The organism is Kosakonia sp. H7A (genome assembly GCF_003028445.1).
GTDB lineage: Bacteria > Pseudomonadota > Gammaproteobacteria > Enterobacterales > Enterobacteriaceae > Kosakonia > Kosakonia radicincitans.
The window spans coordinates 286,212-401,554 of record NZ_PYTZ01000003.1 but is presented as its reverse complement, the minus strand read 5'-3'; the positions used below and the strand labels follow the sequence as shown (position 1 = coordinate 401,554).

Annotated in this window: 103 protein-coding genes (2 of these 103 cut by a window edge); 34 read left to right on the top strand and 69 right to left on the bottom strand. The window is 55.9% G+C overall.

What is annotated here, in order from left to right; translation table 11 throughout:
* Positions 1-1,079, bottom strand: the start of a protein-coding gene (gene malP, locus CWM66_RS14725; protein WP_107146837.1) for a maltodextrin phosphorylase. 1,315 nt of this gene lie to the left of the window's left edge; 1,079 of the gene's 2,394 nt are visible here — the first part of the coding sequence; its start codon is at positions 1,077-1,079; the stop codon falls past the left edge of the window.
* 582 nt (positions 1,080-1,661) lie between these two features.
* Here malP and malT point away from each other — a divergent pair.
* Complete coding sequence (gene malT / locus CWM66_RS14720) at positions 1,662-4,367, top strand: HTH-type transcriptional regulator MalT (protein WP_007369729.1); 2,706 nt, start codon at positions 1,662-1,664, stop codon at positions 4,365-4,367.
* Here the strand turns inward: malT and CWM66_RS14715 are convergent, their stop codons facing one another.
* Genes CWM66_RS14715 through glpE form a run of 3 tightly spaced genes read right to left on the bottom strand, consistent with a single transcriptional unit; the run spans position 4,368 to position 6,361 of the window.
* Positions 4,368-5,126, bottom strand: a complete 759-nt coding sequence (locus CWM66_RS14715) for a DeoR/GlpR family transcriptional regulator (RefSeq protein WP_007369728.1) — start codon at positions 5,124-5,126, stop codon at positions 4,368-4,370.
* Between the two features lie 17 nt (positions 5,127-5,143).
* Positions 5,144-5,974 carry a rhomboid family intramembrane serine protease GlpG gene (gene glpG / locus CWM66_RS14710; protein WP_072439578.1) on the bottom strand — a complete coding sequence of 277 codons (831 nt, stop codon included), beginning with the start codon at positions 5,972-5,974 and terminating at the stop codon, positions 5,144-5,146.
* 57 nt (positions 5,975-6,031) lie between these two features.
* Positions 6,032-6,361 carry a thiosulfate sulfurtransferase GlpE gene (gene glpE / locus CWM66_RS14705; RefSeq protein WP_007369726.1) on the bottom strand — a complete coding sequence of 110 codons (330 nt, stop codon included), beginning with the start codon at positions 6,359-6,361 and terminating at the stop codon, positions 6,032-6,034.
* A gap of 189 nt (positions 6,362-6,550) precedes the next feature.
* Between glpE and glpD the strand changes: the two genes are divergently transcribed.
* Complete coding sequence (glpD, locus tag CWM66_RS14700; RefSeq protein WP_107146836.1) at positions 6,551-8,056, top strand: glycerol-3-phosphate dehydrogenase; 1,506 nt, start codon at positions 6,551-6,553, stop codon at positions 8,054-8,056.
* Between the two features lie 90 nt (positions 8,057-8,146).
* Here the strand turns inward: glpD and glgP are convergent, their stop codons facing one another.
* The 6 genes from glgP to asd form a co-directional block, all read right to left on the bottom strand.
* On the bottom strand, positions 8,147-10,594 hold the full coding sequence (gene glgP, locus CWM66_RS14695; protein ID WP_007369724.1) for a glycogen phosphorylase: 2,448 nt from the start codon (positions 10,592-10,594) through the stop codon (positions 8,147-8,149).
* A 19-nt stretch (positions 10,595-10,613) separates the two neighbouring features.
* Complete coding sequence (gene glgA / locus CWM66_RS14690) at positions 10,614-12,047, bottom strand: glycogen synthase GlgA (protein WP_007369723.1); 1,434 nt, start codon at positions 12,045-12,047, stop codon at positions 10,614-10,616.
* Positions 12,048-12,138: 91 nt separating this feature from the next.
* Entirely contained in the window at positions 12,139-13,422 is a 1,284-nt protein-coding gene (gene glgC, locus CWM66_RS14685; protein ID WP_035888941.1) for a glucose-1-phosphate adenylyltransferase, read from the bottom strand.
* 14 nt (positions 13,423-13,436) lie between these two features.
* Complete coding sequence (gene glgX / locus CWM66_RS14680; protein ID WP_107146835.1) at positions 13,437-15,413, bottom strand: glycogen debranching protein GlgX; 1,977 nt, start codon at positions 15,411-15,413, stop codon at positions 13,437-13,439.
* On the bottom strand, positions 15,410-17,596 hold the full coding sequence (gene glgB / locus CWM66_RS14675) for a 1,4-alpha-glucan branching enzyme (RefSeq protein WP_107146834.1): 2,187 nt from the start codon (positions 17,594-17,596) through the stop codon (positions 15,410-15,412). The genes glgX and glgB overlap by 4 nt, the downstream gene beginning before the upstream one ends.
* 256 nt (positions 17,597-17,852) lie before the next feature.
* Positions 17,853-18,959 carry an aspartate-semialdehyde dehydrogenase gene (asd, locus tag CWM66_RS14670; RefSeq protein ID WP_035888935.1) on the bottom strand — a complete coding sequence of 369 codons (1,107 nt, stop codon included), beginning with the start codon at positions 18,957-18,959 and terminating at the stop codon, positions 17,853-17,855.
* Between the two features lie 175 nt (positions 18,960-19,134).
* On the opposite strand from asd, the gene CWM66_RS14665 reads away from it, so the two are divergent.
* Positions 19,135-19,728 carry a YhgN family NAAT transporter gene (locus CWM66_RS14665; RefSeq protein ID WP_007369718.1) on the top strand — a complete coding sequence of 198 codons (594 nt, stop codon included), beginning with the start codon at positions 19,135-19,137 and terminating at the stop codon, positions 19,726-19,728.
* A gap of 130 nt (positions 19,729-19,858) precedes the next feature.
* Here CWM66_RS14665 and gntU read toward each other — a convergent pair whose 3' ends face one another.
* The 5 genes from gntU to CWM66_RS14640 all read right to left on the bottom strand — a co-directional run bounded on the left by gntU (position 19,859) and on the right by CWM66_RS14640 (position 24,825).
* Positions 19,859-21,199, bottom strand: a complete 1,341-nt coding sequence (gene gntU, locus CWM66_RS14660; protein WP_007369717.1) for a gluconate transporter — start codon at positions 21,197-21,199, stop codon at positions 19,859-19,861.
* A complete protein-coding gene (gntK, locus tag CWM66_RS14655; RefSeq protein ID WP_007369716.1) occupies positions 21,196-21,729 on the bottom strand; it encodes a gluconokinase in 534 nt (177 codons plus the stop codon). Before gntK ends, gntU begins: the two co-directional genes overlap by 4 nt.
* Before the next feature lie 137 nt (positions 21,730-21,866).
* The gene (gene gntR, locus CWM66_RS14650) at positions 21,867-22,862 is read right to left on the bottom strand and encodes a gluconate operon transcriptional repressor GntR (protein WP_007369715.1); all 996 of its coding nucleotides are present in this window, start codon (positions 22,860-22,862) and stop codon (positions 21,867-21,869) included.
* A gap of 106 nt (positions 22,863-22,968) precedes the next feature.
* Positions 22,969-23,664, bottom strand: coding sequence for a pirin family protein (locus CWM66_RS14645; RefSeq protein WP_107146833.1), 696 nt, complete (start codon positions 23,662-23,664; stop codon positions 22,969-22,971).
* Between the two features lie 123 nt (positions 23,665-23,787).
* Positions 23,788-24,825 carry an oxidoreductase gene (locus tag CWM66_RS14640; RefSeq protein WP_007369713.1) on the bottom strand — a complete coding sequence of 346 codons (1,038 nt, stop codon included), beginning with the start codon at positions 24,823-24,825 and terminating at the stop codon, positions 23,788-23,790.
* Between the two features lie 314 nt (positions 24,826-25,139).
* Here CWM66_RS14640 and yhhY point away from each other — a divergent pair, with 314 nt between their 5' ends.
* Positions 25,140-25,631 (top strand): N-acetyltransferase, encoded by a 492-nt coding sequence (gene yhhY / locus CWM66_RS14635; protein ID WP_007369712.1) that lies wholly within the window; start codon positions 25,140-25,142, stop codon positions 25,629-25,631.
* A 34-nt stretch (positions 25,632-25,665) separates the two neighbouring features.
* Here the strand turns inward: yhhY and ggt are convergent, their stop codons facing one another.
* Positions 25,666-27,420 carry a gamma-glutamyltransferase gene (gene ggt / locus CWM66_RS14630; protein WP_369878898.1) on the bottom strand — a complete coding sequence of 585 codons (1,755 nt, stop codon included), beginning with the start codon at positions 27,418-27,420 and terminating at the stop codon, positions 25,666-25,668.
* Between the two features lie 126 nt (positions 27,421-27,546).
* Between ggt and CWM66_RS14625 the strand changes: the two genes are divergently transcribed.
* Entirely contained in the window at positions 27,547-27,963 is a 417-nt protein-coding gene (locus CWM66_RS14625) for a DUF2756 family protein (RefSeq protein ID WP_107146831.1), read from the top strand.
* Here the strand turns inward: CWM66_RS14625 and ugpQ are convergent.
* The 10 genes from ugpQ to livK form a co-directional block, all read right to left on the bottom strand.
* Positions 27,957-28,697 (bottom strand): glycerophosphodiester phosphodiesterase, encoded by a 741-nt coding sequence (ugpQ, locus tag CWM66_RS14620; RefSeq protein ID WP_071921634.1) that lies wholly within the window; start codon positions 28,695-28,697, stop codon positions 27,957-27,959. The two genes, CWM66_RS14625 and ugpQ, sit on opposite strands and share 7 nt — an antisense overlap.
* Positions 28,694-29,767 (bottom strand): sn-glycerol-3-phosphate import ATP-binding protein UgpC, encoded by a 1,074-nt coding sequence (locus CWM66_RS14615; RefSeq protein WP_079517264.1) that lies wholly within the window; start codon positions 29,765-29,767, stop codon positions 28,694-28,696. The genes ugpQ and CWM66_RS14615 overlap by 4 nt, the downstream gene beginning before the upstream one ends.
* 1 nt (position 29,768) lies before the next feature.
* Complete coding sequence (ugpE, locus tag CWM66_RS14610; protein ID WP_007369707.1) at positions 29,769-30,614, bottom strand: sn-glycerol-3-phosphate ABC transporter permease UgpE; 846 nt, start codon at positions 30,612-30,614, stop codon at positions 29,769-29,771.
* A complete protein-coding gene (gene ugpA / locus CWM66_RS14605; RefSeq protein ID WP_007369706.1) occupies positions 30,611-31,498 on the bottom strand; it encodes a sn-glycerol-3-phosphate ABC transporter permease UgpA in 888 nt (295 codons plus the stop codon). The genes ugpE and ugpA overlap by 4 nt, the downstream gene beginning before the upstream one ends.
* A 101-nt stretch (positions 31,499-31,599) precedes the next feature.
* Positions 31,600-32,916, bottom strand: a complete 1,317-nt coding sequence (ugpB, locus tag CWM66_RS14600; RefSeq protein WP_035941994.1) for a sn-glycerol-3-phosphate ABC transporter substrate-binding protein UgpB — start codon at positions 32,914-32,916, stop codon at positions 31,600-31,602.
* Between the two features lie 365 nt (positions 32,917-33,281).
* Complete coding sequence (gene livF / locus CWM66_RS14595) at positions 33,282-33,995, bottom strand: high-affinity branched-chain amino acid ABC transporter ATP-binding protein LivF (RefSeq protein ID WP_107146830.1); 714 nt, start codon at positions 33,993-33,995, stop codon at positions 33,282-33,284.
* Position 33,996: 1 nt separating this feature from the next.
* On the bottom strand, positions 33,997-34,764 hold the full coding sequence (gene livG, locus CWM66_RS14590) for a high-affinity branched-chain amino acid ABC transporter ATP-binding protein LivG (protein WP_107146829.1): 768 nt from the start codon (positions 34,762-34,764) through the stop codon (positions 33,997-33,999).
* The gene (locus CWM66_RS14585) at positions 34,761-36,038 is read right to left on the bottom strand and encodes a high-affinity branched-chain amino acid ABC transporter permease LivM (protein ID WP_007369702.1); all 1,278 of its coding nucleotides are present in this window, start codon (positions 36,036-36,038) and stop codon (positions 34,761-34,763) included. Before CWM66_RS14585 ends, livG begins: the two co-directional genes overlap by 4 nt.
* Entirely contained in the window at positions 36,035-36,961 is a 927-nt protein-coding gene (livH, locus tag CWM66_RS14580) for a high-affinity branched-chain amino acid ABC transporter permease LivH (protein WP_007369701.1), read from the bottom strand. The genes CWM66_RS14585 and livH overlap by 4 nt, the downstream gene beginning before the upstream one ends.
* A 54-nt stretch (positions 36,962-37,015) precedes the next feature.
* Positions 37,016-38,125, bottom strand: a complete 1,110-nt coding sequence (livK, locus tag CWM66_RS14575) for a high-affinity branched-chain amino acid ABC transporter substrate-binding protein LivK (protein ID WP_107146828.1) — start codon at positions 38,123-38,125, stop codon at positions 37,016-37,018.
* A 427-nt stretch (positions 38,126-38,552) separates the two neighbouring features.
* Here livK and panM point away from each other — a divergent pair, with 427 nt between their 5' ends.
* The gene (panM, locus tag CWM66_RS14570) at positions 38,553-38,936 is read left to right on the top strand and encodes an aspartate 1-decarboxylase autocleavage activator PanM (protein ID WP_107146827.1); all 384 of its coding nucleotides are present in this window, start codon (positions 38,553-38,555) and stop codon (positions 38,934-38,936) included.
* A gap of 181 nt (positions 38,937-39,117) precedes the next feature.
* On the opposite strand, the gene CWM66_RS14565 is transcribed toward panM, so the two are convergent.
* Both CWM66_RS14565 and CWM66_RS14560 read right to left on the bottom strand, forming a co-directional pair.
* Complete coding sequence (locus CWM66_RS14565) at positions 39,118-40,221, bottom strand: branched-chain amino acid ABC transporter substrate-binding protein (RefSeq protein WP_007369697.1); 1,104 nt, start codon at positions 40,219-40,221, stop codon at positions 39,118-39,120.
* A 241-nt stretch (positions 40,222-40,462) separates the two neighbouring features.
* Complete coding sequence (locus CWM66_RS14560; RefSeq protein ID WP_007369696.1) at positions 40,463-41,728, bottom strand: 4-aminobutyrate--2-oxoglutarate transaminase; 1,266 nt, start codon at positions 41,726-41,728, stop codon at positions 40,463-40,465.
* 103 nt (positions 41,729-41,831) lie between these two features.
* Here CWM66_RS14560 and CWM66_RS14555 point away from each other — a divergent pair, with 103 nt between their 5' ends.
* Complete coding sequence (locus CWM66_RS14555) at positions 41,832-43,325, top strand: PLP-dependent aminotransferase family protein (RefSeq protein WP_072439568.1); 1,494 nt, start codon at positions 41,832-41,834, stop codon at positions 43,323-43,325.
* Between the two features lie 54 nt (positions 43,326-43,379).
* Here CWM66_RS14555 and rpoH read toward each other — a convergent pair whose 3' ends face one another.
* The 4 genes from rpoH to ftsY form a co-directional block, all read right to left on the bottom strand.
* On the bottom strand, positions 43,380-44,237 hold the full coding sequence (gene rpoH, locus CWM66_RS14550) for an RNA polymerase sigma factor RpoH (protein WP_007369694.1): 858 nt from the start codon (positions 44,235-44,237) through the stop codon (positions 43,380-43,382).
* A gap of 270 nt (positions 44,238-44,507) precedes the next feature.
* Positions 44,508-45,566, bottom strand: a complete 1,059-nt coding sequence (gene ftsX / locus CWM66_RS14545; protein WP_007369692.1) for a permease-like cell division protein FtsX — start codon at positions 45,564-45,566, stop codon at positions 44,508-44,510.
* Entirely contained in the window at positions 45,559-46,227 is a 669-nt protein-coding gene (gene ftsE, locus CWM66_RS14540; RefSeq protein WP_007369691.1) for a cell division ATP-binding protein FtsE, read from the bottom strand. The genes ftsX and ftsE overlap by 8 nt, the downstream gene beginning before the upstream one ends.
* A gap of 2 nt (positions 46,228-46,229) precedes the next feature.
* The gene (gene ftsY / locus CWM66_RS14535; protein WP_007369690.1) at positions 46,230-47,600 is read right to left on the bottom strand and encodes a signal recognition particle-docking protein FtsY; all 1,371 of its coding nucleotides are present in this window, start codon (positions 47,598-47,600) and stop codon (positions 46,230-46,232) included.
* A gap of 189 nt (positions 47,601-47,789) precedes the next feature.
* Here ftsY and rsmD point away from each other — a divergent pair, with 189 nt between their 5' ends.
* Both rsmD and CWM66_RS14525 read left to right on the top strand, forming a co-directional pair.
* Positions 47,790-48,395, top strand: coding sequence for a 16S rRNA (guanine(966)-N(2))-methyltransferase (gene rsmD, locus CWM66_RS14530; protein ID WP_107146851.1), 606 nt, complete (start codon positions 47,790-47,792; stop codon positions 48,393-48,395).
* Complete coding sequence (locus CWM66_RS14525) at positions 48,385-48,654, top strand: DUF1145 family protein (protein WP_172825198.1); 270 nt, start codon at positions 48,385-48,387, stop codon at positions 48,652-48,654. Before rsmD ends, CWM66_RS14525 begins: the two co-directional genes overlap by 11 nt.
* A 24-nt stretch (positions 48,655-48,678) precedes the next feature.
* On the opposite strand, the gene CWM66_RS14520 is transcribed toward CWM66_RS14525, so the two are convergent.
* Positions 48,679-49,038 (bottom strand): DUF2500 domain-containing protein, encoded by a 360-nt coding sequence (locus CWM66_RS14520; RefSeq protein WP_007369687.1) that lies wholly within the window; start codon positions 49,036-49,038, stop codon positions 48,679-48,681.
* A gap of 129 nt (positions 49,039-49,167) precedes the next feature.
* On the opposite strand from CWM66_RS14520, the gene CWM66_RS14515 reads away from it, so the two are divergent.
* Together CWM66_RS14515 and zntA are read left to right on the top strand one after the other, a co-directional pair.
* Positions 49,168-49,794: a lysoplasmalogenase gene (locus tag CWM66_RS14515; protein ID WP_035888905.1), complete on the top strand. Its 627-nt coding sequence runs from the start codon at positions 49,168-49,170 to the stop codon at positions 49,792-49,794.
* A 75-nt stretch (positions 49,795-49,869) separates the two neighbouring features.
* The gene (gene zntA / locus CWM66_RS14510) at positions 49,870-52,086 is read left to right on the top strand and encodes a Zn(II)/Cd(II)/Pb(II) translocating P-type ATPase ZntA (protein ID WP_107146826.1); all 2,217 of its coding nucleotides are present in this window, start codon (positions 49,870-49,872) and stop codon (positions 52,084-52,086) included.
* Here zntA and tusA read toward each other — a convergent pair.
* The gene (tusA, locus tag CWM66_RS14505; protein ID WP_007369684.1) at positions 52,083-52,328 is read right to left on the bottom strand and encodes a sulfurtransferase TusA; all 246 of its coding nucleotides are present in this window, start codon (positions 52,326-52,328) and stop codon (positions 52,083-52,085) included. The two genes, zntA and tusA, sit on opposite strands and share 4 nt — an antisense overlap.
* A gap of 188 nt (positions 52,329-52,516) precedes the next feature.
* Here tusA and CWM66_RS14500 point away from each other — a divergent pair, with 188 nt between their 5' ends.
* Positions 52,517-53,182, top strand: coding sequence for a 7-cyano-7-deazaguanine/7-aminomethyl-7-deazaguanine transporter (locus CWM66_RS14500; RefSeq protein WP_007369683.1), 666 nt, complete (start codon positions 52,517-52,519; stop codon positions 53,180-53,182).
* A 72-nt stretch (positions 53,183-53,254) separates the two neighbouring features.
* Positions 53,255-53,812: a DcrB family lipoprotein gene (locus CWM66_RS14495; RefSeq protein ID WP_007369682.1), complete on the top strand. Its 558-nt coding sequence runs from the start codon at positions 53,255-53,257 to the stop codon at positions 53,810-53,812.
* A gap of 93 nt (positions 53,813-53,905) precedes the next feature.
* Here the strand turns inward: CWM66_RS14495 and CWM66_RS14490 are convergent, their stop codons facing one another.
* Positions 53,906-55,102: an MFS transporter gene (locus CWM66_RS14490; RefSeq protein WP_007369681.1), complete on the bottom strand. Its 1,197-nt coding sequence runs from the start codon at positions 55,100-55,102 to the stop codon at positions 53,906-53,908.
* A 146-nt stretch (positions 55,103-55,248) separates the two neighbouring features.
* Here CWM66_RS14490 and CWM66_RS14485 point away from each other — a divergent pair, with 146 nt between their 5' ends.
* Positions 55,249-56,298 (top strand): AI-2E family transporter, encoded by a 1,050-nt coding sequence (locus CWM66_RS14485; protein ID WP_007369680.1) that lies wholly within the window; start codon positions 55,249-55,251, stop codon positions 56,296-56,298.
* Positions 56,299-56,301: 3 nt separating this feature from the next.
* Here the strand turns inward: CWM66_RS14485 and arnF are convergent, their stop codons facing one another.
* The 8 genes from arnF to CWM66_RS14445 all read right to left on the bottom strand — a co-directional run bounded on the left by arnF (position 56,302) and on the right by CWM66_RS14445 (position 64,611).
* Entirely contained in the window at positions 56,302-56,688 is a 387-nt protein-coding gene (arnF, locus tag CWM66_RS14480; protein WP_107146825.1) for a 4-amino-4-deoxy-L-arabinose-phosphoundecaprenol flippase subunit ArnF, read from the bottom strand.
* The gene (arnE, locus tag CWM66_RS14475) at positions 56,685-57,023 is read right to left on the bottom strand and encodes a 4-amino-4-deoxy-L-arabinose-phosphoundecaprenol flippase subunit ArnE (RefSeq protein ID WP_007369659.1); all 339 of its coding nucleotides are present in this window, start codon (positions 57,021-57,023) and stop codon (positions 56,685-56,687) included. The genes arnF and arnE overlap by 4 nt, the downstream gene beginning before the upstream one ends.
* Positions 57,020-58,678: a lipid IV(A) 4-amino-4-deoxy-L-arabinosyltransferase gene (arnT, locus tag CWM66_RS14470; protein WP_107146824.1), complete on the bottom strand. Its 1,659-nt coding sequence runs from the start codon at positions 58,676-58,678 to the stop codon at positions 57,020-57,022. Before arnT ends, arnE begins: the two co-directional genes overlap by 4 nt.
* Positions 58,675-59,577: a 4-deoxy-4-formamido-L-arabinose-phosphoundecaprenol deformylase gene (arnD, locus tag CWM66_RS14465; protein WP_071921650.1), complete on the bottom strand. Its 903-nt coding sequence runs from the start codon at positions 59,575-59,577 to the stop codon at positions 58,675-58,677. The genes arnT and arnD overlap by 4 nt, the downstream gene beginning before the upstream one ends.
* 2 nt (positions 59,578-59,579) lie before the next feature.
* Positions 59,580-61,559, bottom strand: a complete 1,980-nt coding sequence (gene arnA / locus CWM66_RS14460; RefSeq protein ID WP_107146823.1) for a bifunctional UDP-4-amino-4-deoxy-L-arabinose formyltransferase/UDP-glucuronic acid oxidase ArnA — start codon at positions 61,557-61,559, stop codon at positions 59,580-59,582.
* On the bottom strand, positions 61,556-62,539 hold the full coding sequence (arnC, locus tag CWM66_RS14455; RefSeq protein ID WP_072439545.1) for an undecaprenyl-phosphate 4-deoxy-4-formamido-L-arabinose transferase: 984 nt from the start codon (positions 62,537-62,539) through the stop codon (positions 61,556-61,558). Before arnC ends, arnA begins: the two co-directional genes overlap by 4 nt.
* A 1-nt stretch (position 62,540) precedes the next feature.
* The gene (arnB, locus tag CWM66_RS14450; protein WP_072439543.1) at positions 62,541-63,677 is read right to left on the bottom strand and encodes a UDP-4-amino-4-deoxy-L-arabinose aminotransferase; all 1,137 of its coding nucleotides are present in this window, start codon (positions 63,675-63,677) and stop codon (positions 62,541-62,543) included.
* A 427-nt stretch (positions 63,678-64,104) separates the two neighbouring features.
* Positions 64,105-64,611 (bottom strand): phenolic acid decarboxylase, encoded by a 507-nt coding sequence (locus CWM66_RS14445; RefSeq protein WP_007369652.1) that lies wholly within the window; start codon positions 64,609-64,611, stop codon positions 64,105-64,107.
* 98 nt (positions 64,612-64,709) lie between these two features.
* Between CWM66_RS14445 and CWM66_RS14440 the strand changes: the two genes are divergently transcribed.
* Positions 64,710-65,567 carry a LysR family transcriptional regulator gene (locus CWM66_RS14440; RefSeq protein ID WP_007369651.1) on the top strand — a complete coding sequence of 286 codons (858 nt, stop codon included), beginning with the start codon at positions 64,710-64,712 and terminating at the stop codon, positions 65,565-65,567.
* On the opposite strand, the gene CWM66_RS14435 is transcribed toward CWM66_RS14440, so the two are convergent.
* Positions 65,557-65,742 (bottom strand): hypothetical protein, encoded by a 186-nt coding sequence (locus tag CWM66_RS14435; RefSeq protein ID WP_007369650.1) that lies wholly within the window; start codon positions 65,740-65,742, stop codon positions 65,557-65,559. The two genes, CWM66_RS14440 and CWM66_RS14435, sit on opposite strands and share 11 nt — an antisense overlap.
* A gap of 36 nt (positions 65,743-65,778) precedes the next feature.
* Between CWM66_RS14435 and nikA the strand changes: the two genes are divergently transcribed.
* Genes nikA through nikR form a run of 6 tightly spaced genes read left to right on the top strand, consistent with a single transcriptional unit; the run spans position 65,779 to position 71,050 of the window.
* Positions 65,779-67,347: a nickel ABC transporter substrate-binding protein gene (gene nikA / locus CWM66_RS14430; protein ID WP_071921652.1), complete on the top strand. Its 1,569-nt coding sequence runs from the start codon at positions 65,779-65,781 to the stop codon at positions 67,345-67,347.
* Complete coding sequence (nikB, locus tag CWM66_RS14425; RefSeq protein ID WP_007369648.1) at positions 67,344-68,285, top strand: nickel ABC transporter permease subunit NikB; 942 nt, start codon at positions 67,344-67,346, stop codon at positions 68,283-68,285. The genes nikA and nikB overlap by 4 nt, the downstream gene beginning before the upstream one ends.
* Positions 68,285-69,118, top strand: a complete 834-nt coding sequence (gene nikC, locus CWM66_RS14420) for a nickel ABC transporter permease subunit NikC (RefSeq protein WP_007369647.1) — start codon at positions 68,285-68,287, stop codon at positions 69,116-69,118. The genes nikB and nikC overlap by 1 nt, the downstream gene beginning before the upstream one ends.
* Positions 69,118-69,882, top strand: a complete 765-nt coding sequence (nikD, locus tag CWM66_RS14415) for a nickel import ATP-binding protein NikD (RefSeq protein WP_107146822.1) — start codon at positions 69,118-69,120, stop codon at positions 69,880-69,882. The genes nikC and nikD overlap by 1 nt, the downstream gene beginning before the upstream one ends.
* Positions 69,879-70,664, top strand: a complete 786-nt coding sequence (gene nikE, locus CWM66_RS14410; protein ID WP_107146821.1) for a nickel import ATP-binding protein NikE — start codon at positions 69,879-69,881, stop codon at positions 70,662-70,664. The genes nikD and nikE overlap by 4 nt, the downstream gene beginning before the upstream one ends.
* Positions 70,652-71,050, top strand: coding sequence for a nickel-responsive transcriptional regulator NikR (gene nikR / locus CWM66_RS14405; RefSeq protein ID WP_007369644.1), 399 nt, complete (start codon positions 70,652-70,654; stop codon positions 71,048-71,050). The genes nikE and nikR overlap by 13 nt, the downstream gene beginning before the upstream one ends.
* Here nikR and CWM66_RS14400 read toward each other — a convergent pair whose 3' ends face one another.
* A complete protein-coding gene (locus tag CWM66_RS14400; protein WP_071921906.1) occupies positions 71,051-72,142 on the bottom strand; it encodes an iron-containing alcohol dehydrogenase family protein in 1,092 nt (363 codons plus the stop codon).
* 225 nt (positions 72,143-72,367) lie between these two features.
* On the opposite strand from CWM66_RS14400, the gene purB reads away from it, so the two are divergent.
* The 4 genes from purB to CWM66_RS14380 are packed head-to-tail and all read left to right on the top strand — an operon-like array spanning position 72,368 to position 76,735.
* Positions 72,368-73,735 carry an adenylosuccinate lyase gene (gene purB / locus CWM66_RS14395; protein WP_035886695.1) on the top strand — a complete coding sequence of 456 codons (1,368 nt, stop codon included), beginning with the start codon at positions 72,368-72,370 and terminating at the stop codon, positions 73,733-73,735.
* Positions 73,732-74,259 carry a GNAT family N-acetyltransferase gene (locus tag CWM66_RS14390; RefSeq protein WP_107146820.1) on the top strand — a complete coding sequence of 176 codons (528 nt, stop codon included), beginning with the start codon at positions 73,732-73,734 and terminating at the stop codon, positions 74,257-74,259. The genes purB and CWM66_RS14390 overlap by 4 nt, the downstream gene beginning before the upstream one ends.
* Positions 74,260-74,270: 11 nt before the next feature.
* Positions 74,271-75,416: an amidohydrolase gene (locus tag CWM66_RS14385; protein WP_107146819.1), complete on the top strand. Its 1,146-nt coding sequence runs from the start codon at positions 74,271-74,273 to the stop codon at positions 75,414-75,416.
* Entirely contained in the window at positions 75,413-76,735 is a 1,323-nt protein-coding gene (locus CWM66_RS14380) for an MmgE/PrpD family protein (protein WP_071921655.1), read from the top strand. The genes CWM66_RS14385 and CWM66_RS14380 overlap by 4 nt, the downstream gene beginning before the upstream one ends.
* On the opposite strand, the gene CWM66_RS14375 is transcribed toward CWM66_RS14380, so the two are convergent.
* The 4 genes from CWM66_RS14375 to CWM66_RS14360 are packed head-to-tail and all read right to left on the bottom strand — an operon-like array spanning position 76,732 to position 81,584.
* A complete protein-coding gene (locus CWM66_RS14375) occupies positions 76,732-79,008 on the bottom strand; it encodes a molybdopterin-dependent oxidoreductase (protein ID WP_107146818.1) in 2,277 nt (758 codons plus the stop codon). The two genes, CWM66_RS14380 and CWM66_RS14375, sit on opposite strands and share 4 nt — an antisense overlap.
* Positions 79,009-79,010: 2 nt before the next feature.
* Positions 79,011-79,772 carry an amino acid ABC transporter ATP-binding protein gene (locus CWM66_RS14370; protein WP_007369637.1) on the bottom strand — a complete coding sequence of 254 codons (762 nt, stop codon included), beginning with the start codon at positions 79,770-79,772 and terminating at the stop codon, positions 79,011-79,013.
* A complete protein-coding gene (locus CWM66_RS14365) occupies positions 79,765-80,691 on the bottom strand; it encodes an amino acid ABC transporter permease (RefSeq protein WP_007369636.1) in 927 nt (308 codons plus the stop codon). Before CWM66_RS14365 ends, CWM66_RS14370 begins: the two co-directional genes overlap by 8 nt.
* Positions 80,691-81,584: an ABC transporter substrate-binding protein gene (locus tag CWM66_RS14360; protein WP_007369635.1), complete on the bottom strand. Its 894-nt coding sequence runs from the start codon at positions 81,582-81,584 to the stop codon at positions 80,691-80,693. The genes CWM66_RS14365 and CWM66_RS14360 overlap by 1 nt, the downstream gene beginning before the upstream one ends.
* Before the next feature lie 222 nt (positions 81,585-81,806).
* On the opposite strand from CWM66_RS14360, the gene CWM66_RS14355 reads away from it, so the two are divergent.
* Positions 81,807-82,601 (top strand): SDR family NAD(P)-dependent oxidoreductase, encoded by a 795-nt coding sequence (locus CWM66_RS14355; protein ID WP_107146817.1) that lies wholly within the window; start codon positions 81,807-81,809, stop codon positions 82,599-82,601.
* Between the two features lie 35 nt (positions 82,602-82,636).
* Here the strand turns inward: CWM66_RS14355 and CWM66_RS14350 are convergent, their stop codons facing one another.
* From CWM66_RS14350 to CWM66_RS14310, 9 genes are all read right to left on the bottom strand, one after another.
* Entirely contained in the window at positions 82,637-83,635 is a 999-nt protein-coding gene (locus tag CWM66_RS14350) for a bifunctional helix-turn-helix transcriptional regulator/GNAT family N-acetyltransferase (RefSeq protein WP_035886704.1), read from the bottom strand.
* Between the two features lie 99 nt (positions 83,636-83,734).
* Positions 83,735-84,712: an AEC family transporter gene (locus tag CWM66_RS14345; RefSeq protein WP_007369632.1), complete on the bottom strand. Its 978-nt coding sequence runs from the start codon at positions 84,710-84,712 to the stop codon at positions 83,735-83,737.
* A 142-nt stretch (positions 84,713-84,854) separates the two neighbouring features.
* Positions 84,855-85,370, bottom strand: coding sequence for a hypothetical protein (locus tag CWM66_RS14340; RefSeq protein ID WP_107146816.1), 516 nt, complete (start codon positions 85,368-85,370; stop codon positions 84,855-84,857).
* A gap of 5 nt (positions 85,371-85,375) precedes the next feature.
* The gene (locus CWM66_RS28915; protein ID WP_158262948.1) at positions 85,376-85,531 is read right to left on the bottom strand and encodes a hypothetical protein; all 156 of its coding nucleotides are present in this window, start codon (positions 85,529-85,531) and stop codon (positions 85,376-85,378) included.
* A 38-nt stretch (positions 85,532-85,569) separates the two neighbouring features.
* Positions 85,570-85,833, bottom strand: coding sequence for an RHS domain-containing protein (locus CWM66_RS14330; RefSeq protein ID WP_233218392.1), 264 nt, complete (start codon positions 85,831-85,833; stop codon positions 85,570-85,572).
* A gap of 147 nt (positions 85,834-85,980) precedes the next feature.
* Positions 85,981-86,607, bottom strand: coding sequence for an imm11 family protein (locus CWM66_RS14325; protein WP_107146814.1), 627 nt, complete (start codon positions 86,605-86,607; stop codon positions 85,981-85,983).
* Positions 86,604-91,133 carry an RHS repeat-associated core domain-containing protein gene (locus CWM66_RS14320; protein WP_107146813.1) on the bottom strand — a complete coding sequence of 1,510 codons (4,530 nt, stop codon included), beginning with the start codon at positions 91,131-91,133 and terminating at the stop codon, positions 86,604-86,606. Before CWM66_RS14320 ends, CWM66_RS14325 begins: the two co-directional genes overlap by 4 nt.
* A 3-nt stretch (positions 91,134-91,136) precedes the next feature.
* Complete coding sequence (locus CWM66_RS14315) at positions 91,137-91,550, bottom strand: DcrB-related protein (protein ID WP_071921661.1); 414 nt, start codon at positions 91,548-91,550, stop codon at positions 91,137-91,139.
* Positions 91,550-93,472 (bottom strand): type VI secretion system Vgr family protein, encoded by a 1,923-nt coding sequence (locus tag CWM66_RS14310; protein WP_107146812.1) that lies wholly within the window; start codon positions 93,470-93,472, stop codon positions 91,550-91,552. The genes CWM66_RS14315 and CWM66_RS14310 overlap by 1 nt, the downstream gene beginning before the upstream one ends.
* 523 nt (positions 93,473-93,995) lie before the next feature.
* Here CWM66_RS14310 and CWM66_RS14305 point away from each other — a divergent pair.
* Complete coding sequence (locus CWM66_RS14305; protein ID WP_007369624.1) at positions 93,996-94,700, top strand: GNAT family N-acetyltransferase; 705 nt, start codon at positions 93,996-93,998, stop codon at positions 94,698-94,700.
* 44 nt (positions 94,701-94,744) lie between these two features.
* On the opposite strand, the gene CWM66_RS14300 is transcribed toward CWM66_RS14305, so the two are convergent.
* The 4 genes from CWM66_RS14300 to CWM66_RS14285 all read right to left on the bottom strand — a co-directional run bounded on the left by CWM66_RS14300 (position 94,745) and on the right by CWM66_RS14285 (position 100,200).
* Positions 94,745-95,854, bottom strand: a complete 1,110-nt coding sequence (locus CWM66_RS14300) for a phosphoserine transaminase (RefSeq protein ID WP_007369623.1) — start codon at positions 95,852-95,854, stop codon at positions 94,745-94,747.
* Between the two features lie 27 nt (positions 95,855-95,881).
* Positions 95,882-97,108 (bottom strand): RimK family alpha-L-glutamate ligase, encoded by a 1,227-nt coding sequence (locus tag CWM66_RS14295; protein WP_035886710.1) that lies wholly within the window; start codon positions 97,106-97,108, stop codon positions 95,882-95,884.
* Positions 97,109-97,412: 304 nt separating this feature from the next.
* Positions 97,413-98,825, bottom strand: a complete 1,413-nt coding sequence (locus CWM66_RS14290) for a hypothetical protein (RefSeq protein WP_107146811.1) — start codon at positions 98,823-98,825, stop codon at positions 97,413-97,415.
* 184 nt (positions 98,826-99,009) lie between these two features.
* Positions 99,010-100,200, bottom strand: a complete 1,191-nt coding sequence (locus CWM66_RS14285) for an NAD(P)/FAD-dependent oxidoreductase (protein WP_007369620.1) — start codon at positions 100,198-100,200, stop codon at positions 99,010-99,012.
* Positions 100,201-100,428: 228 nt separating this feature from the next.
* Between CWM66_RS14285 and pitA the strand changes: the two genes are divergently transcribed.
* The gene (gene pitA, locus CWM66_RS14280) at positions 100,429-101,925 is read left to right on the top strand and encodes an inorganic phosphate transporter PitA (protein WP_007369619.1); all 1,497 of its coding nucleotides are present in this window, start codon (positions 100,429-100,431) and stop codon (positions 101,923-101,925) included.
* Positions 101,926-101,998: 73 nt separating this feature from the next.
* Here pitA and uspB read toward each other — a convergent pair whose 3' ends face one another.
* Positions 101,999-102,334: a universal stress protein UspB gene (gene uspB / locus CWM66_RS14275; protein WP_007369618.1), complete on the bottom strand. Its 336-nt coding sequence runs from the start codon at positions 102,332-102,334 to the stop codon at positions 101,999-102,001.
* Between the two features lie 451 nt (positions 102,335-102,785).
* Here uspB and uspA point away from each other — a divergent pair, with 451 nt between their 5' ends.
* Positions 102,786-103,223: a universal stress protein UspA gene (gene uspA / locus CWM66_RS14270; protein WP_007369617.1), complete on the top strand. Its 438-nt coding sequence runs from the start codon at positions 102,786-102,788 to the stop codon at positions 103,221-103,223.
* A gap of 66 nt (positions 103,224-103,289) precedes the next feature.
* Here the strand turns inward: uspA and rsmJ are convergent, their stop codons facing one another.
* The 3 genes from rsmJ to CWM66_RS14255 all read right to left on the bottom strand — a co-directional run bounded on the left by rsmJ (position 103,290) and on the right by CWM66_RS14255 (position 107,517).
* Positions 103,290-104,042 carry a 16S rRNA (guanine(1516)-N(2))-methyltransferase RsmJ gene (rsmJ, locus tag CWM66_RS14265; protein WP_007369616.1) on the bottom strand — a complete coding sequence of 251 codons (753 nt, stop codon included), beginning with the start codon at positions 104,040-104,042 and terminating at the stop codon, positions 103,290-103,292.
* 4 nt (positions 104,043-104,046) lie between these two features.
* Complete coding sequence (gene prlC / locus CWM66_RS14260) at positions 104,047-106,089, bottom strand: oligopeptidase A (RefSeq protein ID WP_071921666.1); 2,043 nt, start codon at positions 106,087-106,089, stop codon at positions 104,047-104,049.
* A 156-nt stretch (positions 106,090-106,245) separates the two neighbouring features.
* Entirely contained in the window at positions 106,246-107,517 is a 1,272-nt protein-coding gene (locus CWM66_RS14255) for a phosphatase PAP2 family protein (RefSeq protein ID WP_007369614.1), read from the bottom strand.
* A gap of 193 nt (positions 107,518-107,710) precedes the next feature.
* Here CWM66_RS14255 and CWM66_RS14250 point away from each other — a divergent pair, with 193 nt between their 5' ends.
* Both CWM66_RS14250 and gorA read left to right on the top strand, forming a co-directional pair.
* Positions 107,711-108,553 (top strand): 23S rRNA (adenine(2030)-N(6))-methyltransferase RlmJ, encoded by an 843-nt coding sequence (locus CWM66_RS14250; protein WP_107146810.1) that lies wholly within the window; start codon positions 107,711-107,713, stop codon positions 108,551-108,553.
* An 82-nt stretch (positions 108,554-108,635) separates the two neighbouring features.
* A complete protein-coding gene (gorA, locus tag CWM66_RS14245; protein ID WP_064562985.1) occupies positions 108,636-109,988 on the top strand; it encodes a glutathione-disulfide reductase in 1,353 nt (450 codons plus the stop codon).
* Between the two features lie 182 nt (positions 109,989-110,170).
* On the opposite strand, the gene CWM66_RS14240 is transcribed toward gorA, so the two are convergent.
* Together CWM66_RS14240 and CWM66_RS14235 are read right to left on the bottom strand one after the other, a co-directional pair.
* On the bottom strand, positions 110,171-110,776 hold the full coding sequence (locus tag CWM66_RS14240) for a histidine phosphatase family protein (protein WP_107146809.1): 606 nt from the start codon (positions 110,774-110,776) through the stop codon (positions 110,171-110,173).
* Entirely contained in the window at positions 110,777-111,670 is an 894-nt protein-coding gene (locus CWM66_RS14235) for a LysR family transcriptional regulator (RefSeq protein ID WP_007369609.1), read from the bottom strand. It lies immediately after the preceding gene.
* A 132-nt stretch (positions 111,671-111,802) separates the two neighbouring features.
* Between CWM66_RS14235 and aguB the strand changes: the two genes are divergently transcribed.
* Together aguB and aguA are read left to right on the top strand one after the other, a co-directional pair.
* The gene (gene aguB / locus CWM66_RS14230; protein ID WP_007369608.1) at positions 111,803-112,687 is read left to right on the top strand and encodes an N-carbamoylputrescine amidase; all 885 of its coding nucleotides are present in this window, start codon (positions 111,803-111,805) and stop codon (positions 112,685-112,687) included.
* A 3-nt stretch (positions 112,688-112,690) separates the two neighbouring features.
* Complete coding sequence (gene aguA, locus CWM66_RS14225; RefSeq protein ID WP_035886722.1) at positions 112,691-113,773, top strand: agmatine deiminase; 1,083 nt, start codon at positions 112,691-112,693, stop codon at positions 113,771-113,773.
* Between the two features lie 33 nt (positions 113,774-113,806).
* Here the strand turns inward: aguA and CWM66_RS14220 are convergent, their stop codons facing one another.
* Positions 113,807-114,214 carry a GNAT family N-acetyltransferase gene (locus CWM66_RS14220; protein ID WP_007369606.1) on the bottom strand — a complete coding sequence of 136 codons (408 nt, stop codon included), beginning with the start codon at positions 114,212-114,214 and terminating at the stop codon, positions 113,807-113,809.
* 295 nt (positions 114,215-114,509) lie between these two features.
* Here CWM66_RS14220 and CWM66_RS14215 point away from each other — a divergent pair, with 295 nt between their 5' ends.
* On the top strand, positions 114,510-115,343 hold the 5' portion of the coding sequence (locus CWM66_RS14215) for an alpha,alpha-trehalase (protein ID WP_007369604.1). The gene runs 816 nt beyond the window's last position; only the first 834 of its 1,650 coding nucleotides appear in the window; its start codon is at positions 114,510-114,512; the stop codon falls past the right edge of the window.

Genomic DNA, 115,343 nt, shown 5'->3' with positions numbered 1-115,343 from the left:
AACGTTTCATCCCAGCACTCCAGCGCTTCCGGCATCAGCGTATGGTTGGTATAGGCAAACGTCCGGCTGGTGATCGCCCAGGCATCGTCCCAGCTTAGCTGGTGTTCGTCGAGCAGCACGCGCAGCAGTTCCGGAATGGCGATAGTCGGGTGCGTGTCGTTAAGCTGGATCACTTCGAAATCCGGCAACTGCGCCAGTTTGCGGCCTTCCAGATGGTGACGACGCAGAATATCGGCAATTGAACAGGCGCACTGGAAGTATTGCTGCATCAAACGCAGCTTTTTCCCGGCCTGGTGGTTGTCGTTCGGGTAGAGTACTTTCGTCAGCTTTTCCGCGTCGATCCCGGTTTGCTCGGCGCGCAGAAAATCACCGTCGTTGAATTTGGTCAGATTAAAGGGATGAGCATGTGTCGCCTGCCATAAACGCAGCGGCTGCGTCACGCCGTTACGGTAGCCAATAACCGGTAAATCCCAGGCTTCGCCAATCAGCGTAAAAGCGGGCTGCCACTGTCCGGATTTGCTCACTTTGCCGCCAATCCCCACTTGCACATCTAACTGCTCGTTATGGCTGAACCACGGGTAGCTGCGGCGATGCCAGTCGTCCGGGGCTTCATGCTGTTGCCCATCAACAAAAGACTGGCGGAACAGGCCGTACTGATAATTCAGGCCGTAGCCGGTCGCCGACTGGCCAACCGTCGCCATCGAGTCAAGGAAACAGGCCGCCAGACGCCCCAGACCGCCGTTACCCAGCGCCGGATCGATCTCCTCTTCCAGCAGGTCGGTCAGGTTGATGCTGTGTTCCTGCAATACCGCGCCAACATCCTGATACCAGCCCAGGTTCAACAGGTTATTGCCCGTCAGGCGACCAATCAGGAATTCCATTGAGATATAGTTAACGTGGCGCTGCCCTTTCGCCGCTTTCGGCGCGGGCTGCGCCGCCAGCAGTTCTGCCAGCGCACCGCTCACCGCTTGCCACCACTGTCGGGTTGTCATGTCACCGGCAACCTGAATCCCTAAACGCTGCTGCTGGCGCGTGAGCGCCGCTGCAAATTCCGCTTTATTAAACGTTGGCTTTGACATAAAGAATCCGGGTCCTGTAATGAAGTAAATCGACGTTTGCGTTAGTGTGCCTGGCTCGGTTTATGACTTCCTCATCCTGCCAGGGATTAGCCGGGGAGGAGCAGCGGGGATGAGCAAAAAGTGTGATCGCCGCCACCTAAAGGTAGCGTTTTTTTCGCACGTTATTCAATCAAATTGACTGGAAATTGTTCAGTAAAAATGAAATATCGTTTCGGAGGAAATTAATTTTAGTAACGCGTTAAAAGCAGAAAAAATAATATTCACTGCACTATCACTAATCAATTTTTGCTATTTGTGCGTTTTGTCTGATATGCCGGTTAATAATGCGAACAAACCCTTACTACATGTATAGCTATTAAGCCTTCTGCCATGCGCAGCGCGCCAGCCGTGCCCCGGCTATTTTTCCCCTTTTTTGTCCTTAACTATTCATGAAATAAATAGAAATGTGACATAGTGCAAATTCACAATCGTTAGATCCGGACATAACTTGCAATATTTCCTCATCTGACCGACCTTATTAGGATTAATTACGAAGCGCAAAAAAAATCACACCCTCCGTTTTCGCACAGTGAAGTGATAACTATGTTGATTCCGTCAAAATTAAGTCGCCCGGTTCGTCTCGACCACACCGTGGTTCGGGAACGCCTGCTGGCTAAACTTTCCGGCGCTAACAATTATCGCCTTGCGCTGGTGACCAGCCCTGCGGGTTACGGAAAAACCACGCTCATTTCGCAATGGGCAGCCGGAAAAAATGATGTCGGCTGGTTCTCTCTGGATGAAGGTGATAACCAGCAGGAACGTTTTGCCAGCTACTTTATCGCTGCGGTTCAGCAGGCGACGGGCGGGCATTGCGCCCGCAGCGAGGCGATGGCGCAAAAACGCCAGTACGCCAGCCTGCCGTCACTCTTTTCCCAGTTGTTCGTTGAATTGATGGAGTGGCAACGTCCGCTGTTTCTGGTCATCGACGATTATCATCTGATCACCAACCCGGTGATCCATGATGCAATGCGGTTCTTTTTACGCCATCAGCCGGAAAACCTGACGCTGATTGTGCTGTCACGTAATTTGCCGCAGTTAGGTATAGCCAACCTGCGCGTACGTGAACAACTGCTGGAAGTGGGTAGCCAGCAACTCGCCTTTACCCATCAGGAAGCAAAACAATTTTTTGACTGCCGCCTGACCTCGCCGATTGAAGCAGCGGAAAGCAGCCGCCTGTGCGACGACGTTGCCGGCTGGGCGACAGCGCTGCAGCTTATCGCCCTCTCCGCTCGGCAAAACCACAGCGCACCGCATCAGTCCGCACGCCGCCTTTCCGGCATTAATGCCAGCCATCTCTCCGATTATCTGGTGGATGAAGTGCTGGATAATGTCGATATCGACACGCGTAAGTTCCTGCTGAAAAGCGCCCTGCTGCGCTCGATGAACGACGCGCTGATCGTCCGCGTGACCGGTGAAGAGAATGGGCAAATGCGGCTCGAAGAGATTGAGCGTCAGGGGCTGTTTTTACAACGTATGGACGATTCCGGCGAATGGTTCAGCTACCACCCGCTGTTCGGCAATTTCCTGCGCCAGCGATGTCAGTGGGAACTGGCAACCGAGCTGCCGGATATTCACCGCGCCGCAGCGGAAAGCTGGATGGCGCAAGGCTTCCCCAGTGAAGCCATTCATCACGCGCTGGCGGCCGGAGACGGCATTATGCTGCGCGATATTCTGCTGCATCACGCCTGGGGTTTGTTTAATCACAGCGAGCTGAGCGTGCTGGAAGAGTCGCTGAAAGCGCTGCCGTGGGAAAGCCTGCTGGAGAATCCACGTCTGGTACTGTTGCAGGCCTGGCTGATGCAAAGCCAGCATCGCTACAGCGAAGTGAATACGCTGCTGGCACGCGCCGAGCAGGAGATGACCACACAAATGGACGCCTCGTTGCACGGTGATTTCAACGCCCTGCGCGCCCAGGTAGCGATTAATGATGGCGATCCGGTGGAAGCAGAGCGGCTGGCGATGGTGGCGCTCGACGAGTTGCCGCTGGCGAACTATTACAGCCGTATCGTGGCGACCTCTGTTCATGGTGAAGTGCTGCACTGCAAAGGCGAACTGACCAGTTCGCTGTCGGTGATGCAGCAAACTGAACAGATGGCGCGTCGCCACGATGTCTGGCACTACGCGCTGTGGAGCTTGATCCAGCAAAGCGAAATCCTGTTCGCGCAGGGGTTTCTGCAGGCGGCCTGGGAGACACAGGAAAAAGCCTTTACGCTGATCCGCGAGCAGCACCTTGAGCAACTGCCGATGCATGAATTTTTGCTGCGCATTCGCGCCCAGTTACTGTGGGCGTGGGCGCGGCTTGATGAGTCCGAAGCGGCGGCGCGCCAGGGGATGGAAGTGCTCTCTGCCATGCAGCCGCAGCAGCAGTTGCAATGTCTGGCGCTGCTGGTGCAAAACTCGCTGGCACGCGGCGATCTGGATAATGCCCGCAGCCATTTGAACCGCCTGGAGAATCTGCTCGGCAACGGTCAGTACCACAGCGACTGGGTGTCGAATGCCGATAAAGTACGGGTGATCTACTGGCAGATGACCGGCGACAAAAAGGCCGCCGCGCAGTGGCTGCGCCTGACGCCAAAACCGGAGTTTGCCAATAACCATTTCCTGCAGAGCCAGTGGCGCAACATCGCCCGTGCGCAGATCCTGCTGGGCGAGTTTGATCCCGCAGAGATGGTGCTGGAAGAGTTAAATGAAAACGCGCGCAGCCTGCGTTTGATGAGCGACATCAACCGCAATTTGTTGCTGCTCAACCAGCTTTACTGGCAGGCCGGGCGCAAAAACGACGCGCAGCGCGTGCTGCTGGAAGCGCTGCAACTGGCTAACCGCACCGGATTTATCAGTCATTTTGTGATTGAAGGCGAAGCGATGGCGCAGCAGTTGCGCCAGTTGATCCAGTTGAATACTCTGCCGGAGCTCGAACAGCATCGCGCCCAGCGTATTTTGCGCGACATCAACCAGCATCACCGGCATAAGTTTGCGCATTTCGATGAGAATTTCGTCGAACGCCTACTGACGCACCCGGATGTGCCGGAGCTTATCCGCACCAGCCCGCTGACCCAGCGCGAGTGGCAGGTGCTGGGGCTGATCTACTCTGGCTACAGCAATGAACAGATTGCAGGCGAGCTGGATGTTGCCGCGACGACCATTAAAACTCACATCCGCAATCTTTATCAGAAACTGGGCGTCGCCCATCGTCAGGATGCCGTGCAACACGCACAGCGGCTGCTAAAAATGATGGGCTACGGCGTGTAATTAGCACAGCTCCAGTTGCACATTGTTGTGGTTGATCACCTGTAATACCCCGGCAGGCGGCATGGCATCGGTATACACCGCATCCACAAGGCCAATGCTGCCCATATTCACCATCGCGTTACGGCCAAATTTCGAGTGATCCACCACCAGCATGACGTGACGCGAGTTTTCAATGATCGCGCGTTTGGTGCGCACTTCGTGGTAGTCGAACTCCAGCAGCGAGCCGTCCGCATCAATCCCGCTAATACCGAGGATGCCGAAATCGAGGCGGAACTGAGAGATAAAATCGAGGGTCGCCTCGCCAACGATGCCGCCGTCGCGGCTGCGCAGTTCGCCGCCCGCGAGGATCACGCGGAAATCCTCTTTCTTCATCAGAGTATTCGCGACGTTCAGGTTGTTGGTCACAATGCGCAGATCGCTGTGTTCCAGCAGCGCATGGGCGACGGCTTCCGGCGTAGTGCCAATATCGATAAACAGTGTTGCACCGTTCGGGATCTGTTCTGCTACCTTGCGGGCAATGCGCTCTTTTTCCGCCGTCAGCGTTGATTTGCGATCGTGCCAGGAGGTGTTCACCGAGCTCGAAGGCAGCGCCGCACCGCCGTGGTGACGCAAGATTTTGTTTTGATCCGCGAGGTCATTCAGATCGCGGCGAATGGTCTGCGGGCTGACGGAAAATTGTTCAACCAGCTCTTCGGTACTGACATATCCTTGTTGTTTAACCAGTTCAATAATCGCGTCATGACGCTGTGTTTGTTTCATGAAATGTCCCTGGATAATTATGTTCGTTTCCGCACATTCTGCGTGTCCACCAGCGCCATCGCCAGCCCAATCACCATGCCAGCCGTGTGCGCACCGGTAGCAATCTCAAAGCCCATAGCGCCGAACCACTCGGCGACCATCAGCGCGACCGTAAAAATAAACAGCCCATTCGGTAACGCCACCTGAGGAATCGGATCGCGTACACCGTGCAGCCAGACATAACCAATCAGCGCATACACCACGCCGGATAAACCGCCAAACCACGGGCCGGTAAGTTGGTGCTGCACAAAACCGCTTAATAAGGCGCTAATCAGGGTAATGACCACCAGTTTGCCGGTGCCGAGACGCTTTTCCACCGCTCCGCCAAGATACCACCACCAGAACAGGTTGAAGAGGATGTGCACCAGCGAAAAATGCATTATTGCGTGAGTGAAGTAACGCCAGATCTCAAACTGTACGCTGGCATCCCACGGCCAGGCGAGCCACATCATCACGGTCTGATCGCCAATCACGCTCATCACCACGAAGACAAACACGCAGAGCGCGGTCATCAGTAACGTCAATGGCCCGCCGCGTTCGCGAATAGCCGCCGTCAGGGGAAAACGACGATAGCGCAGACCGCTGTCGACCTGCCCGGATTGCCAGCTCGCCGCCAGATAACGCGGGTCGGCAGGATTTTCGATAAAGCGCGCCAATTCATTTTTGACGCGCTCAGCCTGGCTCTCATCTGCCAGCCAGATATCGCTTTGCTCGTGATGTTGAATGGTGAGGATCACGCCCTGGGTCTGCATATAATCGACAAACGCCTGGGCGACGCGAGGGTTAGTAAAAGAGGTAATCATCAACATGGCGGGCGTCGCTTAATCCATACAAAGAGAGACAGTATAGCGGCACGGGACGGATGCCTAAAGCGTACCGTGCGCCACTTCCGCCGGGAAATGACGTTGCCAGGCGTCGAAACCGCCGTCAACGCTGTAGACCTGATCGTATCCCTGCTGGAGCAGGTATTGCGCTGCACCTTTGCTGCTATTGCCGTGGTAGCACATCACCATCACCGGGGTATCGAAGTCGTTGTCGCGCATAAACGCGCCCAGCGTATCGTTGGTCAGATGGAATGCGCCCGGCGTATGCCCCATCGCGAAGCTTTGTGGATCGCGGATATCCACCAGCACCGCCTGCTGCTGATGCAATTTCTGATGGGTTTCTTCTACGTTAATGCATTCAAAGTGATCCATGACGTTCTCTTAATTGACACAGGAAATGGCTATTCTGCCGTCAAGTGTACGTCGTGACGGCGGGTAAACGCCATTATGTTATGCATATCACTCTAAATTGTTTTTTTGATGTTACCAAAAGCGCGTTCCTTTGCTATCATGAGCGATAACGAACATTTATGAGCTTTAACGAAAGTGCGTGAGGGCAGCATGGAAACCAAAGATCTGATTGTGATAGGCGGGGGCATCAACGGTGCCGGCATCGCGGTAGACGCCGCAGGGCGTGGTTTATCCGTGCTGATGCTGGAAGCGCAGGATCTGGCCTGCGCGACATCCAGCAACAGCTCCAAACTGATTCACGGTGGCTTGCGCTACCTTGAACACTACGAATTCCGCCTGGTGAGCGAAGCGCTTGCCGAGCGCGAAGTGCTGCTGAAAATGGCACCGCATATCGCTTTCCCGATGCGTTTTCGTCTGCCGCACCGCCCGCATCTGCGTCCGGCGTGGATGATCCGCATTGGTCTGTTTATGTACGACCACCTTGGAAAACGCACCAGCCTGCCGGCCTCAGCCGGTTTGCGTTTTGGCTCAGAATCGGTGCTGAAACCGGAAATCGTGCGCGGTTTCGAATATTCCGACTGCTGGGTGGACGATGCGCGTCTGGTACTGGCGAATGCGCAGATGGTGGAGCGTAAAGGCGGCAAAGTACTGACCCGCACCCGCGCCACCAGCGCACGCCGTGAAAATGGCCTGTGGATTGTTGAAGCGGAAGATATCGACACCGGAGAAAAATATAGCTGGAAGGCGCGCGGTCTGGTGAACGCCACCGGTCCGTGGGTCAAACAGTTCTTCGACGACGGTATGCATCTGCCTTCGCCGTACGGTATCCGCCTGATCAAAGGCAGCCATATTGTGGTGCCGCGCGTACACTCGCAGAAGCAGGCCTATATTCTGCAAAACGAAGACAAGCGTATTGTCTTTGTTATTCCGTGGATGGATGAGTTCTCCATTATTGGTACCACCGATGTAGAGTACAAAGGCGATCCGAAACACGTTGAGATCGATGAAAACGAAATCAACTACCTGCTGAAAGTCTATAACGCGCACTTTAAAAAACAGCTCATGCGCGACGATATCGCCTGGACTTACTCCGGCGTGCGCCCGCTGTGCGACGACGAATCCGATTCGCCGCAGGCCATTACCCGCGACTATACGCTGGATATTCATGATGAGAACGGCCAGGCTCCGCTGCTGTCGGTGTTCGGCGGCAAGCTGACCACCTACCGCAAACTTGCCGAGCATGCGCTGGAAAAACTGACGCCGTACTACAAAGGCATTGGCCCGGCGTGGACAAAAAATTGCGTACTGCCAGGCGGCGATATCAGCGGCGATCGCGACGACTACGCGGCGAAACTGCGCCGTCGCTATCCGTTTATCAGCGAATCGCTGGCGCGCCATTTTGCCCGCACCTACGGCAGCAACAGCGAACTGCTGCTGGCAAACGCCACCCGCATTGAAGATTTGGGAGAACACTTCGGTCACGAGCTGTATGAAGCCGAACTGCGTTACCTGGTTGAACATGAATGGGCGCGCCGCCTTGATGATGTGATCTGGCGTCGAACGAAGCTGGGAATGTGGCTGAATGCCGAAGAGCAATCCCGCGTGGCACAGTGGTTAACGCGTCATAACAAAGCGGAATTATCGCTGGCGTCGTAATGGTTGTGCCGGATGGAGGCTACGCCTTATCCGGCCTGAGTTCTGCATGTTTGCAGGCCCGGTAAGCATCACGCTACCGGGCCTGCATCGTTACAATCGTACCGGATCGATATGCCAGATATATTCGGCGTACTCCTGAATCGTACGATCCGACGAGAAATACCCCATATTGGCGATATTGTGCATCGCTTTGGTGGCCCACTCTTCCGGGTGGAGGTACAGCTCATCCACCTTATCCTGGCAATCAACATAACTGCGGAAATCCGCCAACACCTGGTAATGGTCGCCAAAGTTGATGAGCGAATCCACCAGATCGCGATAGCGTCCGGGCTCGTTCGGGCTGAACTGGCCGGTGGCGATTTGCGTCAGCACCTGATGCAGTTCTTGATCTTTCTCGTAGTATTCGCGCGGCGAATAACCTTTGCGTCGCAGCGCCTCAACTTCATCCGCCGTATTGCCGAAGATAAAGATATTCTCCGCGCCGACATGCTCCTGCATCTCAACGTTGGCGCCATCCAGCGTACCAATTGTCAGCGCGCCGTTAAGGGCGAACTTCATATTACTGGTACCGGAGGCTTCCGTACCCGCCAGGGAAATCTGCTCTGACAGATCCGCCGCCGGAATGATCACCTGCGCCAGGCTAACGCTGTAGTTCGGGATAAACACCACTTTCAGTTTGTCGCCGATTTGCGGATCGTTATTGATCACCTGCGCCACATCGTTGATCAGGTGAATAATATGCTTTGCCATGTAATACGCCGAAGCGGCTTTCCCTGCGAAGATATTGACGCGCGGCACCCACTGAGCGGTGGGATCTTCTTTGATACGGTTGTAACGCGTGATGACATGCAGAACGTTCATCAACTGACGTTTATATTCATGGATACGCTTGATCTGCACATCGAACAGCGCTTTTGGATTCACCACCACATTAAGCTGATGGGCAATGATCTCCGCCAGCCGCTTTTTGTTCTCCAGCTTGGCCTGCCGCACCGCCTGGTTAACCAGCGGATAATCAATATGTTGCTCCAGCTCGCTCAACTGGCTGAGATCGGTACGCCATGTACGCCCAATATGTTCATCCAGCACGCCGGAAAGTGAAGGGTTGGCCAGCGCCAGCCAGCGTCGCGGCGTCACGCCGTTGGTGACGTTGAGAAAACGCATCGGGAAAATAGCAGCAAAATCGGCAAACAGCGACTGAACCATCAAGTTGGAGTGCAACTCAGACACACCGTTGACTTTATGGCTGATCACCACTGCCAGCCATGCCATGCGCACACGGCGGCCGCTGGATTCGTCAATGATCGACGTCCGGCTCAGCAGCGCGGTGTCGTTCGGGTACTGCTCCTGCAACGTTTTCAGGAAATAATCATTAATTTCGAAAATGATTTGCAGATGACGCGGCAAAATTTTGCCCAGCATATCCACCGGCCAGGTTTCCAGCGCTTCACTCATCAACGTATGGTTGGTGTAAGAGAAGACCTGACAGGTGACTTCAAACGCTTCATCCCATTCGAATTTATGTTCGTCGATTAACAGGCGCATAAGCTCCGGAATCGACAGCACCGGATGGGTGTCATTGAGGTGAATGGCGATTTTATCCGCCAGATTGCTGAAGGTTTGATGCAATTGATAGTGGCGGCTGAGGATATCCTGCACGGTCGCTGAAACGAGGAAATACTCCTGCCGCAGACGCAGTTCACGCCCGGAATAGGTGGAGTCATCCGGGTAGAGCACGCGGGAGACGTTTTCCGAGTGGTTTTTATCTTCCACCGCCGCAAAGTAGTCGCCCTGGTTAAATTTACCGAGGTTGATTTCGCTACTGGCCTGCGCATTCCACAGGCGTAGAGTGTTGGTCGCATCGGTGTCGTAGCCGGGAATGATCTGGTCGTAGGCTACCGCGAGGATCTCCTCGGTTTCCACCCAACGACTCCGCTTGCCTTCCTGCTGAACACGCCCGCCAAAGCGCACTTTATAGCGCGTATTGTGGCGTTTGAATTCCCACGGGTTGCCGTATTCCAGCCAGTAATCCGGCGATTCCTTCTGCCGACCGTCGACGATATTTTGCTTAAACATGCCGTAGTCATAACGGATGCCATAGCCGCGACCGGGCAAGCCCAGCGTCGCCAGCGAATCCAGGAAACAGGCCGCCAGCCGCCCGAGGCCGCCATTACCGAGGCCGGGGTCGTTCTCTTCATCAATCAGCTCTTCAAGATCGAGCCCCATCTCTTCCAGAGCGTTTTTCACGTCGTCATAAATACCCAGTGAAAGCATGGCGTTGGAGAGCGTGCGGCCAATCAGAAACTCCATCGATAAGTAGTAGACCTGGCGGACTTCCTGGGAAAGTTGCGCGCGGGTGGAACGCAGCCAGCGCTCCACCAGACGATCGCGCACGGCGAACAGCGTGGCGTTCAGCCATTCATGGCGGTTAGCAATAGCGGGATCTTTACCGATGGTGAACATCAGTTTATAGGCAATCGAATGTTTTAATGCCTCAACGCTCAACGTCGGTGAGGCATAAGTAAATGGCGCATTCATATAAGTGATTCCTGGAAAACTATTTCAACCGAAGATAAAGATCGCGATAAGACTGCGCTGCGACCTGCCAGCTAAAATCCATGGCCATCGCCTGGCGCTGTACAAAACGCCAAAGCGAAGGTCGGGACCACAACACGAAAGCACGCCTGATCGCCCTTAACAGCGACCAGGCATTACTGTCTTCAAAAGCAAAACCGGTAGCGATGCCATCCGCCAGATTTTCCAGCGAACTGTCGGAAACAGTATCCGCCAGCCCGCCGGTTCGCCGCACCAGCGGCAACGTCCCGTACTTCAGACCGTACAACTGCGTTAAGCCGCACGGCTCAAAACGGCTCGGCACCAGAATGACATCCGCGCCGCCCATAATGCGGTGGGAGAACGCTTCGTGGTAGCCAATCTGTACGCCAACCTGACCCGGATGCTCCGCCGCCGCCGCGAGGAAACCTTCCTGCAAGACCGGATCGCCCGCGCCCAGCAGCGCCAGTTGGCCGCCCTGTTCCAGCAGGCCTGGCAAAGCTTCCAGCACCAAATCCAGCCCTTTCTGGCTGGTCAGACGGCTGACCACGGAGAACAGCGGAACTTTGTCGTTGACCTTCAGCCCCATGGCGATTTGCAACTGACGTTTGTTCTCCGCTTTCTCTTCCAGCGTATCCCGCGTGTAGCGCGCGCCGAGAAGCAGATCCGTCGCCGGATCCCAAATCTTCTCATCCACACCATTCAGAATGCCGCTGAGGCGGCCCTCCTGCTGGCGCTGGCGCAGTAATCCTTCCATGCCATAGGCATATTGCGGCTCGGTGATCTCCCGGGCGTAGGTGGGGCTAACGGCGGTAATATGATCCGCGTAATACAGCCCCGCCTTCAGAAATGAAATCTGTCCGTTAAACTCCAGCCCGTGCATGTTAAAGAATGACAATGGCAACTGGATGTCATTCATATGATGGGCAAAAAACATCCCCTGGTAGGCAAGGTTATGGACGGTAAAAACCGACTTTGCCGGGTGCCCTTTCGCCGCCAGATAGGCCGGAGCCAGCCCCGCATGCCAGTCGTGCGCATGAACCACATCCGGACGCCAGAAAGGATCCAGTCCGGTGGCCATCTCGCTGCCCACCCAACCGAGCAGCGCAAAACGCAATACGTTGTCAGTATAGGCAAATAAATTGGTATCGTGATAAGGACTGCCGGGGCGCGCATATAAATGCGGCGCGTCGATCAGATAGATCCCTACTCCATTGAAATGCCCAAACAGCAACGTGATGGGCCCGGCAAAGGTCTCCCGGCGGGAGACCACCTGAGCATCGCTCACGCCGCGGCGTATATCCGGGAATGCAGGCAACAGTACGCGTGTATCAACACCACCGGCGATTTGCGCCGCAGGCAATGCACCAATAACGTCCGCCAGACCTCCGGTCTTCAGCAACGGAAACATTTCAGAACAGACATGTAAAACCTGCATTATCGCTCCTGTTCAAATCCATACGGCAAGGATGGCCGTCAGGGGGGAAACAGCGCGCGGACCTCTTCCGCGCAAGGTTTCAATTCACTTATCAGCCTTGCAGTTTGCGTAGCATCTCTCGCGTTACCAGCACGATACCCTCTTCGGAGCGGTAAAATCGGCGCGCGTCTTCTTCTGCGTTTTCACCGATCACTGTGCCTTCCGGGATCACACATCCTCTGTCGATAATGCAGCGGCGCAAGCGGCAGGAGCGCCCTATCCAGACCTCCGGCAATACCACCGACGAATCAATATTGCAGAAGGAGTTGACGCGTACGCGATAGAACAACACCGACTGCACAACGACCGAGCCTGAAATAACGCACCCGCCAGCCACCAGCGAGTTCAGCGTCATGCCGTGGCTGCCCGATCGATCCTGAACAAATTTCGCCGGAGGCAGAGATTGATTATAGGTACGGATAGGCCAGTTTTGATCGTACATATCCAGTTCTGGCATCACCGACGCTAAATCGAGGTTCGCTTTCCAGTAAGCTTCAAGCGTTCCCACATCGCGCCAATATGGTTCTGAATTCGGATCCGATTGCACACAGGATTGCGGGAAAGGATGTGCATAGGCCATGCCAGATTTGACGATTTGCGGAATGATATCTTTACCGAAGTCATGGCTGGAGTTCTCGTTTTTATCATCCTCCTCCAGCAGGTCGTACAGATATTCGGCATCAAAAATATAGATCCCCATACTGGCCAGCGCCTTGCTGTCATCGCCGGGCATAGAGGGGGGATTCGCCGGTTTTTCGACGAAGTCGACTACCTTGTCCTGCTCATCAACCGCCATCACGCCAAAAGCGGTTGCTTCGTGAATGGGCACCGGCAGGCAGGCCACGGTGCAACGCGCCCCTTTTTCGACATGGTCGAGCAGCATGCGCGAGTAATCCTGCTTGTAAATGTGGTCGCCCGCCAGAATGACGATATATTCCGCGCGATAACGGCGAATAATATCGAGGTTCTGCGTCACCGCATCTGCCGTGCCGCGATACCAGTTTTCGCCATGCACACGCTGCTGGGCAGGCAACAAGTCGACAAACTCGTTCATCTCGTTATTGAAGAAAGACCAGCCGCGCTGAATATGCTGAACCAGTGTGTGGGATTGGTACTGAGTTATCACCCCAATACGGCGAATACCGGAGTTGATGCAGTTGGAGAGCGCAAAATCGATGATGCGGAATTTACCGCCGAAGTGAACCGCCGGCTTGGCGCGTTTTTTTGTTAAATCTTTCAGGCGCGTCCCGCGCCCGCCCGCCAGAATCAGGGCGACGGATTTCAAGGGCAACTGGCGCGCTAACATTGTAGGGTCGTTCTTATCTAATCTCACCATGACAGACTCCGTTTTTATGACCGCTGAAATACGCATACTCCATGCGCAGGCCCATGCCAGGCAGTTATCACTACCGGATTGTCCTCTCCGGCAAAGGGAGGAATGGCGTGCCATCCTCCTCGGGGCAAAACCATTTCTGCAACATCGCTGGTTGCGTTAATGGCGATTAAAACCGTATCGGAGAGCAGAATTTGTAAGCGCAGAGCCCCGTGCTGCCACGCCTGCGCCGTCAACGGTTGTCCGGCGTGATCCAGCCAGGCTACACTGCCGTCTCCTTCTTCCCACCAGACGTCGCGCGTCAAAGCGGGGATCCGTTGACGTAACTGGATAAGCGCAGCAGTGAAGTGCATTAGCCCGCTATCCGCATGCTGCCAGCTCAGCCATGTCAGCGCGTTATCCTGACAGTACGCATTATTGTTACCGTGCTGGCTGTGCCCCAGTTCATCTCCGGCCAGCAGCATCGGCGTTCCCTGAGAAAGTAGCAGCGTGGTCAGCAGCGCATGCACGCTGGCGCGCCGCCGTTCTACCACATCAAAACTGCCGCCCAGGCCCTCGTGTCCATGATTATTGCTGTGGTTTTTATCGGTGCCGTCGCGATTGTCCTCGCCGTTCGCCTCGTTATGCTTATGGCTGAAGCAGACACAATCACGCAAAGTAAAACCATCGTGCGCGGTGATCAGATTGACCGAAGCCGACGGCAAACGGCCCGCACGTTTAAACAGATCGCTGGAGGCAGCAAACCGCCCGGCCAGCTCGCCCAGCGACAACGACTGTTCCAGCCAAAAACGACGCGTCGCGTCGCGGAAATGATCGTTCCATTCGGCAAACGGTGCGGGGAAATTCCCCACCTGGTAGCCGCCAGGGCCGATATCCCACGGCTCGGCGATCAGTTTCAGATCGCAAAGTAGCGGATCGTTTTTGATCGCGCTAAACAGCGGCGCCTGCGGATCAAAACCCGGTGTGCGTCCCATTACTGTCGCCAGATCGAAGCGAAAACCGTCAATGTGGAATGTCTCCACCCAGTAACGCAGGCAGGCATGCGCATAGTCCACGCCTGCAGGATGGCTCAGGTTCAGCGTGTTGCCGCATCCGGTCCAGTTGTGGTAATCGCCATCGTCTCTGATCCAATAATAGGTACTGTTATCAATGCCGCGCAGGGAGAAAGTCGGCCCATCGAGATCGGTTTCGGCGCTGTGATTAAGCACAATATCGAGGATCACTTCGATGCCCGCCTGATGCAGCGCCCTCACCGCTTCGCGGAACTCATTGATGGCCTGTTGCGGATCGCTGGCATAGTGCGGATGGAGCGCAAACAGCGCCAGCGGGTTATAGCCCCAGTAATTAGAAAGCCCCAGCCGTTGCAGGCGCGGCTCACTGGCAAAATGAGCGACGGGCATCAGCTCCAGCGCGGTGATGCCAAGCTGCTTAAACCAGGCAATCATCAACGGATGCCCCAGCGCCTTATAGGTGCCACGGATATTTTCCGGTAACTGAGGATGAAGCCAGGTGAGCCCTTTGACGTGCGCTTCGTAAATGACGGTGTTGCCCCACGGCGTGCGCGGCGGCACATCGTCTTGCCAGTCGAACGCGTCATGTACTACCACACTGCGCAAGCCAAGCGAGGCATTATCGTGAGGATCCGGCGAATCATAGCCGTCATGGAACAGCGGGCTGTCAACGGCTTCGCCGTCGACGCGTTTCGCGCAGGGGTCGAGCAAAAGTTTTGCTGGATTAAAACGGTGGCCTCGCGCCGGTTCCCAGGGGCCATGCACGCGGTAGCCATAGTGCAGGCCGGGCTTTGCGCCGTTGAGAAAACCGTGCCAGATATCCCCGGTGCGGCCAGGCAGATCGACGCGCTGTTCGTTACCTTCATCATCGAACAGGCACAACTCGACGCGCTCCGCATGGGCGGAAAACAGCGTAAAATTAACGCCGTCCGCCTGCACTTCTGCGCCGGGCGGCAACGATTGCCCCACCGTCAGCTTCGTCATTCCCCCTCCCGCACCAGCCATATAGTCGCCAGCGGCGGTAACGTCAGCAGTAGCGAGTGTTCACGCCCCCGGTTAGCAATTGCATCGCTGTGTACCACGCCGCCATTACCGGTATTGCTGCCGTGGTAGTGCATCGAATCGGTGTTTAACTCCTCGCGCCAGCGGCCGGGCTGATTGATACCAAAGCGATAATCGTAGCGCGGCACCGGCGTAAAGTTACTGGCGACAATGATTTCGTTGCCCTGTTTGTCGCGCCGGACAAAGACAAACACCGACGCTTCATGATCATCCACCACCAGCCACTCAAAACCGTACGGGTCAAAATCCACCTCATGCAGCGCTTTGTGGTGACGGTAGAGATGGTTCATGTCGCGCACCAGCCGCTGTACGCCGTGGTGCCAGTTGTCGCCACCCTCAAGAAGATGCCAGTCCAGGCTGCCGTCGTGGTTCCACTCGCGTCCCTGGGCAAATTCGTTGCCCATAAACAGTAATTTTTTACCAGGGAAAGCCCACATCCACGCGTAGTAAGCACGCAGATTGGCAAACTTTTGCCAGGCATCGCCGGGCATTCTGTCGAGGATCGATTTCTTGCCGTGAACCACTTCGTCATGGGACAGCGGCAGGATAAAGTTTTCGCTGTAGTTGTAGAGAATGCCGAAGGTGAGTTTATCGTGGTGGTACTTGCGATACACCGGATCGAGCTTCATGTAGTCCAGCGTGTCGTGCATCCAGCCCAGATTCCACTTGTACCAGAAACCCAGCCCGCCCTGAGAAGGCGGCCGCGAAACACCGGCAAAATCGGTGGACTCTTCCGCCATACTGACAACGCCCGGCGCCTGCTCGCCGAGAATGCGGTTGGTGTTGCGCAGAAATTCAATCGCTTCCAGGTTCTCGCGCCCACCATACTCATTGGGGATCCACTCGCCCTCTTTGCGGCTGTAGTCGCGGTAGATCATCGAGGCCACCGCATCGACGCGCAGCGCATCAATACCGAAGCGTTCGATCCAGTAGAGCGCGTTGCCTACCAGATAGTTACTCACTTCGCGACGCCCGTAGTTATAGATCAGCGTGTTCCAGTCCTGGTGATAGCCTTCGCGCGGATCGCTGTGCTCATACAACTTCGTCCCGTCAAACTCTGACAGGCCAAAATCGTCCGACGGAAAATGCCCCGGTACCCAGTCGAGGATCACCCCCAGCCCGGCAGCATGAGCGGTATGAATGAAGTGCAGAAAATCATCGCGGGTGCCAAAGCGGCGGGTCGGCGCGTACAGCCCGGTCGGCTGATAGCCCCAACTGCCATCAAAGGGGTGCTCATTCACCGGCATCAATTCAAGGTGGGTAAATCCCATCCATTTGGCATACGGCACCAGTTGATCGGCCAGTTCACGATAGCTGAGCCAGAAGTTGTTGTCGGTATGGCGACGCCAGGAACCAAGATGCACTTCATAAATACTGATTGGTGCATCAAACTGGTTTGCCCGTTTGCGCTCATCGCTCTGGGTTTTCTTGCCCGGCAGACCGCAGATCAGCGAGGCGCTGTCCGGACGCATCTGGGCTTCAAAGGCGTAAGGATCGGCCTTAATCTTCAACCTGCCGTTTGCATCACGGATCTCGAATTTGTAGAGCTGACCGTTGAGCGCGCCAGGAATGAACAGCTCCCAGATCCCGCTTTCACGACGCAAGCGCATAGGATGACGGCGGCCGTCCCAGTAGTTGAACTGCCCAACCACCGAAACTCGTTGTGCATTCGGCGCCCAGACGGCGAATCGCGTTCCCACCACGCCATCCATCGTATCAGCATGCGCACCCAGCGTTTCATAGGGGCGCATATGTGTTCCTTCGCTGAGCAGCCAGCTATCCATATCCTGCAACAGCGGGCCGAAACGATAGGGATCATCAATCAGATTCTGCTGGCCATGCCAGATCACAGCAAATTGATAACGGAAAGGATTTTTGCGGCGCTCCATTACGCCGCTGAAGAAGCCCCGTGAATCCAGGCACTCCAGTTGTCCTACTTTGCGCCCGGTTTTCGGCTCAATGACCCACACTTCAGTGGCGTCAGGCAACAGAGCGCGAACTTCAATACCGGCATCGGTACAATGCATGCCAAGAACGGAGAAAGGGTCGGCAAAACAGCCGGAAATTAGTGCGTTAATCACGTCTCTGTCGATATGAACAGACATGGCTTTCATCCTGTTATGGTGGTATCGCGCTTTCCACCGCCGTTTCACGCGGTTGCGATACTTTTTGAACCTGAACGGAGCAGCACAAATGTGCGCATCCTCTATGCTCCGTCCCGCTTTCAGGTAAGGTGTTCAGACACCTTACTTAAAGCATAGCCAACACTTTTCAACTCCTGAGAAAATAAACACATCAACCACATTTTCCGGTAAAAACTCATAAAAAAAGGTGCCGAAGCACCCTTTTTTTATTTTTCTCTTACGCCAGTTGGCGCAACATTCGACGCAATGGTTCCGCTGCGCCCCACAATAGCTGGTCGCCAACGGTAAAGGCGGAGAGGAACTCCGGCCCCATATTCAGTTTGCGCAGACGGCCAACCGGCGTGGTCAGCGTACCGGTGACAGCCGCAGGCGTCAGTTCACGCATGCTGATTTCGCGATCGTTTGGCACCACTTTGGCCCACGGGTTGTGCGCAGCCAGCAGCTCTTCCACAGTCGGAATTGACACATCTTTTTTCAGTTTGATGGTAAACGCCTGGCTATGGCAGCGCAGCGCGCCGATACGTACGCACAGACCGTCAACCGGGATGGTGGACGCCGTGTTGAGAATTTTGTTGGTTTCGGCCTGGCCTTTCCACTCTTCGCGGCTCTGGCCATTATCGAGCTGTTTGTCGATCCACGGGATCAGGCTGCCCGCCAGCGGTACACCGAAGTTATCAACCGCCAGTTCGCCGCTGCGGGTCAATGCTGTCACTTTGCGCTCGATGTCGAGGATAGCGGAAGCCGGATCCGCCAGTTCTGCCGCCACATGGCTGTGCAACTGGCCCATCTGCGTCAGCAGTTCGCGCATATGACGCGCGCCGCCGCCAGAAGCCGCCTGGTAGGTCGCTACAGAGACCCATTCCACCAGATCGTTAGCGAACAGACCGCCCAGCGACATCAGCATCAGGCTGACGGTACAGTTGCCGCCAACAAAGGTTTTGATGCCATTGTTCAGGCCGTCATTGATCACCGCCTGGTTAACCGGGTCGAGGATAATAATGGCGTCATCTTTCATGCGTAAAGAAGATGCTGCGTCGATCCAGTAACCCTGCCAGCCGCTTTCACGGAGCTTTGGATAGATTTCGTTGGTATAATCGCCGCCCTGGCAGGTGACAATGATGTCGAGTGCCTTCAGCGCTTCCAGGTTGAACGCGTCCTGAAGCGTACCTGCTGCATGGCCGCCAAACGCGGGTGCAGCCTGCCCAAACTGGGAAGTGGAAAAGAAGACAGGGCGAATGGCGTCGAAATCGCGCTCCTCAACCATGCGTTGCATGAGTACAGAGCCGACCATTCCACGCCAGCCGATAAAACCAACATTTTTCATAGCGAAAGTTCCTGCAGAGGTATGTGCTGAAGATGTGTACCAGTATCCCACTGGGCCAGTGCTCACATTACAAAATGCAGCCAAAGTCGCAAGTGAAATTAATCAATGATAGCGAATGCATCAGAAATGCGGCTAATTACTGCAAGTTGGCCGCCAGCGTCAGGGATAATAATAAATGAGTGAAATCATCTCCGCAGCGGTGTTGTTGATCCTGATAATGGATCCGTTAGGCAACCTGCCCATTTTTATGTCGGTGTTAAAACATACCGAGCCGAAACGCCGCCGGGCGATCATGATCCGCGAACTGCTGATCGCCCTGCTGGTGATGTTTATCTTCCTGTTTGCCGGGGAGAAAATCCTCGCACTGCTCAATTTACGCGCGGAAACGGTGTCGATTTCCGGCGGCATCATTCTGTTCCTGATCGCCATTAAGATGATTTTCCCCAGCGAAACCGGCAGCAGCTCCGGCCTGCCGGCCGGTGAAGAACCGTTTATCGTGCCGCTGGCGATTCCGCTGGTTGCTGGCCCTACGCTGCTGGCAACGCTGATGCTGCTTTCACATCAGTATCCAAACCAAATGAGTCATCTGGTGATTGCGCTGTTAATCGCCTGGGGCGGAACGGTCGCCATTCTGCTGCAATCGACGCTGTTTTTACGCCTGCTCGGCGAGAAAGGGGTGAACGCGCTGGAACGCCTGATGGGGCTGGTTCTGGTGATGCTCGCCACCCAGATGTTCCTCGACGGCATTCGGGTGTGGATGAAGGGTTAACGACTGAAACGCCGGGTGGTGGTTTTGCCTTATCTGGCCTACAGATATTGATAACAATCGACGAGACAGCTAAACACATTCATAAAAAAGGCAGCGACCAAACGGCGCTGCCTTTTTCTTTACGAAGAACTTAACTCAACAACGTGAAAGCAATCATCCCGATAATTGCACCGGTGGTGCCGAGGATGGTTTCCATCATGGTCCAGGTCTTCAGCGTTTGCGCTTCGCTTGCACCGGTAAAACGGCCATACAGCCAGAAACCGGCGTCGTTCACGTGGCTCACCACGATGGAACCGCCCGCGATACAGATGGAGAGTGCCGCCATCTGCGCGCCGTTGAAGTGCAGTTGTTCGATAACCGGCATCACCAGGCCGACCGCCGTCAGACAGGCAACGGTTGCAGAACCCTGAATGATGCGCACCGCCGCCGCCAGCACGAAGCAGGTAATAGCGACAGGCAGGCCCATACCGGTCAGCGCTTCACCCAAAGCCGGGCCTACGCCTGAGTCCACCAGCACCTGTTTGAACACACCGCCTGCACCGATCACCAGCAGAATAATGCCCGCCGGTTGCAGCGCATGGCCGCAGATTTCCATCACGCGATCTTTCGGCATCCCCTGGCGCATCGCCAGGCCGTAAATCGCCACCAGGCACGCCACGAGGATCGCCGTGAACGGGTGACCGATAAATTCCAGCCAGTCATACAGGTTGCTGCCTTCGGTAACGAAACGCGCAGCGATGGTTTTCATTCCCACCAGCACCAGCGGCAGCAGGATCAACGACAAGCTGAACGCGAATGACGGCATTTTGCCTTCGCCAAGATGTGGCTCGCTCACGTCATCAGGAATATGCAGTTCGACATAACGGCTGATGAAGTTGCCCCACAGCGGGCCGGCAATCAGCATGCCCGGAATGGCTGCGCACAGGCCGATCAGGATCATCCAGCCGAAATCAGCGTGCATCTGCGAAGCCAGCAGCATCGGCGCAGGCCCCGGCAGCAGAAACGCCGCCGCTGCCGCAACACCGGCAAACAGAGGAATCACCAGTTTCACCAGGTTGGTGCCCGTATGGCGCGCCATTGAGAAAGCAACGCTGATCAGCAGCACAATCGCCACTTCAAAAAAGAGCGGCAATGCGCAAATCAGCCCGGCCAGACCAATCGCATAATGCGCGCGGCTGTGGCCGAAAGATCTCAACATCTTGACGGCGATTTGGTCCACCGCCCCGGTTTCATGCAGAATTTTGCCGAACATTGCGCCAAGCGCGACCACAATGGCCAGAAAGCCGAGCGTTCCGCCCATCCCTTTTTCCATGGTCTGCGCGATTTTAATCAGCGGCATACCGGAAAAGAGCCCTGCACCAATAGAAACCACCATCAAAGCGACGAAAGCGTGCATACGCGCTTTCATCACTAAAAACAGCAGCAACAGCACGGAGCCGACTGCTGTTAAAACCAGTGTTAATGTACTCACTGCACATTGCCTTTGTTAATAATCTCAATGGTGCTGGCAACAACACCTTCCAGCGGCTGGTCGATATCAACGACCAGAACATCGCGCTCGTCTGCACCCGGCTCTTCAAGGGTGTCAAACTGCGTGACCAGCATTTGCGTTTTAAAGAAGTGGCCCTTACGCGCCTTCAGACGGCTTTCGATAACCTCGAAATCCCCTTTCAGATAGATGAAAGAGAGGTTCGGGTTACCGTCGCGCAGCAGATCGCGATAGTGCTTTTTCAGTGCCGAGCAAACAATCAGCGACACTTTATTGGTGCGCTGCATGGCGAAAGCGGCATCGTTCAGCGCCTGCAACCACGGTTTGCGGTCATCGTCATTGAGCGGCTCGCCGGAAGCCATTTTCATGATATTGCTGCGCGGATGGAGGAAATCGCCATCGAGAAACGCGGCATGTAACTGATGCGCCACTTCGCTGGCGACAGCAGATTTGCCACTGCCTGAAACGCCCATCAGGACATAAATGTGGTGATCAAAGTTCGTCGTGCTCAAGGGTAGCCCCCACAAAGTGCAAGAGTGAATTGTTACGGGTAACTGTTATCGGTAACATTGTCCTGCCGGGGTCTGGGAGAAGCAATATCCATTCGTGCCAGAGATAAATAAGTGTGAGCTACTTCAAATTTGTCAGACTAAATAGATCCACCTGGTGACAAAGTGAAACCTAAATCTAACATTTTCGGCGTAACTGCTTCACCGCGAATGCGCGCCAGTAAGCGCTCTGCGCCAATGCGTCCCATGCGCTCACGTGGCGTCAGGACGCTCGCCAGACGTGGCTCCATCACCTGGCCGATATCGTGACCGTGGAACCCGGCAATCGCCATATCTTCCGGGATCCGCAGCCCCAGACGCTGGCACTCAAACGCGGCGCCGACGGCAAGGTCATCGTTGGTACAGAAAATCCCGTCCAGTTGCGGGTACTCGCGGCGCGCCTGACGCATCAGTTCTATCCCTGACGTATAAGAGGATGACTGCTCCATCATGACGCTGTACGGCGTCAGCCCGGCATCCAGCATCGCCTGCTCGTAACCCTTCTGTTTGATGATAGTACGTTCGTCAAGACGTGCGCCGAGATACGCCACGCGCCGATGACCGCGTGCGAGAATAGCGGCGGTCATCTGCCGCGCGGCTTCGAAGTTGTCAAAACCCACGGCGATATCAATGCACGGCGAGCGGCTGTCCATCAGCTCCACCACCGGAATACCCGCAACCTGAATCATCTTCAGCGTGCGCGCGGTGTGTTTGCGTTCAGTGAGGATCAGCCCGTCGATATTCCACGAAAGCATCGATTCCAGACGTTCTTCTTCCATCTCCGGTTTATAACCGTAGTGGGCAAGCATCGTCTGATAGCCGTGCGCATCGGTCACGCTTTCAATACCGCGTAACACTTCAGCGAAAACCTGGTTGGTCAAAGAGGGAAGCAGAACACCAATAGCCCGGCTGGTGGCATTGGAGAGAATATCGGGAGCGCGATTGGGAATATAACCCAGTTCATCAAGCGCAGCGGCGATTTTGCCACGTAATGCCTCGGAAACCTGCTCCGGGTTACGTAAGAAACGGCTGACCGTCATTTTGGTCACGCCAACGCGATCGGCCACATCCTGAAGTACGGGTCTTTTCTTTTTCATCGTCCTGACATTTTTATCTGAGTGAGAGTTTCTCAGTTTATCACGGACAATGCGCAACCTTCCGGTAATAACCGAAAGGTTGCGTTATTTATTCAACTAAATCAGATCAAACCGGCGGCAAATCGAACAGCAGAATTTCACTGTCGCTGTCGGCATGAACCGAAATAGCCTGCTCGTCCCAGATTGCCAGACCATCGCTGGTGGTCGCTTTAGTGCCATTAATGGTCACGCTGCCTTTCACCACCTGGATCCAGACGCGGCGTTCAGCGGCAATCTGATGGGCAGACTGCTCATCTTTCAACAGCGCCCAGCGGTACAGTTCCATATCCTGGTTCACTTTCAGCGAACCGTCGCGGGCATCCGGCGAAAGCACAAGCTGTTTGCCCTGCAGGGCGTCGAAGCGGCGCTGTTCGTAACGTGGCGTGATACCTGTTTTTTCCGGAATGATCCAGATTTGGTACAGACGCAGACGATCGGTGTCGCTCGGGTTGTACTCAGAGTGACGCACCCCGGTACCAGCACTCATAATCTGGAATTCACCGGCGGGCACCTGCTCTTTATTGCCCATGCTGTCCTGGTGTTCAACTGCGCCTTCCAGCACGTAGGTCAGGATTTCCATGTCTTTGTGCGGATGCGTGCCAAACCCCTGGCCCGGATCGATCACGTCATCGTTAATCACGCGAAGAGCCGAGAAACCCATGAAATTCGGATCGTAATAATCGGCAAAAGAGAAGCTATGCCAGGAATCCAGCCAACCATGATTTGCGTGGCCGCGGTCGTTTGCTTTACGTAAATAGATCATCTTTTTTACCCCCGTATGTTTTCGATGGGGTAAGTGTGGACGCAAACGACAGGCAATCATAGAGGGTGAAAATTGACTCCTCTGTTCAAAAAAAATGAACAATCACAGAGGAGCCATTTGTACTTATTTCGCGAGGGTTATCGTGGCCGGAGAGGCCTGCTCAAAGGCACGTTCGAGCAACTCAAGGTTGGTGAGAACTTCAGATTCCTTGACGTAATTTGGCGCCCCGGTTGTCAACGTTTGATAGAGCGCATCATAGACGCGGCCATAGTCGCCGGTTTCCGGCGCAACCTCTTCGCGAACCGTTTCGCCCGCCGCATTCACATACTCCAGAATGCCAATACTGTCGTCAGCGGCAAAGCCTGGTTCCCCCGGCATGATATTGGCTTTCAGGCTGGTTTCCTGCTGATCGATACCGTATTTGATAAACGACCCTTTCGTGCCATGCACAATAAATTTCGGGTAATCGATTTTTACCAGATGGCTGGTTTTCACGATGGCTTTTAAATCGCCGTAGAAGAGCTGAGCTTCAAAGGTATCGTCCGGATTGGCCTTGTTGCGCAGGCTGCGAATATCGTAGGCCGCATGATCGGGACGACCAAACAGCGAGATAATCTGGTCCATGGTGTGCACGCCGAGGCCATAAAATGAGCCATCCTGCGGCAAGCCGGGTTTGGTTTCCGCCACCGGGCGGTAATAGTCAAAGTGGCTTTCAATTTCAATAATATTGCCGAGCTTACCGCTTTCGATCGCTTTTTTAGCGGTCAGGAAGCAGGAGTCAAAACGGCGGTTCTGGTACGGAGAGACCGTCAGACCCTTGCTTTTCGCCAGTTCAAACAACGCGATCGCTTCCGCCATCGTCGGGGTAAACGGCTTCTCCACCAGCACGTTTTTCCCTGCTTCCAGCGCGCGCTTCGCATAGTCGAAATGGCTGTCGGCGTGAGTACAGACAATCACCAGTTTTACCTGCGGATCGAGCAGGATGTCGTCCAGATCGCTGGTGAAATGAATATGTTGATACGCGGGATGTTGTTCTTCCGGTTTTGCATGGCGGCGAAAGATGTGCGCCACATTCCAGCTCGCTTTCCGGTTGAGAACATAAGGAAGATGATAACGGGTCGTGCTTTTGCCAAACCCGATAAATGCGCAATGTAGAGTCATGATCCAGTCCTTGTTGAGGTGACTGTCACTACCATAGCGCAACTTCGAAAGCCGTGCCCCTCGCCCTTTTCTCAAAAGGCCGCCTTCGGCAAATGACAGGCAAAAAAAAGCCAGCACGCGGCTGGCTAAGAAATACTGGAAGCAATGTGAGCAATGTCGTGCTTTCAGGATTACCGCAACGGTTTCCCTGAATGCATGGCAATAATAATCATTATCATTCGCACTTGTCTACACCTTTTTGCAAAAAATGGCAGTTGACGCTTTTTATGAAAGCCCGGAAGGTATGGGTAAACCTAACCAAATGGAGAAGCAGGATGAGTGAGATAGTGATACGCCATGCCGAAGCGCGCGATGCCGAAGATTTACGTCAGTTCTATGCGCTACCTGAGGTGTATCACAACCTGCTACAGCTACCGCATCCACCTGCCGAACTCTGGGAAGATCGCCTGAAACCACAGCCAGGACGCCGTCAACTGGTCGCCTGCATTGATAATCAACTGGCCGGAAACCTGACGCTGATGGTGGAACAAAACCCGCGCCGCAGCCACGTTGCCACCTTTGGCATGGCGGTTTCGTCGGCGTTTCATAACCGTGGCGTCGCCAGCGCGCTGATGCGCGAGATGATCAACCTGTGCGACAACTGGCTGCGCATCGACAGAATTGAGCTAACCGTGTTTGTCGATAATGCTCCGGCGCTGGCGGTGTACCGTAAATTCGGTTTTGAAATTGAAGGCACCGGAAAACGTTATGCGCTGCGTAACGGTGAGTTTGTCGATTCGTACTTTATGGCGCGCATGAAAGCCTAAGCCATTCCCTCTCCCTGCGGGAGAGGGAAATCATTCAATATCCGGCCGTTAAATCATCCACCGAGCGCGGGTCCGACGCGCCATACAGTGTACCGTCCGGCGCCACCATAATGCTCTGCGTGCTGCCCATCGCCTCCTTCACCGCCACTTTTTGCCCCCTCTGTTCCAGCAGTTTCAGCGTATCCGGGCTAAAGCCTTTTTCGACGCGCAGCTCATCCGGCAACCATTGATGGTGGAAGCGCGGTGCGTTGGTGGCTTCCGCGACGTTCATCCCGAAATCAATGGAATTCACCACCATTTGCAGCACCGTGGTAATAATCCGGCTGCCGCCAGGGCTGCCGGTCACCAGCCAGGTTTTACCGTCTTTCAGCACAATGGTTGGCGACATCGACGACAGCGGCCGTTTGCCAGGCCCAACTGCGTTCGCATCGCCGCCTACCAGACCATACACGTTTGGCACACCGGGTTTGGCGGAGAAGTCATCCATTTCGTTGTTCATCAGGATGCCGGTATTACCGGCCACAATACCGGTGCCAAAAACCGTATTCAGGGTATAGGTGACGGCCACCGCCGTGCCCTCTTTATCCACCACCGAATAGTGCGTGGTTTGGTTGCTCTCGTAGGGTTCGAGCTTGCCAGGGCGGATCTGGCTGGAAGGGCGGGCTTTATTGAGATCAATCTGTGCGGCGATCGATTTGGCATACGCTTTGTTGGTCAGCGCCTGCCACGGCACTTTGACGAAGTCCGGATCGCCGAGATATTCGGAGCGATCAGCATAGGCGTATTTCTCCGCTTCGGTCATCACCTGTATGGCATCGGCGCTACCAAAGCCATATTTCGCCAGATCGAAGTTCTCCAGAATATTGAGGATCTCAACGATATGGATCCCGCCGGAAGAGGGCGGCGGCATGGAGTAAACCTGATAGCCGCGGTAGTCGCCGCTGATCGGCGTGCGCTCCACGGCTTTGTAATTGGCTAAATCTTCTTTGGTGATAAGCCCGCCGTTTTTGCTCATCTGCTGGGCGATTTGCTCAGCGATAGCGCCTTTGTAGAAGGCGTCCGGCCCTTTTTCCGCAATCATCTCCAGGCTTCTGGCCAGATTGCTCTGCACCAGTTTGTCGCCCTTTTTCAGCGGTTCGCCATCCTTCCAGAAGATCGCTTTACTGTTTTCATGATTTGGCAGCACTTCACTGCCGTAGGTTTTCAGATCGTTCGCCAGCGCATCGTTGACCACAAAACCCTGCTTCGCCAGTTTAATGGCCGGCTGCACCACTTTCTTCAGCGGCAGCGTACCGTACTTTTCCAGCGCCATTGAGAAACCTGCCACCGTGCCGGGCGTCCCGGATGCCAGATGTGAGGTCAGGGATTTTTTGCTGTCCGGGTTACCCTGATCGTCGAGGAACATATCGCGCGTGGCGGCGGCGGGCGCCATTTCCCGGAAATCGATCGCCGTGACCTTCCCCTCTTTGGTACGAATCAACATAAAACCGCCGCCGCCGAGATTACCGGCCTGCGGATGCGTGACCGCCAGCGCATATCCCACCGCGACGGCCGCATCAACAGCATTACCACCCTGCTTCAGAATATCGACGCCAACGCGCGTCGCGGCTTCATCTACCGAAGCCACCATGCCTTGCTTCGCAACCACCGGGTGGAAGACATCGGCTTCAACACCGTACGAGACCGGCGGCGCGGTTGCCTGCCCTTCTGGCGGCGCAGCCGCAACGCTAAAACACCCTCCCGCTGTCAGCGCGGCAATCAGCATCCAACGCGCAAACTTCTGTTTCATCATCGTCGTTACTCCCAGGTAAGGGGCTACAGTTCCCGCTTAAGCCTGGTTCACAACTCTTAAAAAATCATTTTCATGAATGAAAGCAAGTAAACTGAAAGGAAGCCTCAACAGGAGGGAACAACGATGAAACATTTACTGATTCTGGCGGCTCTGCTGCCTTTTAGCGCCTTTGCACAGCCGCTAAACCCGACGAATAACCCAAACCAGCCGGGATATGTGATCCCCAGCCAGCAGCGGATGCAGACGCAAATGCTCAACCAGCAGCAACAGCAGCAGGGCATGCTGAGGCAGCAACAGCAGACGCAAAGCCGCCTGCAACAGCAAAATCTGCAAACGCAAATGAATAACAACTCACAGCGGATTAAACAGGCGCAGCCCGGCGCGCTTAACCAGGGCCATCAAGTGCTGCCAAATACCGGTAGCGGAATGTTAAGCGGCGGAACGGCTTCTGGCGGGATGACGACGCAGCAGCATATGCTGCCGCAGAGTCAAAACGGCAACATGCTGCAAAGCACGCCGCCGTCGACCACCTCTCAATAACGGAAGTTCGGCCCGATATCGTCGATTTTATCGGTGCAGATGCTGTCCACACCCCAGCGCAACAGCTCGGCAGCGCGCGCGGGTTGGTTTACGGTGTAAACCAGAATGCGTAAGCCCGCGTCGCGCAACATGCGCACCCGCGCTTCATCCAGCAGTTTGTGATTGAGATGGATGGAGAGGCATCCGAGGCGTGTGGTCAGTTCCTGCCAGTCATCGCGCCACTCGTCAAGCAACAGGCCGCGCGGCAGTTCCGGCGCGGCTTGCTGAGCGGCTTCCAGCGCATCGATTTCAAACGAAGAGAGCAAGGGCGCGGTCATGCCTGCCCACAATTCGCGGGCGGCCAGCGCCACCACTTTGCCGGTCAGCGGACCGGTGCCGGTGGTGGGTTTGATTTCGATATTCGCCATCATGCCGTGCTGGCGGCAACGCTCCGCTACCTGCGAAAGCAGCGGCAGCGGCTCGCCTTTGAATTCGCCGCTAAACCAGCCGCCGGCATCCACTTTCAGCAAATCACTCCACGCCAGTTCGCCCGCCACGCCCCAGCCATTGCTGGTACGCTCAAGGTTGTCGTCATGCAGCAGGAAAATCTCGCCGTCTTTCGACAATTTGGCATCGAACTCAATCATGGTATGCCCGTAACTCGCGCCGACGTCGATTGCCGCCAGCGTGTTTTCCGGAGCCAGTTTCCCGCCGCCGCGATGGGCGACAATATGGGGATAAGGCCAGTTACTCATACGCGTTGTCCTGTTTCACCATCAAATAAGTGCAGGTGATTTTCCGGCAGATGCAGCCACAACGTGCTGCCCGCAGCCGGGCGTTCGTAATGCGATAAGCGAACCACCAGCTTCTGCTCGCCCCAGCGGCCGTGCGCCAGGTTGTCTGCGCCGAGCATCTCCAGCGTCTCCATCACCAGCGGAACGCCACCTTCGGCCTGTGAGCTTAACGCAATATGTTCCGGGCGGATACCCAGCGTCATTTTGCGCCCGGCGTAGCCGCGGTAGTACCAGTTGATCGGCAATGCCATACCGCTTCCCAGTTCAAAATGGGTGCCCTCGCTATTGATGCGGCCCTCCAGCAGGTTCATCGCCGGGCTGCCGATAAAGCTCGCCACAAAACGGCTGGCGGGTTTTTCATACACTTCCACTGGCGTTCCGATTTGTTCAGCAACACCTTTATTCATCACCAGCACACGTTGCGCCAGCGTCATCGCTTCAACCTGATCGTGCGTGACATACAGCGAAGTGGTGTTCAGGCGGCGGTGCAGTTGTTGTAACTCCAGCCGCATCTGCACGCGCAATTTAGCATCGAGGTTCGACAGCGGTTCATCAAAGAGAAACACCGCCGGATCGCGCACAATAGCGCGCCCCATCGCCACGCGCTGGCGCTGACCGCCGGACAACTCGCGCGGACGGCGCTTCAACAAACCATCTAGTTCAAGAATACGCGCCGCCTCCGCCACCCGACCGGCAATGTGCGCTTTGCCCATACCGCGGATTTTCAGCCCCCACGCCATGTTCTCTTCCACACTCATATGCGGGTAGAGCGCATAGTTCTGGAACACCATCGCAATACCGCGATCTTTCGGCTCCTTTTCGGTCACGCGCTGGGTGTCGATCCAGATATCGCCGCTGGAGACGCGCTCCAGCCCGGCAACCATACGCAGCAACGTTGATTTCCCGCAGCCCGACGGGCCAACCATCACGATAAATTCACCATCCGAGACGTCCAGCGTCAGCGGTTGAATCACCTGCGTTTTGCCGCTGTCCCAGCTTTTGGTTACAGCCTGTAATTTTAAACCTGCCATCTTATTTCTCACTGTCCACTAAACCACGCACAAACGCGCGCTGCATGGCTAAAACGATAACGACCGGGGGGATCAACGTCAGCAGCATCGCTGCCATCACCTGGTTCCATTGCGTGGTGCCTTCACCGCTGGCAATCATGCCTTTCACGCCCGCTACGGCAGTGCCGAGGTTGACGTCGTTGATAATCAGCAGCGGCCACAAATACTGGTTCCAGCCGTAGATAAAGGTGATCACGAACAGTGCAGCCAGGTTGGTTTTGGAAAGCGGCAGCACAATGTCGCGGAAAAAGCGCATTGGCGAGGCGCCATCAATGCGCGCGGCTTCCAGCAGCTCATCCGGCAGGGTCATAAAGAACTGGCGGAACAGGAATGTCGCGGTGGCCGACGCCATCAGCGGCAACGTTAGACCGGTGTAGCTGTCGAGCATCTTCAGGTTGGCGATCACTTCCACCGTCGGGAAAATACGCACCTCGACCGGCAGCATTAAGGTGATGAAAATCATCCAGAAGAAGAGGTTACGCAGCGGAAAGCGGAACCAGACGATAGCGAAAGCCGACAGCATCGACACCGTGATTTTGCCCACCGTGATCGCCAGCGCCATGATGAAGCTGTTGGTCAGCATCAGCCAGAATGGCGCGCTGTTTACGCCGACGCCGTTCATCCAGATGTTGCGCAGGTTTTCCCACAGGTGAGTACCGGGAATTAAGGTCATCGGCGTGTCATAGACGGCGTTGATATCCAGCGTCGCGGTCACGAAGGCGACATATAGCGGAAACAGCACCACGACGACACCGAGAATAAGCATGATATGGCTGAACAGCGCCAGTCCGGGGCGATTCTCAATCATTGGTAGCGCACCTTACGTTCAACATAGCGAAACTGGATAACCGTCAGCACAATTACCAGCACCATCAGCACCACCGACTGCGCCGCCGAAGCAGAAAGATCCAGGCCGACAAACCCTTCGCGGTAGATCTTATAAATCAACGTCGTGGTTGCCTGCACCGGGCCACCAGCGGTCGCGGCATCAATCACCGGGAAGGTATCGAAGAAGGCGTAAACGAGGTTCACCACCAGCAGGAAGAAACTGACCGGCGCGATGAGGGGCAGCGACAGTTTGAAGAAGCGGCGAACCGGCCCGGCGCCATCAATAGCCGCCGCCTCGACCAGCGAGCGGGGAATCGATTGCAACGCAGCGAAAAAGAACAGGAAGTTGTAGCTGATCTGCTGCCACACCGAGGTAAAAACCACCAGAAACATCGCCTGGCCGCTGTTTTGCGCGTGGTTCCAGTTGTAGCCGAACTGTTCCAGAAAATGGGTAATCAACCCGCGCCCGGGGTTAAACAGGAAGATCCACAGTACGGCGGCAACGGCTGGCGCAACCGCATAAGGCAGCAGCATCAGCGTCTGGTAGATACGGCTGCCGCGCACCACGTTGTCCACCAGCGCCGCAAAAAACAGCGAGACAAACAGGCCGCTAAAGGTCACCAGCGCGCTAAAACGCATCGTGGTCCAGAACGAATCCAGATAATAGCCGTCATGAAACAGCGCGATAAAGTTGTCCAGCCCGACAAACTGGCTGGAAAGCCCGAACGGATCCACGCTTTGTACCGAGTACCACAACGCTTCGCCCGCAGGCCAGATAAAGAAAATAATGGTGATAACCAGTTGCGGGGCAACCAGCAAATAGGGCAGCCAGCGCGAGCGGAACACCGGACGGGATGATGACATTGCGATTTGCTTCCTGAACCGTGTCGGGTGGCGCTCCGCTTATTCAGCCTGCAAGCATGTGCAGGCCGGGTAAGGCAAAGCCGCCACCCGGCATTTCTACATTAGGACTTCGTTGACTGCTCGAAACGGCGCAGCAGCTGGTTACCACGCTCAACGGCAGAATCCAGCGCCTGTTGCGGGGTTTTCTTACCGGTCCACACGCTTTCCAGCTCTTCATCGACAACACTGCGGATCTGCGGCATGTTGCCCAGACGCAGACCTTTGGTGAACGCCAACGGCGGCTTGTTCAGCATCTGACGCGTAGCGATATCAGCCCCCGGATTTTTGTCATAGAAACCCTGCTTGCGGGTCAAATCGTAAGCGGCAGTGGTGATCGGCAGGTAACCGGTTTTCTGGTGCCATTCGGCAGCAATTTCCGGTTTCGTCAGGAAGTCGAGGAACTGCGCCACGCCTTTGTAGGTCGCGTTATCTTTGCCCTGCATCACCCACAGGCTGGCTCCGCCAATGATGGCGTTCTGCGGCGCGCCTTTCACGTCAGCGTCGTAAGGCATCATGCCCACGCCGTAGTTGAATTTGGCGTAGTGACGAATATCCGCCAGCGAGCCAGAAGAAGCCGTGGTAATGGCGCAATCACCGTTGTAGAACTTCTCGGTGGATTCGTCTTTACGCCCGAAGTAGCTGAAATCGCCCTTCTTGTTCATCTCTTCCAGCATGGCGATATGTTTCACCTGCTCCGGCTTGTTGAACTCCAGCACCGCATCAGTACCGTCGAAACCGTTATTTTTGGTCGCCACCGGCAGACCGTGCCAGGCGCTGAAGTTTTCAATCTGGATCCAGCCCTGCCAGCCGCTGGCGTAACCGCATTTCATTCCGGCCGCTTTCAGCTTCTCGGTGTAAGCGGCCAGATCCTGCCAGGTTTTCGGCGGCTGCTCCGGATCTAAACCGGCTTTTTTGAAGGCATCTTTGTTGTAGTACAGCACCGGCGTGGAGCTGTTAAACGGCTGAGAAAGCAGATGACCGGATTTAGAATCGGTGTAATAACCGGCAACGGTCGGTACGAACTGGCTTTCATCAAAGTTGATACCGGCATCTTTAAACACCTGATACACCGGCTTGATAGCTTTGGACGCCATCATGGTGGCGGTACCCACTTCATAAACCTGCAAAATGGCAGGCGCGTTACCGGTACGGAACGCAGCGATACCTGCGCTCAGGCTCTGCTCATAGTTGCCTTTGTAGACCGGAACAATTTTGTAATCCGGGTGTGTGTCATTGAAACGTTGCGCCAGGGAGTCAACTTCTTTACCTAACTCCCCTTCCATCGAATGCCAGAACGGAATGGTGGTTGCAGCCATGGCGTTGCCTGCAAAAACTAACCCCATAGCCAGACCCAAAGCGGTATGCCGTAACGTTGTCATTGTGATCTCTCTTGTTATGCGGGATGCGCGATATCACGCGTTTTTATGCTCGCGAGGTAACATGACACGCTCGAATTACAGAAAAATAACCTTTTAATTACAATCAGATGACAGCCAGGCGTCAGGAAAATGTCGCAGAGATGATGGTACGGTGACGGAAAAATGGCGGCTCATCGGCGATTCGATGATGCCGCCCGTAAAGGTAAAAAGGCTTCTCTGTCGCAGAGAAGCCTTTTTATTACATGAATCGCCCGGCGACTCAGCTTGTCAGGTATATCGACAAGCCGCCAGGATACTTGCCCGCATAAAATTTGATAAAAAAACCGGCCCCTGGAGGCCGGTTTAAATACTGTTACCTCAAGGAGTTACCCGCCGAGATAAGCGCTGCGCACCGCTTCGTTCGCCAGCAGCGCGTCGCCGGTATCTTCCAGCACCACGTGGCCGTTTTCCAGCACGTAACCGCGATCGGCGAGCTTCAGCGCCTGGTTGGCGTTCTGCTCCACCAGGAAGATGGTCATCCCTTCTTTACGCAGCTGCTCGATGGTGTCGAAGATTTGCTGAATGATGATAGGTGCCAGGCCCAGCGACGGTTCATCCAGCAGCAACAAACGCGGCTGGCTCATCAGCGCGCGGCCAATCGCCAGCATCTGCTGTTCGCCGCCGGACATGGTGCCCGCACGCTGAATACGCCGTTCATGCAGACGCGGGAACAGCGCATAAACCCGCTCAATGCGGCTCTGGAACTGTTCACGATCGGCGAAGAAACCGCCCATCGCCAGGTTCTCTTCCACGGTCATTCGTGAGAAGACACGACGCCCTTCCGGCACAATCGCCACCGCTTCACGCATGATTTTCGCGGTCTGCCAGTCGGTGATCTCTTTTCCGTCAAATACAATGTGCCCGCTGCTCGCGCGCGGATCGCCGCACAGTGTGCCCAGCAGGGTGGTTTTGCCCGCGCCGTTAGCGCCGATCAGGGTCACGATTTCCCCCTGATTAATGTGCAGACTGACATCGTGCAGCGCCTGAATCTTGCCGTAGTGGGCGCTGACTTTGTCAAAAGATAACATCACTTTTTCCATCTTATGCCTCACCCAGGTATGCGCGGATCACGTCCGGATTGTTACGGATCTCTTCCGGCGTCCCGTTCGCCAGCGGCGTCCCCTGGTTCACCACATAAATCCTGTCGGAAATCCCCATCACCAGTTTCATATCGTGCTCAATCAGCAGAATGGTGGTGTTGTGGTTGTTACGCAGCTCGACGATCAATTCGTCCAGCTCTTTGGTCTCTTTCGGGTTCAGGCCGGCCGCCGGTTCGTCGAGCATCAGGATCTCCGGCTGCGTTACCATGCAGCGGACGATCTCCAGACGACGCTGGTCGCCGTAAGCCAGGTTACTGGCCTGGCGGTTAGCGTGGGCTAACAAACCGATACGCTCCAGCCACACTGCGGCGCGATCCAGCGCTTCACTTTGTGCGCGGCGGAATGACGGAGTTTTCAGCAGGCCGGAGAAGACGCCGGTTTTCAGTTGCTGATGCTGGCCAACCAGCAGGTTCTCAATCACCGTCATTTCACGGAACAGGCGCACGTGCTGGAAAGTACGCACCACGCCCATCCGCGCGATTTGCTGGCCCGGCAACCCTTCGAGGTGCTTATCACGCAGCATAATGGTGCCGCCGGTCGGTTTATAGAAACCAGTGAGGCAGTTAAATACGGTGGTTTTCCCCGCGCCGTTCGGGCCAATCAGCGAAACGATCTCCTGTGGATATAGATCCAGCGCGACGTTGTTCACCGCCAGCAGACCACCGAAGCGCATCATCAGACCGTTTACGGATAACAATGGCTGACTCATGCCTGCTCTCCTTTCGCTTGCCCGTTTTTCAATTTCAACTGCGGACGGGTCATTGGCAGCAAGCCTTGCGGACGCCAAATCATCATCAGTACCATCAAACCACCCAGCATCAACATGCTGTATTCATTGAAATCACGCATCAACTCGCGGGAAACCACCAGCAGGATGGCCGCGAGAATAACCGCAAACTGCGAGCCCATACCGCCCAGCACCACGATCGCCAGCACAAAGGCAGATTCGGCAAAGGTGAAGGATTCCGGGCTGACAAACCCCTGGCGGGCAGCGAACAGCGTTCCGGCAAAACCGGCAAACGCGGCGCTGATGGTAAAAGCGGTCAGCTTGATGCGCGTCGGATTCAGGCCCAGCGAGCGACAGGCGATTTCATCTTCACGCAGCGCTTCCCACGCACGGCCAAGCGGCATACGCAGCAGGCGGTTAATGACAAACAGCGTGACCACGACCAGCAACAGCGCGACCAGATAGAGGAAAACCACGCGGTCATTCGGATCATAGGACACATGGAAGAAGTTGCTGAAGGTATCCCAGCCGCCTTCTCGCGCAGTACGGCTGAACTCCAGGCCGAACAGCGTCGGTTTCGGGATCTGGCTGATGCCGTTCGGGCCGCCGGTAATTTCGGTGTTATTCAACAGCAGGATACGGACGATTTCACCGAAGCCGAGCGTCACAATCGCCAGATAGTCGCCGCGCAGACGCAGAACCGGGAAGCCCAGCAGGAACCCGGCAGCCGCGGAAACCAGCCCCGCCAGCGGCAGGCAGGTCCAGAAACCCAGCCCGTAATAGTGGTTCAACAGTGCGAAGGTATAGGCACCGATGGCGTAAAAACCGCCGTAGCCCAGCACCAGCAGGCCGGAAAGCCCCACCACTACGTTCAGTCCAAGGCCGAGGATGATATAAATCATCGTCATAGTGGCGATATCCACCGTGCCGCGCGACACCACAAACGGCCACGCCACGGCGATAACCAGCAGCGCCAGCAGGAACAGTTTCTGTTTTACCGTTGAGCCATCGATAGCCGGCAGAACGAATTTCGGACCGGAAACGCCGCGCAGGCCTTTCTGTAACAGCGGTCGCAGCAACTGGAAGAAAAAGACCACGGCAGTACCGATGATGATCCACTGCCAGCGGATATCCGCAGCGGTGTTCACCACCAGTTTGGTGCCATCCAGCTCAAGCTGGACACCCATAAAGACGCCAGCCAGCACGAAGAACATCGCGGCGGAAAGCAGCGCCATCGCAAAATGCATCGGTTTCATACTTTTTCCACCTCCGGGCGGCCCAGGATACCGGTAGGCATTACCAGTAGCACCACGATCAACAGCGCGAACGAAACCACATCTTTATATTCCGTACTGAGATACGCAGAGCAGAGCGATTCGGTAACACCGAGGATCAGCCCGCCAATCATCGCGCCAGGAATGCTGCCGATACCGCCCAGCACCGCTGCGGTGAACGCCTTCATCCCGGCCATAAAGCCGATGTAGGGGTTGATCACGCCGTAGAACTGGCCCAGCAACACACCAGCCACCGCCGCCATTGCCGCACCGATCACGAAGGTCAGCGCGATAACGCGGTCGGTGTTAATGCCCAGCAAGCTGGCCATTTTCAGGTCTTCTGCACAAGCGCGGCAGGCGCGGCCCATACGGGAGTAACGGATAAACAGCGTCAGCGCCAGCATCGCCACGAAAGTCACAATCCAGATCACCAACTGCATGGTGGTGACAGAAGCAGAGAAGTTTTCGCTGCTACCGACAACCCACTGGCCGTTGAACAGGCTCGGCAGCGCCACATCGCGCGAACCTTCGGTCAGGCTGACGTAGTTTTGCAGGAAGATGGACATGCCGATGGCGGAGATCAGCGCAATCAGGCGCTTGGAGTTACGCACCGGGCGATAGGCCACCCGTTCGATGCTCCAGCCGTATGCGCTGGCGATCACGATGGCGCCAACAAAACCGGCGGCGACCAGCAGCCAGCTGCTGTCGATGCCCATCATCATCAGCGCGGCGATGATCATAAAGGAGACATAGCTACCGATCATGTAAACCTCGCCGTGGGCGAAGTTGATCATGCCGATGATGCCGTAAACCATGGTGTAACCAATGGCGATCAATGCATAGGTGCTTCCCAGCGTTACGCCGTTAAACATCTGCTGCACAAAATAGAGAAACTGCTCGGACATAACTTAACCTTCTTAAAACTTCCCGGGCATTGCGCCCAGGAAGCGGGATGACAGTTATTTCGCCACAGAGGACGAACCATCGGCGTGCCATTGGAAGACGCCAAACTCAAATCCTTTCAGATCGCCTTTTTCATCCCAGTTCAGCGGCCCAATCACGGTTTTAGCCCCGTTGGCTTTTAAATCTTTGATAAGCGTCAGCGGATCGTCGCTGCCGGTACGCTCCAGCGCGGTCGCCAGCGATTGCACGGCAGCGTATGTGATCCACACATATGGCCCGCTCGCATCTTTCTTCTGCGCTTTCAGGGCATCGACGATGCTCTGGTTCGCCGGATCCTGGTCATAGCGCTTCGGCATCGTCACCAGCATGCCTTCCGCCGCATTGCCCGCGATGTTAGACAGAGAAGCGTTACCCACGCCTTCCGGCCCCATAAACTGGGTTTTCAGTCCGCTGGCGCGCGCCTGGCGCAGCATTTGTCCCATCTCCGGGTAATAACCACCGTAGTAGACAAAATCGATATTTTCTTTTTGCAGACGGGCGATAAGCGCGGAGAAATCTTTCTCCCCGGCGGTGATGCCATCAAAAAAGACAATGTTTGCGCCGCCAGCTTTCAGCCCTTCCTGCACGGAACGAGCAAGACCTTCTCCGTACTGCTGCTTATCGTGAATGATGGCGATACGCTGCGGTTTAACCGAATTCAGAATGTATTTCGCGGCGGTCGGCCCCTGCGAAGAGTCCAGCCCGGCGGTGCGCATAATTTGCTGATAGCCGCGCTGAGTCAGTTCCGGATTCGTCGCGCCTGGCGTGATCATCAGAATACCTTCGTCTTCGTAGATATCAGATGCAGGCTGCGTGGAGGAGGAGCAGAGATGGCCAATTACATATTTCACACCGTCGTTAACGATTTTGTTCGCTACGGCAACGGCTTGTTTCGGGTCACAGGCGTCGTCGTACTCAACAGCAACCAGTTTGTCGCCCTTGATTCCGCCTTTGGCGTTGATATCGTGGATAGCCTGGCGCGCGCCATTAAATTCCATGTCGCCCCACTGCGCAACAGGACCGGACATCGCCCCAACAACCGCCACTTTAATATCCTTCGCCACGGCCGCGTGAGACATCGCAAGTGCAACCATTCCCGCGATTAATGTCTTCGCGTTCCTTCTCATTGTTGTAAATCCCCATTCGTGATGTCGTGTAATAATTTTGTTTTTTTATGGTTAAAAAGCATTCTGTACTTTTAATGCACAACGCTATTTTTACCAGCGCCTTTAATGGTTTAGCGCAGTTTTTTGGCAAAAACCAGACTAAATCCTCTATTTTTCAGGCGATTAAGCACAGATAATATTCTGTATTTAATCGGAGATAAACAAAAAAAGTCCCATTGCCAGCATAAAATAATGGTACATAAAGCGGAATAAATCACTACCAATCAGGTTAAAATGCTGCCTGCTTTTCGATCTCTAATGTTTCACACTGGCTGAACGTCTGCGGCAAAATTATTCACCTGCCGAATGAAAAATAAAAAACTACCCCTCTCCGGCCGATGAAATTGATTACACTCACACTATCTTTTGCGTTTTGGACAAGCTGTACATGAAATTGACTATCATCCGACTGGTAACCTTTACCGAGCAGGATCATATTGATTTAGCGAAAGTCTGGCCGGAATACTCTCCTGCTTCCCTTGAAGTGGATGATGACCACCGCATTTATGCGGCCCGCTTTAACGATCGCCTGCTGGCTGCCGTGCGCGTCACCCTGCGCGGCACCGAAGGTGCGCTGGATTCGCTGCGCGTGCGCGATATCACTCGCCGTCGCGGCGTTGGGCAGTACCTCGTTGAAGAAGTGATTCGTGATAACCCCAGCATCACCAGTTGGTGGATTACTGATATTGGTGTCGAAGATCGCAGTGTGATGGAGGCGTTCGCTCAGACGTTGGGCTTTACCGCGCAGGAAAATGGCTGGGAAAAACGATAAAAAATGCCGGGTAGCGTTTGCTTACCCGGCATAGAAAATAACGATCTTCTGACCAGGAATTTCGTGTCGCAGGAAGCCGGCAAGTTCGTTCATCCCCGGGAGCTTACTGAAGTAAGTGACCGGGGTGAGTGAATGCAGCCAACGCATCTGTGGCGCGAAAGGCGACGGTCAGTTCATAAAATTACTTAGCGTCAGTCGCCGTACCGTTCGCGTGCCAGGTAAACACACCAAACTCAAAGCCTTTCAGATCGCCCTTCTGATCCCATGACAGCGGCCCCATCACGGTATCAACAGTGTGCCCTTTCAGGTAAGTGGCAATCGCGTCCGGTTCCGCAGTCTGGTTCAGACCTGCCGCCAGAGACTGCACGGCTGCGTAGGTGGTCCACACGAATGCGCCGCTCGGATCCTGTTTCTTCGCTTTGATAGCATCAACAATCGGTTTGTTCGCCGGGATCTGATCGTAGTTCTTCGGCTTCGTCACCAGCATGCCTTCTGCTGAATCGCCCGCGATGTTAGACAGGGAGACGTTCGCTACGCCTTCCGGCCCCATAAACTGGGTTTTCAGGCCAGCTGCGCGTGACTGACGCAGGATCTGCCCCATTTCCGGGTGATAGCCGCCGTAGTAGACGAAATCGATGTTCTCTTTCTTCAGACGCGCCACCAGCGTGGAGAAATCTTTCTCACCAGCGGTGATACCGTCAAAGAACACCACGTTGGCGCCGCCTTTTTTCAGGCCGTCCTGCACCGCACGCGCCAGACCTTCACCATACTGCTGTTTATCGTGGATGACCGCGATGCGCTGCGGTTTCACTTTATCCAGAATGTATTTCGCCGCGGTCGGGCCCTGATCGGAATCCAGGCCAGTCGTGCGCAGCGTCAGTTTGTAACCGCGCGCGGTCAGCTCCGGCGCTGTCGCCGCAGGCGTGATCATCAGAATACCTTCGTCTTCATAGATATCAGACGCAGGCTGAGTAGAAGAGGAGCACAGGTGACCGATAACATATTTGATGCCGTCGTTGACCACTTTGTTGGCTACTGCAACCGCTTGTTTTGGGTCACACGCATCGTCATATTTTACCGCTACCAGTTTGTCGCCTTTGATGCCGCCCTTCGCGTTGATGTCTGCGATAGCCTGCTCAGCGCCGGTAAATTCCTGGTCGCCATACTGCGCAACCGGACCGGACATCGCACCGACAACGGCAACTTTAATATCTTTGGCGAATGCCACGTTGCTCATTGCTAACGCAATACATCCTGCCAGTAACGCTTTGCCCTTCATTTTCATCCTGAGTTTCCCCATTGTTATGGTTATTGCATTTGTTGTGATGTTGTTGTGTGGCACATTATTTTGATTACCATCATAAGCAAAGAATATGATAGTAGTTATTAGCCATTCTGCCGGTGCCTTAGCAGCATACTCTGCTAAAACATACCCCATTTTTCAGAATATGGAATAACAATTTTGAAGGTTATGCGACAGAGTGATGACACGCTGTAAAAAAGCCGCCCATAAGGCGGCTGAATACTTAGCGGGTCAGCGACTGGTGGATAATATCCAGCGCTTTGCGGAACTGAACTTCCGGAATGGTTAACGGATAGAGGAAACGGATCACGTTGCCGTAGACACCGCAGCTCAGCAGCAGCACACCTGCAGCCAGCGCCTTGTCCTGTACCTGTTTGGTAAATTCAGGCGATGGCGCACCGGTACTGGGATCGTTAAATTCCACAGCCACCATCGAGCCCTGCGAGCGGATATCCGCGATGTACGAGCACTGCGCTTTTGCCTGCGTCAGCACTTCCACCAGATGTTTGCCCAGATGGTTAGCGCGTTCACAGAGGTTCTCTTCGTCGATCACATCCAGCACCGCGTGTGCTGCGGCCACCGCCAGCGGGTTACCAGCGTAAGTGCCGCCCAGCCCGCCAGGCGCAGGCGCATCCATCACCTCTGCACGCCCTGCCACCGCCGATAGCGGCAACCCGCCCGCCAGGCTTTTCGCCATGGTGATCAGATCCGGTTTAACATCGTAATACTCGGTCGCGAACAATTTGCCGGTACGGGCAAAGCCGCTCTGCACTTCATCAACAATCAAAAGAATGCCGTGGCTGTCGCACAGTTTGCGCAGCGCGTTCATGAAATCCGCTGGCGCCACGTTAAAGCCGCCTTCGCCCTGAACCGGCTCCAGCAGGATGGCCGCAACCTGATCCGGCGCGATATCCGCTTTAAAAATGCGTTCGAGACTTTTCAGCGCATCTTCGGTACTGACGCCATGCAGCGCATTCGGATATTGTGCGTGGTAAATCGAGCCGGGGAACGGACCAAACCCGATTTTGTACGGGGCAACCTTCCCGGTCAGCGCCATGGTCATAAACGTACGGCCATGAAAACCGCCGCCGAAGGTAATCACGCCAGGGCGTTTGGTGTAAGCGCGGGCAATTTTCACCGCGTTCTCCACCGCTTCCGCGCCGGTTGAGAAAAACGCCGTTTTCGCCGGGCCATCAACGGGCACGCGTTCGTTAATACGTTCCGCCAGCGAAACATAGCTTTCGTAAGGAACGATTTGGTAAGCGGTGTGCGTAAATGCCTGCAACTGCTTTTCCACCGCAGCCATTACTTTCGGGTGACGATGCCCGGTATTGAGCACCGCGATCCCGGCAGCGAAGTCGATGACTTCGTTGCCTTCGACATCCCATAATGTGGCATTTTCTGCTTTTTCCGCATAAAACCCGCACATCACTCCAATACCGCGCGGCGTCGCCTGTAAACGGCGCTGATGTAGTTCGTTATTCTTCACCTGATTACCCTCGTCTGTGTTCGTTGTTGCTGCGTCTGTTGTGAAAACATGACATAAGTGGTTCTATAATCGAGTACCAGTTTTGAATAATTGAGGGATCCAATTGCGCTCACTCGTCTCTGACTTGCTGCAGTTGCGTCTGGACGAGCAGCACGAAGGCAAGCTGCATAAGAAATTATATAACGCGATTCGCCTGTCGATACTCGACGGTAGCCTGCCGACACAAAGCCGACTGCCGCCGAGCCGCGATTTAGCCGCGCAACTGAATCTGTCGCGCAATACGGTGCTGACGGTGTATGAGCAGCTACTGGCCGAAGGGTATGTCGTTTCCCGTACCGGCAGCGGCACCTTTGTGGCCGGTACCGTCCCGGATAGCCTGCTTTCCGCGCCGCTGACGCCTGGTGAAAAACTCAGCGCCAGCCTGCCTTCACAGCTTTCCGCCCGCGGTCAGCATCTGCTGAGCCACAGCAATGCCAGCGCGCGCCAGTGGGGCGCGTTTCTGCCTGGCGTCCCGGATATCAACGCTTTCCCGCATGCGCTGTTGCGAAAAATACAGTCTCGCGTAAGTCGAAAACCGCAGGCAATACAGCTTTCTTATAGCAACGCTGGCGGCAGCATCGCGCTGCAGCAGGCTCTGGTGGAGTATTTGCGGGTCACGCGCTCGGTTCGCTGTAGCGCGGAGCAGATCCTGATTACGGAAGGCATTCATCAGGCCATCGATCTGGTATCGCGCATGCTGTGTAATCCTGGCGATCTGGCGTGGATTGAGGAGCCCGCCTACTGGGGAATTCGTAATGTGCTGGCAGTAAATGGCGTTAACTTGCAGGCCATCGAAGTTGACAGATCCGGGATGAATCCGCCGGAGCCGGGCGATGCGCCGCCGAAACTGATTTTCGTCACGCCCTCGCACCAGTATCCGCTGGGCTGCGTGATGAGTCTGGAACGCCGCCAGCGGCTATTAGCGCTGGCGCGGCAAACCGGGAGTTGGATTATTGAGGATGATTACGACAGCGAATTTCGCTTCTCGGGCCAGCCCATTCCCGCCCTGCAGGGGCTGGTGGACGATGCGCCGGTGATTTATACCGGTACGTTCAGTAAAACGCTCTACCCTGGGTTGCGGCTCGGTTATCTGGTGTTGCCGCGCCCGCTAATGCAGGCGCTTAAAACCGCGCATGCCGAGCTCTATCGCGGCGGACGTTTGCTGGATCAGGAAGCGCTGGCGCAGTTTATCCGCGAGGGGCATTACACGGCGCATATTCGCCGGATGCGATTGCTGTACGCCCGGCGCCGAGCGCGGCTGGCGCAGCTTATCACCGATTATCTTGGCAAAGAGGCGCTTAGCGAGTTTAACGATAATGCCGGGCTGCATCTGGTGCTGTCGTTGCCTGCTGCCTGCGATGATGTCGCGCTGGCGCAAACGGCTAACGCGCGAGGCATTCTGGTACGGCCACTTTCGCGTTATTACAGTGGCGACACGCCCGCGCGCGGCCTGTTGATGGGATTTGCGGCGATGGAGGAAGAAGAGATGGAGCCAGTGTTTGCCGAGCTTGCAGAACTGATACGCGAAGCGCCGGGAAGCAAAAACGCAGCGCGTTAAAAAACAAAAAGCCGGGCGAGGCTTGCGCCGACCCGGCTTGTTCACTGCATACGCTTACGCTTCGATAGCGGCGCGCAGTTTTTTCATCGCGTTCTTTTCCAGCTGTCGTACACGTTCGGCGGAAACACCATAACGGTCAGCCAGCTCCTGCAGCGTAGACTTGTTCTCTTCGTCCAGCCAGCGGGCGCGGATGATCTGCTGGCTGCGTTCGTCCAGCCCTTTCATCGCGTCGGTCAGCTTGTTCGCAGCCTGTTCTTCCCAGTTGTCGTCTTCAATGCCATCGGCAAAGTTCGACGATTTATCCTGCAAATAGAGCACCGGAGCCATCGGCTGGCTGTCCTGGGCGTCATCGTCCGGGGACATATCAAACGTCATGTCCTGCGCCGCCATACGCGATTCCATTTCGCGCACGTCTTTGCTGGTCACGCCCAGTTCACGGGCCACCATTTCGACTTCGTCCTGGTTAAACCAACCCAGACGCTGTTTCGCTTTACGCAGATTAAAGAACAGTTTGCGCTGTGCTTTGGTAGTTGCCACTTTCACGATACGCCAGTTGCGCAGCACATACTCGTGGATCTCAGCTTTGATCCAGTGCACGGCGAAGGAAACCAGTCGCACACCCACTTCCGGGTTGAAGCGACGCACAGCTTTCATCAGGCCGATATTACCTTCCTGGATAAGATCCGCCTGCGGCAGACCATAGCCCGAGTAATTACGAGCAATATGAACAACAAAGCGCAGGTGAGACAGAATCAGCTTTTTCGCTGCTTCCAGATCGCCCTGGTAATGCAGCTTTTCAGCCAGCGCCCGCTCTTCATCAGCCGTCAACATCGGCCATGCGTTAGCGGCCCGGACGTAAGATTCCAGGTTACCAACAGGGGCTAAAGCTAAAGTTTGCATTTCTTTGGTCATTCAAATCCTCTCAATTTACTTTCCACTGGCGGCGGTCTGTCCCCATCAGGCAACAAACATGCCAGTCCTTATGAGCAACGAGATTAGCATTCACACTTTTATCAGACAGTGATTTTATCCACAAGTTCCATGTCGCCTTGTGTATAAATTACGCACAAATTGTGACATCTGGATGAAAAAGCCGGTGCAAGGAAAACATCAGAAAGGGGCGATACGCTTTCCCTGCTACGGGAATACTTCATTGCAGGGAAAGAGTATACCAGAGTTTTTTTAATCGGGAGTAAAGTGACGTAAATGTTGCACCGTCGCCAGCCAGGCGGCTATCCAGCCGATCATCGAACAGACCAGCAGCAGCAATAAGCACTCGTCAAAAGACAAGCCGCTTAGCTCGAACTGAGTGCCAAACACTTTCGCCACTTCGGTAACGGCCGAGGAGAGCCGCATCACCAGAATTTCCGACAGGATCAGCGATAAAAACGCGCCGGAGAAGCCGAGCAGCGCGCCGCCATACAGGAACGGACGCAGGATAAAACCGTCCGTTGCGCCGATCAATTTCTGCACGTTGATGGTGTCGCGGCGGGCAAAAATACTCAGCCGCACGCTGTTGCCGATAACCAGGAAGACGGCCGCAACCATCAGTAGGCCTATCATCGCCGACACGCGCCCGACCAGCCCGGTCAGCGACGCCAGACGCGCAAACCAGCTATCGTCCATACGCACTTCATCAATGCCCTGGAGATGAGAGATGCGATCGCGCAGCGTGTTCAGCGAATCCGTGCTCTGAAAATCCAGTTTAGGAACCACTACCGCCACGGCGGGCAGCGGGTTCTCTTCCAGCATATCCAGCGCACCGCCAAACCCGGACCAGTTGCGGAACTCGCCTAGCGCATCTTCGCGGGAAAGATAGTTCACCTTCTCCACGCCCTGTTCGGACTGGAGCTGGGCGACCACCTGCTGTGCGGCGTTATCATCCAGCGTTTTGTCGAAATAGACGGTGATCTGCGGCGACGGATAGTACTGCGACGCCGCCTGGTTGACGTTTTTGTAGACCATATAGCAAACGCTCGGCAGCGTCAGGGAGATGGCAATCACCATCACCGTCAGGAACGTCGCCAGCGGTTTGCTTTTCAGATCCTGTAACGCGCCATGCCAGGCGTAGCGAACCTGCTCGTTAAACACATTGGTTTTACGTGATGGCGGTTTGTTTGTCGCTTTGCCACGTCGTGGAGTATTGCGATTACCGTCGCCGGAGCCAGCGGCGGATTTACGGAAACGGTCAAGCCGGCTGCCAAACTGCCGGATATGATTTAATGCGTCGCGCTTATTCACCCGCCGGGCCTCCATGCAAATGGCCATCGCTCAGGGTCAGCATGCGATACGAACGCCGGGAAATCAGCCCCAGGTCGTGAGTCGCCATCAGTACCGTAACCCCAACGCGGTTAAACTCTTCGAACAGACGTAAAATCCCTTCCGACAACGCGTCGTCCAGGTTACCGGTCGGTTCATCTGCCAGCAGCACTGCCGGTTTATTCACTACCGCGCGGGCAATGCCGACGCGCTGCTGTTCACCGCCGGAAAGTTGAATCGGGAAGCTTTTCGCTTTATCAAGCAGCCCGACCTTATCCAGCGCCGCCGACACACGACGACGAATGTCATCACCGCTCGCGCCAGCGATGATCAGCGGAATCGCCACGTTGTCATACACCGTGCGATCCATCAGCAAGTGGTGATCCTGAAAGATCATGCCGATCTGGCGACGTAAAAACGGCACTTCACGGTTCTTCAGACGGCTAATGTCGTGGCCGCTGAACAGGATTTTCCCGGTGCTTGGCCGCTCAATCCCGCAGATAAGCTTCAGCAGGGTACTTTTCCCCGCGCCGGAGTGCCCGGTCAGAAAGGCCATCTCGCCTGGTTGCAGGTGGAATGTCACCCCCTGCAACGCTTGTCTCCCACCGAGATAGGCTTTGCTGACATGTTCAAAGCGAATCATTGTTAATCCTCTCGGGCAAAAAGCGCCTCAATAAAATCGCCCGCGTTAAACGGACGCAGATCTTCGATACGTTCGCCGACACCAATGTAGCGGATCGGAATACCGAACTGATCCGCCACCGAGAAAATCACGCCGCCTTTGGCGGTGCCGTCGAGTTTGGTCAGCGTGATGCCGGTAAGACCAACAGCTTCGTGGAACAGTTTGGCCTGGCTTATCGCATTTTGCCCGGTGCTGGCATCAATCGTCAGCATCACTTCATGGGGAGCGTCTTCGTCCAGCTTTTTCATGACGCGGACAATTTTCTTCAGCTCTTCCATCAAATGCGATTTGTTCTGCAAACGCCCGGCGGTATCGGCAATCAACACATCAATATTGCGCGCTTTCGCCGCCTGAATGGCGTCAAAAATGACCGAAGCGGAATCCGCGCCGGTATGCTGGGCAATCACCGGAATATTGTTGCGCTGGCCCCAAACCTGCAACTGCTCAACCGCGGCCGCGCGGAAGGTGTCGCCCGCCGCCAGCATCACCGATTTGCCCTGCTGCTCGAACTGACGCGCCAGCTTACCGATGGTGGTGGTTTTACCCACGCCGTTAACGCCAACCATCAAAATCACAAACGGTGTTTTGCCTTCAATATTCAGCGGCTCATCAACCTTCGCGAGGATGTCGCTCATTTCCTCTTTCAGCAAACCATAAAGTGCTTCTGCATCGCGAAGCTGCTTACGGCTTGCGCCTTCCGTCAGGTTGGTGATGATTCTGCGCGTGGTCTCAACGCCAACATCCGCAATCAGTAGCTGCTCTTCCAGCTCTTCAAACAGATCATCATCGATTTTTTTACCGCGAAACAGACTGATAAATCCGGAACCCAGATTTTCTTTTGTTTTCAGCAAACTGCGTTTCAGACGCGCGAAGAAACCCTCTTTTGTCGGTTTCTCCTGCTCCTGCGCTGCGTCCTCTGGCGGCACAACCATCACCGCTTCTTCCGCGGCTTCAGCGGCCAGCGCCTGTGCGTCCAGCTCTTCATCGCTCAGCGGCGCATCTTCTTCCACCAGCGGTTCAGCTTCCGTCTGCCACTCTTCCGCGCCGATCTCCTGCTCTGCGACCTCTTCCGGCAGCGGCAGTTCTTCGTGTTCAACCTGAAGCGCCTGCTCTTCGACGACAGGCTCCGGCTGCGCCTCTTCGTGCGCCAGCTGTTCGCTGACCTCAACAACCTCTTCGGCAAATTTTTCGCTGTCGGCGGCAGGTTCAGTTGCCGGTGTCTCTTCGACCGGCTGCTCAGTTACCTGCTGTGATTCGGTTTGCGCCTCTTCGGCCTGTTCTTTCTGCCCAAAGCCGAGCCAGGAAAAAAAGCCACGTTTCTTCTCATTTGCCATTGGCGACTACACTCCCGCTGTTGATTCATGGCGCAGCCCGTCTTACATGACAGGGACTGAAAACATTTGTTAATTAGTCGGATAGTCTAACACTTTCCTCAACTCGCATCACGGCCTGAGGATTAGGGTTTAACGTCCTTCGTCAGACCGCTAGAATAGCAGGCCGAAATGATGAGCAAAGCGAAAACCATGAAGAAACCTAAACGTGCCGCCAGCGGCCAGATACGCATTATTGGCGGGCAGTGGCGGGGCCGCAAATTACCGGTTCCGGATAGCCCCGGCCTGCGCCCAACCACCGATCGCGTGCGGGAAACCTTATTCAACTGGCTGGCGCCATCCATGGTTGATGCGCACTGTCTTGATTGCTTTGCCGGAAGTGGCGCATTAGGGCTGGAAGCGCTCTCGCGCTACGCCGCCAGTGCGACCCTGCTGGAGATGGAGCGCAGCGTCGCACAGCAGTTACAGCAAAATCTGGCGACGCTGAAAGCCGTCAACGCCAAAGTGGTGAATACCAATACGCTGGCCTATTTAGCAGGCCAGGGCACGCCGTACACCATTGCCTTTATCGACCCGCCGTTTCGTAAGGGGATGCTGGAAGAGACCGTGCGCCTGCTGGAAAACAACGGCTGGCTCGCCGATGACGCATTAATTTATATCGAAAGTGAAGTCGAAAATGGCTTACCGCCGGTGCCTGCGCACTGGCTTCTGCACCGGGAGAAAGTCGCGGGCCAGGTCGCGTATCGTTTATATCACCGCGAAGCACCACAAGGAGAGAAGCATGCCGCTGCTGATTAATCTGGGACGCCTGCTGATGCTTTGCGTCTGGGCCTTTCTGCTCTGGAATCTGATCCAGCCGTTTCCGCGCCCGTTGAACATTTTCGTCAACGTCGCGCTGGTCTTTACCGTTTTCATGCATGCCTTACAGGCGACAATGCTGAAAACCGCGTTGCCGAAAGAGGGCCCGCAAATGAGCAAAGCTGAGCAGATCCGCATTTTCCTGTTTGGCGTGTTTGAGCTATTGATTTGGCAGAAAAAACTAAAAGCGAAGAAGTAACGTTATAGCCCGGAGGCATCTCGCTTACCGGGCTTGTTCAAAGCCGACAAAACGTGACCCTTTATAGCTCAGCACGCCTTTGTCGCCGACCGTCAATGCATGATATTGCTGCGCATCAACGCGAAAAACCATCTCCAGCCCACCACTTTGCGGTTTGAAACGCGCTTCATAACGCATGGCGCTGCCCGCCGGGATCTCCTGCTGCTGGCGCGTACGGCGATCATTGAGCGGTTTTTCCCGCTTACTGCTCACCACCACGTTTTTTTGCTGTAGCGGAGCCGCATCGTTATCCGCCTTTTCCCGCCGCTGTTGAACATAGCGAAAAGAAGCGAGTACGACGATCAAGCCAATGACAAGAATGAAAAAAAGCGGTGGTTTACTCATGACGGCGCCCTGTCAGAAAAAGCGGAATTGAGCTTATCGCGGGTGAAATAGCATTGTCATCCTCCTTTTTCCGCCACTACACTGAACAGGAGAGATTTACGCAACAATAACAGATACAGGGACTTAATTATGCTGTGGTCATTTATCGCTGTCTGTTTGTCCGGCTGGTTGTATGTCGATGCGTCTTATCGCGGCCCGACCTGGCAGCGCTGGGTTTTTAAACCCGTCACCCTACTGCTCCTGCTGTTGCTGGCCTGGCAAGCGCCAATGTTCGACGCCATCAGTTATCTGGTGCTGGCTGGCCTCTGCGCCTCGCTGGTTGGTGATGCGCTAACCTTGCTGCCGCGACAAAAAATGCTCTACGCCATCGGCGCTTTTTTCCTCGCCCATCTGCTTTACACCATTTACTTCGCCAGCCAGATGACACTCTCCTTTTTCTGGCCGTTGCCGGTGGTGCTGCTGGTTATTGGCGCGTTGCTGTTGGCGGTGATCTGGACGCGCCTCGAAGAGCTGCGCATGGCCGTATGTGCCTTTATCGCCATGACGCTGGTGATGGTCTGGCTGGCAGGCGAACTGTGGTTCTTCCGCCCTACCAGCCCTGCGCTGTCGGCGTTTGTCGGTGCGGCGTTGCTGCTGCTCGGCAATATCGTCTGGTTGGGGAGCCACTACCGTAAACGCTTCCGTGCCGATAACGCCATCGCTTCGGCCTGCTACTTCGCCGGACATTTTCTGATCGTCCGTTCGCTGTATATTTAAAAGGCTTGACTCTGGAGTCGACTCCAGAGTGTATCCTCCGGTTAATGAGAAAATTATCATTCACCGGAGGATGCTATGCCGACCCCCACCTCGCCCGCCGACACGAAAAAAGCCCCACAGTTTGCGGCAATAAAACTGCGCCCGTTGCCGGAGAAACCGCAATCCTGCTGCGCTGATGGTGCCTGCGAAAGCAAGGCGCAACCGGCGCTGAGCGCGGAAGGCGAACGCTATAGCTGGCTGGTTTCTGGTATGGACTGCGCCGCCTGCGCCCGCAAAGTGGAAAATGCTGTCCGCCAGGTTGAAGGCATTGGCCAGGTTCAGGTGACTTTTGCGACAGAAAAACTGATCGTTGTGGCCAACGGCGATGTGCGCGAACGCGTCGAGCAGGCAGTTCAGCAGGCTGGCTACCAGCTACGCAGCGAGAACAGCACGCCCGAGCCCTCCTCTTCGCGGCTGCGGGAAAACCTGCCGTTGATTGTCCTGATGGTAATGATGACGCTCAGTTGGGCGCTGGAGCAGTTCAACCATCCCTTTGGCCAGGCGGCTTTTGTCGCCACCACGCTGGTCGGCCTGTGGCCGATTGCCCGCCAGGCGCTGCACTTAATCAAAAGCGGTAGCTGGTTTGCTATCGAAACATTAATGAGCGTGGCGGCGATTGGCGCCCTGTTTATTGGCGCAACGGCGGAAGCAGCGATGGTATTGCTGCTGTTTCTGATTGGCGAACGCCTTGAAGGCTGGGCTGCCAGCCGCGCACGCCGCGGCGTAAGCGCACTGATGGCGCTGAAACCGGATACCGCCATCCGCTTGCGTAACGGTGAGCGCCAGACGGTCGCCGCCAGCGAGTTACAGCCAGGCGACACCATTGAAGTTCCGGCGGGTGGGCGTTTACCCGCGGACGGCAAGCTGGTGTCGGCATTTGCCAGTTTTGATGAAAGTGCCCTGACCGGCGAATCGGTGCCGGTGGAACGCACTTGCGGCGAATCAGTACCGGCCGGTGCCACCAGCGTCGATCGGCTGGTGACGCTGGAAGTGGTATCGAAGCCCGGCGAAAACGCTATCGACCGTATCCTCAAGCTGATTGAAGAGGCCGAAGAGCGTCGCGCGCCAATTGAGCGCTTTATCGATCGCTTTAGCCGCATCTATACACCGGCGATTATGGCAGTAGCGCTGCTGGTCGCGGTTGTGCCGCCGCTGCTGTTCGCTGCGCCGTGGTTACCGTGGATCTACAAAGGGCTGGCATTGCTGTTGATCGGTTGCCCGTGCGCGCTGGTGATCTCTACGCCAGCCGCGATTACTTCCGGGCTGGCAGTAGCTGCACGGCGTGGCGCGTTAATCAAAGGTGGCGCGGCGCTGGAGCAACTTGGTCGCATCCGCCAGGTCGCATTTGATAAAACCGGCACGCTGACCATTGGCAAACCGCAGGTTGTCGCGGTCACGCCGCTGGCAGGGATCGACGAAGCGGAACTGCTGGCGCTCGGCGCCGCCGTTGAACAGGGTTCCACTCACCCGCTGGCGCAGGCTGTTGTACAGGAAGCACAGCGCCGCCAGTTGCCGATTCCGACGGCGCAAGCGCAGAGAACGCTGGCCGGAAAAGGGATCGAAGCACAGATTGACGGGCAATATATTCGCATCAGTGCACCGGATAAACTGCCGCAAGAGAAGCTGGGGAACCTGTTAGCACACATTCGTCAGCAGGAGAGCCTCGGCCAGACGGTGATTGTGGTTGAGCGCGATGGCGAAGCGATCGGCACGCTGGCGTTGCAGGATACGCTGCGCGATGACGCTAAAGAAGCGGTTGCCGCGCTGCATGCGCTGGGCGTTCAGGGGGTGATCCTGACCGGAGATAACCCGCGCGCGGCGGCGGCGATCGCCGGGGAGTTGGGGCTGGATTTCCGCGCCGGACTGTTGCCGGAAGATAAAGTCCAGGCGGTACAGGCGCTGAATCAGCGTTCACCGCTGGCGATGGTAGGCGATGGCATCAACGATGCGCCCGCCATGAAAGCCTCAACCATTGGGATTGCGATGGGTAGCGGCACCGATGTGGCGCTGGAAACGGCGGACGCGGCATTAACGCATAACCGTCTGATCGGCATTGGGCAGATGATCCGCCTGGCGCGTGCGACGCACAGCAATATTCGCCAGAACATCGCCATGGCGCTGGGTTTGAAAGCTATCTTTCTGCTGACGACGTTGCTGGGAATGACCGGGCTGTGGCTGGCAGTGCTGGCGGATACCGGCGCAACGGTGCTGGTGACAGCCAATGCGTTGCGCCTGTTACGCAGCAAAGATTAGTGGCTTTTACGCACCACGTACCGATACGGCAGTGATTCGGTTTGCCCGGCAACCAGCTCGTGCTCCATAAAACGACAAAAGCCGGGAATATCGCGGGTGGTTGCCGGATCGTCGGCGATAATCAGCAATGTTTCGCCAACCTGCATATTGCGCACGGTTTTGCGCACCATCATTACCGGCTCCGGGCAACGTAAACCCTGCGCATCCAGCGTATGGTCAGCAGTGGAAAAGAAATCGGTCATCTTCATCTCGCAAGGGAAAAAACCGCATTAGTTTACGCTGCCTTTTTTGTGACGCAAGCAAGGTTAACGATTGCGTTAAAATTAACCATTGCATCCGACAATAGTTGCAGTATCATGCGGCGGCTCTGCGTGGCAGAGCACAAAAAAGTACTGGGTTCCCTCACCCCATTTACCAAAAAGGTCACAATATGACGCAATTTTCATCCTCACAGCGCATGAAAGCGCTGGTCTGGCTTTCGCTTTTTCATCTGCTGGTGATTATCTCCAGTAACTATCTGGTGCAGCTGCCGGTCGCCATTTTTGGTTTCCAGACCACCTGGGGCGCATTCAGTTTCCCGTTTATTTTCCTCGCGACAGATTTAACCGTGCGCATTTTCGGTGCGCCGCTGGCAAGACGCATTATTTTCGCCGTGATGGTGCCTGCGCTGCTGGCCTCTTACGTGATCTCTTCGCTGTTCTATATGGGAAGCTGGCAGGGTTTTGGCGCACTCGCGCATTTCAACCTGTTTGTCGCCCGTATCGCCAGCGCCAGCTTTATGGCCTATGCGCTGGGGCAAATTCTCGACGTGCATGTGTTTAACCGCCTGCGTCAGAATCGCCGCTGGTGGCTTGCGCCTGCAGCCTCCACCGTATTCGGTAACGCCAGCGACACCGTTGCGTTCTTCTTTATTGCTTTCTGGCGCAGTCCGGATGCATTTATGGCGCAGCACTGGACGGAAATCGCGCTGGTGGATTACAGCTTTAAAGTACTTATCAGCATCGCCTTCTTCCTGCCGATGTACGGTGTGTTGTTGAATATGTTACTGAAAAGGTTGGCAGACAAATCTGAAATTAACGCGTTGCAGGCCAGTTAAGAGTACCGCTAAGCAGATGTGATAAGATGGAGCGCTGAGCCGTTATGGCTGTTTATTGAAAGGAAGAAGTCAATGCGCAATCTGGTTAAATATGTCGGTATTGGCCTGCTGGTCGTCGGGCTGGCTGCCTGTGATAACAGCGACAGCAAGAAGCCGGTTCAGGCCGCTTCAGCTGAAAGCAATGCAACAGGCCAGCCGGTAACGCTGCTTGACGGCAAGCTCAGCTTTTCGCTGCCGGCGGATATGACCGATCAGAGCGGCAAGCTGGGCACCCAGTCTAATAATATGCACGTTTACTCCGACGCCACCGGCCAGAAAGCGGTGATCGTTATCGTTGGCGACAATACGCAGGAAGATTTAGCGGCGCTGGCGAAACGTCTGGAAGATCAACAACGTGTCCGCGACCCGCAGTTGCAGGTTGTGACCAATAAAGCGATTGAGATCAAAGGCCAGACGCTGCAACAACTCGACAGCATTATCTCGGCCAAAGGTCAGACAGCCTGGTCTTCCGTGGTGCTGGGGAAAGTCGACAATAAACTGCTGACCTTGCAGGTCACGCTGCCGGCAGATAACCAGCAGCAGGCGCAAACCGCCGCAGAAAACATCATCAATACCATCGTGGTGAAATAATCACACTGCGAGGGGTAAAAAGGGAACCTGCAGGTTCCCTTTTTTATTGCCGAATGGCACTGTCGGCCCGATAAACAGAGCGCTAGCGAGCAATCATCCCACCGACACCGGCTTTTGTTTTAATCGCCAGGCTAACAACAAGGCGATTGCCACCAGCCCTGCCGCCGCCAGATAAATCGACGACACGCCCGCCCATGCCATCAGCAACCCTGCCAGCGGACCGGTAATACCCAGCGATAAATCCATAAACACCGTATAGGTCGCCAGCGCGGAACCCTGGTTATTCTGCGGCACCGCTTTCACGGCTACGACGCCCAGCGCCGGGAACACCAGCGAGAAACCGGCGCCGGCAAGAAACACACCGAGTTTTGCCATCCACGGATCTACCGCCAGCCCCACCAGTACCAGACCGAGCGTTTCGACCACAAAACAGATCATCGATACATTCAGGCCGCCAAAACGGTTGATGCCATTCGGTATCAGCAAACGGGTGCCAACAAACGCACAGCTGAACAGCGTCAAGGCAAATGCCGCGCCGTCCCAGCCTTTGGCCGCGTAATAGAGCGTGATGAAGGTCGCTATCACGCCAAACCCTGCCGAGCCCAGCGCCAGTGCCATGCCGTACGGCAAGACGCGCCCCAGCACTGCGCGAAACGGCAGTGGTTTGCCTTTACTGGCCTTCACACTCGCCCGCGGTAATGCCAGCACAATCGCCAGCAACGCAATGCCCATAATGGCTAAAGACAAACCCTGTAACCCACCATAGCGGTAACAGAGTACGCCGAGCGGCGCACCCACCGCCATTGCGCCGTAGCTGGCAATGCCATTCCACGAGATCACGCGACCAATATGAATGGAACCGACAACGCCCACGCCCCACAGCGTCGCGCCGGTCCCGGCAAAACTCTGGCCGATACCCAAAATCACACGCCCGAGGCCCAACAACACCAGGCTTAATATGCCAGGGCTGCTGCCCATTGCCGCCAGCAAGTAACTGAGACCGCTAAGAAAGGCACCGCACAGACCAAAGATAACGACCTTTTTCGGCCCCAATAAATCGGCATAGCGCCCGGCATGCGGTCGGCTGAGCAGCGTGGCGAAATATTGCAGGCTAATCACTAACCCGGCCCAGAAGGCGCTATAACCCATCACATCATGGACATAGCCAGGCAGCACCGCCAGCGGCAGTCCAATGGTGAGATAACTGGCAAAGTTAAAAATAACGACGGACAAAATCCGCAGATTGAGGCGCAATCCGCTAAGCGCCGGTTCAGCGGCATTTTCAGGCATGAAGTTTGACCCAGAGATTCACAACAGTGTTTCACTATTATCACGTCAGGGCGCAGAAATCAGCACCCACTTTAAGAATATCTCTGTCGGGCGAAGACGTTACGGGGCACTACACTTAACGGGCGTGATGACAAAAGGAATGCCGAATGACACAACCTCAACCGGACCAGGCAGGTCTTCATATTCTGTTAAAACTGGCAGCACTGGTGGTGATCCTCGCCGGGATCCACGCCGCCGCTGACATTATTGTGCAACTGCTGCTGGCGCTCTTTTTCGCCATCGTCCTTAACCCACTGGTGAGCTGGTTTATTCGCCGCGGCCTGAAACGCCCGGTCGCCATTGCAATTGTGGTGCTGGTGATGCTGATTTTCCTCACCGCACTGCTCGCGGTGCTTGCCGCATCGGTGAATGACTTTATGACCCTGCTGCCGAAATACAATCGCGAATTCACGCGCAAATTTCTCCAGTTGCAGGATGCTATGCCCTTCCTCCGGCTGCATATGTCGCCAGAGCGCATACTGCAACGCATGGACTCCGAGCGGTTAATGACTTTCGCAACGTCCATGGCGACTCAGCTATCGAACGCGATGGCCAGCATTGTGCTACTGGTGATGACCGTGGTGTTTATGCTGTTTGAAGTACGCCACGTTCCCTACAAAATGCGTTTTGCCCTTACCAACCCGCAGGTGCATATTGCCGGGCTGCACCGCGCGTTAAAAGGCGTCTCTCACTATCTGGCGCTGAAAACGCTGCTCAGCGTCTGGACCGGCCTGATTGTCTGGCTGGGGCTGGTTTTGCTGGATATTCAATTTGCGTTAATGTGGGGCGTACTGGCTTTTCTGCTCAACTATGTACCGAATATCGGCTCGGTGCTCTCCGCGATCCCACCGATGATTCAGGCGTTGCTGTTCAATGGCGCTTACGAATGCTTGCTGGTTGGCGCGCTGTTCCTGGTGGTACATATGGTGATTGGCAACATTCTTGAACCGCGCATGATGGGCCACCGTCTCGGGATGTCCACGCTGGTGGTGTTCCTGTCATTGTTGATTTGGGGATGGCTGCTCGGACCGATCGGTATGCTCCTGTCAGTACCGCTGACCAGTGTCTGTAAGATCTGGATGGAAACCACCACCGGTGGCAGCAAACTGGCGATTTTGCTGGGGCCAGGCAGACCGAAAAGCCGCCTGCCCGGGTAAACGTTATTTGCCTGACCGCCCAGGCAGAAAAATAACCAGCACACCGGCGACAATCAGCAGCACGCCAAGCCCGCCGCGCAGAGAGAAGGGTTCATGCCAGCCGGGCAACCAGATGGCGGCAGCCCACACCAGAATGTAACTCACGCTGAGCAGGGCATAAGCTTTGCTCAGCGGCAAACGGTGCAGCGCAAAATACCAGCACCCCATCGACGCCAGGTAGCCGCACAGCCCGGCAATCAGCGCCAGCGTTCCTTTCTGCGGCTGAAGCAGTACCGATACAAACTCCCACGAAAGGCTCACCGGCGGCAGTGAAATCATCGCGTAACGCAGCAATAACTGCGCGACGCTGACCAGCAGCACGCTTGCCAGCGCCCATACCATGCCCCTCATCGCGTACTCCCCAGCAGCACAATACCGGCAATGATCAACGCAACTCCCACCGCATGACGCGCGGTAACTCGCTCATGCCAGATAAACCGCGCGGCCAGCGTAACCCAGACAAAATTGAGGCTCAGCATCGGATACGCCACGCCGACCGGAATACGCTGGAGCACCAGCAGCCACAGCGCCATACCGGCGCCCAGCGATGCCAGCGCCAGCCCCAGCCACAGACCGAGATGCCTGCCACGATGCCCTGGCGGCGCGGGGCGTGTCGCCTGTTTCTGGCACAATTGCCCTACGCAGCTCAACAGGCTGGCGAGGAGGAGCCAGATCCAGCTTGTCATTGTGGATAGTACTGAATAAAGACCATACGCCCCTGCACATAGACGTTATCAGGTTTCGGGATCGGCAAACGGGTGAAATCATCCGGTTTAGACTGGTGCAATACCAGCGATATCACGCCTTGCTGACGATGTTGTGCCAGCCAGTCAGTAAAACCATCCTCACTGACAAAGCGGCCCTGCCCGTCAGGATACGCCATCCCGTAGGTAAGCTCACCCTCAGTACCGAAGAGAATAATATCTTTGCGCTTCAGCTCCCACGCCAGACCAGCGGCAACCCCGACGTTATCGGCCAGCACATAGCGGCTGGGGGTCAGCGAGTCGTTGACGAAGTTAATTAAAAATTGCGGCTGTTTGGAATCCATCACTTTGTCCGGGATAACAATGCCCACCAGCAGTGCAACCCCCAGCGGACACAGCGCGGCGTACGACCAGCGCTCGTGACTGGCGCGCAACGTAAACAGCCCGACCAGCAACCAGCAGAAAAAGGCAAATGCTGCCAGCGCCGCTTTATAGACTTCGATCGGCATCCATACCGGGTGCTTCAAAAAGCCCCACGGCGACACCACCAGCGCGGCAACCGTACCGATCAAACCAAAAGCAATGTTGATCCAGGCGTTAATGCGCAGCGCCCGGCCATGCTCTTTGGCTACCGCCACCGCATAGCGCGCCATCAGGATCGCCAGGGGTCCGAAACACGGCAGAATATAGGTCGGCAATTTCCCCTTCGCGATGCTGAAGAAAATCAGCGGCATCACCACCCAACCCAGCAGATAGAAAGCTTCGCGCAGCCCCTCTTTACGCGCCAGCCAGCCCGTTTTCAGCGCGCCAGGTAACAGCGCGAGCCACGGCAGCGAACCGGCAACCAGAAACGGAATGTAATACCAGAACGGTGCTTTGTGCTGCGCGTCCTGCTGGGCAAAACGCTGAATATGCTCCACCCAGAAGAAGTAGCGCCAGAAATCCGGCTCGCGGGCAGCAATCGCCAGCCCCCAGGGCAGCACAGTCACAACGCAGCAGATCACCGCCAGCCAGCCCCAGAGCAACACCTCTTTCCAGCGTTTCTGCACAATCACCCACGGCAGAACACCGATCACCGGCACCGCCAGCGCGAGGAACCCTTTGGTCATCACCCCCATGCCGCAGGCAACGCCCAGCAGTACATAACCGCCAAACTTACCGCGCAGCGTGGAAGCCTGCGACGCAAGCCAGAAGCTGAACATCGCCAGCGTCATCCACAGCGTGATCATCGGGTCGAGCACCGCATAAGTGCCAATGCCGTAAACCAAAAACGCCGTCAGGAATATCACGCCGGAGAGCACTGCAATCCGTTTGTCGCGCCACATCTTCCATGCCAGCCCGCCAACCAGCAGCCCCGACAGCGCAATCGAGAAGATGGCACCGAAACGCACCGCGAAGTTATTGTGACCAAACAGCCACTGGCCAATATTGTTGATCCAGTAACCGGCAATTGGTTTTTCGAAATAGCGCAGGCCGAGGAAATGCGGCACTACCCAGTCGCCGCTGTGCAGCATCTCCCGGCTGATTTCCGCATAGCGGGTTTCATCAGGCTGCCAGAGCAAACGATATTCAATGGGAATGAGATAGTAGAGGGCAAATAGCGCGAACAGCGCCAGCGTAAAATAACGGGATTTCATGACCCTGAACTCAACAGTTGTTGGCAACCCAGCCAGCCTTCCCGGCCGACCACTTCTCCGCGCACGACTTTGCCCACCGGCAACGTGGCAACATCATCCGGCAATAGCTGGCTCAACGGGCAAAAGACGATTTGCTCGCGGGTCGCCATTGTCAGTAATTCATCAAATCCATCCGCGCCGATGATCCCTTCCACTTCAGCATGAATGGTATAAACCGGCGTCCCGTTATCACTGTGGATACAGTCGAGAATATAACGATTGTATTCAGCGGCGCTCACCGTGGTGCCGACCACTTCATCCCAGGTCGGCAAGGTCACCGGGATCTGCGGAGCAGCACAGGTGTTGGCCGTCAGTTGCGGGCGAAACGGCTGCGTACCGCGACAATCGCTGTTATAACGGAAGTCGAACGCAGACTTCGCTTTCACTATCCGCTGATCGGCGCGCCAGCCCGCGACGGCCGAACAGGTCACCGAACGACCGATAATCACTTCCAGCGCCAGCAGGCCGCGTTCGATCTCCGCCTCTAAACGCTTTTGATCCCATACGCCGCTCCAGCGCTGCCAGCCGTGGTGATCCCAGGCGTGCAGCCCGACTTCGTGGCCCTGCGCGGCCTGGCGAATAATCTCCGCATTCCCTTCGCCAATTAACCGTCCCGGCCAGGCCGTTCCGGCCAGCAGAATATCCCAGCCGTAGAGCGATGCCGCGCGCGAGCGCAGCATCTTCCACAGAAACTTCGGCTTAAGCAGGCGCCAGATATGGCGCCCCATGTTGTCCGGCCCGACGCTAAAGAAAAAGCTCGCCTGAATATGGTGCTTTTTTAACAGCTCCAGCAGGCGCGGTACGCCATCACGCGTGCCGCGAAAGGTATCGACATCAATGCGTAAGCCGACATATTTCATGCTTATTTCTCATCCGTCAGTTCGACAGTGCGCAGGAAGAAATCCAGCGTCTCGTCAATGGTCTGGCGCATATCGACGGTCGGCTCCCAGTGCAGGCAGCGTTTAGCGTTACGGATGCTCGGTTTGCGGTGCTCGACATCCTGGTAGCCTTTGCCGTAATAGCTGCTGCTTTCCACTTCACGGAAACCGGCAAACGGCGGGAAACGATCGCGCAGCGGGTGTTTCTCAAAGCTCGCCAGCAGCATTTCAGCCAGCTCTTTGATGCTCGCTTCGTTATCCGGGTTACCGATGTTGATGATCTCGCCGTCGCAGCGACCATCTTTGTTTTCGATAATGCGGAACAGCGCTTCAATACCGTCGCTGATATCGGTGAAGCAACGTTTTTGTTTACCGCCTTCGATCAGTTTGATCGGCGAACCTTCCACCAGGTTGAGGATCAGTTGGGTGATGGCGCGGGAGCTACCGATGCGCGCGGCGTTCAGGTTATCCAGGCGCGGCCCCATCCAGTTAAACGGACGGAACAGGGTGAATTTCAGACCGTGCTTGTCGCCATATGCCCAGATCACGCGGTCGAGCAGTTGCTTCGATACCGAGTAAATCCAGCGCTGTTTGTTGATCGGGCCGACCACCAGGTTCGAATTGTCTTCGTCGAAATTCTTGTCGGTACACATGCCGTACACTTCCGACGTCGACGGGAAAATGATGCGTTTATTGTATTTCACGCAGTCACGGATGATTTTCAGGTTCTCTTCGAAATCCAGCTCGAACACGCGCAGCGGATTGCGGGTGTATTCGATCGGCGTGGCGATCGCCACCAGCGGCAGCACCACGTCGCATTTTTTGATGTGATACTCGATCCACTCGGAGTGAATGCTGATATCGCCTTCGACGAAGTGGAAACGCGGGCAATCGAGGAAACGGCTGATCGCATCCGATCCGATATCCAGGCCGTAGATCTCGTAATTATCATCACGCAGCAGACGCTCGGTCAGATGGTTGCCGATAAAGCCGTTCACGCCAAGGATCAGCACGCGGGTACGGCGTTTAACCGCCACCACCGGTTTGCTGGTCAGCAATGCGCCAGCGACCAGTCCCAGCGACTGCGCCAGTTGCGCACCCTGCATATAAACGCCGTTGTCGGCCTGGCCGGTCAAAATTTCCAGCGCGCCTTCACCACAGGCGACAACCAGCGGCGCAACAGACAACACGGTACCTGCGCGGGCCGGGCTGAGATCGGTACGTACGCGGGATTTCCAGACGATAAATTTATGAGTACCGGCAAAGCTGTAAGCGCCCGGCCACGGATCGGAAACGGCACGCACCAGGTTTTGCAGCGTCTGCGCCGGTTTTTCCCAGTCAAGACGGCCATCTTCCGGCGTACGGCGGCCAACATAGCTGGCTTTGCTTTCGTCCTGCGCGGTTTCGCTAAGGCGCTGCGCTTTGATGTCGGGCAGCACGCTGCTCAGCATCGCTTTTGCCGCCTCGGAGAGCTTACGGTGCAGCGAGAGGGCTTCATCATTTTCTTCAATCGCCACGCGCTGCTGCGCGATAATCGCGCCCGCATCGGCCCGCGCGACCATGCGATGCAGGGTAACGCCGGTTTCCTTTTCGCCATTGACCAGCACCCAGTTCAGCGGTGCGCGACCACGGTAAGCCGGCAGCAGAGAGCCATGCAGGTTGAACGCGCCAAAACGCGCAGTGTTGAGGATGTTTTCGCACAGCAAGTTACGGTAGTAGAACGAGAAGATCACATCCGCGTTGAGGTCGCGAATACGGTCCACCCACAGCGGGTGGTTAACATCCTCCGGTGCGTAGACCGGAATGCCGCGCTCAGCGGCAATGCGTGCCACGGAGCCAAAAAAGTGGTTTTCGTTCGCGTTGTCAGGGTGAGTAAAAATCGCCGCAATCTCAAATCCGGCATCCAGTAACGCCTGTGTACCAACACATCCCATATCGTGGTAAGCAAAAACTACGGCTTTCATTGTTTTTTTTCCTCTTGCGAATCATCAGATTCTTGACGGACAACACGTTGAATAAAGTAGCGGGGACGAGCGCGCACATCGTTGTAGATACGGCCGATATACTCCCCAAGCAGCCCCATGCCGATAAACTGCGCGCCGATAAAGGTGAACAGGATGGCGAAGAGCATAAACACCCCTTCCCCCGCCCACTGCGGGCCAAACGCCAGACGCAGCACCACCAGCAGTACCGCCAGCGAGAAGCCCGCCAGGGCAATCACGCTGCCGAAGACGCTCAGCAAGCGCAGCGGCGTGGTGGTCAGGCAGGTCACCAGGTCGTACATCAGATTGATCAGTCGCATGAAGCTGTATTTCGAATCACCGAACTCACGTTCGGCGTGCTGCACCGGGATCTCAACCGCCCGGCGGGCAAAGGTGTTGGCGAGGATTGGGATAAAGGTGCTGCGCTCGTGGCAATGCAACATGGCATCGACAATATGGCGGCGGTAAGCGCGCAGCATGCAGCCATAGTCGCCCATTGCTTTACCGGTGGTGCGCTGGATCAGGCGGTTGATGGTGCGTGACGCCATTTTGCGGAACAGGCTGTCCTGGCGGTGCTGGCGCACGGTGCCGACCACGTCATAACCTTCACTGGCTTTCGCCACCAGACGCGGGATCTCTTCCGGCGGGTTTTGCAGATCGGCATCCAGCGTGATGATCAGATCGCCGGTGACATGGCTGAAACCGGCCATAATCGCCGAGTGCTGGCCGTAATTGCGGTTCAACAATACGGCAACAACACGGCTGCCTGGCTCTTCAGCCGCGGCGGTTAACATCTGCGCGGAGTCGTCGCTGCTGCCGTCATCGACCAGCAGAATTTCGTAATCAATGCCCAGCAGGTTGCAGCTCGCCGTAGTGCGGCGAATCAGTTCCGGCAGGCTCTCTTGCTCGTTGTAAACCGGGATAACCACGGAAACTTTTTCGACAAGGGGTAAGGTAAACATATCAGCGCCCTGCAATGTTTTTGAGCGCATCAATGACGCGGGTTGAGTCGTCATGGGTCATATCCGGGAAAAGCGGCAGGGAACAGATACGTGCGCTGTTCCACTCCGTATTGGGTAAAACAATCGGGAAGCGTTCGCGGTAGTACTTCTGCGTATGTGCCGCGCGAAAATGCAGGCCAGTGCCAATGCCCTGCGCTTTCAGGGTTTCCATCAGTGCGTCGCGGGAGATACCGCAACGTTGTTCATCAACGCGAATAATAAACAGATGCCAGGCGTGCTGATGCGGCCATGACGGCAGCGCCAGCGGCTGGAACGGGGTATCAGCCAGTTCCTGCAAATAGCGTTGAGCAATCTCCTGGCGGCGGGCATTGGCCGCTGGCAACTTGCCAAGCTGTACCAGCGCAATGGCGGCGTTGATATCGGCCAGGTTGTATTTAAAGCCAGGGGAGATCACTTCCGCCTGCGGCGCGCGGCCGTGGGTCTGCCGATCGTAGGCATCCACGCCAAGCCCGTGGAATTTCAGGCTGCGAATACGGTTGGCCAGTTGTTCGTCATCCGTCACTACTAACCCGCCTTCAGCGGAGGTCATGTTTTTAATGGCGTGGAAGGAAAAAATCGCCGTACCGCGCGAACCCACATGCTGACCTTTGTAGTAAGTTCCGGCCGCGTGCGCCGCATCTTCAATCACCGGAATACCGTGCTTCTCGCCAATGGCGCGAATGGCATCAATATCAGCAGGCGCGCCTGCGTAATGGACGGGAATAATGGCTTTGGTTCGTGGAGTAATCGCCCCTTCAACCGCTTCAGGGGTGACCATCAGCGTATCGCGATCGACATCGATCATCACCGGCGTCGCGCCGAGCAGGACGATCATGTTGAGAGTGGAAACCCAGGTCATCGACGGGGTGATCACTTCATCACCCGCACCAATCCCCAGCGCCATCAGCGTGACGTGCATTCCGCCTGTCGCAGAACTCACCGCAATCGCATGATGGTTACCGGTCAGCGTGCAAAAAGCCTCTTCCAGCGCCTGGTTTTTCGGACCTGTCGTGATCCAGCCGGAAGAGAGCACTTGCTGAATGGCTGCGAACTCTTCATCTCCCATTGACGGGCGCGAGAACGGTAAAAAATCACTCATCATTTTTCCTTGGCGTCAAAGACGCATAAACAGACCGCCACAAAGACACTTTGCGGCTAGTGAGTAAAATGGCGGATGAATGTTAAACCACAATATAATGACTGCATTTTTTTATGCATTAATCATCATTCACAGTTGGTCGGTAGATGTTACCAAAGGAATATTAGGACAAGATTAAGAAAGCTGAGAAGTGACAAATTTAACAATTATAAAAAATATTTATTTTACAAAGCGTTAAATTGATGGAATAGAAAATTAAGCTGTGACAATTGTCAAAAAAATGAAACAATTAACGCCTCTGCGTTGTATACAAAGGCGTTTTCTTTGTTATTTAAACGGTACATCAACAAAAGCGGAAAAAATTAATATTGTTATGCAATTAATTATTTCTATCGTTACTGTTTAAATATATTTTCTGAATAAGAAATCAGGACAAATTCTGCGGAAAATTAGCCGGCAATTCGCTGGCAGCGCAGTCAATCACGCTATCGTTATTCGCGCCGCAATCGCGCACAAACGTAATGGTGGCGAATTCGTCGATCACTTCGGTCGGATAAGCCGGGCCTGCCGCGCGGTAAGACTCCATCAGCGGAATGTGATCGTTCTGGAAGCAGACGGTTTTTTCCGGGTTGTTGATCACCCAGCGCGGGAAGAAGATAGTGCCGTGGAACAGGCGGTCGCCGAGGTTCACAATCAGGCTGACATCTGTGCCGGTCGGTTCAGTCCAGGAAATTTTATAAATACTTTCCCCCACGCGAACAATATACGCATGCTGGTTTTTCACCCAGCGGTTCGCCACGATGCCGCTATGAATACGGTAATCAAGGGTTTCGCCGTTTTTCACGTAGATCTCGTAATTCCAGCCATTATCGTAGGTATAAACCAGATGTTTGCCGATAAAACCGCTCAAATCATGTTTATCAAAGGTGCTCATTTTTCATCTCCTCTGTTCGATAAGGTGATCCTACGCTCGTAAAAATCCAATGAATAACGCTATATTTGCATCACATTCATTCAATTTTTAGATGAGTTATGCACAAGACCACGCTGGAACAATGGACGCTGCTGCAAAAAGTGGTGGAGCTGGGCAGCTTTGCCAAAGCCGCCGACGAAACGCACCGCAGCCAGTCATCCGTGAGCTACAACCTGGCGCTATTGCAGGAGAGGCTGGGCGTTGCCTTGCTGGTCCAGGAAGGGCGTCGCGCGGTGCTGACACCCGCGGGCGAATTGCTGCTCAACCAGGTGAAACCGCTGCTCAAAGCCTTCGACTGGGTCGAAACCCGCGCGGCAACGCTGCGTAACGGCATGCGCACCCGGCTGGATCTGGTAGTGGATAACATCTTTCCCCGCGCGCGCCTGTTCGCCATCCTGCGCCAGTTCCAGCAGCGCTATCCGCAAACCCAGGTGCGCTTGACCGAGGTGCTGGAAAACGCCTCTAACGAGCTGCCGGTGTATGCGCAGGCGGATGTGATGGTGCTGACTCGCCGCCAGGACACCACCGGGCGCGGCGAATGGCTGATGAATATCGATTTTGTCGCCGTCGCGCACCGCGATCACCCGCTGGGCGCGGCGCAACAGGTGAGCGAAGAGATGCTGGCCGAGTGGCCGTTAATCCGCATTGCCGAGAGCGATGCCCGGCAAAACCAGAGCGCGCAGGAGTCATGGACTTTTTCCACCATCGATGCGGCGATAGAAGCGGTGCAGTACCAGGTCGGCTATGGCTGGCTGCCGGAAGAGCGCATTCAGCCCTTGCTGACAAACGGCGTGCTGAAAGTTCTGCCGCTCAGCCACGGCGCGCGACGCGCCACGCCGCTGCATCTGATCGTAAAAAAAGATCTCGCGCCGCTGGATGAACAAGTTGAGATGCTGTTACAGCTATTTAAGGCATAGCACCTGCACGCACATTATTCGCCACCGGGCGAAATCTGACCACAATCAGCGCGGTCTGCGCGCTCAACGCCGCCAGCCATCTTATGCGCCGCGCGCCGGGAGATAAATCCTTGTGATTCACATGGTTTTTGATCCAGGACAGGCCATAAGTATGATGAATAAATAAAATCGTCATACCTTCTCGCTACCGACTTTCGTCAGGGAATTCAACGTGTCCTTCTTTCGCCACGCCTCCGCGCTGCTGTTATGCGCCTCTTTTGCCGCCTGGGCGGCGCTACCCACATTGACCACCGCCTGGCCGGTGAATGTCGGCCCGCTCAACCCGCACCTTTATACGCCGAACCAGATGTTCGCCCAGAGCATGGTGTATGAACCGCTGGTCAAATATCAGGCTGACGGCAGCGTAAAACCCTGGCTGGCCACTCACTGGACGCACTCGGAGGATGGCAAAACCTGGGTGTTTACCCTGCGCGACGGCGTGCTGTTCTCCAACGGCGAGCCGTTTAACGCCCAGGCCGCCGCAGAGAACTTCCGCGCGGTACTGGAGAACCGCCAGCGCCATGCCTGGCTGGAGCTGGTAAACCAGATAACTGACGTCAAAGCCCTGAGCCCCAGCCAGTTACAAATCACCCTGAAAAGCGCCTACTATCCGTTTTTGCAAGAACTCTCCCTGCCCCGCCCGTTTCGCTTTATCGCCCCGTCGCAGTTTAAAAACCAGCAAACCATGAACGGCATTATCGCGCCGATCGGCACCGGACCGTGGGTGTTGCAGGAATCCCGGCTCAATCAATACGACGTCATGGTGCGTAACGAACGTTACTGGGGCGAAAAACCGGCCATCGGCAAAGTTGTTATCAAAGTGATCCCCGATGCCACCAGCCGCGCGGTGGCGTTCGAAACCGGTGACATCGACCTGCTTTACGGCAACGAAGGGCTGCTGACACTGGATACCTTTGCCCGCTTCAGCCATAACCCGGCCTGGCGCACGCAGCTTTCTGCACCGGTAGAAACGGTGATGCTGGCACTTAACTCCACGCGTGCGCCCACCAGCGAGCAGGCGGTACGTGAAGCGCTGAACTACGCGGTGGATAAAAAAACGCTGATTGATGGCGCGCTCTACGGCACGCAGCAGGTTGCCGATACGCTATTTGCGCCAACGGTGCCTTACGCCAGTGTTGGGCTACAACCCCGCAGCTACTCGCCGAATCGGGCGCGGGCATTGCTGGAAAACGCTGGCTGGACGCTGCCCGCCGGGAAAACCATCCGTGAAAAAGCCGGTCAGCCGCTGCATATCGAACTGGCGTTTATCGGCACCGACGCGCTGAGCAAATCGATGGCGGAGATAATCCAGGCCAACCTGCGCCAGGTGGGCGTCGAGGTGGCGCTGGTGGGGGAAGAGGAGAGCAGCATTTACGCCCGTCAGCGCGATGGCCGTTTCGGTATGATTTTCAACCGAAGCTGGGGCGCGCCGTACGATCCGCACGCCTTTATGAGTTCCATGCGTGTACCGTCCCATGCTGATTACCAGGCGCAACGCGGCCTGGCGGATAAAGCAATCATCGATCGCGAGATCGGCGAAGTGCTGACCACCCGCGATGAGCACGCTCGTCAGGCGTTGTACCGCGATATTCTCACTCGTCTGCACAACGACGCGGTTTATCTGCCGATCAGCTATGTATCAACGATGGTGGTAGCAAAACCAGAACTGGGTGTGATTCCGTTCGCGCCGATTGCTTCTGAGATCCCCTTCGATCAGATTGCACCGGAGGCGGCGCAATGAGCCGCTATTTACTCCGTCGTCTGCTTATCCTGATCCCGATGATCCTCGCCGCATCAGTGGTAATTTTCCTGCTGCTGCGCCTCGGCACGGGCGATCCGGCAATGGACTATTTACGCCTTTCCAGCCTGCCGCCAACGCCGGAGATGATTGCTGCCACGCGAGCGCAGCTTGGCCTCGACCAACCGCTGGCCGCGCAATATCTCCACTGGCTGTGGCGCGCGCTGCACCTCGACTTCGGTATCTCCTACGCCACCCAGCGCCCGGTGCTGGATGACGTGCTGCACTTTCTGCCCGCCACATTACTACTGGCGGGTGCAGCGCTGGCGCTGATTTTGCTCATCTCGGTGCCGCTTGGAATCTGGGCTGCTCGCCACCGCGACGGTCTGCCGGACTTTATCGTGCGCGCAATTGCCTTTCTCGGCGTGTCGATGCCCAACTTCTGGCTCGCTTTTTTACTGGTGATGTTCTTCTCGGTACACCTGCAATGGCTGCCTGCGCTGGGTTACGGCGGCTGGCAGCACCTGATTTTGCCTGCGGTGTCGATTGCGCTGATGTCGCTTTCGATCAACGCCCGTCTGCTGCGCGCCAGCATGCTGGAAGCGGCGGGCCAGCGCCATGTCACCTGGGCGCGGCTGCGTGGCTTAAACGAAAAGCAGACCGAGCGCGGGCATATCTTGCGTAACGCCGGTTTGCCGGTGATCACCGCGCTGGGCATGCATATTGGCGAGCTGATTGGCGGCACGATGATCATCGAAAACATCTTCGCCTGGCCCGGTATTGGCCGCTATGCGGTGTCGGCCATTTTTAACCGCGACTACCCGGTGATCCAGTGCTTTACGCTGGTGATGGTGGTGGTGTTTGTTCTGTGCAACCTGGTGGTGGATCTGCTGAGCGCAGCGCTGGATCCCCGCATTCGCCATCATGAAGGAGCGCACTGATGCACTTTTTTCTTACCGCGCGCTGGCCGGTACGTGGAGCGATGCTGATCCTGCTCCTGCTGCTGGTGATTGCGCTGACCTGTCAGTGGTGGGTGCCGTTCGATCCGCAGGCGGTTGATCTGCCTTCGCGCCTGCTGCCGCCCGACAGCCAGCATTGGCTCGGCACTGACCACCTCGGGCGCGATATTTTCTCCCGGCTGCTGGCCGCCACTCGCGTATCGCTCGGCGCGGTGATGATTTGCCTGCTGCTGGTGCTGGCGCTGGGGCTTGCGGCGGGCGGCTGTGCCGGATTGCTGGGCGGGCGCGTCGATCAGGCGATTATGCGCGTGGCGGATATTTTCATGACCTTTCCCACATCGATCCTGTCGTTTTTTATGGTCGGCGTGCTCGGCACCGGGCTGACCAATGTGATTATCGCCATCGCCCTTTCCCACTGGGCATGGTACGCGCGCATGGTACGCAGCCTGGCGATCTCCCTGCGCAGCCGGGAGTATGTACTGGCGGCGCGCTTAAGCGGTGCAGGCTACTTGCCGCTGTTTCGCGACCATCTTGCGGGCGCGGTAGTCCCCTCGTTACTGGTGCTGGCGACGCTGGATATCGGTCATATGATGCTGCATGTGGCAGGCATGTCATTTCTTGGGCTTGGCGTGACCGCGCCCACGCCGGAATGGGGCGTGATGATCAACGATGCGCGGCAGTTTATCTGGACGCAGCCCCTGCAAATGCTGTGGCCGGGGCTGGCGCTGTTTATCAGCGTGATGGCGTTTAACCTGCTGGGCGACGCCCTGCGCGACCACCTCGATCCTCATCTGGTTACGGAGCACGCACACTGATGCCTGGACAACTGTCTCTGGAGAGTCTCACCCTGCATGCCGAAAGGCCGCTGGTACAGGAGGTTTCGCTGACGCTGCGACGCGGGCGCGTACTGGCGCTGGTTGGCGGCAGCGGCAGCGGTAAATCACTGACCTGCGCGGCAGCGCTCGGCGTGTTACCTGCCGGTGTGCGGCAGGTAAGCGGCCAGTTGCGGCTGGATGCACAGCCCGTCATCCCGCAGGCCTTGCGTGGCATCACCGTCGCCACGGTGATGCAAAACCCGCGAAGCGCCTTTAACCCACTGCGCACGATGGCCGCGCATGCGCGGGAAACTTGCCATGCGCTTGGCAAACCCGCCGATGACGCGACATTCATTGCCGCGCTGCGCAGCGTCGGGCTTGAATCACCGCAGCGCGTGCTGGCCTGTTATCCCTTTGAGATGAGTGGCGGCATGTTACAACGCATGATGATTGCCATGGCGCTGCTCAGCGATGCGCCGTTTATCATCGCCGACGAACCCACCACCGATCTTGATGCCGTAGCGCAGGCGCACATCCTCGATCTGCTTGATGAAATCGTACAACAGCGCCAGCCCGGTATGCTGCTGGTGACGCACGATATGGGCGTGGTTGCCCGTCTGGCCGATGACGTAGCGGTGATGGATAACGGGCGAATTATCGAACACGGCCCGGTGACAGCGCTGTTTACGGCGCCGCAGCATCCTGTCACCCGGCAGTTAGTGGCGGCGCATCTGGCACTGTATGGCATGGAGCTGACGCAATGAATATTCTTGAGGTTAATGGGTTATCCCATCGCTACCAGCAACAGCCAGTGTTGCAACAGCTCTCCCTGCAACTTAAGCGCGGCGAAACCGTGGCGCTGCTCGGGCGCAGCGGTTGCGGTAAAAGTACGCTGGCACGGCTGCTGGTCGGGCTGGAAGCGCCGCACGCAGGCGAAATTTTCTGGCAGGGCGCGCCGCTTTCCCGGCTGAATGCCCGTACACGTAAAGCGTTTCGCCGCGATATTCAGATGGTGTTTCAGGATCCGCTCAGCGCGGTGAATCCGCGTCAGACGGTACGCGAGATCCTGCGCGAGCCACTGCGCCATTTGCTGGCGCTTAACAGCGCGGAGCAGCAGGCGCGTATCGCGCAGTTACTGCAAGATGTCGAGCTGGACGAAGCGTTGCAGCATAAGCGCCCGCCGCAGCTTAGCGGCGGCCAGCTTCAGCGCGTCTGCCTGGCGCGGGCGCTGGCGGTAGAGCCGGGGTTATTGATCCTCGACGAAGCGGTCTCCAGCCTTGATGGCGTGCTGCAAGCCGGGATGATTAATCTGCTGAAGCGCCTGCAACAGCGTACTGGCCAGGCGTGCCTGTTTATCACCCACGACCTGCGGCTGGTTGAGCGTTTTTGCCAGCGGGTGATGGTGATGGAAAACGGCAGTATTGTTGAAACCGTGGAGGTCGCCGCGCCGCTGCGCTTTACCTCCACCGCAGGCCAGGCATTACAACAGGCGGTACTACCCGCCTTCCCTTCACCACGACAAAGAAGAGCGCCATGCAACGCGTAACCATTACCCTTGACGATGATCTGCTGGAAACGCTGGATAACCTGAGCGAGCAGCGCGGCTACAACAACCGCTCGGAGGCGCTGCGCGATATTCTGCGCAGCGCGCTGACGCAGGAATCGACACAGAACAGCGAGCAGCAGGGCTATGCCGTACTCTCCTACGTTTACGAGCATGAAAAGCGCGATCTGGCGAGCCGCCTTGTCGCCACACAGCATCACCATCACGAGCTTTCTGTCGCCACGTTGCATGTGCATATCAGTCACGACGACTGTCTGGAGATCGCCGTGCTGAAAGGCAAAATGGGCGATGTGCAGCATTTCGCCGACGATGTGATTGCCCAGCGCGGCGTGCGCCACGGCCATTTGCAGTGCCTGACAGAAGAATAATTACACGGCGTAGCGCGGAGTGAAAAACTGCTCCGTCTGGCGCAGCGCGCGCTCAATACGTGCCGGATCGAGGGAAAACGGCAGGTGATCGGCCGCCGCCTTCGGGAAACTGATACTGCGCGCCACCGCCTGAATCACCGCCAGGCGGATCTCCTTTAACGGCGCCAGCGTCAGCGGCGCATCGTACTGGCGCAGCAGCGCCAGCAGTGTGGCATCCGGCGTGTCGCTGTCATTCTCCAGAAACGACTGTACCAGCAGGCTGTAGCCAACGCGTTCGCCGTGCAGCCAGTCGCGCAGCGCCGGTTCATAGGTCAGACGGTTATGAATCGCGTGCGCCACGCCGGGCGTGGGGATTTCACCACGAATACTGTTGGCCATACCGGCAACGGCAATATTGGCGTCAATAACGCTGATAAGCGCATCGCTGACCCGCTGCGCCTGATTATCCCGCAACGCCTGCTGACCGTGTTTTTCATAAATATCCACCGCCAACCGCGCAGTCTGTACTTTTAATTGCAGCGATAAGTTATCCGGCGCGTGTTGTAAATAGGGGCGGAATTCATACCATTTCGCTAGCGCATCAACGATGCCCGCTTTTAAATAACGCACATCGCTTTGCGCAATAATTTCACTGTCTACCAGCACCAGCCGCGGCAATGTTTTTAATGGCTGGCTGCGTATCTGCCCACCCTCTTCGGTGTAAAACACCGACAGCGGCGACCAGGCCGCGCAGGTTGATGCCACAGTCGGAATGGTGATCGATGCGCCGCCGTCAAGGGCATCCGCCACCGCTTTGGCGGTATCCAGCACGCGCCCGCCGCCAACGCCAACGATATACTGCACGCCCAGTTTGTGCGCCCGTTTAACGTAGTGCGCCACGCGTTCATCGGTACAGTAACCGGTCATGATCTCCGTCTGCCATGCGATGCCGCTGTTGCGCAAACTGTTTTCCAGCGCCGGATTCACCCGCGCCCAGGCCTGCGCGCTGGTAATAATTAAAATATTTTGCGTCAGCGGCGCAATATATTCCCCTGCATCATGACGAATACCTGCGTGATGAAACCAGGTGTGCGGCGTTTTTATTGCAAGCATGAGATTGTCCATATTGAGAGGGATTAACAGCCGTTATTCCCTCATGCTACAAAAATAAAAATAAAAAACAATCTTTGCCATTTCCTGTATTTTCATATCGATAGAACAATATTAGCTATAGCGACAAATACCTTGCCGCCGATATATTCATCCGTGAAGATGCTGAGCAGAAAATAAATTTAACCATGCTTCTTTTTCATTTTTCACCGACAGGTAACAGCGTCTATGTCATCGCATCCCATCGATTTTCTGATTATCGGCAATAACTTCGCCACGCCGGAAATGCGCGCCATCTGGTCGGAGGAAAACCGTCTTCGCCAGCAGGCCGCCGTGGAAGTGGCGCTGGCCCGCGCTCAGGGCGAACTGGGCGTTATTCCCGCGCAGGCGGCGCAGGAGATCGCCGAGCGTGCGCAACCGCAGGCGCTGCAACTGAGCGATATCGCCACGCTGGCCGCGCAAATGAAACACTCGTTTATGCCGACCCTGACGGCGCTGCAACAGCAGATTGGTCCGGCGGGCGAGTATCTGCACTACGGCGCGACGACGCAGGATATTGTCGATACCGGCACGATCCTGCAACTGCGCGATGCGCTGACCATTATCCGCCGCGATACGGTGGGGGTGGCACGCGCGCTGCGTCAGCTTGCTGAACGGCATCAGCGCACGCTGATGGTCGGCCGCACCCACGGCATGCAGGCATTGCCCACCACGTTCGGTTTTAAGGTCGCCGTCTGGCTGGATGAATTTCTGCGTCACCTGACGCGCATTGATGAAATCAGCCCGCGCGTGCTGACCGGCAATATCAACGGCGCGATCGGCACCAATGCAGCGCTGGGCGATAAAGGGCCGGAAGTGGAACGCCGCGCACTGGCGCTACTGGGGCTGGCAAGCCCGAATATCGGCTGGCAATCGGCGCGCGATCGCCTGAGTGAATTCGCCTCGCTGGCGGTACTGATCAGCGGCTCGCTCGGCAAAATTGGCAATGAACTCTATAACCTGATGCGCACCGAAATCGGCGAAGTTGAAGAGCCGTTCAGCGCCGGGAAAATCGGCTCCACCACCATGCCGCATAAACGCAACCCGGCCGCGATTGAAGGGCTGGCAAGCCTGACTGCGCCGGTGCGCCACAGCGCCGGGCTGATTTTTGAATCGATGCACGTTGAGCACGAACGCGACGCCATGAGCTGGCGGGCCGAGTGGCTGGCGCTGCCGGAAATCTGCCTCTACCTTTCGGCGCAACTGCAAAATGCGCAGGGCATTCTCAGCGGCCTGACGGTCAACGAAGCGAAAATGCGTACTAACCTGGATATTCAGGCCGGGCTGCTGCTCTCTGAACGCGTGATGTTTGAAGCGGGCAAAACCCTCGGCAAACAGACAGCACATCACCTGGTTTACACCTGCGCGATGACCGCTTTTGAGACTGGTCGCGATTTTAAAAGCGTGCTGGCGGAACAGCCGGAAATCGCAGCGGCGATCAGCGGAGCCGATCTCGATGCGTGGCTTGATCCGGCGCGTTACCTTGGCAGCGCGGTGGAAAAAGTGAATGACGTCCTGCGCGCCGCCGATCGCTCCGCATTACTGGAGCCGCAATGAGCGAACACTACCGCCAGCTTACCGCTGCCGACAGCGAGATCTACCTGGCGTTGATGCTGGAAGCCTACGTGCAGGTGAAAGAGCTGGGGATCCATTTTGATGCCGCCACCACCAGCAAGGCGCAGGTGACGCAACACCTGCAACAGCACGGCGTCTGGGGGCTGTTTGTCGATGACGATCTGGCCGCCTCGATCACCCTGCGCTACCCGTGGGGGCCGCTGCCGGGGCCATTTGGTCTGCCGCATATCGGCTGGTTTGGCGCGCATCCACGCTATCGCGGCGAGCAGCGCGGGCGGCAAATCTACGACTGGGTGGAAACGCATATTCTGCGCGAGCAGCTTCGCGCCCCGGCGGTATCGCTGGGCACCGCCATCAACCATCCGTGGCTGATCCCGTTTTATCAGCAGTATGGTTTTGAGCCTTCCCATGAAGCGGATCTGGGCAAAGGCCATATCACATTGTTTATGAAGAAAATCCTTGATAGCGCCGCCCACAGCGCGTGGCTGGCGCGTCAATCTCCCTGATGAGTAACCCTATGACTGATATCGCTGCATTATCCGGTTGGCTGACCGACTTTCGTCATGAATTACACCGATTCCCTGAACTCTCTAACCAGGAGTTCGCCACCACCGCCCGCCTGCGCGCCGCGCTGGAAAAACACCAGATTCGTATTCTGCCGCTGGATTTAGCCACCGGGCTGGTCGTTGAACTGGGCGGCCAGCAGCCTGGCCCGCTGGTGGTGCTACGTGCCGACATTGATGCGCTGCCGATTGACGAAAAATCCGGTGTGCCGTTCAGCTCTGAGCATCCCGGCGTGATGCATGCCTGCGGCCACGACTTCCACAGCGCCAGCGCGCTCGGCGCAGCCATTTTGTTAAAAGCGCAGGAAGCCGAACTCCCGGGCCGGGTGCGCATTCTGTTTCAACCGGCGGAAGAGACGGGCCAGGGTGCGCCAGCAGTAATTGCCGCCGGCGCGCTGGATGGCGCAACGGCCATTTTTGGTATTCACAACGATCCGGCTCTGCCGGTCGGGGTAATGGGCAGCAAAGCCGGGGCACTGACCGCCGGGGTTGACCGTTTCCGCATTGATATTACCGGCACCGGCAGCCACGCCGCGCGGCCGCACGAAGGCAATGATCCGGTGGTGATTGCCGGGCAGCTTATCACCACGCTGCAAACCTTAATCAGCCGCAATGTTCCCTCCGATGAAAATGCCGTGCTGTCGATTACCCAGGTTCACAGCGGTAGTACCTGGAACGTAATCCCCGACAGCGCCTGGCTGGAAGGGACTGTGCGTACCTTTAGCCAGACGGTGCGCGAGCAAATCGAGCAGCGCCTGCGCGATGTACTCTCCGGGTTGGGCACGGCGTTTAACGCGCAAATCGCTCTCGACTGGCAGCCCGGACCGCCGTCGGTGGTCAACAGCGAAACGTGGGTTGATCTGGCGCTGAAAACCGGACGCCAGAGCGGTTTTGACGCCCGGCGTATTGCCGCCAACCCGATCGGCGAAGACTTCGCGTTTTACCAACAGCATCTGCCCGGCGCGTTCATCATGATCGGTTCCGGCGGCCCTTATGCCCTGCACCACCCGCAATTCCGCGTTGATGACGCGGCGCTGTTCCCGACGTCGCAATGGCTGGCAAACCTGGCCGTGCAGGCGCTAAAAAAGGCGGCAGAATGAGCGAACTGACCCAGGCCGTTGCGCGACTGATTGTTGACGCTCAACCCGACGATAACGCGCGGGAGCAGGCGCGACGCGGCGTACTCGATTTCTTTGCCGTCGCGCTGCCGCTGGTGAACGGCACGCTGCCCGACACCACGCTGCTGGCGTTACGCAAGATTTGGCCGGGGCAGGATGCCCAGTCACGCGCATTGCGTCTGGGCTACAGCGGGCATGCGCTGGATTTTGATGATTTTCATCCGGATTTTCGCGGCCACGTCGGAACGGTTATCCTCCCGGCGCTGCTGGCGTTGTCGGCGGCAGACGATATAACGGAGGGGTCACGTTTTCTCGATGCATTTGTGCTGGGGGTCGAGATGGCGGGTCGCCTCGGGCTGGCAGTGGGCAGCGGCCATTATGTGCAGGGGTTTCACAATACCGGCACGCTGGGCGCGCTGGCTGCAGCCGCCGCCTGCGCACGGCTGATTAACGCCAGCGCAGCGCAGACGGCAAATATCCTCGCGATTGCCGCAAGCCAGGCCGCCGGGCTGCGTGTGCAGTTCGGCGCTGATATCAAACCGCTGCACGCCGGGCTGGCAGCAAGAGCGGCGGTGACCGCCGTGCAGTTGACACAGCATGGCGTGGAAGCGAAAACCGACGGCGCGCTGGCAGGTTTTCTCGCCGCCTATAGCCCGGCGACGGCCGATCCGGCAAAACTGACCGCAGGCTGGGGCGCGCCCTGGCGCATTATCACGCCGGGGCTGGAATTCAAACCCTGGCCGACCTGCAGCGGCACCCACGGCGCGGCGCTGGCCGCGCTGGATCTGCGAGCGCAGTGGCTGGCGGCGGGATTTTCCGTCGAACAGTTATTTGCTGAGGTGGAACAGATTGCGGTGGCCTTTCCGCCCGGCGGCGATGTGGCGGCGTTTATTCGCGCACCCACGAACGGTGTTGAAGCCCGTTTCAGCCTGGAACATGTGATTGCAGAATGCTTGCTGGAAAAGGATTTACCGCTCGGCAGCTTCGGGCCCGGTACAGTGAAAACCCGCACCGCCGGGCTGGCGGCCCGCATCATCCGTACACCGGATAACAGCGCTCCGCCCGATGCCCTTAACCCGTCAGCGCGTTTTCATCGCCTGACTTTAACCACCCGCTCCGGCGCGCAGTTTACCGCGCACGCCACGCGCCAGCAGTTACTGGCGCAGGGAGTGGATTTAACGGAGAAGCTGCGGCGCTGCCTGCCGCAGGTGGATGATACCACCCGCGAACACTGGCTCGTGCTAACGCGTCTGGAAAACGCGCAGGCGTTACCGGCATTACAGGCGCTGCTGCTGGTTTAGAGCGGCGCAAAGGCCTGCACTTCGCCGACATCGCCGGTAAAGAGGGAAACCTGCACTACGGTGATCTGTCCGCTGCACCCCTGACCTAATGATGAAGTGCCGATATCGCGCGTTAACACGTTGGGGTTGCCGTGGCGGCACAGTGGACGCTGCGCCAGCGGGTCGACGGGATCGTACCAGGCGCCTGTCGGAAGCTGGACGACGCCGGGCATAATATCGTCGGCAATCCGCACCGCGGCCAGTACCGCACCGCGCGTGTTATGCAGCATCACAATCGCGCCCTCATCAATACCACGCGCGGCGGCGTCTATCGAGTGCATCGTACACACCTCTTTACCCTGCTTTTTGTGCTGTGCGCTGTGTCGCCCGTAATCAAGCTGGCTGTGCAGGCGGGTGGCGGGTTGATTGGCGATCAGCCACAGCGGATGCTGCGCGTCGGGCTGCTCGTCCGGCGTCAGCCACACCGGCAGACCGGGGCAATCCGGATAATTAAAACTGGCAATGGTCGCCGAGTAGATCTGGATTTTCCCGTCCGGCGTCGGTAGCGGATGCGCATCAGGATCGGCGCGGAAGCGGCGCATCAGCCGCCCGCCGTCGTCCACCTGCGGCAGTTGCAATATGCCTTCCCGCCAGAAATCGTCAAACGCGGGCGTGGAGACCCCTTCCTGCGTCAGTTTCTCCTGCATCTGACCGTACAGATGTTGTAACCACTCGCGCACCGTCCGGCCTTCGGTAAACGCCTCTTCACGCCCCAGACGGGCGGCAATATCGCGGAAAATAGCAAAGTCATCCCGCGCATGTCCCCACGGCTGCGCCACCGGGTGCATGGCGAACAGATAGCGATCGGTCGGCGCGCCGCCGATATCTTCACGCTCCAGCGTCATGGTGGCGGGCAAAATCAGATCCGCATGGCGGGCCGTGGCCGTCAGGCTGTGCTCATGAACGATTAAGGTATCCAACTGGCAAAACGCATGGCGCAGCCGCGCCAGATCCTGATGGTGATGGAACGGATTACCGCCCGCCCACCACGCTAATTTAATGTGTGGATAACGGCGACGCACGCCGTTGAAGTCGAACGGCTCGCCGGGATTGAGCAGCATATCGGCAATGCGCGCCACCGGAATAAGATCCTCCACGCCGTTGGCGCCCTGCGGTAGTGCAGGAAACGAGACGCGGTTAAACGCTTTACCGTAATGCCCCAGCGCCCCCAGCGCATAGGCGTATCCGCCTCCGGGCAGACCGGGTTGCCCCAGAGCGGCGGCCAGCACCAGGCCCAGCCATACCGGCTGCTCGCCGTATTGCGCCCGTTGCAGGGAGTGGGCGACCGTCACCAGTACCCGTTTACCGTGCAGACGCCGCGCCAGCGCGACAATCTTTTCCGCCGGTACGCCGCAAATGGCTTCTGCCCATGCAGCATCGCGCACCGTGCCATCCTGTTCACCGGATAACGAAGCCACCAGCATCGGCCAGCCAGTGCAGTAACGGGCAAGAAATGCTTCATCGCTCAGCCCTTCGCGCCACAACGTGTGAAGCAGCGCGAGGATCAAGGCCGCATCGGTGCCCGGACGTACCGGCAGCCACTCACCCGCAGCCTCCTGCGGTAAGTCGCTGCGCAGCGGGCTGACGGAGATAAACGTCGCGCCACGCGCGGCGGCCTGGCGCATATAGCCGCGCTCGGTATGTTCACTCATTCCACCGCTGGCGACCTGCGAGTTTTTCAGCGCCAGCCCGCCGAACGCCAGCACGATATCGCTGTGTTCGGCGATCTCGCGCCAACTTACGCCGCGCCGGGCGATCTCATCCTGCGGAGCAACAATGTGCGGCAGAATGACGCAGGCAGCGGCGGAGCTGTACGACCACACCGAGCGCACATAACCGCCGATAGTGGTGTTGAGAAAGCGATGAAGCTGGCTTTGCGCATGGTGAAAACGCCCGGCGCTCGACCAGCCGTAAGAGCCGCCGAACACCGCCTGCGGGCCAAAATTATCCGCCACACGTTTCAATTCACTGGCCGCCAGATCCAGCGCCTGCTCCCAGCTAATAGCGATGTACTCATCTGCGCCGCGGCGCGCATCCGGGCCAGGGCCGTTCTCCAGCCAGCCTTTACGTACCATCGGCTGCGTGACACGCGCCGGGTGGCGCAGCGTATCAGCAAGGTTTTCCAGCAGCGGGCTGGGATCGGGATCGCCGGGAAACGGCGTAATCTGCAGTTCGTCGCCGCTATCGGAGGCGGTGAATGCCCCCCAGTGCGAGCTGTGGGTAACAGAAGCCATAATTACAACACCGTAGAGAGGAAATGGCTGACGCGGGCGTTGGCGTTATTCTCCAGCAACTGGCGCGCCGGGCCGGAAGCGATGATTTTGCCTGCCTCCATAAAGACGATGTTGTCGGCCACTTCGCGGGCAAAACCAATCTCGTGGGTGACAATGACCATTGTGATGCCGGAGTGCGCCAGTGCTTTGATCACCTGCAATACTTCGCCCACCAGTTCCGGATCCAGCGCCGATGTCGGCTCATCAAACAGCATCACTTCCGGGTCCATCGCCAGCGCTCTGGCAATCGCCACACGCTGCTGCTGACCGCCGGAAAGCTGTTGCGGCCAGTCGTTTTCCCGCCCCGCCAGCCCCACTTGCTGCAACAGCAAGCGCGCTTTCGCCACCGCCTGCGCGCGCGGCTGTTTCTTCACGCGGATCGGCGCGTCGATAATGTTTTGCAGCACCGTGCGATGCGGGAACAGATTAAATTGCTGGAACACCATGCCAATGCGGCTGCGCTGGCGGGCGATTTTACTGTCGCTAACTTCAAACAGCGCCTGGCCTTTTTGTTCATAGCCCACCAGCTCCCCGCCGATACGTATGGTGCCCGCATCGAGCTTTTCCAGATGGTTAATGCAGCGCAGCAGCGTGGATTTCCCGGAACCCGACGGGCCGAGGATCACGGTAACCGAACCAGCATCGACATCCAGATCGACACTATCGACCACCGTCTGCCCGGAGAAGCGTTTGGTAATGTTGCGTAATTCGATGGCTTCAGCCATTGCTCACTCTCCTGGCATTCAACAGATAAACCGGCAGCTTACGGGCAAACCAGACTTTTGCTTCCACGCGTTTCACGCCGCGCGAGAAGTAGCGCTCGACATAAAACTGCCCAACCGACAACACAGAGGTGAGCAGCAGATACCATGCCGTTGCCACCAGCAGCAGCGGGATCACTTCATAGGTGCGTTGATAGATGATTTGCGCCGAGTAAAGCACGTCCTGCAAGGAGATCACCGACACCACAGCGGTGGTTTTGAGCTGGCCAATCACTTCGTTACCGGCAGGCGGCAGAATGGCACGCATCGCCTGCGGCAGTACGGTATGGCGGAAAATCTGCCCGCGCGAATAGCCGAGCGCCCGCGCGGCTTCCAGTTGGCCGTTGCCGACGCTCTGAATTCCGGCACGAATAATCTCCGCCGCATAGGCCGACTGGTGCATCACCAGCGCAATGACCGCCGCGCTGAACGGGCTTATCAGCGCGTTCGCCGGAGAACTGTAGAGTTCGCCAATCCCTGGCAAGGTTACTGAAATCGTTGGATAGAGCGCCGCAATGTTGTACCAGAGGAACAGTTGCACCAGCATCGGCACGCCACGGAAAAACCATGTATAGCCCCAGCTAACAGCGACCAGCACCGGATTCGATGAAAGGCGCATCAGCGCCAGCACAGTGCCGCCGGCAAAGCCGAGCACCACCGAAATGGCGGTCAGTTGCAACGTCATCAGCACGCCGCTGAGGATGGACTCTTCGGTGAAGCTTTGCGCCACTACGCCCCACTCAAAACGCGGGTTATTGAAAACAGAGTGCAGCAGCCCTGCCAGCAGCAGCAAAACGAACAGGGCGCTGAACCAGCGCCCGTAGTAGCGTTTTCCGATGATGCGCAGTTCATCCTGCGATTGTGAAGCGGTGGTGTGCGCCATTAGAAAATCTCTTCGTTACGTTTGGACTCTTTTACCGCGCCAAAACCGATCGACCAGTGGTCGAGGATCTTCTGGTAAGAGCCATCTTTGATCAGGGAGTTGAGCGCGGCCTGAACGGCCTCTTCCAGCCCGGAACCTTTCGGGAAGGCGATAGAAACCGGTGCATCGTTAACGCTGATTTGCCCGCTCATGGTTAGCGGTTTCACTTTGCTGACCTGCCAGGTCAGGCCTTCGTAAGGGCCAAAGAACATAGGCACGCGGCCGCTGACCACCGCCTGCACACCTGCCGGGCGATCCGGGAAGACGGCGATTTTAATCGGCGGTTTACCCTGCGCTTCACAGGCTTTGCTGCCTTCGTTCAGGCGGTTGATTTGCGTAGTGCCAGCCCCGGCACCAATCTCTTTGCCGCACACCTGGGTGAGTTCGGTGAAGGCGGGAATATTGGCATCCTGGCGGGAAATAATGCCTAAGCGCGAGGCGTCGTAATAACTGACAAAATCAACCTGCTCCAGGCGTTTTTGCGTGGCGTTAATATTGGCGAGCGCCACATCGTAGCGGCCTGATTTCAGCCCCGGAATAATATTGTCGAAACCGCCGGTATCGTGCCATTGCACTTTCACGCCGAGACGTTCGGCAACGGCGGTCATAATATCGATTTCACGCCCGGCCAGCGTTTTATTATCTTCCTGATAAAACGTGGTTGGCGGCGTATTTGGATTGGTACCGGCAATAATATAACCACGCTTTGCAATATCGGCGGGTAATTTTGCGTTTAATGTTTTGTCCGCCTGAATCGTAAATGTCGGATGCGCGGGTACACTCTCTTCCGCCGCATTGGCCTGCTGCACGCCGCTTATTGCGAGGAGAAGGGAAAATATGCCGTATTTATTCATCTGTTTGTTGGTCCCCTGAAATGAGCAAAAAAAAACCAATATATTTTGTGCAATCCATTCTGGTAGAGCGCTGAAAACGAGGGAACGAATAAAACCGGAAAAGCAATGCCAGGAATGGCATAAGCCAGCCTCCACGCGTAATGGCGCAACAATTGACAACGGTTCTGCGGCGCAGGTGCTAGCCTTAGTTATTTGTAAAATCCAACTGGCAAGGAGCGGACGATGAAGATTGAGCTGCACGATAAAGTCGCGCTGGTCACCGCCTCAACGGGCGGGATCGGCTTTGCAATTGCGAAAGGTCTGGCACAGAGCGGTGCGGAAGTGATCCTGAACGGACGCAGCGAAGGGTCGGTCAATAAGGCGAAAGAGGCGCTGACAAAGCAGGTGCCGGGCGCGCGTCTGCGCACGGCGATTGCCGATCTCGGCTCGGCGCAGGGCGTGGAAACACTGCTGAAAGCGGTGGCGGAAGCCGACATTCTGGTTAATAACGCCGGGATTTACGGCCCGCAGGATTTTTACGCTACCGATGATGAAACCTGGGAAAAATACTGGCAGACCAACGTGATGTCCGGCGTGCGCCTTTCCCGCGCGCTGCTGCCGGGCATGGTGAAAAAAGACTGGGGACGCGTGGTGTTTATCTCTTCGGAATCGGCGCTGAATATTCCGGCGGATATGATTCATTACGGGGTGACGAAAACTGCGCAGCTCTCGCTGGCGCGCGGGCTGGCAAAATTCGTCGCCGGTAGCGGTGTGACGGTTAACAGTGTGCTGCCGGGGCCGACGATGTCGGACGGTTTTGCCGATATGATGAAAGACGAGATCGAGAAAACCGGTAAATCGCTGGAAACGCTGGCGAAAGAGTTTGTGATGGCGCACCGCCCGAGCTCGGTGATCCAGCGCGCGGCCACCGTCGAAGAGGTAGCAAACATGGTGGTTTACGTCTGTTCGAAACAGGCTTCGGCCACTTCCGGCGCAGCGCTGCGCGTTGATGGCGGCGTGGTGGACGATATTGTCTGAACCAGTGGCTGCCCTCAACACGGGCAGCCACTGGTTCAACTAAGCGTTTTCACCAGGACTTCGAACAGCAGACCGGGCCGGGTCGGAATGCCAAACCGGGTATCATCCACCGGAAACGGCTCGGTTTCCCCGGTGCGGCGATAGCCGCGACGCAGATACCAGGCCAGCAGCGACTCCCGCACCTGCAACACCGTCATCAGGATACGTTTCCCGCCGCGCGCCTGACACCACTGTTCCGCCGCTTCCAGCAGGCGTCGGCCATACTGCGCATTCTGCTGCGACGGAGAAATCGCCAGCGATCCGAGATACCACACGCCGTCCTGCTGCGGCTCTACCCAAACACAGCCATCAATGCCGCTGGCGGTTTTCCAGACCAGCAACGTCGCCTGTGGTTTGCTCGCCAGCTCTTCACGTAGCGTTTGCTCGCTAATGCGATCGCCATCCAGTAAACCCGCTTCGGTTGTCCAGCCAGCTTCTTCGCCACCGCTGCGGTAAGCGCGGTTCAGTAATTTGACGACATCGGCGATTTCGTCTTCCCTCACGGGGCGAACATCGAGTTTGGTGTAACGCGCGCCACGAACCGGCAACGGGCGCTCGGCAAGGCGTTTTTCAAGCTGCGTGATCTGCTCGATAAAGTTGCCCGAAAGGCCTGCCGTCAGCTCCTGAACGACTTTGCCCAGCAGCGGCCATGCCATCTCTTCACCCCGCACAATGGCGTTTGTCCCCTCGTCCGTTAAGCGAATAAACGATTTTCGTCGATCTTCACCGTCACTCTGACGGGTGACTAACCCAGCGTGGATCAGGCGGTTGATACTGCTGGTCATCGCAGGCTGGCTAACCCGCGAACAGCGGGCCAGTTCGCCAATCGTCAAACCAGGCTGGCGATGGAGCGCCAGCAAAACCGGGTACAACCCGGCCGGTACATGAATCCCGGTATTTTGTACCAATACACTGGCTTCCGCCTGCAACTGCTCGGCCAGCCGTTTTAACCGGCTACCGAGAAAGGCGTAAGGCATATCAGAGAGAATATCCATTAGTCACCCGCAGAAATATATAATGACTTATATAAATCATTATATATACATACATACGGCAAATGAATTCAAGTCCAGAAGGCGAAAGAGAGAGAATCTTCAGGGCCAGTTGGGGTAGAAATGTGCCATCAAAATCATACACAGCGGCGTCGTTACGGTAGAGAACAGCGTGGAAAGCAGCATGCTGGTTGCCGTTGCGCCCTGCAATACCTGGAACTTTTGCGCCATCAGATAGACATTGATCCCCACCGCCATTGAGCCTAACAGCACCACCACCTGGCTTTCCTGACGCGGCAGATGCAGCAGATACGCTATCGCCCAAATCAGCCCCGGCATCAGGATCAGCTTCAACAGGCAGATAGCGCCGCTTTCGCGCAGCCCTTTGCGGATTTGATAGCGCGACAGGCTCATGCCGAGGGTGATGAGCGTCAGCGGCGCGGCCACCTGCGCCACCATGCTGACCGGGCTATCGAGGAAGCCAGGCACCGGGCGATGCAGCAGAAAGCTCCAGGCAAAACCGGTGAAAATGCCGATGATAATCGGGTTACGCAGTACGCTGAGCAGCGTTTTGCCAATCCCGCGCAGCGAGAAGCTGCCGTTCTGCGCCCACTCCACCGACACGGTGACCAGCGTCCACAGGATCAGGCTGTTAAACACTAAAACCAGCGCCACCGAAGCGAGGCTCGCCGGGCCAAGCAGGATTACCGCGACCGGAATGCCGAGCATCACGTTGTTAGAGAAGATGCCCGCAAGGCCAAACACCGAGGCAGAAACCGAATCCAGGCGAAATATGCCTTTCGCCAGAATCCGCCCGATCACGTAGATCACAAAGCAAGTGCCGAAATAAGCAATCAGCAACCGCACATCCACCGCCGGGCTTTCGTAGAATTTACTCATTACTTTGAATAGCATGCAGGGGATCGCCACGTTAAAGCAGAAGCGGTTTAACCCCTCATTGACCGATTCCGGCCAACCAGCAAAGCGCCCCAGCGAGTATCCCAGTGCAATCAGTAAAAAGAGCGGCGCAGAGAGCAGCAGTTGCTGCACAAGCTGGCCGAAAAATTCAGCTGTGTCCATCCCTTACCCTGTTGATATTGATAAAAGTGATTTTCTCTTTGTTTTCCGCAGTATAGGGGATGGTTTTGCGTACGTCTGCTTGTCTGACATCTGTTTTGTGAGAAATGGCTTGCGCCTGGAAATCTCAAAAAAGGATGTGGAACTAAAACGGGGGGCTTACAATTACTCCCAACTTTTTTAATTGTTTCTTCGCGCTATTACTTATTGCATCATTATTAGCGGCACTAAGTAACTTTAATTTTTCAATAGCATCTTTATTATTTATTTTTGCCAAGGTTCTTATACATTTATCTGCCAACACGAAATCTTCATCATAATCACGATAACTGAGCTTTAATAATGCTGCGTAATATAGAGAATTTACACTTGACGCACTCTTATAAAAATCCAATAGTCTAACCAATTCTTCATGCTTTTCATGCCAATCATCTGTAATCAAATCATTTAAGACATCAATGCATTTGAATTCATAACTTACCACAGCAGCAAGATATAGCAATAGATCAACGAATTCACCATCCTTCGCTTCACGGGCTAAAATAAGTTCGTTGCATATATCTAGTTCTCCATGCGCTTCATTGAATTTATTAAGAAATCGTAAAAAGTCAATATCGTTTTTCATTAACGACACAATCAATTTTTTCTTTTCAGGCATCATTTATGTTAATTTAACCTCTCAAAACTCTGAATGCCATTATTGAATATATCTAACGCTTTACCTTTTCCTGGGCCGATATTTATTTGGTCGTCTTCAGATTTAAAGAATGCATTATTTTCTTTCCATCTTTTACCCACTTCTGGCATATCAGGATAGGTCATCCAGGTCAGTGCTGCTGAATCTTTAACATTTATAGATTTTATGCGCTGAACGCGCCGCGCCAGACGATATCGCCGTTACTGTCGGTGACCGATTGCGGCAGCCCGTTGATTTCGCTGTGATACCAGTAAATTTCTGCATACTGCTGGCGGCTGTCGACGCGCGCCAGCGGCTCGTAGCTGTTTTCCGTGTAGATATACTGCACGGCGGCTTCCGGGTCGCGGTCGCTAGTTTCGCCCACCATTTGCAGCCCGGACCATGCGTACTGCGTGCGTTCCGGCGTGCGGCTGTGGCGTCGCCACACCTGTTTCTCCGTGCGGCGGCCCAGCGCGTCGTAACGGTATTCCGCTTTGCTGAACTCCGCATCGCCTTGTTAATGCTCTGGTATGTTTAATAAAGCCCGAAGGCTATCGTTATAACCATCGAGCTTTTCAGACATTATTTTTAATTATCACCAGCCAGCCCAGGCATCATATTTGAAATTTTCGTCAATAGATTTAAAGTCAACTCCTTTTAAACCCAGCATTTCAAATTTTTCTTTAAAAGACCAGGAGCATACTGGCTTTGATAATTCCTGACAGAAAAAGAGATTGTTTTTTATTTCTTTTTTTACAATAAACAAATCAATTGTATCATAATACGTTTTATCAAGCCCACGAGATTCCGGGGTATTCAGCAAACCTGACTCAACATCCTGAGAAATCGTATAGTCAGACTTTTCTCGATCGAGAATCTCAATATAGTCCAGCAAGAAAAATAAATAATACTCTTTTCCAGGTTTTTTCTTTCTAAGGAGTGAGATATCAACTGGGATATGTATGCTATGTACCAAATATTCTTCACACAGTCTAAGAAAATCAAAAGAGGCCAGATTATCACTAATCAAAAAATCGCCATCTAATTGTGTAGCACTCGCTTTTAAACGATATGCCGGAGAAAAATCAGTGGATTTTGGCGGCGCTGTAAAAATATCATAATCCGGTAATTCCGGGTCCCACTCTTTATCCATAAAATACGGAGAACCAGCATCATCTGGTAAATATTCCATAACATAAAATTGTTCAGTTGTATTACTCATAGTAATCTCCCGGTATTCGGATCAATTTTAAACATGCCAGACTCAAGACCTTTGCTTGCCCAATCCTGGATGTTTTTTACGCCTAATGCCAGTTGAGTATCACTCATTCTGCTGGCCTGACTTGCAAGTTGAGTTAATCGGCCTCTAACAGCAGCGGTATACTGATTGTGATTAGACCAGTGGCCAGGGAGTCCTATCTTCCCTGCCAGATCTTGAGAGCCAGGTAAGAAAATGCCATTTGAAGCGCCATCGCCATTCCAACCAATTTTTCGAAGCCTTTCAAAAATTGGTTTAAAGTTTTTATCTTTTATCAATTCTTCCGGAATAAGGTGATGGTTCGCCATGCCATCACCACTCCGTGCTCCCATATTACGCCCTAACACACAGCTACTAAGTCCCAAAGGGTCAATCCATGCTAAGGGATCGCCAACATAGGTATACGTATTCAACCCACCCAGCAACCCTATCGGGTCCATCTGGGTGTAGCAGCCACCGGTCGGGTCATAGTAGCGGAACGTGTTGTAGTGCAGCCCGGTTTCGCGGTCGAGATACTGTCCCTGGAAGCGCAGGTTTTGTGGGGTGTCCCACCTCAGCGCGTCGTTTTCCCGCTCCGTGCGTCCCCATGCGCTGAACGCGCCGCGCCAGACGATATCGCCGTTACTGTCGGTGACCGATTGCGGCAGCCCGTTGATTTCGCTGTGATACCAGTAAATTTCCGCGTACTGCTGGCGGCTGTCGACGCGCGCCAGCGGCTCGTAGCTGTTTTCCGTGTAGATATACTGCACGGCGGCTTCCGGGTCGCGGTCGCCAGTTTCGCCCACCATTTGCAGCCCGGACCATGCGTACTGCGTGCGTTCCGGCGTGCGGCTGTGGCGTCGCCACACCTGTTTCTCCGTGCGGCGGCCCAGTGCGTCGTAACGGTATTCCGCTTTGCTGAACTCCGCGTCGCCTTCAATGAGGACCTGGCTGATGCGCTGCTCATCGTCATAACTGAAGCGCTGCACGATACCGCGATGCGTATCGTGGCGTTCCGTCATGCGCCCGAAGCCGTCATATTCGCGGCGCACGCCGTCGAGGCGTTTTAGCAGGTTGTCCCAGACTGGCGGCAAATCCGCTGTTGTGCGGTTGTCTGCCGCGTCATACCAGAAACGCTCTTCTCCAGAAGGCTGAATACTCTGCGTCATGCGACCTGCTGCATCGTATCCCCACAGCGACTGGCGATATTTATCCGCAGGCGTCGACGGCGCGCCATCGGTATACATCTGGCGGATGATCTGATCGGCCCGATCCCACTGGTAGCGGCGCTCAAACACCAGCCGCTGGCGCACATTATCAACGCAGCGCCGCTGGCTGATGCGCCCGGCGATGTCGTAGTGCGTTTCCAGCTCCACCGCACCCGTGGTGCGGCGGGTTTCCCGGTGCAATTTGTCGCGCTGGTAACTGGCAACCGGCAGCGTATTCCCGCCAACGGCAAGCTGCATCTCCAGCAGATGCCCGGTACCGTAGCGCAGATACTGCAACTGCCGCCCGTCCGGGAAAGTGGTCGCGCTGAGATTGCTTAATGCATCGTACTGATGCAAATACACGCCGGAATGGTTCTCTTCCCCTACCAGATCGCCGAGTTTATTGCGGCGAAAAACCACCACTTCGCCATTCTCCGGCTCGCGCTGGTCGATCATCGCCTGCCGCCACGCTCTGTACGGGAAGCGGTGAATTTCGGTAGTCAGGGCGTTGTAGCAATACTCGGTGCGGTGTTGCTCGGTTTCCCGCACAACCATGCGGCCGATCGCATCGTATTCATAATTCGTCACCAGCGGCGACAAACCGCTACCGCTGGCGGGATGACGCACCAGCGTCGCCACCTGCTGCATGGCGTTGTACTGATACTCCGTCTGCCGACCGGCGTAATCGTGCTGGCGGGTCAGCAAGCCTTCAGGCGTATAGTCAAAGCGCCATTGCTGGTTGTTAGCGTTGGTCAGCGTCACCAGGCGGCCCGCGCGGTTGAAGCGAAAACGCGTCACCTGCCCGGCGGGATCGATAGCCTCAATCACCTGGCCGCGCGCATTGAGCGTCACTTTACGCTCCAGCAGGCCATCAATGTTCTGCCCGCACAGCAACCCGGCGTGGTTATAGCTGAACAGGGTTTCTCGCCCGTCGGCGCGGATCCAGGTTTGCAGACGGCCTGCCGGGCTCCAGATATAGCGTTCGCTGTTGCCGAGCGGATCGGTGGTGCTAATCAGTTTGCCGGAAGCGTCATACTGGTTGCGACTCTGATAGCCGGAACAATCTTCTTCACGGATAAGCTGGCCGAGCGCGTCCCACCAGAAGCGGTGGCTGTTCTCCAGCGCATCAATGCGCCGCAGCAGATCGCCCTGCGCGTTCCACTCAAAGCGCGTTACGCCACCTTCCGGATCGGTCAGTTTCACCACATCGCCCGCAACGTTGTATTCGTACTGCCAGATTGCGCCATCGGGCAGCACTTCTTTCAACGGGAAGGCGTACAGCGGATGCCAGCTGGTCAGCGTCGTGCGGCCCAGCGGATCGCGCTCCATGGTCAGATTGCCGCGCGCATCCCATGCATATTCCCAGCTCACGCCGTCCGGCTGCACCATTGCCAGCAGTTGTTCAGTGTTGCCCGCCCAGCGAAATTGCCATTTGCCGCCGTGTGGATCGGTGTAAGCGGTGATGCGAAACAGTTCATCCCAGTGATGTTCGCTTGAGACGCCTTGGTCGTTGCTGACGCGCGCGCGACGCTGTGTTTCATCGGCATCGATACGCCAGCGTTCCAGCACCTCGCCACGATCATCAAGCACCTGATACGCCTCAACGCGCCAGTGCCGCGAGTTGGCGTCGGGCCGCCACTGGTACTGCACTTTCAGCCCGGTGGCGTAGGCATGCCAGGCCATCATCTCGCTGGCCTGATCCCAGCCGAACTGGCGGGTGATGATGCCGTCGGCGTCGGTGACGGCGATCAGTTGCCCCTGCTCGTTAAAACGGTAAGAGACCAACAGATGACGCGCACCATCGTACACCTGATAAACCGCGCACAAGCGGCCGGAAAGCGCGTCATACTCCAGCTCAACGTCCAGCGCCTCGTTATCGCCGGAGATGCGCACCAGTTGCCCGCGCTCGTTCCAGCTAAAGTGCTGTACGTTTTCATGGCGGTCATAAATGCGCTGAATGCGCCACTCGCCGGGACGCGTTGGGTCCGGTTCGTACAACTGGTGCTCGCCGTCATTTTGCTGAATGACCATCGCCCCGTTCGGGCTACAGAACAGCTTAATGCCATCTTCCTGGTAATCGATCATGTCGCCCGGCTGCACATTTCCCATGCCCAGCTCGCGGCCAGTCATATCGAGGAATATCAGCTGATTATCCGCTTGCCGGTAAAGGCGGGTTTCAAACGGTAGCATCCAGCCGGTGCCGAGCATGCCGGTTGACAGGTTGCGGCTGTGGTAAATGCGCTGCCAGTAAAGCGGCATTCTGTCCGGCAGCACGAAATCGAGATCCTCTTCTTTGCTGAGGATTTTCGCGCCGGTAAGGATATTGACCGGGTGTACGGTGTTTACTGCTGCCGCCAGTACCGGCATCACGCCCGCCGAGGCAACATAAGCGCCAAGCGGACAGATAATTTCCCGCATCAGGCGGTTCACGATCAGCCGGTTACAGCCCATCTTGATAAGCGAGGGGATAATCGCCACGACCGCGCTGCCAAGCAGGTTGCCCGCGAGGTAAGCCAGTTGGTTTTTACCGCTGTGGATATCGCGCACGGTGATGGTGTCGCCACCGATACGCACGCGCGGGTTTTCGCTGACTTTGATTTCCGCTTCGCAGGTGCTGAGGTGACCATTGCGGGCAGCGGGCTGGTTGTTGATCAGCACCGCTTTTGAACCCTGGGCGATAAAGTTGCTGCTGGTAACCATATGGCCTTTTTTGCAGGCCACGTTATCGTGCGGCGCGGGAGACGCATACGGGCTGGCGCTCTCCACCAGCGGCTGCGTCAGGTCGTTCCAGGTGTTTTTTCCCCACTGTTTGACATCGTCGAGGGTCAGCTTGCTGGCGCGTTCAGCCATCGCCATCAGCGCTTCGCCCGGCATCAGCGCCGTTTTCAGCGTTGCGGCGACGCCCGCCAGCGCCATCATGCCGAACCCGGCCCAGTCGAAGCTGCTCTCGTCCGCAGAAGCGGTCGCGTTCAGATAATCGCGATCGACGGTGCCAGCGGCACGTGCCGCCTTTTTGCCCATGATCAGCACGTTATCCGAGCCAGAGATAATTTGCGCATCGGGAGGCCCAGGGTCTATCAGGCTATCGACGAGTTTTCCCGCCGCATTGCCCACGCTCTCCAGCGCGCCGCTGAACATCAAGCCAGCCACCGCCACACCGGCGACGACGATACCGATAGGCGTGGTAGCGGCAATAAAGATCGCGGCGACAATCGCTCCTTCCACTAACCCGCCGACAAAATCCGCCAGCGCGGAGCTATGGATCAGCGGGTCATCAATGCGCGCTGCAAGGTAATCCGTCATCCGTTACGCCCCCGGCTGCACACCGCTTTTTACCGCCGTCCAGAACGCCTCTGCGTCGGCATCAAACGGGGCGACACGGCTGAGCGTGAACGCCATAAGGTGATCTTCCACGCGAGCGACGGCGAGTTTTTCATACACCGTGACGTGTTGATTTTCAAAACGCAGTGCGACCTCACGGGCGGGTAGCCCGCCGATGACGCTATCCTGCACCTCGTCCAGCACCACCTTTTTCATGCTGCGCTTCACTTTCGCCAACTGCTGCTGGAGGAAATTCTCTTCCTCGCCGGGTTTGATATCCCACGCGCGGGTGATGACAAGCGTTGCGCCCTGTTCTTTGAATTTCAGCACGTTGATGCTGTGATCCTGATACGCGCCCGGCAGCGCCAGCACGCCTTCAGAAAGTGTGAACGTCGCCATTATTTATCCGTCCCTTGATTAAATGCGGCTTTTACCGCGGCCTGAATTTGTTCCGGCGTCGGCTCGACAGTCGGCAGGCTCTCTGGCCGCGTAATATTCAGATCCAGCGTTCCGCCGGTGTTGATTTCACCATTGCTCAGCGCATCAATGCTGAAGTTCAGGCATTGCAGTGAAACCGTGCCGTTAGCGCCAAGCGTCAGCACCGATTTGCCCGCCACCAGCATGATGCCGCTGTCGGAAGCCTGCACCAGCGCGCCCTGCACTTTTTGGGTAAAACCGCCGCCGACCAGTTGTTCATGCGCCAGTTGCGTGGCCTGGGTATGCGATCCCGCCACCGCGCCGGTGTAATCCCGCGTCACATTAACGGTCTGCGAACCGCCAACGGTATGCGTTTCGTCGTTTTTCACGTTGGTATCAAGATTGCGCTCGGCCTGAATCCACACCTGCTCTTCCCCGGCTTTATCTTCAAAGCGCAGGGCGTTGGCGTTATCGACTGAGCCATCTTTCGAACGGCTGAGGAAGCCCATTTGCGTCGCGGCGGCGGGCAGCGCCCACGGCGGCATACTGGCTTCGTTATAGACGCGCCCGATGATGATTGGCCTGTCCGGGTCGCCGTTGATAAAGTCGATCACCACTTCATCACCGACGCGCGGAATTTGCACCCCGCCAAAACCCTGGCCCGCCCAGGCGCTGGAGACGCGCACCCAGCAGGAGCTGGTGTCGTCGCCCTTCGCCAGTCGATCCCAGTGAAACTTCACCTTCACCCGGCCATATTTGTCCGTCCAGATGCTTTCGCCCTGCGGACCGACGACGCGCGCGGTTTGTGGGCCATAAGTTCGCGGCCAGGCGGTTTGCTGCGCGGGGCGGAAGACCACCGAGGAGGGAATGACGCTGAAATCAATGCGGTGCACCGTCTGGCTATCCGCACCGCTGGCATAGCGGTTCTCTTCAAAGTTGTAATGCGCGGCGGTTACCAGATATTCGCCGTTATCATTGAAAAACGCGGCGTTGGTCAACTGGAAAGTGCTGCCCGGCACGATGCCGATCGCCGTGGCGGTGCCTTCGATTTGCTGATGTTCCACCTGCCAGCGTTCCTGGCGGATGCGGGCATAAAACTCGCCGTGGCCATGTTCAACAAAACGCCCTGGCCAGTCGTAAACGTCAATGCTGCCCGGCTGTGGCGATGAAGGGTTTTGCCGCGCCTGGAACAGCCATGCATTCGGCTTGCGGAAATCATAATCGTCAAGGCTGTAGATGCCCGGCGTGACGCTGTCTTCCAGCGCCCACTGGCTGATGCCCTCTTCATCCGTGCTGCCGCCGGACGGCGTCTGGTGATAAGGAATGGTTTCATAGCCGCTGAAGGGTTGATGTTGCGTAGCGGCGTCGGTCAGCACCAGCGTGTGTTTATCTGCTTCATGCTTAAAGTGGTAAGCAATCCCTTCCAGCTCCATCAGGCGGCTGATGAAATCGAAGCTGCTCTCCTGGTACTGAACGCAATACTCCCAGACGCGGTAACTGCCGCTCAGCTTATCTTCCAGATTGACCTGGTATTCGCCAAGCAGGGTTTTGACGATTTGTGGCACCGTCTGCCCCTGGAAGATGCGCAGGTTACGGTCGCGTTTCATTGGCCACAGATCCGGCTCGACGGTAAGCTGATAGACGGCGTAGCGTGTCCCGCTCAGTTCCACCGCGCTGACTGCCACGCGGGTAATTTTGCCGTTGAAGTAGCGGGAGCCGGAAAGCGATTGCGTGGGCACGGTAACGGTGACCGCTTTGCCGAGCAACTGGCTGCGATCCATGCGCGCGTCGGTGCCCAGCAATTGCAGGTTGAATGCAAACGCCTCGGATAACGCCTCACGACCTGAAAATTTCCAGAAAAGCAGTCCTTCGACGGGTAACTGAACAGTAATACGATTGCTCATAAATCGGATCCTGACATAACGACGCAAGCCGCTCCGGGCTTCGCCTGTAAGTTTAACGTTACGGAATAATTGACACGCTACCGCACAATTTCTGTAAATGTAAAAGGACGTTATTGTCTGATTTTTCGGCGCGAGAAATGCCAGGAATAGTCCTAATCAGGTATCTAAAAACCAGAAAACCCGCCAATTTTTAGAGGGTTAGCCACGTAGCACAATCTGGAAATAATACTTATACGAAATTTTTATGACAATTACTCACGCGGAAACATGTCATACAAGTGTTATTTACCACAGATAAAACTATACCGGTGATAACGTTTTCTCGCCTATTCTCGCACTTTAACATTAAAGATGAGACAGCCGACCGGAAACACGGTATAACGTTTTCATTACTATCGCATCCTTATTTTTTACTTATATCAAATTAAGCCATTATATGCCCAAGGCATAGACCCTACGAATATTTAATACCCATTTAATGGTCGTTAAGCAGGATTAAATCAGTACTAAACTGGAGGGAATAATGGAAACGTATAATCAGTATGGACAACGTATTGGTCAGGAATTTTCGGAATGGACAAAACGGGCGATGCCCGAGAAAGTCGCTCTTGCTGGTCAATACTGTAACGTTGTTCCACTGGCGGTTGATCACGCCGAAGACCTCTTCCCGGAATGGCAGAGTATCGACGACGATCGCGACTGGACCTACCTTGAGGATGTCAGGCCAAAGGATATGACGGCCTGTTATTCCTATTTAAGAAATCTGTCTACACACAAAGAAAGAATTTATTATGCCGTACAGGATAAAGCCGATCAGCAAATAAAAGGGATATTTTATGCCGGTAAATTTGATCCGGAGAATGGCTCCTTCGATATTGGCGGCGTTAACTGGACGCCATTAATGAAAAGGACGCGCATCAGCACCGAAAGCCTTTATTTGGTTCTGGCTTATTTCTTTGATCAATTAAAATACCGCCGCTGTGAATGGCGCACCAGCAGTTATAATACGGAAGCGATTAAGTCGGCAGAACGAATTGGTTTTGTGAAAGAAGGCGTATTAAGGGATAAGCGAATTCGCAAAGGCCATCTGACGGATATTTCGGTGTTCTCGATTACCTTACGGGAATGGCCGGCGATCTCGTCAATGATAACTGGCTGGCTGCGCGCAGATAACTTCGACGACCGCAGCCGCCAGCTGCACAAGCTGGCGTCGTTTCGCCGCTACTGAGGTTGCCATGCGTTGGCTTACCGCGCAACGCATGGCTTTAGGGCTTATTTTCCGTGCTGTTTGAAACGGAAATCGTCCATAAAGTTGCTCAGTTTTTCCACTGCACCAAGCGTCAGCGCGTTATAGATCGAGGCACGGATGCCGCCGATCGCGCGGTGTCCCGTCAGACCAGAGAAACCCGCCAGCTCCGCTTCCTGCAGGAATTTATCCTCCAGCGCCGCCGTCGGCAGTGTAAACGCGGCGTTCATATCTGAACGGAAGGCCGCATCGCCCCAGTTACGATAGAAACCGTCGCTGTTATCAATGGTGCTGTAGAGCAGCGCCGATTTCTGCTGGTTGATGCGCGCCATGTTTTCCAGACCGCCAATATCATTCAGCAACCAGCGGGTCACCAGCATCACCACGTAAATGGCGAATACCGGCGGTGTATTCAGGTTAGAGTGCGCTTCCACCTGGCGACGATAATCAAGAAACGCTGGCAGGTTAGTCGGGCCGTTTTGCACCACACTGTCGCGAACCAGTACGATGGTCACGCCCGCCGGGCCGATGTTTTTCTGCGCGTGGGCATAAATCAGCGAGAATTTACCGGCATCGCACGGTTTGGAGAGAAAATCAGAAGACATATCGCAAACGCGTGGCACATCATCACGGCCCAGCACGCGATCAAACTGTAAGCCTTCTACCGTTTCGTTGGAAACATAGTGGATGTAAGGCGCGTCCGGGGAGAAATCCAGCTCTTCGTCGGTCGGCAGACGACGGTAGCCCTCTTTTTCACCGCTCCAGATCACGCGTACCGGCCCTTCGCGCATTGCTTCGGTGATCACTTTGCGGCTCCAGTAACCGGTATCGAAATACTCAGCCGGGTGCTTTTTGCCGCGCAGCATGGTCATTGGCACCATCGAGAATTGCTGCGTTGCGCCGCCCTGTAAAAACAGAATGTGATAATCCGCAGGCAGTCCCAGCAGGGTGCGAATATTATTTTCGGTTTCGCGAACCACATTTTCGAACCATGCGGAGCGATGGCTGATACCCAGAATCGACAGGCCCACTTCCGGGACATTAATAATAGCCTGCTGTACCTGGTTTAATACGACGTCAGGTAATGCGCCCGGCCCGCCGGAGAAATTAAGGGTGTTGTTAGGATTTAATGACATGTTATTTCCTGAGTCATAGTTATCGTTTTAAAGGGCCTGACCGGCGTACTTAAGCAGCATTTCCCGCATCGCGGTTTTCACTTTCAGCATGTGAACTTGCTTATTCGGGAACATCTCTTCATCGTCCATCGCATGAACAACCATCGCCGGATCGATTTCAAAAATCAGCAGTTCGCCGTCGCGCGTTTCCGCACAGTCGATGCCGATATACTCCAGCCCGGTACGCTGGCTGATGGCGTCCAGCGCTTCGCGATGACGCGCAGCAAAGTCAGCAAACTCATTGAAGAAACGGCCTTCCTGCGCACGTTTGTCCGCATCTTCGTACATCCCGGCGTTAACGTAGTGGATCATCCAGTGCGAAGAGACACCCATATGGCAGGCGAACGGTTTACCGTCGATCAGCACCACGCGCATTTTGCGGAACAGGCCATCTTCGCCGCTGTAATCGACAAAGCGCGAAACGAAAAACTCCTCTCCGGCCGTCTCTTCCAGGTAGGCTGTAACAGCAGCGGCAGAGTCGATTTTTTGCAGGCCGTGACCGCCGTGGCTACCTACCGGGCGAACAATAATCGGGAAGTCGTGATCAGCGGCGATATCTGCCAGCGCTTTCTGACCACAAGCGACATCATGCAGCGCCTGGCGGGAGACATGCAGCGCCGGACAAATCACTAAACCGGGGACATTTTGCAGCAGCAGGCTGGCGTTATGGCGTTCAGAAGTCGGGACATTTTTCGGCGGGTTCAGTACCGGTTTTGGCCAGTTACGCAGAGCATATTCAAGACGCAGCAGCACGGATTCCTGCTCATCGCTGGCGCCAATTGCCACCATAACCACGTCATGTTCCGGCACCGGTGCCGTCAGCGGATTGTCGTTCAGCGGATCGACGTAGTAGTAGATGAGGTCGATATCGCTGTCTTCCATCAGGCAGTCGAGCGGAATATTTGCCGAGAGATTGCCCGGTACCATTAACATCAGCAGGCGTAATTTTGTCGGCTGACGCGCCGGCCAGTGATAAACGCGCTGCATATCCAGCGCCTGCGCCTGGATTTGCAGGCCCAGCTCTTCGTGCTTCAGGCTCATCATCGCAGTCGCGAGATTCATCCATAACACGGCATCTTCAGGGGCATTTTGCGCCTGCGCGATCATCTCCTGCGTGGCGGAGGTGAAGTCAACGCCCGCAATACTCATACGCAAAAAAGGCGCCATTCCGAGGAATCGCGCCGACGAAACGCCTGATTCAGTCGTTAGTGGCATGGTGGTTAATCCTGTTTGTATGGTGCATATCGCTTATGATGCGACATAACGCCAACAAACAATTCGCGGAATAGCGGCCTTAGTTGTCGGGATAACTGAGCGTAAACCGGCCAAATCAGTTACGCGGTGAATAAGTAAAAGTAAAACTCAAAAAAAATAATTAATAAAAACAATCAATAAATAACGACACGTCTGACAGGAAATATAATGAAATATTTCGGCTTTAGCCGCTTCGTTAGCACAGGTAAATCGCGCATCTTCGGGATATGAAAACCTGAGCCTTTCGGCTCAGGTTGATTCAGGACTAGCGTGTTATCTGCAGATCTTTGATGGTGACGGGCAGTTCCGCGCCGTCTTTCCACTGCGTTAATGGCAGAAAAACATTGTAATCGACAAGCCAGGCCAGCGTCTGTTTCTCGCCTTTATCGCCACTCTGCATTTCGCATGCGACTTTCCAGTAGCGGCCACTCAGCGCACTGCTGATCTGGCGAGCCTCATCGCTACCGGTCACTTCGCAACGGCGGTTGATCGCGGTTTTATCACCATCTTTGCCCTTCGCAGGCAGCGCTGTATCAAAGGTGAATTTCTGCCCCTGATGCAGCGGGAAACGCAGGTTGGTGTGCAGTTCGCTGATGATACTCGGCGAGCTATCCAGGCTGATACCGCCTTTTAACTGCCCAAGGTTACCCAAAGTCAGGCGCTGCGCCTTAAACACGTTGTAATTTTCCAGCAGCAGCATCAGCCCGTTGGGTTGAACATCCAGCTCCATCGGCACGCCTTCATCACTCCCCCAGATCAGAGTCCACTGCATTTTTTTGAAGCGAGGCGTCGCCCACGGGTTAACAATCTGCTGCGCCTGTTTGTCGATCTCCGCAGGCAACGGGAATTGCGCCAACCATTGTGGCGAATTGCTGCTCATATCCGGCAGCATCGGGCCAAGCCTGGAGGAGACGCTTTTTTTCTTCGCCTGGGGAACATAAGCCCCTTCCCCTTTAAAAGCAGAAGGCGTGCTCATTGCGCATAGCTGCTTAAACGCCGCAGCGGTGGCAGGCGTATTGGTAAAATCCGCCGCCCGGCGCAGCGCCGCTTTCCCGCTCAGACTATCGGATACATAACCTTCCGGCGTCATATCCAGCCCGGCGAGCACACTGTCTTTATTGGTTGCGCAGTTATATGCGTGTACTTCGATTTTCATGTCGTACGGCGCATCATACGGCGGATCGTACTGTATCTCGTTGTACTCGAAGCCGATTTTCGCAATCAACAGATCTTTGGCGCGGATAACCGAAGCGGTATCCAGCAGGATCGGCGTGTCATATCGCGATTTTTTTTCAATGTAGACCCAGCTGGCATTTTTCAGCCCGGGAGATTTGCAGAGGCTGGCGGCGACATCATTCAGTTCGCTGTTCGGGCTGGGGGCGGCATAACGTCCGTAGCTATCGCCATAAAAACGGCGCACGACCGCCTCTTTATCGTCGAGCATTTCCCAGTAGAGTTTCACCGCTTTTTGCGTGGAGCAATCGAAGCCGTCCCAACGGTTAATGTTTTGCCCATCTTCAAAAACAATATGATTCATTGCCGTAATGCGATCGTTAAGTCGAATCATTACCAGCGGATTTACCGTGCTGCTAACGACTTTTTTGCCTTGCCCGTCAGCCGCATGGCTGCTTAACGTCACGGCCAGTAATGCTGGCAGAAGAATCTTGCCCGTCTTCATTTTCATTCCTTTGTCAGCGCAAATGGAGTAGCGCAACAGATGTGTAGTGATGAGGTTATCGGCAGAAGGCAGGAAATATAAAGGTCTTAAAGGGGAGGCTGAAAGTCACCAAAAATGATAGTGATGGATGAACCCGGTAGTACGATTCCCCCCTCTGGCAACGCCGTCGTTTACGGCGGAAAGATTACTCCGCCAGCGCCTGCGCGCAGGCCCATGCGCTGGACCACGCCCACTGGAAGTTATAGCCGCCCAGCCAGCCGGTGACATCCATCACCTCGCCGATAAAGTAGAGCCCCGGCACATTGCGGGCTTCCATCGTGCGGGAAGAGAGTTCGTGGGTATCAACGCCGCCCAGCGTCACTTCCGCGGTACGGTACCCTTCCGTGCCGTTCGGTTGAACGCGCCAGTGCGTGAGTAACTCGACCAGTGACTCCTGTTCGCGACTGTTGAGCTGCTTCAGCGTGACATCCGGGATCTGCCCCAGTTGCTGCAAGCATTCAACCAGCCGTTTCGGTAACTGCATCGCCAGCGTGTTTTTCAGGCTTTGATTCGGGTGCGCTTCGCGCTGTTCATCCAGGAAGCTTGCCAGATCGCACTCCGGTAACAGGTTAATGCTGACGAATTCGCCTGGCTGCCAGTAGCTGGAAATTTGCAGAACTGCCGGACCTGAAAGCCCGCGGTGGGTAAAGAGCAGATTTTCCCGGAAAACCGTGCCGTCTTCAGCGGTAATAACCGAAGGCACTGACACGCCGGAGAGCGTCTGCATCTGCTCCAGCAGCGGCTTATGCAGGGTAAAAGGCACCAGACCGGCGCGTGTCGGCAGCACTTTCAGGCCGAACTGTTCGGCGATTTTATAGCCAAATGGTGAAGCGCCAAGCCCCGGCATCGACAGCCCGCCGGAAGCAATGACCAGCTTCGCTGCCTGCACGCTGTCGCCATTCAGTTGCAGCGTGTAACCCTGATCATCACGCGTTACGCTCAGCACTTCGCTGCGCAGGCGCTGTGTGACATTGCCTTTTTCGCACTCTGCCACCAGCATATCGACAATCTGTTGCGCCGAATCGTCGCAGAAAAGTTGTCCCAGCGTCTTCTCATGCCAGGCGATACCGTGCTTGCCGACCAGATCGATAAAATCCCACTGGGTATAACGCGCGAGAGCAGATTTACAAAAATGCGGGTTCTGGCTCAAATAGGCTGCGGGTTCGACATAAAGGTTAGTGAAATTGCAGCGACCACCGCCGGACATCAGGATTTTGCGCCCCGGTTTTTTGCCGTTGTCCAGTAACAGCACACGACAGCCCGCCTGCCCGGCCAGCGCCGCACAGAACATACCCGCCGCACCCGCGCCGATAACAATGACATCAAACCTTTCCACACCTGCACCCTCATCAAAAAATCGTGGCGGATTGTAAAGAGTTCACGCTGGTCACACCAGCGCGAAGAGAGCTAAAAACAACATGACATTGAAAAATATACGATAATTTTAAAGTTTCAGCGGAATGTAAGAAATAATGTCAAAAAAAATACATATTTCACTTTGCCGACACCGCTAATGTCCCTGATAATGCGCCGCGTTCATGTCCTCAAAATGGCTTAACGTCCTATGTTACATTTGTTTGCTGGCCTGGATCTTCATACCGGGTTATTACTCTTGCTTGCTCTGGTTTTTGTTCTGTTCTACGAAGCAATCAATGGCTTCCATGACACAGCAAACGCCGTGGCAACCGTAATTTATACACGCGCTATGCGTTCTCAGCTGGCGGTTGTGATGGCGGCGGTGTTTAACTTCTTCGGCGTTTTGCTGGGCGGGTTAAGCGTTGCCTATGCAATTGTGCATATGTTGCCAACCGATCTGTTGCTGAATGTCAGCTCCGCGCACGGCCTGGCGATGGTCTTCTCCATGCTGCTGGCGGCGATTATCTGGAACCTTGGTACCTGGTATCTGGGTCTGCCGGCTTCCAGCTCCCACACTCTGATTGGCGCGATTATCGGCATTGGTTTAACTAATGCGCTGATGTCCGGTACTTCAGTAGTGGATGCCTTAAATATCCCGAAAGTGCTGGATATCTTCGCCTCCCTCATCCTTTCGCCGATTGTCGGGCTGGTAATTGCTGGTGGTCTGATATTTATCCTGCGCCGCTACTGGAGCAATACCAAAAAACGCGCGCGTATTCATATGACGCCAGCTGAACGCGAGAAGATCGATGGTAAGAAAAAGCCGCCGTTCTGGACGCGTATCGCCTTGATTCTTTCCGCTATCGGCGTGAGTTTCTCCCATGGCGCGAACGATGGTCAGAAAGGCATCGGCCTGATTATGCTGGTGCTGATTGGCGTTGCGCCTGCAGGCTTCGTGGTGAATATGAACGCGTCAGGTTATGACATCACTCGTACGCGTGATGCCGTCAACAACGTAGAAACTTACTTCCAGCAACATCCGGCGCTGCTGCAAAAAGCCACCGGCGTTGATCCGCTGATTCCGGCACCGGAAGAAGTGAACACGCAGCCTGGCGAGTTCCACTGCCATCCGGGTCGCGCAATTGTGGCGCTGGATCGTGCGAAGGTGATGCTGACCGGTATCGAAAACTACGAGCAGATTCCGCTGGAGCAGCGTAGCCAGCTGCGCCGTATTATGCTCTGCCTCTCCGATATTACGGATAAAGTGGCGAAGCAGCCGGAGATCAGCACGGACGACCAGCGTCTGCTGAAGAAACTGAAAGGCGATATGCTGAGCACCATTGAGTATGCGCCAATCTGGATCATCATGGCGGTAGCGCTGGCGTTAGGTATTGGCACAATGATCGGCTGGCGCCGCGTGGCGACCACCATCGGCGAGAAAATTGGTAAGAAAGGTATGACCTACGCTCAGGGAATGTCCGCGCAGATGACTGCAGCGGTATCTATCGGGCTGGCAAGTTATACCGGGATGCCGGTTTCCACCACGCATGTGCTCTCCTCTTCCGTGGCCGGGACAATGATTGTCGACGGCGGCGGTTTGCAGCGCAAAACCGTAACCAATATTTTGATGGCCTGGATCTTCACCCTGCCAGCCTCGATTATTTTGTCCGGCGCACTGTACTGGCTCTCGCTGCATCTGATTTAACGCAGCGCAGGCGCAATAAAAAAACGGGTCAGGAAACTGGTCCGTTTTTTTTATTCTCTGATTAGCGCAGCGCTCAATGCCAAATCATCAACGCAATCAGGCTGATGACCACCAGACCACACAGCGAACTGGTTAAAATAAACTGGCGGCGAACGCGCTCACAGCGGCGGATGAATTCGTCATCATGGTGATCGCGGTAGCGCTGGGCATAGATATACCAAACCAGACGCATCTGCTTACTGGGCTGGCCGTGCGCGGTAAAAAAGCCGCCGCCATCCACGTACTGATAGAGTAAGGGATCACAACCACGAAGTACCACTAACAGCGCGCGTAGTGATGAGTAATAACGCGCCATGTTAACCAAACACACCACACATAAAGCCCAAAACAGCGCAACAGTGTTGATCACCATATCCCCTCCCCGGCGATCGCCCGCGGAGAAAGCCTCCGGAACGCTCGCGCCTGGATACCCAACCAAGTCTGACAACGAATAGTGTTACCAATCCCCGGACGGGAAGACAAGCACAGGCGGAGTCCCGCAATTGACCGCATTTCCTTACGCGGATAACTGGGGGACGCCGTCTGTTTCCGTACGGTTTATTTATAGTGTAGGAGATCCGTTTATTTTTTTACCACAAGCTTAATCACCATCAATGCATCTGGCTGTAAATATTGCTTAAGTGATTCGTGATCCAGGTTAATTGACGGTGTGAAAAGAGCGTTATAAGGTAGAAATATCTACAAAAGATCCTTAAGGCCGGGCGCTACGCTCACGTGAAACGCAGGATGCGGGCGCAGTGCAACTGTATCAGGGGCAATCACCCCGATGGTCATCGACAACTTATGGAAGGAGTACCACTATGGCTTACAAACATATCCTCATCGCAGTCGATCTCTCCCCCGAAAGCAAATTGCTGGTTGAGAAAGCAGTATCCATGGCGCGGCCATACAACGCGAAGATTTCCCTGATTCATGTCGATGTAAACTACTCCGATCTTTATACCGGTCTTATCGACGTTAATCTCGGCGATATGCAAAAACGCATTTCTGATGAAACTCACCAGGCGCTGACCGAGCTGTCCACTAACGCGGGCTATCCGATCACCGAAACTCTGAGCGGCAGCGGCGACCTGGGCCAGGTACTGGTTGATGCGATTAAAAAATACGATATGGATCTGGTGGTGTGCGGCCATCACCAGGATTTCTGGAGCAAACTGATGTCCTCCGCGCGCCAGCTTATCAACACGGTTCACGTTGATATGCTGATTGTCCCGTTGCGGGATGAAGAAGAGGATTGATATTCCCGCTAACAATTAACCGTTAGCCTGAACATAGCCCGGTACGCGCAACGCGACCGGGCTTTTTTATTCCCCGGAACCGGGGTAGATATCGAAACGATGGCTTTTGGTCACTACCGCCGACTGTGTGGCGACACCGGCCAGCGGCGGCGCGTAATCCGGGCGTTTCACCACTACACGCTTGATGGCAAGCTTGCGCGCAGGCTCCAGCAAACCATCGGCGTCAAGATCCGGGCCAACCAGCGACTGGAATACCCGCATCTCCTTCTTCACCAGCGCGCTTTTTTGCTTATGCGGGAACATCGGATCGAGATAAACCACCTGCGGGCGCGGCGTGATATCCGCCAGGCTCGTCAGACTGGACGCGTGAATCAGTTGCAGCCGTTCGCGCAGCCACGGGCCGATTTCCGCATCGGCATAGCCACGATGAAGACCATCCTCCAGCAGCGCAGCAACGACCGGGTTACGCTCCAGCATCCGCACGCGGCAACCCACCGAGGCCAGCACAAACGCATCGCGACCCAGCCCTGCCGTGGCATCCACCACCTCCGGTAAATAGCTGCCTTTGATACCAACCGCTTTGGCGACAGCTTCACCGCGACCACCGCCAAACTTACGCCGGTGCGCCATACCGCCCGCGACAAAATCGACAAAGATACCGCCCAGTTTCGGCTCATCGCGCTTACGCAGTTCCAGATGCGTCGGCGTTAACACCAGCGCCATCAGGTTATCGTCATCCGGCTCCAGCCCAAAGCGGGCCGCAAGAACAGATAAGGCGCCGTCTCCGGCGCCTGTTTCATCCAGCAAACAGATTTTCACTGCATCAGCCTTCGATACCGTAATGCTCAAGCATGGCGTCAATTTGCGGCTCGCGGCCACGGAAGCGTTTGAACAGCTCCATCGGCTCTTCCGAACCACCACGGGTCAGGATGTTATCGAGGAACGACTGCCCGGTTTCGCGGTTGAAGATGCCCTCTTCTTCAAAGCGGGAGAAGGCATCTGCCGCCAGCACATCGGCCCACAGATAGCTGTAGTAACCCGCCGCATATCCGCCCGCGAAAATATGGCTGAAGGCATGCGGGAAGCGGCCCCACGACGGCCCCGGCACCACGGCGACCTGACGTTTGATTTCGGCCAGCGTTTCGAGGATTTTTGCCCCCTGCTCCGGGCTAAATTCGGCGTGCAGACGGAAGTCGAACAGGCCGAACTCCAGCTGACGCAGGATAAACATCGCCGCCTGGTAGTTTTTCGCCGCCAGCATTTTGTCCAGCAACTCCTGCGGCAACGGCTCGCCGGTTTCATAATGACCGGAGATAAACGCCAACGCTTCCGGCTCCCAGCACCAGTTTTCCATAAACTGGCTCGGCAGCTCGACCGCATCCCACGGCACACCGCTGATCCCTGCCACCCCGGCGGTTTCAACGCGCGTCAGCATATGGTGCAGACCGTGGCCAAACTCATGGAACAGTGTGATCACTTCGTCATGAGTGAACAGCGCCGGTTTGCCGTTGACCGGGCGGTTAAAGTTACAGGTGAGGTACGCGACGGGTTTTTGCAGCGAACCGTCGGCGCGGCGCATCTGGCCAACGCAGTCATCCATCCACGCGCCACCACGTTTGTGTTCGCGGGCATAAAGATCGAGGTAGAAGCTGCCGCGCAGCTCGTTGTTCTCATCGTAAAGCTCGAAGAAACGTACGTCCGGATGCCAGACATCAATATCCTTGCGTTCTTTGGCGGTGATGCCGTAAATGCGTTTCACCACTTCAAACAGGCCGTTCACCGCGCGGTTTTCCGGGAAGTACGGACGCAGTTGCTCATCGCTGATGCTGTAGAGGTGCTGCTTCTGTTTTTCGCTGTAGTAACCGATATCCCACGGTTGCAGCTCATCAACACCAAATTCGGCTTTAGCGAAGGCGCGCAGTTGCGCCAGCTCTTTTTCGCCCTGCGGACGCGCACGTTTGGCAAGATCGGTTAAGAATTCCAGCACCTGCGCCGGGTTTTCCGCCATTTTGGTGGCCAGCGATTTAAAGGCATAGCTTTCAAAACCGAGCAGTTGCGCCAGTTCATGACGCAGCGCGAGGATCTCGGCCATGATCGGGCTATTGTCCCACTTACCCGCATTCGGCCCCTGATCGGAAGCGCGGGTGCTATAAGCGCGATACATCTCTTCACGCAGCGCCTGGTTATCGCAATAGGTCATCACCGGCAGATAGCTCGGGATATCCAGCGTCAGCAACCAGCCTTGCTGCTCTTTGGCTTCTGCCTGCGCTTTCGCCGCCGCCAGGGCGCTTTCCGGCATGCCGGAGAGTTCAGATTCGTCAGTGACCAGCTTGCTCCAGCCCATAGTGGCATCGAGCACATTGTTGCTGTAAAGGTTACCCAGTTCAGAGAGGCGTGAGGCGATTTCGCCATAGCGCTGCTGTTTCTCTTTTGGCAGGCCGATGCCCGACAGTTTGAAATCACGCAGCGCGTTATCCACCGCTTTTTTCTCCGCCACGCTCAGCGCAGCGTAATGCGGGCCGTCACGCAGATCGCGATAGGCGTTGTACAGCCCTTCGTTCTGCCCGACCCAGGTGCTGTATTCCGACAGCAGCGGCAGCGTTTGTTCGTACGCTTCGCGCAGTTCCGGGCTGTTTTTCACTGAATTCAGGTGGCTGACCGGCGAGAAGAGACGGCCAAGGCGATCGTCCACTTCAGCCAGCGGCTGACAAAGATTGTCCCAGGTGTAGGGGCCGCCCTGCGCAACAACGCGTTCCACTGCGCTCCGGCAGTCGTCCAGCGCTTTGGTCACCGCAGGAACAACATGCTCAGGAAGAATTTTAGAAAAAGGGGGGAGCACAAAAGGCGTCAATAATGGGTTGGTCATAGCGCAGTCCTTGGTATGAAGTATTGGTTAAGAATGGGGCCAAGTCCCGCAGATTTCAATCCCGTGCGCTCCGCGTACCAGGGTATCGTTGCAATAAGCCACAACGAAGAAAACGCCCGGCGGCATTGCGCTCGCCGGGTATTACACACGCAAACCTCAGCGGGATTTATGCGCCATCTCATAGGCCGCAGACAGGTTCAGGCGCTGCCAGAAGCTCTGTTCATCGTTATCGCCAGAAAGCGGGTAACCCGCCGGTATCGCCGTTTTCACCATCAGCGCACGGCGCTGGCTGGCGGAAAGATTCGGCAACGCCGCTTCCAAAAGCACATCAGCCCCTTCCGGTACTTTCAGTTTTTTCTCTGTCCCTTTCTGCTGCGGCAAATTGTAAGTCATGGTGAAACGGTAGAAATCGCGCATTGCCGGGTCGCGATACGGATCGTCTTTCCCGGCGCTCTGCGCACATTGCGCAAGCGACGTGCCGCACTCTTTTTCCAGCGCGGCGCGAAGCTGGTCGCGGGCTTCATTGAACAGGGCACGGTATTTCGCATCATTCAGGTAATGTGCGACGTTACGCTCCGCCACCATCCTGGAACCGATGACATCCAGCGGATAGTGCACACCCAACACCACGCGGGAATAACCGTAGCGCGCGCCGCGCGTCAGCAGTGCGTCAAAACGTTCCGGGATCATCTCCGCCATCAGCAACGAATCAGTATAACCGGTGTTGGTATGGCCGCTGGGGAACGAGCCACCATCCGCGGTATAGGCTTTGTTATCTTTCACCACCACGTCGTCCGGCACCAGGTGAATGCTGTTGTTCTGGATCAGGAACGGACGCTTATAGTCAAAATGCTTTTTCGCCGCGCCAGTACTCACTTCGCTGGCTTTGATTAACGCCGCCGCTTTGCCTAACTCGCCTTTGTCATAGGCAGTGAGAAAAGCGTTGCCCAGTTTTGGCCCCAGCGCATCGGCAATAAAATAGAGATAGCTGATTCCCTCAGCATCAGCCAGCGCCTGACGGCGCAAACCCTGCGTGGCATCGCGGTTAATCGCCTCAACGGTATGCAGATTGGTATCCAGCACCGGCTTTGGCAGAGCGCTAAAACTGGAGAGTAGCGCGATACCCGCCTGCTGATTTGCTTTAGTCTGGAAATCATAACCGCGCGCCTTCAGCCAGGCGCTATCCGCCTGTTTAGCGCTCTGCGCGGCGTGCTCCAGTTGATCGCGGGTCAGCGACGCAGCGTTACCCTGCAAGGCCTGGCGCAGCCCGGCCAGTGATTGTGCTTCCAGCGCAACATACGCCTGGCTGTCCGAGGCTGGCGTGGTGGTATTGGCAATATCGCGCGCCTGCACCAGCGGAATATCTTTTGCCATCGCCTGGTTAGCCAACAGCAGCGCGGCAGTTAAAAGAGTGAGACGGATTTTCATTTTTTATCCTTTTATTCAAAGAATTACCTTGCCTGAACCCGACGCTAGCGCGGCAGTTTGACATTTTCATGACACCGTTATGTTTTGAAACCTTTTCCGCTGAAATGAAACAAGCCCGCGGTGCAGCGGTAATCTGCGGCAATCTACGGTAAACTGTGCAGAATCTCGTTTATTTTCCGGAATCTCAGTCCCCATGCTCAGTTATCGCCACAGCTTTCACGCTGGCAACCACGCCGACGTCCTTAAACACACCGTTCAGAGCCTGATCATTGAAGCGCTGAAAGAAAAAGAGAAACCGTTTCTCTATCTCGACACCCATGCAGGTGCCGGACGCTATCAGCTCTCTGGCGAACATGCGGAGCGCACGGGCGAATATCTGGAAGGCATCGCCCGCATCTGGCAGCAGGACGATTTACCGGCCGAGCTTGAGCCGTACATGAATGCAGTGCGCCACTTCAACCGCGGCGAGCAACTGCGCTATTACCCGGGTTCACCGCTGATTGCCCGTGAATTGCTGCGCGAACAGGACAGCCTGCAATTAACGGAACTGCACCCGAGCGATTACCCGCTGCTGCGCCAGGAGTTCCAGAAAGACAGCCGCGCCCGCGTTGCACGCGCCGACGGTTATCAGCAATTGAAGGCCAAACTGCCGCCGGTTTCCCGCCGTGGTCTGATCCTTATCGACCCGCCGTATGAGATTAAAACCGACTACCAGGCAGTAGTGAGCGGTATTCAGGAAGGCCATAAACGTTTTGCCACCGGTGTTTACGCACTGTGGTATCCGGTGGTGCTGCGCCAGCAGATCAAACGCATGCTGCGCGATCTGGAAGAGACCGGCATTCGCAATATTCTGCAAATCGAACTGGCCGTGCGACCGGATAGCGATCAGCGCGGCATGACGGCTTCCGGCATGATCGTCATTAACCCGCCGTGGAAGCTGGAAGCGCAGATGAACAACCTGCTGCCGTGGTTGCACCGCAAGCTGGTGCCTGCCGGTACCGGGCACACGCTGGTTCACCAGATCGTGCCGGAGTAATCGCAGCCATCGGTGGAACCTTTCGGGTTGCGCGTTACAATCGCGACAATTTTCGACTTCGTTCAGGATTAAGGAAAAAACCATGAGCAAACATTACGACTACATCGCCATTGGCGGCGGCAGCGGCGGTATTGCATCGATCAACCGTGCAGCCATGTACGGTCAAAAATGCGCGCTGATTGAGGCCAAAGATCTTGGCGGCACCTGTGTGAACGTGGGTTGTGTTCCGAAAAAAGTGATGTGGCACGCCGCACAGATCGCCGAAGCCATTCATCTCTACGGCCCGGACTACGGCTTTGACACCACCGTCAACCATTTCGACTGGAGCAAACTGGTTGCCAGCCGCAGCGCTTACATCGACCGTATCCATACCTCGTACGAGAACGTGCTGGGTAAAAATAACGTTGATGTGATCCGTGGTTTTGCCCGTTTTGTCGATGCCAAAACCGTGGAAGTGAACGGCGAAACGATCACCGCCGATCATATTCTGATCGCCACTGGCGGCCGTCCGAGCCACCCGGACATTCCGGGCGCGGAATACGGCATTGATTCCGATGGTTTCTTTGCCCTGCCCGGGCTGCCAAAACGCGTTGCCATTGTTGGCGCAGGGTACATCGCCGTTGAGTTGGCGGGCGTGGTGAATGGTCTTGGTGCTGAAACGCACCTGTTCGTGCGTAAACACGCGCCGCTGCGCAACTTCGATCCGCTGATCACTGAAACGCTGGTCGAAGTGATGGCGGCAGAAGGCCCAACGCTGCATACCCACGCGATTCCGAAAACGGTAGTGAAAAACGCTGACGGCAGCCTGACCATCACCCTGGAAGATGGCCGCTCGCAAACCGTTGATTGCCTGATCTGGGCGATTGGCCGTGAACCGGCGACCGATAACTTCAACCTTGCTGCCACTGGCGTGAAAACCAATGACAAAGGTTATATTGAAGTCGATAAGTTCCAGAACACCAGCGTGCCGGGGATTTACGCAGTGGGCGATAACACCGGCGCGGTAGAACTGACTCCGGTTGCCGTTGCCGCTGGCCGTCGTCTCTCTGAACGCCTGTTTAACAACAAGCCGGATGAGCATCTCGACTACAACAATATTCCTACCGTTGTGTTCAGCCATCCGCCAATTGGCACCGTCGGTTTAACCGAGCCGCAGGCGCGCGAGCAGTATGGCGACGAGCAGGTGAAAATCTATAAATCGTCATTCACCGCGATGTATACCGCCGTCACTTCTCATCGCCAGCCATGTCGCATGAAGCTGGTCTGCGTCGGCCCGGAAGAGAAAATCGTTGGTATCCACGGCATCGGATCCGGCATGGACGAGATGTTGCAGGGCTTTGCGGTTGCGCTGAAGATGGGCGCCACCAAAAAAGACTTCGACAACACCGTCGCCATTCACCCGACGGCAGCAGAAGAGTTTGTCACGATGCGCTAAGCATCAGCGGTAAAACGACACGCAGAAGCCCCAAATGGGGCTTCTTTTTTGCATCGGTGTCGCCTGCATCAGATGAGCGGAGAAATGCATATCACCAGGTCGGAATGTTGGTCAGAAAGCGAACCGTCACTGATGCAAGAAATCACCCACTTTTTAAGAAGCAAGCTGAACCACAAAACGTGTCACGCGGGCAGCCTCAATAAATGGCTGGCGATTCCCCAGCGCATCACCCGACAAGATTTCTCCTCTATCGCCAGCAGCGAAAAGCTGGCATTCGGGTGGTGGTAACGCGCAACATTGCTCAGCGAGTTTTCCATCAGTTGCGCAATAACCGCCTGAATCACATGACCATGCGAGACCAGTGCCACTGTTTCCTGCGAGCAAATATCCGGCAACCTATGCAGAAAAGTGAGTAGCCGCTGCACCGCCTGCGCCAACGATTCGCCCTGCGGCGGACAGAAATGTTCATCATCGATAAACGGCGGATATGCGCGCTGTATTTCGCTCAGACTGCGACCTTCAAGCTCGCCAAAATGTTGCTCCTGTAGCGCGTCGTGCAACTGAAAATCGCAGGCGAAATGCGCGGCTATCCGCGCCGCCATCTGCCGTGCCCGGCCTGCCGGAGAGGAGATAACAGCGCCAGGCGTTACCTCCTCGGCCTGCAACCCGGCAATCAGTGCGTTGCACTCTTCCTGTCCGCGCAATGTCCACGGGCTATCGAGACGCCCCTGGATAATTCCGGCGCGGTTCCACTCGGTTTGCGGATGGCGAATTAATAGCGCTTTCATTTAAACCCGCACCGCCTTCAACTCATTGATCAGCCACTGCACCGCAGGCTGATAATCATAAAGCCGGTGGGTAAGCAGCAGTAAATCGTAAGAGGGCGCGCCGTCCGGCAGCGCCATGATGCGCAGCGGCAACATCTTTGCCAGCTCCTGGGCAATACGGAACGGAACGCACATCAAATAACCGGTCGCGACGGCCACACGTCCTCCTACTGCATAACTTTGCACTACCGTCGCCAGCGGACGGTAGAGATGCTGCGACAGCAGCCAGCTATCAATATGATCCGCGCCAGAGCTAACCGCCGGTAAATGGATTTGTGACTCGCTGACCAGATGTTTAAGCGTCAGGGTTTCCGGCAAATCGGTGCGCTCCATAGAAGCAATTGCCACGAAATGGTCGGAAATCAGCGGGTATCGATTAAAGTAGTGCGGAATATGCTGCACGGTATCAACGCCGATAAACGCGTCGAGTTGCCCTTTTTCTACCCGTTCAACCTTGATGGTTTCCGAAAGAATATCGACCGACAACCGCACATTCGGGGCGATGGTTTTAAAGCGGGCGGTCAGCACTGGCATAAACATAAATTCGAAGTAATCCACCGCGCCGATATAAAAAGTATGTGCATCGCGGGCGGGATCGAAGTGGCTTGGCCCGCGCGTGGCGGTATCCAGCTTGCTGAGCGCATTCTCAATCACCGGGATCATCATCGCTGCGTACGGCGTCGGCTCCATGCCGTTGCGCGTGCGAATAAACATTTCGTCTTTGAGCTGCTCGCGCAGACGGTTCAACGCATGGCTAAACGCAGATTGTGAAAGATTGGCCTTCTGCGCCGCCCGGGTCACGTTTTTCTCTTTCGCCAGGATCGGCACCAGCCGCAGCAAATTCAGATCGACCACCACTATGCACCCTTTTCATGTTTTCATGATAACAATACATTTTATGCATAACGAAGATCGTTGCTATAGTTTGCAGCAAAAGAAGTGCGGATGATTTGCACTGTCTGAACCGAGACCAACGGGAGAGAATTGATGAGAAATGTAACTGTTGCCGCGACCCAGATGGCCTGCACCTGGGAACTGGAAAAAAACGTACAGAACGCGGAACGTTTAGTTCGCGAAGCGCACCGCCAGGGCGCACAGGTGATCCTGATCCAGGAGCTTTTTGCTGCCCCTTATTTCTGCATCGATCAGAGCCCGGAGCACTATGCGCTGGCGCAGGAAGTCGCAACCAGCCCGCTGATTAAGCATTTCTCAGCGCTGGCGAAAGAGCTGGAAGTGGTGCTGCCGCTGAGCCTGTTCGAAAAATGCAATAACGCGTACTACAACTCGCTGGTGATGATCGATGCCGACGGCAGCGTGCTGGACACCTACCGTAAAACCCATATTCCGAACGGTCCGGCTTACCAGGAAAAACAGTTCTTCATCCCTGGCGATACCGGATTCAAAGTCTGGAACACCCGCTACGCCAAAATCGGCGTCGGCATTTGCTGGGATCAGTGGTTCCCGGAAACCGCGCGTTGCCTGGCATTGCAGGGCGCAGAGCTGATCTTCTACCCGACCGCGATCGGTTCTGAACCGGCCTACCCGGATATCGACAGCCAGCCGCACTGGACCCGTGTTCAGCAGGGCCACGCTGCCGCCAACGTCATTCCGGTGATTGCCTCGAACCGTATCGGCACCGAAGCCAGTAAATACATTGAAGGCCTGGAAATGACCTTCTACGGTTCTTCATTCATCGCCGATCAGACCGGTGAACTGGTAGCGCAGGCCAATAAAACCGACGAAGCGGTGCTGGTGCACACCTTCGATCTGGATGCCGTTGCCGCGCAGCGCGCCTCCTGGGGTCTGTTCCGCGACCGCCGCCCGAACATGTACGGCGCGATTGCGACCTCTGACGGTAGTGTGAGGAGCTAAGCGATGGCGCAGCTGACCACGCCCGTAAAAGACGGGTTCGCAATGCCGGCAGAGTGGGCGCCGCATAAGGCTGTGTGGATGATCTGGCCTTATCGTACCGATAACTGGCGCGCCAATGCTGCACCAGCCCAGCAGGCGTTTGCGGCCGTGGCAAAAGCGATTTCCCGCAATACGCCGGTCATCATGGGCGTTCCTGCGGTCGAAATGGCGAAAGCGCGCAGCACCATGCCAGCGGAAGTGACGCTGATTGAAATGGAGAGCGACGACGCCTGGATGCGCGATACCGGCCCGACCGTAGTGCTGAATCAGGCGGGCGAACAGCGCGGTATTAGCTGGACGTTCAACGCGTGGGGCGGCCTGAACGGCGGGCTTTATGCCAGCTGGGACCGCGATCAGTTAGTGGCAGGCCAGGTGGCGAATTACCACCAAATGCCATGCTACAACACGGATTTAGTGCTGGAAGGCGGCTCCATTCACGTTGACGGTGAAGGCACCCTGCTGACCACCGCCGAGTGTCTGCTGAACCCGAACCGCAACCCGAATCTGAGCCAGGCGGAGATCGAGCAACAGCTGCGCGATTACCTTGGCGTGTCACAAATCATCTGGTTGCCGGAAGGCGTGTTTAACGATGAGACCGACGGTCACATCGACAATATGTGCTGCTTCGTACGCCCCGGCGAAGTGGCGCTGCACTGGACTGATGACCAGAATGACCCGCAGTACGCCCGCTCCGCAGCGGCGTTGCAGGTGCTGGAAAACACCAAAGATGCGCAGGGTCGTACGCTGAAAGTGTGGAAAGTCCCGTCGCCGCCGGCGCTGTACGCCAGTGCGGAAGAGACCAATGATGTGGAAAAAGGCACGGCGATTGAGCGCCACGAAGGCAATCGTCTGGCGGGTTCCTACGTCAACTATCTGGTCAGCAACCAGCAGATTATCTATCCGCAGTTGCACCCGGCCACCGATGGCGCGGCGCAGGCGCTGTTTGAGGAGATGTTCCCAGATTTCGTCATCACTGGCGTTCCGGCGCGCGAAATTCTGCTCGGCGGCGGCAATATTCACTGCATCACTCAGCAAATCCCGCGTTGATCCACAGCCCGGCGGTGAATGCCGCCGGGTATTTTACAGCGTGCGCGACATCCGAATGTACTGCACTTCTTTTTTATAAAACGTCTCACCCTCTGGGGCAAAACCGAAGCGCGTATAAAACCCTGCCGCCGAAGTTCTGGCGTCCAGCGTGACCGTTTTCACCCCGTCCTGCATCAACTTATCCAGCACCGACTGAAACAGAAAACCGCCAAACCCCTGCTGCTGATACGCCTGCAAAGTGGCGAATTTGCGGATCTGGCAACGCTTCTCACCGATGATGAACACCGACAGGCAACTCACCACCTGAGCATTGAACAGCGCGCCAAAATGTGCGGCGCTTTCGTCGCCCTCCACGCGTGAAGCATTGCGCTCCAGATGCGGCCACAGTACCGCCTGGCGAATATCCAGACATTGCTCTAACGTAATAGTGGCGAAATTCACGGGTTCTCTCTCCCTTTAATGGGGCTTCCGGGCAATATAAGCGTGCAGGGGCGATTATTCATAAATCGTTGCAAATTGATTACTCTGAAAGCCGCCGCTGCGTTATCCGATCCGTTTTGCAATTTTAATAAAATTAATCAATAGGTTGCTTAATTTTTGCTTGCGCGTAACGGGAAACAAAACGTGATCTAACGCACATTTCATCCCCCAGAGATCGAAGCGAATGTCTACGCTTTATAGATAGCCGGGACACACCCGTCATTTTTTACGACGACATCCGGAGGCCAGAGCCACTATGTTCAACCAGAAACTACAAAGCGCAGAAAACGTCGAGTTTATCATCGAAGAAGAGCTTCTCTATGAAACCGATCCGTGCGAGTTAAAACTGGATGAAATGATTGAAGCGGAGCCGGAACCCGAAATGATCGAAGGGCTGCCGGCGTCCGATGCGCTGACGCCTGCTGATCGTTACCTTGAATTGTTTGAACACGTGCAGTCGTCACGTCTCTTTGCCGACAGCAAAACCTTCCCCGACTGTGCGCCGAAACGGGATCCGCTCGACATTCTGATTCGCTATCGCAAAATTAAACGCAAACCCGAGTTCGACCTGAAGCAGTTCGTGAAAGCGCATTTCTGGCTGCCGGAAAACACGACTAAAGAGTATGTTTCCAATCCGGAGCATTCGCTGAAAGAGCATATCGACAATCTGTGGCCGGTGCTGACCCGCGAGCCACAGGATCATATTCCGTGGTCATCGCTGCTGGCGCTGCCGCAGGCATACATTGTGCCGGGCGGTCGATTCAGAGAGACCTACTACTGGGACTCTTACTTCACCATGCTGGGGCTGGCGGAGAGCGGCCGTGACGATCTGCTGCGCTGTATGGCCGATAACTTCGCGTGGATGATCGAACGCTACGGCCATATTCCGAACGGCAACCGGACTTACTATCTGAGCCGTTCGCAGCCGCCGGTTTTCGCTCTGATGGTGGAACTGTTCGAAGAGGATGGCGTGCGCGGCGCGCGGCGCTACCTTGAACATCTGCTGATGGAGTACGCTTTCTGGATGGATGGCGCGGAATCGCTGGTGCTGAACCAGGCTTACCGCCATGTCGTGCGGATGCCGGACGGT

What these genes read in the sequence shown, in the direction of transcription:
- CWM66_RS14645 (WP_107146833.1), bottom strand. Translation starts at nt 23,664, where the DNA reads ATGATCTATTTACGTAAAGCAAACGACCGCGGCCACGCAAATCATGGT.
- CWM66_RS14490 (WP_007369681.1), bottom strand. Translation starts at nt 55,102, where the DNA reads ATGCCTGAAAATGCCGCTGAACCGGCGCTTAGCGGATTGCGCCTCAAT.
- CWM66_RS14665 (WP_007369718.1), top strand. Translation starts at nt 19,135, where the DNA reads ATGAGTGAAATCATCTCCGCAGCGGTGTTGTTGATCCTGATAATGGAT.
- CWM66_RS14380 (WP_071921655.1), top strand. Translation starts at nt 75,413, where the DNA reads ATGAGCGAACTGACCCAGGCCGTTGCGCGACTGATTGTTGACGCTCAA.
- CWM66_RS14365 (WP_007369636.1), bottom strand. Translation starts at nt 80,691, where the DNA reads ATGGCGCACACCACCGCTTCACAATCGCAGGATGAACTGCGCATCATC.
- ggt (WP_369878898.1), bottom strand. Translation starts at nt 27,420, where the DNA reads ATGAAACAGAAGTTTGCGCGTTGGATGCTGATTGCCGCGCTGACAGCG.
- CWM66_RS14320 (WP_107146813.1), bottom strand. Translation starts at nt 91,133, where the DNA reads ATGACGGATTACCTTGCAGCGCGCATTGATGACCCGCTGATCCATAGC.
- CWM66_RS14295 (WP_035886710.1), bottom strand. Translation starts at nt 97,108, where the DNA reads ATGCCACTAACGACTGAATCAGGCGTTTCGTCGGCGCGATTCCTCGGA.
- ugpB (WP_035941994.1), bottom strand. Translation starts at nt 32,916, where the DNA reads ATGACAACGTTACGGCATACCGCTTTGGGTCTGGCTATGGGGTTAGTT.
- livF (WP_107146830.1), bottom strand. Translation starts at nt 33,995, where the DNA reads ATGGAAAAAGTGATGTTATCTTTTGACAAAGTCAGCGCCCACTACGGC.
- arnD (WP_071921650.1), bottom strand. Translation starts at nt 59,577, where the DNA reads ATGAAATATGTCGGCTTACGCATTGATGTCGATACCTTTCGCGGCACG.
- arnC (WP_072439545.1), bottom strand. Translation starts at nt 62,539, where the DNA reads ATGTTTACCTTACCCCTTGTCGAAAAAGTTTCCGTGGTTATCCCGGTT.
- CWM66_RS14385 (WP_107146819.1), top strand. Translation starts at nt 74,271, where the DNA reads ATGACTGATATCGCTGCATTATCCGGTTGGCTGACCGACTTTCGTCAT.
- rpoH (WP_007369694.1), bottom strand. Translation starts at nt 44,237, where the DNA reads ATGACCAAAGAAATGCAAACTTTAGCTTTAGCCCCTGTTGGTAACCTG.
- CWM66_RS14310 (WP_107146812.1), bottom strand. Translation starts at nt 93,472, where the DNA reads ATGAGCAATCGTATTACTGTTCAGTTACCCGTCGAAGGACTGCTTTTC.
- arnE (WP_007369659.1), bottom strand. Translation starts at nt 57,023, where the DNA reads ATGACAAGCTGGATCTGGCTCCTCCTCGCCAGCCTGTTGAGCTGCGTA.
- aguB (WP_007369608.1), top strand. Translation starts at nt 111,803, where the DNA reads ATGAGAAATGTAACTGTTGCCGCGACCCAGATGGCCTGCACCTGGGAA.
- arnT (WP_107146824.1), bottom strand. Translation starts at nt 58,678, where the DNA reads ATGAAATCCCGTTATTTTACGCTGGCGCTGTTCGCGCTATTTGCCCTC.
- CWM66_RS14435 (WP_007369650.1), bottom strand. Translation starts at nt 65,742, where the DNA reads ATGACGATTTTATTTATTCATCATACTTATGGCCTGTCCTGGATCAAA.
- nikD (WP_107146822.1), top strand. Translation starts at nt 69,118, where the DNA reads ATGCCTGGACAACTGTCTCTGGAGAGTCTCACCCTGCATGCCGAAAGG.
- uspA (WP_007369617.1), top strand. Translation starts at nt 102,786, where the DNA reads ATGGCTTACAAACATATCCTCATCGCAGTCGATCTCTCCCCCGAAAGC.
- arnF (WP_107146825.1), bottom strand. Translation starts at nt 56,688, where the DNA reads ATGAGGGGCATGGTATGGGCGCTGGCAAGCGTGCTGCTGGTCAGCGTC.
- CWM66_RS14615 (WP_079517264.1), bottom strand. Translation starts at nt 29,767, where the DNA reads ATGGCAGGTTTAAAATTACAGGCTGTAACCAAAAGCTGGGACAGCGGC.
- CWM66_RS14715 (WP_007369728.1), bottom strand. Translation starts at nt 5,126, where the DNA reads ATGAAACAAACACAGCGTCATGACGCGATTATTGAACTGGTTAAACAA.
- CWM66_RS14300 (WP_007369623.1), bottom strand. Translation starts at nt 95,854, where the DNA reads ATGTCATTAAATCCTAACAACACCCTTAATTTCTCCGGCGGGCCGGGC.
- CWM66_RS14520 (WP_007369687.1), bottom strand. Translation starts at nt 49,038, where the DNA reads ATGAGTAAACCACCGCTTTTTTTCATTCTTGTCATTGGCTTGATCGTC.
- tusA (WP_007369684.1), bottom strand. Translation starts at nt 52,328, where the DNA reads ATGACCGATTTCTTTTCCACTGCTGACCATACGCTGGATGCGCAGGGT.
- CWM66_RS14315 (WP_071921661.1), bottom strand. Translation starts at nt 91,550, where the DNA reads ATGGCGACGTTCACACTTTCTGAAGGCGTGCTGGCGCTGCCGGGCGCG.
- ugpA (WP_007369706.1), bottom strand. Translation starts at nt 31,498, where the DNA reads ATGTCATCATCCCGTCCGGTGTTCCGCTCGCGCTGGCTGCCCTATTTG.
- CWM66_RS14445 (WP_007369652.1), bottom strand. Translation starts at nt 64,611, where the DNA reads ATGAGCACCTTTGATAAACATGATTTGAGCGGTTTTATCGGCAAACAT.
- CWM66_RS14255 (WP_007369614.1), bottom strand. Translation starts at nt 107,517, where the DNA reads ATGAAAATCCGTCTCACTCTTTTAACTGCCGCGCTGCTGTTGGCTAAC.
- glpE (WP_007369726.1), bottom strand. Translation starts at nt 6,361, where the DNA reads ATGGATCACTTTGAATGCATTAACGTAGAAGAAACCCATCAGAAATTG.
- glgX (WP_107146835.1), bottom strand. Translation starts at nt 15,413, where the DNA reads ATGACGAAGCTGACGGTGGGGCAATCGTTGCCGCCCGGCGCAGAAGTG.
- glpD (WP_107146836.1), top strand. Translation starts at nt 6,551, where the DNA reads ATGGAAACCAAAGATCTGATTGTGATAGGCGGGGGCATCAACGGTGCC.
- CWM66_RS14345 (WP_007369632.1), bottom strand. Translation starts at nt 84,712, where the DNA reads ATGGACACAGCTGAATTTTTCGGCCAGCTTGTGCAGCAACTGCTGCTC.
- prlC (WP_071921666.1), bottom strand. Translation starts at nt 106,089, where the DNA reads ATGACCAACCCATTATTGACGCCTTTTGTGCTCCCCCCTTTTTCTAAA.
- nikE (WP_107146821.1), top strand. Translation starts at nt 69,879, where the DNA reads ATGAATATTCTTGAGGTTAATGGGTTATCCCATCGCTACCAGCAACAG.
- gntR (WP_007369715.1), bottom strand. Translation starts at nt 22,862, where the DNA reads ATGAAAAAGAAAAGACCCGTACTTCAGGATGTGGCCGATCGCGTTGGC.
- glgP (WP_007369724.1), bottom strand. Translation starts at nt 10,594, where the DNA reads ATGAATGCGCCATTTACTTATGCCTCACCGACGTTGAGCGTTGAGGCA.
- asd (WP_035888935.1), bottom strand. Translation starts at nt 18,959, where the DNA reads ATGAAAAATGTTGGTTTTATCGGCTGGCGTGGAATGGTCGGCTCTGTA.
- CWM66_RS14565 (WP_007369697.1), bottom strand. Translation starts at nt 40,221, where the DNA reads ATGAAAATGAAGGGCAAAGCGTTACTGGCAGGATGTATTGCGTTAGCA.
- gorA (WP_064562985.1), top strand. Translation starts at nt 108,636, where the DNA reads ATGAGCAAACATTACGACTACATCGCCATTGGCGGCGGCAGCGGCGGT.
- CWM66_RS14250 (WP_107146810.1), top strand. Translation starts at nt 107,711, where the DNA reads ATGCTCAGTTATCGCCACAGCTTTCACGCTGGCAACCACGCCGACGTC.
- CWM66_RS14290 (WP_107146811.1), bottom strand. Translation starts at nt 98,825, where the DNA reads ATGAAGACGGGCAAGATTCTTCTGCCAGCATTACTGGCCGTGACGTTA.
- arnB (WP_072439543.1), bottom strand. Translation starts at nt 63,677, where the DNA reads ATGAGTGATTTTTTACCGTTCTCGCGCCCGTCAATGGGAGATGAAGAG.
- nikC (WP_007369647.1), top strand. Translation starts at nt 68,285, where the DNA reads ATGCACTTTTTTCTTACCGCGCGCTGGCCGGTACGTGGAGCGATGCTG.
- CWM66_RS14495 (WP_007369682.1), top strand. Translation starts at nt 53,255, where the DNA reads ATGCGCAATCTGGTTAAATATGTCGGTATTGGCCTGCTGGTCGTCGGG.
- glgC (WP_035888941.1), bottom strand. Translation starts at nt 13,422, where the DNA reads ATGGTGAGATTAGATAAGAACGACCCTACAATGTTAGCGCGCCAGTTG.
- CWM66_RS14360 (WP_007369635.1), bottom strand. Translation starts at nt 81,584, where the DNA reads ATGAATAAATACGGCATATTTTCCCTTCTCCTCGCAATAAGCGGCGTG.
- livG (WP_107146829.1), bottom strand. Translation starts at nt 34,764, where the DNA reads ATGAGTCAGCCATTGTTATCCGTAAACGGTCTGATGATGCGCTTCGGT.
- panM (WP_107146827.1), top strand. Translation starts at nt 38,553, where the DNA reads ATGAAATTGACTATCATCCGACTGGTAACCTTTACCGAGCAGGATCAT.
- nikB (WP_007369648.1), top strand. Translation starts at nt 67,344, where the DNA reads ATGAGCCGCTATTTACTCCGTCGTCTGCTTATCCTGATCCCGATGATC.
- CWM66_RS14390 (WP_107146820.1), top strand. Translation starts at nt 73,732, where the DNA reads ATGAGCGAACACTACCGCCAGCTTACCGCTGCCGACAGCGAGATCTAC.
- CWM66_RS14625 (WP_107146831.1), top strand. Translation starts at nt 27,547, where the DNA reads ATGAAACATTTACTGATTCTGGCGGCTCTGCTGCCTTTTAGCGCCTTT.
- yhhY (WP_007369712.1), top strand. Translation starts at nt 25,140, where the DNA reads ATGAGTGAGATAGTGATACGCCATGCCGAAGCGCGCGATGCCGAAGAT.
- CWM66_RS14515 (WP_035888905.1), top strand. Translation starts at nt 49,168, where the DNA reads ATGCTGTGGTCATTTATCGCTGTCTGTTTGTCCGGCTGGTTGTATGTC.
- CWM66_RS14305 (WP_007369624.1), top strand. Translation starts at nt 93,996, where the DNA reads ATGGAAACGTATAATCAGTATGGACAACGTATTGGTCAGGAATTTTCG.
- nikR (WP_007369644.1), top strand. Translation starts at nt 70,652, where the DNA reads ATGCAACGCGTAACCATTACCCTTGACGATGATCTGCTGGAAACGCTG.
- ugpQ (WP_071921634.1), bottom strand. Translation starts at nt 28,697, where the DNA reads ATGAGTAACTGGCCTTATCCCCATATTGTCGCCCATCGCGGCGGCGGG.
- CWM66_RS28915 (WP_158262948.1), bottom strand. Translation starts at nt 85,531, where the DNA reads ATGACCTATCCTGATATGCCAGAAGTGGGTAAAAGATGGAAAGAAAAT.
- CWM66_RS14350 (WP_035886704.1), bottom strand. Translation starts at nt 83,635, where the DNA reads ATGGATATTCTCTCTGATATGCCTTACGCCTTTCTCGGTAGCCGGTTA.
- CWM66_RS14370 (WP_007369637.1), bottom strand. Translation starts at nt 79,772, where the DNA reads ATGGCTGAAGCCATCGAATTACGCAACATTACCAAACGCTTCTCCGGG.
- CWM66_RS14355 (WP_107146817.1), top strand. Translation starts at nt 81,807, where the DNA reads ATGAAGATTGAGCTGCACGATAAAGTCGCGCTGGTCACCGCCTCAACG.
- CWM66_RS14375 (WP_107146818.1), bottom strand. Translation starts at nt 79,008, where the DNA reads ATGGCTTCTGTTACCCACAGCTCGCACTGGGGGGCATTCACCGCCTCC.
- ftsY (WP_007369690.1), bottom strand. Translation starts at nt 47,600, where the DNA reads ATGGCAAATGAGAAGAAACGTGGCTTTTTTTCCTGGCTCGGCTTTGGG.
- malT (WP_007369729.1), top strand. Translation starts at nt 1,662, where the DNA reads ATGTTGATTCCGTCAAAATTAAGTCGCCCGGTTCGTCTCGACCACACC.
- CWM66_RS14485 (WP_007369680.1), top strand. Translation starts at nt 55,249, where the DNA reads ATGACACAACCTCAACCGGACCAGGCAGGTCTTCATATTCTGTTAAAA.
- ftsE (WP_007369691.1), bottom strand. Translation starts at nt 46,227, where the DNA reads ATGATTCGCTTTGAACATGTCAGCAAAGCCTATCTCGGTGGGAGACAA.
- CWM66_RS14440 (WP_007369651.1), top strand. Translation starts at nt 64,710, where the DNA reads ATGCACAAGACCACGCTGGAACAATGGACGCTGCTGCAAAAAGTGGTG.
- CWM66_RS14240 (WP_107146809.1), bottom strand. Translation starts at nt 110,776, where the DNA reads ATGAAAGCGCTATTAATTCGCCATCCGCAAACCGAGTGGAACCGCGCC.
- aguA (WP_035886722.1), top strand. Translation starts at nt 112,691, where the DNA reads ATGGCGCAGCTGACCACGCCCGTAAAAGACGGGTTCGCAATGCCGGCA.
- zntA (WP_107146826.1), top strand. Translation starts at nt 49,870, where the DNA reads ATGCCGACCCCCACCTCGCCCGCCGACACGAAAAAAGCCCCACAGTTT.
- purB (WP_035886695.1), top strand. Translation starts at nt 72,368, where the DNA reads ATGTCATCGCATCCCATCGATTTTCTGATTATCGGCAATAACTTCGCC.
- glpG (WP_072439578.1), bottom strand. Translation starts at nt 5,974, where the DNA reads ATGTTGATGATTACCTCTTTTACTAACCCTCGCGTCGCCCAGGCGTTT.
- glgA (WP_007369723.1), bottom strand. Translation starts at nt 12,047, where the DNA reads ATGCAGGTTTTACATGTCTGTTCTGAAATGTTTCCGTTGCTGAAGACC.
- CWM66_RS14400 (WP_071921906.1), bottom strand. Translation starts at nt 72,142, where the DNA reads ATGCTTGCAATAAAAACGCCGCACACCTGGTTTCATCACGCAGGTATT.
- CWM66_RS14500 (WP_007369683.1), top strand. Translation starts at nt 52,517, where the DNA reads ATGACGCAATTTTCATCCTCACAGCGCATGAAAGCGCTGGTCTGGCTT.
- livK (WP_107146828.1), bottom strand. Translation starts at nt 38,125, where the DNA reads ATGAGAAGGAACGCGAAGACATTAATCGCGGGAATGGTTGCACTTGCG.
- ugpE (WP_007369707.1), bottom strand. Translation starts at nt 30,614, where the DNA reads ATGATTGAGAATCGCCCCGGACTGGCGCTGTTCAGCCATATCATGCTT.
- rsmD (WP_107146851.1), top strand. Translation starts at nt 47,790, where the DNA reads ATGAAGAAACCTAAACGTGCCGCCAGCGGCCAGATACGCATTATTGGC.
- livH (WP_007369701.1), bottom strand. Translation starts at nt 36,961, where the DNA reads ATGTCCGAGCAGTTTCTCTATTTTGTGCAGCAGATGTTTAACGGCGTA.
- CWM66_RS14640 (WP_007369713.1), bottom strand. Translation starts at nt 24,825, where the DNA reads ATGACTCTACATTGCGCATTTATCGGGTTTGGCAAAAGCACGACCCGT.
- CWM66_RS14325 (WP_107146814.1), bottom strand. Translation starts at nt 86,607, where the DNA reads ATGAGTAATACAACTGAACAATTTTATGTTATGGAATATTTACCAGAT.
- CWM66_RS14585 (WP_007369702.1), bottom strand. Translation starts at nt 36,038, where the DNA reads ATGAAACCGATGCATTTTGCGATGGCGCTGCTTTCCGCCGCGATGTTC.
- arnA (WP_107146823.1), bottom strand. Translation starts at nt 61,559, where the DNA reads ATGAAAGCCGTAGTTTTTGCTTACCACGATATGGGATGTGTTGGTACA.
- pitA (WP_007369619.1), top strand. Translation starts at nt 100,429, where the DNA reads ATGTTACATTTGTTTGCTGGCCTGGATCTTCATACCGGGTTATTACTC.
- glgB (WP_107146834.1), bottom strand. Translation starts at nt 17,596, where the DNA reads ATGTCTGTTCATATCGACAGAGACGTGATTAACGCACTAATTTCCGGC.
- CWM66_RS14340 (WP_107146816.1), bottom strand. Translation starts at nt 85,370, where the DNA reads ATGATGCCTGAAAAGAAAAAATTGATTGTGTCGTTAATGAAAAACGAT.